Consider the following 113,346-nt stretch of genomic DNA (forward strand, 5'->3'; position numbering starts at 1 on the left):
TTCTTTGCCTACTTTCTTTTCGGGGAAAAGAAAGTAGGTCGCTCCGGGGGAGCGAAAGCCTTTGACTTTGACTTTGATGTTGACTTTGAATTTGACTTTGACGTTCAGCCGTTGACGTTAAGCAGTTGACTTTAAAGTTAAAGCCTTTGCCTTTAAAACCAACCCCCAAAATCAAACCCCACCCGGATCCCTCTCAATCTCCTCCAGAGTAGCATCCAACCACTCCACCAACCGCGCCTCCAGCGCCTGCGTCAACTCCGCCGCCAACTGCGCAGTCAACGGCGCCAGACGCGATTGCAGCGTGGCCTCGGTATGAGCCTCCACCACCTGCGGCCACTCGGTGCGAAACCGCATCATCACGCGCGTGAGCAGTTCGCTGCGAACCGCCCGCAGTTCTTCGTCGCTGGGCGGCGGCACGGGATGGACGGCGGCGTGCGAGACGGAATAGGCGCCGTCCTGTGTGGACGGGTTCGGCTGCGCCAGCGCCGGCACCTCGGGCACGGGCGTGGCCGCTTCGCGCGGCACGACCACGTGGGTCGGGGAGCCGGGCCAGGCCGGCTCGAGGGGAACGTGGGCGACGTGAGGCTGGGCCGGGCCGCCGGCCGCGGGCGCCGCGGCGCTGGCGGCCTGCTCCGCGCCCTGCCTGGCGGCATCGGCGGGCAGGTCGATGACTTCGGTCAGCAGCGGAATGCTGTCGTTGGGCCCGATGCGCGGGATCACGCGCGAGGTGGTGCGTTCGGTCATGCGTCGCCTCCCTTGCCCTGGGCTGCCTGCGCGATGTCGTGGTGCGCCAGCGGATAACCGCGCTCGCGGTAGAGGCGGAAGCGCTCGCGCCCGGCGTCGCGGTCGGCGGCGTCGCTGCCGACCACTTCGATCATGCGCTCGAAGCTGGCGAACTGCGCGGGCGGCTGCGTGTCCAGGTTGATCAGCAACTGGTGATGCGGGGCCTGTTCCAGCGTGGCGGCCAGCACGATCGGCGTGACCGCGGCGTGCGGGCTGTCGATGCCGCAGTGGGGCAGGAAATCGAGCGGGGAAAACGTCCACAGCCGCGCATCGAGCTGCGCCAGCTGCTCCGGCGCGCCGTGCACCACCAGCTTCTGGCCGGCGCCGTAGGCCTTGCGGATCAGGCGGCAGGCGTAGCCGAGCTTGTCGGGCACGTTGCTGTGGAAATCGATGCGCGTCATGGTCAAGGACGATCCTCTGCACAAGCCGGCGCCCTCGGGCGCCGGCCCGCGCCTGGCTTCAGCCGGCGCGGTCCATCAGGAACTGCGCCAGCAGCGGCACCGGGCGGCCGGTGGCGCCCTTGGCCGCGCCGCTCTTCCAGGCCGTGCCGGCGATGTCCAGGTGGGCCCAGTCGTACTTCTCGGTGTAGCGCGCCAGGAAGCAGGCCGCGGTCACGCTGCCGGCCGGGCGGCCGCCGATGTTGGCCATGTCGGCGAAGTTGGACTTGAGCTGGTCCTGGTAGTCGTCGTCCAGCGGCATGCGCCAGGCGCTGTCCATCGCCTTGCGCCCGGCCTGCAGCAACTGGTCGGCGAGGCCGTCGTTGCGCGCGTACAGGCCGCTGTTCACGTGGCCCAGCGCGATGATGCAGGCGCCGGTCAGCGTGGCCACGTCGATCACCGCGGCGGGCTTGAAGCGCTCCACGTAGGTCAGCGCGTCGCACAGCACCAGGCGGCCTTCGGCGTCGGTGTTGAGGATCTCGATGGTCTGGCCGGACATGCTGGTGACGACGTCGCCGGGCTTGGTGGCGGTGCCGCTGGGCATGTTCTCGCAGGTGGGCACCACCGCGATCACGTTGAGCTTGAGGCCCATCTCGGCCACCGCCTGCAGCGTGCCCAGCACCGAGGCCGCGCCGCACATGTCGTACTTCATCTCGTCCATGCCCTCGCCCGGCTTGAGCGAGATGCCGCCGGTGTCGAAGGTGATGCCCTTGCCCACCAGCACCACCGGGGCCTGCTTGGCGGATGCGCCGTCATAGCGCAGCACGATGAACTGCGGCGGCTCGACCGCGCCCTTGGTCACGGCCAGGAACGCGCCCATCTTGAGCGCCTCGATCTGCTTGCGGCCCAGCACTTCCACCTTGAGCTTGTGGCGCTTGGCGATGGCGCGCGCGGTGTCGGCCAGGTAGGTCGGCGTGCAGATGTTGGAAGGCAGGTTGCCGAGGTCCTTGGTCAGCTCCATGCCGCCGGCGATGGCCACGCCGCGCAGCACGGCCTGGGCCGCGGCCTTGGCGTCGGCCGCGTCCACGGTCAGCACCACCTTGCGCAGGCCGCTCTTGTCCTTGGCGTTGGCGCCGTTGCCGGCGCGCTTGAGGCCGGGATGGCGCTCGAGCAGGCGGTAGCCCGCTTCGCGGATCAGCGTGACGGTGGTGATCAGGCGCCACGACAGGTCGGCGGCGTTGCCGGCCTGCTGGGAAGCCTGCTGCTGCGCCAGGCACCACAGCACGCTGGCCGCGCGCGTGCCGGACAAGGCACGCAAGGCGGTGCGCACGGCTTCGGCGAACGCCTTCTCGTTGAACTCGCCCTCCTTGCCCAGGCCCACCAGCAGCACGCGCGCCGCGCCCACGCCGGCGACCTCGTGCAGCATCAGCTGGGTGCCGCGCTTGCCCTCGAAATCGCCGAGCTTGACGAGCCGCGCCACCAGGCCCTTGGTCGCGACGTCCAGCGCCTTGGCCACGCCGGCCAGGCTCTGGCCTTCAAACAGGCCGACCACCAGGCAGTCGGTCTTGGTCGCCAGGAAACCATTTTGGCCAGCTTTGCTCCAATCCAGGGCTTTTGTGCTAAATTCCATCGCGCTTCCTTCCAGGGGCTCGTCCAAAGAAAGCCCCTATTATCCGCGATTTGCTGCCGCCGGTCCGCTATCCTGACTAGCAAGCCAACCGGCGCACCATCGCCCGCGCCGGCCGGCAGTCCGGAACCGACAACGCATGATCTTTCAACAAGCCCTGCGTCGCGAGCTCGCCTACACCGCCGGCGCGGTGTTCCTGGTCATGCTGACCTTCATGCTGACCTCGCTCGTGATCCGCATCCTTGGCATGGCCGCCAACGGGCAGGCCAGCCCGAACGACGTCCTGATGCTGATCGGCCTGGCCACCATCGGCTACCTGTCCATCCTGCTGTCGGCCACGCTGTTCATCTCCACCCTGATCGTGCTCACGCGCTGGTACAAGGATTCGGAGATGGTGGTGTGGTTCTCGGCCGGCATCTCGCTGCGCGACCTGGTCAAGCCGGTGCTGCAGTTCGCCGCGCCGTTCATCGTCATGTCGCTGCTGCTGGGCATGTTCGCGTGGCCGTGGGCCAACCAGCAGAGCGCGCTGTTCCGCGACCGCTTCGAGCAGCGCGGCGTGCTGTCGATGATCGCCGCGGGGCGCTTCATCGAGCCGGCCAAGGCCAACTACGTGCTGTTCATCGAAAGCATCGACGCCGACATGACCCACGCGCGCAACGTCTTCGTGGCCAGCGCGGAAGCGGGCAAGATCGGCGTGTCGCTGGCCCACCAGGGCCAGTTCCGCACCATGCCCAACGGCGACCGCCTGGTGGTGATGGAGAACGGCCGCCGCTACACCGGCCTGCCCGGCAAGCTGGACTACCGCATCGTCGAGTTCGACCAGTACGCCGTGAAGGTGGACAACAAACCCCCCGCGAGCGAGGCCGACCTGCCCACCAAGAGCCGTGACACCATCGACCTGCTGCGCAACCGCAGCAACGAGAACCTGGGCGAGCTGCTGTGGCGCCTGTCGCTGCCGCTGCTGGCCTTCAACTTCGTGCTGATCGCCATTCCGCTGGCCTACGTCAACCCGCGCCTGGGCCGCTATACGCCGCTGGTGTTCGCGGTGCTGATCTACCTGACCTACAGCAACCTGATCAATCTCTCGCAGGCCTGGGTGCGCTCGGGCTCGATCCCGTTCGCGCTGGCCTGGTGGCCGTTCCACCTGATCGCGCTGCTGGGCGCGGTGGTGCTGTTCCGCTACCGCCAGAACATCAGCCTGGGCGGCTGGCGCGCCGTGCTCGGCCTGCCGCGCAAGGCGCCGAAGGGAGGCCGGGCATGAGGTTCCTGCGCGTCTACGAGCGCTACTTCGGCCGCCTGATCTACGGCGTCTTCGCCTTCATCCTGTTCGCCGTGCTGGCGCTGTTCGTGTTCTTCGACATGCTCAGCGAGCTGGAGAGCGTGGCCGGCAGCTACACCTCGCTGGTGGCGTTCTTCCACGTCATCCTGCAGGCGCCCACGCGCATCTACGAGGTGCTGCCGATCGCGGTGCTGATCAGCGCGATCTACGTGTTCTCGCAACTGGCCAGCCAGTCCGAGTACACCATCTTCCGCGTGGCCGGCCTCAACACCCGGCAGGCGCTGTTCTCGCTGTTCAAGCTGGCGATCCCGCTGGCCATCGCCACCTTCATCTTCGGCGAGTTCATCGGCCCGCAGGCCGAGCAGTACGCGCAGAAGGTCAAGCTGGAGGCGCTCGGCGCCACGGTGTCGGCCGGCTTCCGCTCGGGCGTGTGGGTCAAGGACCGCGACCGCGACGCCGCCCGCGGCCACGAGGTCACGCGCTTCGTCAACGTGGTCGGCCTGCGCCCCGACCAGAGCATCACCGGCGTCACCATCTACGAATTCGACGAGCAGTACCGCCTGAGCGTGATCCGCGTGGCGAGGGAAGGCCGCTACCAGGGCGGCCAGTCGTGGCAGCTCAGCGGCGTCACCGAGACCCACTTCCTGGAACTGCCGCGCGGCGAGCCCGGCAAGGCCGACACGCTGGCCCCGGTGTTCCGCGGCGAGCAGAAGACCGTGCCCAGCATGACCATGCGCTCGGAGCTCACGCCGCAGATCCTGTCGGTGCTGCTGGTGGAGCCGGAACGCATGTCCACGCTCGACCTGTTCCGCTACATCCGCCACCTGCGCGACAACAAGCAGGACACGCAGCGCTACGAGATCGCCTTCTGGAAGAAGGTGGTGTACCCGCTCACGCTGTTCGTGATGGTGGCGCTGGCCCTGCCCTTCGCCTACCTGCACGCGCGCGCCGGCGCGGTGGGCGTGAAGGTGTTCGGCGGCATCATGCTGGGGCTGTCGTTCCACCTGTCCAACACGCTGTTCTCGCACGTGGGCCTGCTGCACACCTGGCCGCCGATCGTCTCGGCGCTGATCCCCGGCACGCTGTACCTGCTGGTGGCGCTCGGCGCATTGCGCTGGGTCGACCGACACTAGACGCGCCATGAACACCCCCGCCGCCCCCGCCAAGGCCCTGGTCCTGTTCGGCCACGGCGCGCGCGACGCGCGCTGGCGCGAACCGTTCGACCGCCTCCACGCCAAGCTGGCGGCGGCGCTGCCCGGCAGCACGGTACGCCTGGCCTTCCTCGAACTGATGACCCCTTCCCTGCCCGACGCGCTGGCCGAACTGGCCGGCAGCGGCGTGGCGGACATCACCGTGGTACCGGTGTTCTTCGGCCAGGGCGGCCATCTGCGGCGCGACTTGCCGGTGCTGCTGGATGATTGCCGGCGGCGCCATCCCGGTGTGGAGATTCGCTGCGCGACGGCTGTGGGGGAGGTTGAGGGGGTGTTGGATGCGGTTGTTGCTTATTGTGTGGGGATAGGCGGGTAAGGAGCCGGTTGAGTCCTTGTTCGGGCTATTGTGGGCCTGGCGGCTCGGGCGGTTGTTGGTGCTTGAACCCAAAGGCCGTATGACATCCCCGCTGCGCGGGGCTGCCAGTCACTTTCTTTTGTCTGAAAAGAAAGTAACCAAAGAAAGCAGACCCCTTGCAGGGGGGCTGGGCGCTCAGACTTTACTTGCGTGGTGGTTTCGTGGTGCGGGCGTTGGCTTCGATGAGGCTGCTGACGCTACCGGTTTGCTCGCCTGCGGCGTCGCAGGTGGTGTTCGATTCGTGGTGGCGCTGCATGATGGCGATGGCCCAGGCCCTTCAGGCTGCTGCCGCGACCGGGGCGGATGCCCACGGTATAGGGACGGTGCTGATTTCGTGGTGGGCGCAGTGGCCCCGGCTTGAAACGTACACGAGAACGCTCAACGCTGATCGAAACCCAACACACTCGCGTGGGGTCCACCACGCCCACCACGAAAACATGAGGGTGCTATGTCGTGGCCGCCCGAGCCGGTAACGGCAGATGCCCGAACCAGCAGTCCGCCCGCCATCATAGGTCTGACCACGAAACCCATACCGCCAGCCAGATCGTGGCCAGCCGAACCGGTAACGGCAGCAGGCCAGCAGAACCGCAGGCCCCACGACGAAACCACCAACAACAAGAAACCCCAACGTTTCTGCCCCTGCCGGCCAGGCAGCCCGCTTTCTTTGCCTACTTTCTTTTCGGGGAAAAGAAAGTAGGTCGCTCCGGGGGAGCGAAAGCCTTTGACTTTGACTTTGAAGTGGATTTTGACGTTAAGCAGTTGAAGTTGAAGCAAAAACCCCAACTCCCCCCTATGCCGCCCGCGTAACCCCCTCCACCCGCACCCCCTCAGTCCCCCTCCTCCCCAACGCCTCCCCGATCATCAACAAACTGGGCTGCGCCGGATCAATCCACGCTGCCGCCTCGCCCGCCGCCATCTGCCGCAGCGTGAACTCCCGGCTGCGCTGGCGCGGCGAGGTGGCCGCCTCGACCACCCACGCGGGGGTGGAGGCCGGCTTGCCGTGGGCAATGAGCTGCGCGGCGATGGCCGCCGCCTGGTCGCGCCCCATGTAGTACACCAGCGTATCGGCCTTCACGTCGGCTTCCACGTCGATGGTGTCGGCGGCCTTGCTCTGCGTGGCGAAGGCGACGCTGCGCGCCACGCCGCGCTTGGTCAGCGGCTTGCGGATGGCGGACGCGGCCGCCAGCGCGGCGGTGATGCCGGGCACGATCTCGTACTCGATGCCGGCTGCCTCCAGCGCCTGCAGCTCCTCGTCGGCGCGGCCGAACAGCATCGGGTCGCCGCCCTTGAGGCGGACCACGCGCTCATGCTTGCCGGCCATGTCGACGATCTGGCGGTTGATGAACAACTGCGCGGTGGAGCGCTGGCCGCAGCGTTTGCCGACTTCCACCAGTTGCGCCTGCGGGCACCACGCCAGCATCTCGGGCGACACCAGCGCGTCGTGCAGCACCACCTGGGCTTCGCCCAAAAGCCGTGCACCGCGCACCGTAATGAGGTCCGCGGCGCCGGGACCCGCGCCGATCAGATAGACCTTGCCCATGACTTGCTCCTTGACCTTCGCCTGCTTGTCCGATACCCGCTCAGGCGAATGCACGGATCATGCCCGCCGCCACCGTGTGGTTGGTGGCTTCGTCGATCAGCACGAACGCGCCGGTGGCCGGGTTGTCGCCGTAGGCATCGCACACGATGGGCTTCTGCAGCGAGAGCTGCACCGAGCCGATGTCGTTGAGGCGGATGTCGCGGCGGCCGGTCTCGTGCGACAGCGTGTGCACGTCCAGCACGCGGTCCACCGACGCCACGCGCGCGAACACGGTGGCCGTGGTGTGCTTGAGCACGTACTTGCGCGCCGGGTTGAGCGATTCGTCGTCGAACCAGCACAGGTCGGCGGTCAGCTTCTTGGCCGAGACGCTGTCCGCGCCGGCGGCGACGAACATGTCACCGCGTGATACATCCACGTCCTCGGACAGGCGCACCGTGACGGTCTCGCCCACGCTGGCCGCTTCCGCCACGCCGTTGGGCGTGAGCACCTCGGCCACCACCGCGTCGCGGTTGGCGGGCAGCACGCGCAGCTTCTGGCCCACGCGCACGGTGCCGGCCTCGACGCGGCCGGCGTAGCCGCGGAAATCGTCGGCCCGGGCGCCGTCCTGGCGGATCACCAGCTGCACCGGGAAGCGCAGCGCGGCGTCGCCCTCGGGCGCGGGCTCTTCCACCGGCAGCGCTTCGAGCAATGGCAGCAGCGGCTCGCCGGCGTACCACGGCATGGCCTGGCTGGCGTGCACGATGTTGTCGCCGCGCAGCGCCGAGACCGGCACGTAGCGCACGTCCTTGAGGCCAAGCTGGCCGGCCAGCTCGGTGTAGGCGTTGCGGATCTGGTCGAAGCGCTCCTCGCTGTACTCGATCAGGTCCATCTTGTTGATGGCCACGATCACGTGCTGGATCTCCAGCAGCTTGAGGATGGCCGAATGGCGCTTGGTCTGGGCCAGCAGCTCGGCGCGGCCGTCGTTGACGCTCACGCGGGTGGCGTCGACCAGCACGATGGCGGCATGCGCGGTGGACGCGCCCGTCACCATGTTGCGGGTGTACTGCTCGTGCCCCGGCGTGTCCGCGATGATGAACTTGCGGCGCGCGGTGGAGAAGTAGCGGTAGGCCACGTCGATGGTGATGCCCTGCTCGCGCTCGGCCTCGAGACCGTCGGTCAGCAGCGAGAAATCGATCTGCTCGCCGGCGGTGCGCTTGTTCTTGGCATTGGTCAGCGCGGTCAGCTGGTCCGACAATACGGCCTTGCTGTCGTACAGCAGGCGGCCGATCAGCGTGCTTTTGCCGTCGTCGACCGAGCCGGCGGTGATGAAGCGCAGCAGGCCTTGGTGTGATGCTTGGTTGCTCATGTTCAGATCCTTTGTTTCCCCCGGGGCGCTCGCTCCGGCGCAGATGCGGGAGGCGGCGTCAGGCGCGCGGGGGCGACGTGTGCATCGGTGCACGAGCACCCGTGCAACGGCGCGATGTGCCCGCGTATGCGTCCGGTGTCAGAAGTAGCCTTCTTTCTTGCGGCGTTCCATCGACGCTTCGCTGGTCTGGTCGTCCATGCGCGTGGCGCCGCGCTCGGTGATCTCGGTCACGGCCGTCTCGGCGATGATCTCGATCGGCGAGGCCGCCACGCTGGCCACCGGGCAGGTGCAGCTGATGTCGCCCACGGTGCGGAAGCGCACCGACAGCACTTCGCTCACGTCGCCGTCCTGCTTGGGCGTGATCGGCGTGACCGGCACCAGCAGGCCGTTCTTGCGCACCACTTCGCGCTCGTGCGCGTAGTAGATCGGCGGCAGCGCCAGCTCTTCGCGGGCGATGTACTGCCACACGTCCAGCTCGGTCCAGTTGGAGATCGGGAACACGCGCATCTGCTCGCCGGGCGCCATGCGGGCGTTGTACAGGCTCCACAGCTCGGGGCGCTGGGCCTTGGGGTCCCACTGGCCGAACTCGTCGCGGAACGAGAAGATGCGTTCCTTGGCGCGCGCCTTTTCCTCGTCGCGGCGGGCGCCGCCCATCAGCGCGTCGTACTTGTGCGCCTCGATGGTTTCCAGCAGCGTCACGGCCTGGGCCGCGTTGCGCGAGTCGGTTTCCTTGCGCAGGCGCACGGTGCCGCGCTTGATCGAGTCTTCCACGTGGCCCACCACCAGGCGCGCGCCGAGCTCGGCCACGCGCTGGTCGCGGAAGGCGATCACTTCCGGATAGTTGTGGCCGGTGTCGATGTGCACCAGCGGGAACGGCAGCTCGGTCTTGCGGTCGCCAAGGCGGAAGGCCTTGAGCGCCAGGTGCAGCATGACGATGGAATCCTTGCCGCCCGAGAACAGCAGGGCCGGGTTGCGGCACTCCGCCACCACCTCGCGGATGATGTAGATGGATTCCGCCTCGAGCTTGTCGAGATGGTCGTTCTGTACCTGCAGCAGGTGCGCCACGTCCGGCGCGCCCTTCAGTTCGTTCATGATGCCCATGTCGTTCTCGGCCTCAATGCTTGATGTTCTGTTCGTGTAGCCCGCACTCTTTCGAGTCGCGGCTTTCCCACCACCACCGCCCGGCGCGCACATCCTCGCCGGCGCGCACCGCGCGCGTACACGGCTCGCAGCCGATGCTGGGATAGCCCTTGGCATGCAGCGCGTTGACCGGCACGCCGTGGCGCTTCAGGTAGGCCCACACCTCGGCCTCGGTCCAGTCGGCCAGCGGGTTGAACTTGGGGATGCCGCGCGCCTCGTCGATTTCCTCGAGCGGCAGCTCGGCGCGCGTGACCGCCTGCTCGCGGCGCTGGCCGGTCAGCCAGGCGTCGGCGTGCGACAGCGCGCGGTTCAGCGGCTCCACCTTGCGGATGCCGCAGCAGCTCTTGCGCAGGTCCACGCTGTCGTAGATGGCGTTCAGGCCGTTCTTCTTCAGGTAGTTCTCGATGGCCTCGGCGTCCGGCGTGAACTGCTCGATGTCGTAGCCGTAGTGCGCCTTGACCGCGTCCAGCACGGCCAGCGTCTCGGCGTGCAGGCGGCCGGTCTGCAGCGTGAACACGCGGATGCCGGCGCGCACGGCTTCGCCGCCGCGCAGGATGGCGTCGGTCACGACCATGTCCTCGGCGGCCAGGCTGGAGGCGAAGCGCGCGCGGAAGAAGCGCCCGGCGATGCCGGCCAGGCGCTGGCCCAGCTCGCGCTCCTTGGCTTCGAGGTCGGCGATGCTGCCGGTGTATTCGGGCGCCGTCCACAGCACGGGCGGGCGCAGCGACGACAGCGAAGCCTCGGCCTCGGGCGCATCGGCGCGCGGCGACGGCACGCTCACCGGCACCTCCACGATGGAGATCCCGTTCATGCCGTTTCCCTGCCCAGCGCTTCGGCGCGGTTGCGGCGGAACAGCGGCAGCGGCTCGTCCACCGACGCCTGGTAGGCCACGGTGAATTCCGTGAAGCCCTTGATGGCGTCCTCGATGTTCTTGTCGGCGCGCACGGCGAAGGTGTCGAAGCCGCAGCGCTTCATGAAGTTGAGCTGGTCGCGCAGCACGTCGCCGATGGCGCGCAGCTGCCCGGCCCAGTGGTAGCGCGTGCGCAGCAGGTAGGCGGTGGAGAAGCCGCGGCCGTCGCGGAACACCGGGAAGTCCACCGCCACCACGGACACGCTGGCGAACGCGGCCTGCGCGTCGGCGGGCTCGTCCTCAGGCGCCAGCCACACGCCGGTGATGTCGGCCGCGCGGCCGGCCAGCACGCCGTCCTTGTGCGCGAGCCACGCGGCGAGCGGGAACAGCACCTGGTCCTTGCCCCGCGCCGCGGCGGCGATCTGCTCGTCGGTCAGCGGCTGGCCTTCGGCGCCGCGCAGCACGGTCCAGGCATCGTCGAGGATGACCGGCACGGGGTTGGTGCCTTGCGCGCCGCGTTGCAGTTGAATGATCTTTGCCATGTCGTGTTTCTCCGGTGCTCAGGCTTCGGCGCGTTCGCGCTGCTTGTCCGCATAGACGCGTTCCTTGAACGGCGCGATGCCGACGCGGCCCAGCACGTCGATGAAGCGTTCGTCCTCGTGGCGGCTGGCCACGAAGGTGTCGATGATGCGCGACACCACGTCGGGCATTTCCTCGGCCTTGAACGACGGGCCGATCACCTTGCCGATGGCGCTGGCGTTGCCCTGCGCGCCGCCGAGCGTGACCTGGTACCACTCCTCGCCGTCCTTGTCGACGCCCAGCACGCCGATGTTGCCGACGTGGTGGTGGCCGCAGGCGTTGATGCAGCCCGAGATGTTCAGCGAGATCTCGCCGAGGTCGTGCACGTAGTCGAGGTCGTCGAAGCGCTGCTGGATGGCCAGCGCGATGGGGATCGACTTGGCGTTGGCCAGCGAGCAGAAGTCGCCGCCCGGGCAGGCGATGATGTCGGTCAGCAGGCCCACGTTGGCGGTGGCCAGGCCGGCCTTCCTGGCTTCCTGCCACAGCGCGTGCAGGTCGCGCTTCTTCACGTCCGGCAGCACCAGGTTCTGCTCGTGCGCCACGCGCAGCTCGCCGTAGCCGTAGCGGTCGGCGAGGTCGGCCACCAGCTCGATCTGCGCGTCGGTGGCGTCGCCCGGGGGCGAGACCACGCCCGGCTTGGTCGACAGCGTCACCGCCGCGTAGCCCGGCACCTTGTGCGGATGCACGCTGCGGCTCACCCAGCGGGCGAAGGCCTTGTCGTCCAGCAGGTGCTTTTCATAGGAAGCGTCGGTGTCGGCCAGCTTGTCGTAGGCGGGCGGCGCGAAGTACTGCGCCACGCGGTCGAACTCGGCCTGCGTGATGGTGGCCGGGCCGTCCTTGCTGAACTGCCATTCTTCCTCGACTTCCTGCGCGAACTTCTCCACGCCGATGGCCTTGACCAGGATCTTGATGCGCGCCTTGTACTTGTTGTCGCGGCGGCCATAGCGGTTGTACACGCGGATGGCCGATTCCACATACGACAGCAGGTGCTGCCACGGCAGGTCTTCCTTGATCACCGAACCGAGGATCGGGGTGCGGCCCAGGCCGCCGCCGGCCAGGATGCGCAGGCGCGTCTCGCCGTCGGCGTTCCGGTAGGCGTGGATGCCGATGTCGTGCATCTGCACCACCGCGCGGTCGTCGGCCGCGGCGGTGATGGCGATCTTGAACTTGCGCGGCAGGAAGGCGAATTCCGGCTGGAACGTGCTCCACTGGCGCAGCAGCTCGGCCAGCACGCGCGGGTCCAGCGACTCGTCCGGCGCGACGCCGGCGAACTGGTCGGTGGTGATGTTGCGCACGCAGTTGCCCGAGGTCTGGATGCCGTGCATTTCCACGCTGGCGAGGTCGGCCAGCACATCGGGCACGCGCTCCAGGTCCATCCAGTTGTACTGGATGTTCTGGCGGGTGGAGAAATGGCCGTAGCCGCGGTCGTAGGTGCGCGCGATGTGGGCCAGCATGCGCATCTGCCTGCTCGACAGCAGGCCGTACGGAATCGCCACGCGCAGCATGTAGGCATGGCGCTGCATGTACAGGCCGTTCTGCAGCCGCAGCGGCAGGAACTCTTCCTCGCTCAGCTCGCCGGAGACGCGGCGGCGCACCTGGTCGCGGAACTGGGCCACGCGCTCGTTGACGATGCGCTGGTCGTATTGGTCGTACTGATACATGGTGTGGGTCCGTTCAGTATTCGGTGTATGCGGTAAGGCGTTGAATTCAGGAGACGAGCTTGATGGCGACCAGCGTCAGCGTGGTCGCCAGCGCGGCGCGCACCAGCCGCTCGGGCAGCGCCCGCGACAATTGCGCGCCCAGCCAGATGCCGGGGATCGAGCCCACCAGCAGCGACAGCAACAGATTCCAGTCCACGGTGCCGAGCCACACGTGGCCCAGCCCGGCCAGCGCCGTGAGCGGCACGGCGTAGGCAATGTCGGTGCCGGCCACTTCGGCCGGCTTCATCTTCGGGTAGAGCAGCAGGATCAGGGTGGCGCCCACGGCACCGGCGCCGATCGAGGACACCGTCACCAGCACGCCGATCACGGCGCCGACCAGCACGGTGGCCACGGCCTGGGCGCGGCCCTGGAGGTGGAAGCGCGGGTTGCGGGCCAGCCAGTCCAGCATCTGCCTGCGGAACAGCAGCGACAGCACGGTCAGGATCACAGACACGCCGATGGCCATGCGGATCGCGTACAGCCACTGCGCGTTCAGCTCGCCGGCGCTCTTGAGCACCAGGATGGCCGCCGCCGCCGCGGGCAGGCTGCCGATGCACAGGCGGCGCACCACCTGCCACTGCACGTGGCCGTGCGCGCGGTGCGCGAGCGTGCCGAAACCCTTGGTGATGGAGGCGAAAGCGAGGTCGGTGCCCACCGCGGTGGCCGGCGAGAAGCCGAACATCAGCGTGAGCAGCGGCGTCATGAGCGAACCCCCTCCCACCCCGGTCAGACCGACGAGGACGCCTACTAGCAGACCGGAAACGGTATAGGCAAGGGACATGGGGCGCGCGCCGGGCCGGTGAGCGCCGCGGGCCGCCGGGAAGCCAGGCGCGCGCGGAGAATCCGACCATTCGTTAACAAAGTCCGAGAATCGTAATAAACTGGCCTCATATCTCAAACTAATAAGAAGTTGTTTGTTTATACGACGCCAGTTATATGAATCTGCACCAGTTCCGCTTTGTGCGTGAGGCAGTACGTCAGAACTACAACCTGACCGAAGCCGCAAAAGCGCTCTACACATCACAGCCAGGCGTATCCAAGGCCATCATCGAGCTCGAGGAAGAGCTCGGCGTGGACATCTTCACGCGCCACGGCAAGCGCATCCGCAGCCTGACCGAGCCGGGCCGGCGCATCCTGGTGTCGGTGGAGAAGATCCTGCAGGAAGTGGAGAGCCTCAAGCGCGTGGGCAAGGACTACGCCGCGCAGGACCAGGGCAACTTCACCATCGCCACCACCCACACGCAGGCGCGCTACGCGCTGCCGCGCGTGATCGCCGAGTTCACCAAGCGCTACCCCAAGGTGCGCCTTTCGATACAGCAGGGCAACCCGAGCCAGATCGCCGACATGGTGCTGCACGACCAGGCCGACCTCGCCATCGCCACCGAGGGCATCTCGGCGGACAAGAACCTGGTCTCGCTGCCCGGCTACCAGTGGCAGCATGTGGTGGTCACGCCACCCGACCACCCGCTGCTGGAAAAGAAGCACCTGGCGCTGGAAGACCTGATGGCCTACCCCATCATCACCTACGACCTCAACTTCGCCGGCCGGCCCAAGATCAACAAGGCCTTCGAGCTGCGCCACCTGGAGCCGGACATCATCCTCGAGGCCATCGACGCGGACGTCATCAAGACCTACGTGGAGATCGGCCTGGGCATCGGCATCGTGGCCGGACTGGCCTACGACGCCGAACGCGACCGCAACCTGCGCGGCATTCCCGCCGGCCACCTGTTCGGCACCAACGTGACGCACCTGGCGGTCAAGCAGGGCGCCTACCTGCGCAGCTTCGTGTATACCTTCATCGAGCTGTTCTCGCCCACGCTGAACCGCAAGCTGGTGGAGCAGGCCATGTCCGGCGACCACGAAGCCTACGAACTCTGATTTCCCCAACGGCACCGGCCCGCCCGGTGCCGGCGGCGCGCCCCGGCCTGGCGCGCCCTGCCGATCCCCGTCTCCGCTCCTGCTCCCCGCGCGGGGCCGGCTTACCGAACCTGGCCTGAACCCGATATGACGAATCAAGTACAAAGCACCATCCACTGGACCGAAGACGGCGAAGAACGCAGCGCCAACTGGCGCTCCGAATCCAATATGCCGCCGCCCAGGCGCGTGGTCGTCGCCGACGACACCACCAGCGCCGACACCGCCTACCGGCTCGCCTGCGAAGGCACCGGCCTGCTCTGGCGCGGCGACTTCCAGAACGCCCGCCAGCTGCTGCAGGCGCTGGCGCGGCGCGCCGACAAGCCCAAGAAGGCGCACCGCAACAAGGGCCAGGCCAAGCCCACCGCCACCGAGGCGTTCCACCTGCACCGCCAGGCCCAGTCCCAGCGCGCCCGCACGCTCGGCATGCTGCTGCTGCCGTTCGAGGCCGACCACAGCGTGCCGCTGCGCCGCGCGCCCGACGTGCGCGAAGCCTGCCTGGAAGCCCACGGCGAGGCCGACGCGCCCTACGTGGCCACCATGCGCGAACTGCTCGGCCTGATCGGCGCGCACGAATGGCGCAAGAAGGGCGTGGAGATCCCCGCGCTGGGCGAGCGCATCCATCCTTATTACGGCGTGTTCTCGCCGGTGCGCGGCGAATACATCGACCTCGTGGCCAAGGCCCAGCTGCCCGCCGGGGCCACCGAGCTGGCCTTCGACATCGGCACCGGCACCGGCGTGCTGGCGGCCCTGCTGGCCCAGCGCGGCGTCAAGCGCGTGATCGCCACCGACCAGGACCCGCGCGCGCTGGCCTGCGCGCGCGACAACATCAAGCGCCTGCGTGCGGACGGCCAGGTCGAGGTCATCGAGGCCGACCTGTTCCCGCAAGGCCGCGCCGCGCTGGTGGTCTGCAACCCGCCGTGGGTGCCGGCGCGCGCCAACTCCCCGATCGAGCACGCCGTGTACGACCCGGACAGCCAGATGCTCAAGGGTTTCCTGGCGGGGCTGGCCGATCACCTCGAACCCGGCGGCGAAGGCTGGCTGCTGCTGTCGGACCTGGCCGAGCACCTCGGCCTGCGCACGCGCGAGGCGCTGCTGGGCTGGATCGACGCCGCCGGCCTCAAAGTGCTGGGGCGCCTGGAAGTCAAGCCGCACCACCCGAAGGCCGCCGACCCGGCCGATCCGCTGCACGCGGCGCGCGCGGCGGAAGTGACTTCGCTGTGGCGGCTGGGAGTGAAGTAAGCGCTTGAGCGCGGCAGGCCGCCGCCGGGCGCGTCGCCGCGCGCCGGCGGCTCCAGACCGGGTGCCTAGCCCGCCAGTTTCCGGAACGCGTCCAGCACCGCGTCGCCCTTGAACGGCTTGACGATCCAGCCCTTGACGCCGGCGGCCTTGCCGCGGTCCTTCATGGCCGGGCTGCTTTCGGTGGTCAGCATGACGATGTTCACGGTCTTGTTGCCGAGTTCGCCGCGGATCTTCTCCACCATCGTCAGGCCGTCCATATTGGGCATGTTGACGTCGCTGATCACCAGCCGGATGCCGGAGCCCGCCTTCATCTTGGCCAGGCCGTCCTTGCCGTCCACGGCGGTGTCGACCTCCAGCCCGTTCTTTCTCAGGAAGCCCGCCACTTCGTCGCGCACGGTGCCGGAGTCATCCACCACGAGAATCTTTGCCACTTTTTTCCCCTGTCTTGTTTGGTCAGAACAGTTCTAGTTCCCCGCCGCCTTCCTCGACGGCGTCTTCGTCCGCCACGAAGTCGAGCGGCGCGCTCGTAAACACGCACACCGTCGCGCCAAGCTGCACGGTGCCGTTGATCGAGACGTTGTACGCGGCGCGATAGTCCGGCTTCAGGCCGTCGAGGTGCGGCACGCAGTGCGCGCTCAGCACGTACGGCGTCGACATGCCCAGGTCCGGGAAATGGCGCAGCAGGTCCTGGTTGATGGCCCCGCAGCAGAGGTTGCCGGTTTCCACGAAGGCCTCGCGCAGCGCGCCCTGCGCGCCGTCGGGCATGAAATACGCACGGGTGGCCTCGTCGTCCTCGAAATGCAGGACCAGCATCAGCCGGAACACCACCGACGAGATGGTCAGCACGACCACCTCCGCGTCGGCCCGGCCATGCGCGCGCTCGCCGGCCAAGCCCTTCGGCGCGGGCGTGACGACGCAGGCGTCGCCGGCCTGCGCGGGCAGCCGCGACTGCGCCGCGCGGTGGAAAATGCGTTCGAAACTATGCTGTGCGCTGGAACTGATCACGTCGATGCCCGCTGTCCGATGCCGATTGCCCGATGACGATTGCCCGATCCCGTCCGTCCATGCTCAGTGCAGCCGCGCATGGAACTGGCTGGCCAGCGCCTCGACGCTGCTCAGCGACGCCGTGATCATCTTGCCGCCGGCCTGGATGTCCTGGAACGTGGCGGTGGTGGTGAGGTCGTTCTGGTGCAGGCTGTCGCTGTAGCTCTTGGACAGCGCCTCCGAGCGCGCGGCCAGCTCCCGGACCTCGCCGGCCACCACGGCGAAGCCGCGTCCCACCTGCCCCGCGCGCGCCGCCTCGATCGAGGCGTTGAGCGAGACGATCACCACGTGCCTGACGATCGACGACAGTTCCTGGTTCTGCTCGTGCATGGCCTGGTTGCGCGCCATCAGCGAGATCATCTGCTCGTGCCAGCGCTCGAAGGTGGCGGCCAGCCCGCGCAGGCGCCCGGCCTCGTCGGCGATGCGGCGGGCCTGGCCGGCCCACTGGTCGCGCTCGTCCTGCGCGGCCTTGAGCGCGGCGCGCTGGCCGTCGGCGGCCTCGGCCCGGCGGGCCGCTTCCTCGCGCAGTTGCTGCAGCTGCGCCTGCAGCGCCTGGGTTTCCTGCGCGGCCCGGGCGGCGTGCTCGCGCTGCCCGGCGCCGTCCCGGGTCAGCGCGTCGAGCCGCGCCTCGGTGTCGGCGCGCAGCCGCGCCAGCGCGCGCGCCTTGCATAAGCGGTGCGCCAGCAGCGCCGGCACCGCGGTTGCCACGCCGCCCGCGAGGGCGGCCAACAGATACAGTCCGATCACAAGCAATTCCTCTCGTTGAGCAGCGTCAGATGGCGTTGGCGGCCGAGGCCTCGGCCTGCCCGGCGGCGGCGTCCGCCAGCATGGCGACGCTGTCCACGGCGAGCCGGTCCGGCAGGCAGACGATGGTCTGGAACTGGCGGAACGCGGCGCCCTCGCGGTCGTCGGTGAAGCGCAGCTCGATGCTGCCCCGCGCGCGCGCCAGGAAGTCGTGCACGGCATCCATGCCAACCCCGCGCCCCGATACCGCGGTGACGGCCGCCGCGGTGGAAAAGCCCGGGCGGAAGATGAACTGCGCGAGCGCCGTGTCGGCCAGCTCGTCGCCGGCGCCGATCCAGCCGCGCTCGGCGGCGATGCGGCGGATGCGGTCGAGCGCGAGGCCGCGGCCATCGTCGCTCAGCGTGATCTGCAGCACGTCCTGGTCCACGCCGACCTCGATGTCGATGTGGCCCGCGCCCGGCTTGCCGTGCGCGCGGCGCGCCTCGGCCGCCTCGATGCCGTGGTCGATGGCATTGCGCAGCAGGTGCGTGAAGACGTTCTCCAGCAGCGCGCCGGCCTCCTCTTGCACGCGGTAGCCGTTGTCCTGGATGCGCACCACCGGCGCCTCCTTGCCCAGCTCGGCCGCCAGCGACGGCAGCGAATCGAGCACGCCGGCCAGCGCCTCGCCGAAGCTCTGAGTCTCGAGCAGGCGCAGCGTGCGCAGCACCGCGGCGCGCATCGACACCAGGTCGTGCAGGTTGTCCGGGTTCGCGGCCTCGAGCAGGCGCAGGCTTTCGCGGATGCGCTCCTTGCTGGCCGCCAGCAGCGGCGCCGCGCCCTGGCCGGCGCCCTGGCCCGGGCCGCGCCGGCCCAGGCTCACCGCGTTGATGCTGGCGTAGCGCTCCACCGTCTCGCGCACGCGCGCCAGTTCCTGCATCAGGCTGTCCTGGTCCCAGGCGCTGTCCTCGTCGGACTGGCGCAGCGATTCGTAGCGCTGCTCGGTCTCGTGCACCACGTCGGTCAGGTGCTGCAGGTTGTAGGTGCGCGCGTTGCCCTTGATGGTGTGCATGTTGCGGAACAGCGCGGCGATGGCGGCGCTGTCCGCCTCCGAGTACTGGCGGATGATGCGCTCGTTCTCGTGGATGAAGGTGGTCGAGCTCTCGATGAACTGGTGGAACTTCTCCTGGCTCACCGCGAGGATCTCGCCGATGATCTCCAGGCTGCGGCGCTGCTCGCTGGCCTCGGCCGCGAGCTGGCGCAACTGCGTCACGTCGCGCACGCACAGCATCAGCCGCGTCACCGTGTCGGCGTCGTCGGTGATGGCCGACCAGCTCAGGTCCAGCATCTTCACGCGGCCGTCCGGCATGCGCCGCGCCACCTCGCCCGCCAGCAGGTGCTGGTTGAACACGAAGTTGATGGCGTCCTGCCCCAGGCAGGCGCCCACCGCCGCGTCGATCTGCGACAGCGCGTCCGCGCCCAGGTCGGTGCCGGCGAACACCAGCTGCATGAAGTCGCGCCCGGCGATGTCCGGCGTCTCGAAGATCTGCTCCAGGTACACCGAATACTCGGGATGCACCGTGCCGCCCTCCACCACCGTCAGGATGCCCTGCTGCATGTTCTGCAGGATGGCCTGGATGTCGGCGGTCTTCTGGCGCAGCAGGGCGGCGTTCTCCTGGATCTTCTCGATCATCTGGTTGAACGCCACGATGGAATGGCCGATCTCGTCCATGCGGCCCACCGGCACGCGCCGCGTGAAGTCCTGGCTGGTGGCGATCTCGCTCATCATCGCCTGCATGCGCGTGAGCGGGCGCGTGATCTGCCGGTACAGCAGCGCGCCGATCGCCGTCAGCAGGACGATGGCCACGCCGCTGACCACGCCGATGGCGGTGGCGGTGGTCGCCAGCTTGCCGTTCAGGCCGCTGATGGCCTCGTCCTTCTCTCGGTTCTTCTCCACGCGCAGCGTGTCGACGATCTTCTCCATCTCGTCGCGATAGCGCGCCACGTTGGCGAACAGAAAGGCCTGCGCGATCTCGTTGCGGCCCGCCGCCTTCATCTCGGCGGTCTCGTTGATCGCGCCGAAGTAGTTGTCCAGGCTCTCGCCGGCCTGCGTCAGCAGGCCCTTCTGCGCCTGCCCGTTGGCGCCCCTGGCCTGGCGCGCGAGCGCCTCGCGCAGCGCGGCTTCCTTGGCCTTGAGCTCGTCCTGCGCCTGCGCCACCAGGTTGCCGTCCGGCGCGTAGACCAGCGCCATCGTGGCCAGCTGCACATCCTTCACCAGCGATACCACGTCGGCGGACGCCAGCGCGCTGGGCACCACGCCCTCCGTCACCTGCCTCACCTCCGAAGCCCCGGCCCGGGTCTGGTAGACGGCGTAGCCGCCTATCGCCGCCAGTGCCACGAACATCAGGACAACCAATAACGTAATGCGATGACGGATGGTCATGCTCAAGCCCCTGTCTGCAAGCGTTTCAAGCCCTATATAAAGGGAAAATTGCCCGTTTTAAACGGAACGTATAGTCGTGCGCAGTGATTATTGCTAAACGAGTGTGACCGAGCGATGACGCGCCGTTGCGCGGGCCCCATCCCGGCCGCCCCCCACAAGTGGGGGGATAGGTCCACGCCCGGCCGCCGCGCCGCGCGCATCCGCCCCGCAACCCGCCGCGGCGCGCCGGACAAGGCCCGCGCGCACCCGGCAGCGCCCGGCATCACCCGCCGGCGCGGCGCCGCGCTGTCATGCCGCTGTCACCTCCGGCCACTAGCCTCGGCGCCATCCTGGGGAGGACGAGCCATGCAAGATCACGCTGGATTGCTGGAGAAAACGGCAGCCGGTCGCGAGATACTCGGGCAGCGGACCGGCGCGCTCGACCGGCGCAGCCGCGCGCTGCTGATCATGGTCGACGGCCGCACCAGCATGGCCGACATGGTCAGCCGCGCCGGTCAGCTCGGCCTCGACGCCAGCGCCGTCGCGCAGCTGATCGAAGGCGGCCTCGTCCAGCTCGCGGCGCGCGCGGCGGGCGACCGGGCCGAGGCCGTGCCGCCCCAACCGCGCGAGCACGCGCCGGCAGCAACGCCGGCGCCCGTGCCCGCCCCCGCCGAAGCTGCCAGGAAACGCTCCCTCGCCGCCGCGCGCATGTACCTGATGGACGTCATGGCGCGCACCTTCGGCACCGCGGACCACCCGCTGCGCGCGCGGCTCGTCGAAGCCACCGACCGCGCCGCGGTGGAACTGGTGTTCGACGCCTTCCAGGTCCTGCTCAACGACACCGCCAGCCCGTCGCTGGTGGCGCACATCGAAGCCTCGTTCCGGGACCTGCTGCCGCTCGGCTGAAAACCGCCCGCGGCGTCACCCCGCAGAAAAGTTGGGCCCCGCCTGTCGATTTCGCCCACACTGAATCGTCGTCCGGGCAGCGGGCCGCATCGCGTCCGCCAATCACCCGTACGTCGACAAGCAAAGGAGATCCGACATGGCATACATCGATGGATTTGTCGTTCCCGTTCCCATCGCCAACCGCGAAACCTACAAGAAGATGGCCCAAACCGCCGCCGCCGTGTTCAAGGACCACGGCGCCCTCGCCCTCGTCGAGTGCTGGGGCGACGACGTGCCCGAAGGCAAGCTCACCTCGTTCACGATGGCCGTCCAGCGCAAGGACGACGAAGCCGTGGTCTTCTCGTGGATCACATGGCCCGACCGCAAGACCCGCGACGCCGGCATGAAAGCCGCGATGGAAGACCCGCGCCTGAAGGACCACGGCGAGATGCCGTTCGACGGCAAGCGCATGATCTTTGGCGGATTCGAGGTGCTGGTGGACGCCTGAGGCAACGCGCGCTTCCGTGCGCGGGAGCGCGTTTTGGCCGCCGCCGCCACCCGCGCGGCCTGCGCGGCCTGCGCGTCCATGCCGTGCCGGGGCACGGCGAAGCACCATGCCCCGGCCGCGCACGCCGCCTTCGCGCGCCGGCCCCGCCGCCGCGCGCGCCTCGCACGATCCCGCCACATGCCCCGCTGCCCCCGCCGCCAATGGCCGAACGCGGCAAAATCGCGCACAATGCAATGCAGCATGACGCCTTCCACGCGGGGTCCCAGCATGAAGAAACTGTTCCTGATTGCCCTATTGTCGGCATTGCCTGCCTTCGCCAGCCCGGCCTTCGCGCAGATCGACGACCAGTCGAAACCCCAGGCCCTGATCCAGACCGCCACGCAGCAGGTGCTCAACGAAGTGCGCAACCGCGCCGTGGCGCCCGACGACATCCCGCGCATCACCGCCATCGTCAACCGCGACATCCTGCCCTACACCGACCTGCGCCGCACCACCCAGCTGGCGATGGGTCGCTACTGGCGCACGGCGACGCCCGAGCAGCAGGACCAGATCATCGAGCAATTCAAGATACTGCTGATCCACACCTACGCCGGCGCCATCGCCCAGCTCCGCCCCGACCAGCAGATCGCCTACCCGCCCTCGCGCTTCGAGCCCACCGAGACCGACGTGGTGGTCCGCACCGTCGCGCTCGACACCGCCAGCGGCCAGCCCGTGCAGATCGACTACCGCCTGCACAAGACCCCGCAGGGCTGGCGCGTGTACGACCTCAACGTGATGGGCGCCTGGCTGGTGCAGACCTACCGCCAGCAGTTCAACGAGATCATCCAGCAAGGCGGCGTGGAAGGCCTGCTGCGCTCGCTGACCGAGCGCAACCGGCTGCCGGTGGTGGTCAAGCAGTAACGGCGGCGTGGCCGGGCATCGCGCGCGGCGGCGCGTGCCCGGGCGGATGACGGGATAGCGGGCGCGCCCTCGGCGCGCCTCTTTCTGCCGCGTACGGGACAGAGGCCAGGCGCCGTCCGCGTCCAGCAGGCGCAACACCACGCAGCGGATGCAACACCCTGCGCGCCGGCATTTCGCCCCGGGCAGCAGCGGCCCGCCCCTGCGCGACAACCACTATTTACCGTCGAACCACCCCGGTGCTAGCCTGCCCCTGCCCCTGCCGCTCCCACCGAGGAAACCGCCATGCCCACGTTCACCACCCTGCGCATCGACCAGGACCCGCAATCCCCCCGCATCGCCCGCCTGCTGCTGAACCGCCCCGAGCGCCTGAACGCGATCAACGACGACACCCCGCGCGAGATCCGCGCGGCGGTGGAATGGGCGCAGGCCAACGACGAGGTGCACGTCATCGTGGTGGAAGGCGCGGGCAAGGGTTTCTGCGGCGGCTATGACCTGGCCGACACGGCGCAGCAGTCGATCGAGCATCCGTGCCAGCAGGAGCAGTATCCGTGGGACCCGATGGTGGACTATGCCTGCATGAAGCGGAACACCGAGGACTTCATGAGCCTGTGGCGTTGCAGCAAGCCGACCATCGCCAAGGTGCATGGCTATGCGGCGGCGGGCGGCAGCGACATCGCGCTGAGCTGCGACTTGCTGGTGATGGCCGAGGATGCGCGCATCGGCTACATGCCCACGCGCGTGTGGGGCTGCCCGACCACGGCGATGTGGACGTTCCGGCTGGGCCCGACGCGCGCCAAGCAGATGATGTTCACCGGCGACACCATCGACGGGCGGCAGGCGCTGGCGTGGGGGCTGGCCAACGAGACCGCGCCGGCGGCCGAACTCGATGCGGCGGCGATGCGGCTGGCGCGGCGCATCGCGGGCGTGCCGCGCGCGCACCTGGCGATGCACAAGATGGTGGTGAACCAGGTGATGCTGACGATGGGCCTGGAGCAGACGCAGATGATGGCGACGGTGTTCGACGGCATCACGCGCCACAACCCGGAGGGACTGTGGTTCCGCCGCTATGCGCAGGCGGAGGGCTTCAAGGCGGCGGTGCGCTGGCGCGACGGCGGCCAGCCGATTCCGGAAGGCGACGAGGCGCGGGCGCTGATTCGCGAGATGGAGGCGAAGGCGCGCCGGCAGGAATGAGCGCCGCGCCGGCGGTACGCCGGCAACGCCGCGCGCGCCTCACATGCCCCTGAACAGCTCCGCGTAAAGCCGGCTGACCCCGACCTTGTCCGCGCACCCGCGCAGCGTCAGCGTGAGCCTGCCGGCATCGTCGCGCGTGGCGGTGGCGATGGCGTCGGCGCGCACGATGGTGCCGCGGTGGACCTGCCAGAAGACCTGCGGGTCCAGCCGCGCCTGCAGTTCGCGCAGCGACATCCGGATCCAGTGCTGGCCGGCGGCGGTGACTACGCGCACGTATTTGTCGTCGGCTTCGAAGTAGATCACCTCGGCCACCGGGATCATCGTGATGGTGCTGCCGGCGCTGGCCTGGATCAGCTTGAGCGGCTCGGCGGCGGGCGCGGGCCGCAGCGGCGCGCCGGCGCCGAGCAGCGCGCGCAGCCGGGCCAGCGTGGCGTCGAGCGCGGGCGCCTGCGCGCGCTGCGCGAGCGCGGCTTGCAGGCGGACGCAGGCCTTGGCCAGGCGCTCGGGCTGCACGGGCTTGAGGATGTAGTCGGCGGCGGCCTGCTCGAAGGCGTGCAGCGCGTAGTTGTCGAAGGCGGTGACGAACACCAGCAGCGGGAACGGCTTGCCGTCGGCGGGCCAGTCCTCGGCCAGCGCCTGCGCGGCTTCCAGCCCGGACATGCCGGGCATGCGGATGTCGAGGAACAGCAGGTCCGGCTGCAGCTCGAGCGCCTGCGCGAGCGCGGCCGCGCCGTCGCCCACGGTCGCCACGATGCGCAGGCCCGGCCACAGGCGGGCGAGTTCGGCCCGCAGGTCGGCGGCGAGCAGGGCTTCGTCTTCGGCGATGAGGGCGGTGGCTTGCATGGGGCGCGCGGTGGAGAGTTCAGGGCAGCGGCAGGCGCACGGTGGCGAGCGTGCCGCCGGCGCCGTCGGCGGCATTGTCGAGCGTGAAGCCGGCGCGGCTGCCGTACAGCTGGACCAGGCGCTCGCGCACCTGCGCGGTGCCGAAGCACGATGCGCCCGGCGCCGGCGCGAGCGGCGTCACGCGCAGCCCGATGCCGGTGTCGCGCACGGTGAGCACCAGCGCGCTGCCGTCCCGGCGCGCGGCGAGGCGGATCTCGCCGCCGTCGAGCTTGGGCTCGAGGCCGTGCCTGATGGCGTTCTCCACCAGCGGCTGGAGCAGCAGCGGCGGCACCGGCAGGCCGGCGAGCTCGGGCGGCAGGTCCAGCGCGATGCGCAGGCGCGCGCCCATGCGCACCTGCATCAGGCCGAGGTAGTCCGCGATGCGCGCGAACTCCGACGACAGCGGATGCGGGCCGGAGCGCGACGCCTCCAGCGTGGCGCGCAGGAAGGCGATCAACTGGTTGAGCATGAGCTGGGCGCGCTGCGGGTCCTGGCCGATCAGCACGCGCAGGTTGCCCAGCGTGTTGAACAGCATGTGCGGCTCGAGCTGGGATTCCAGCAGGCGCAACTGGTTCTCGGCCGCGCTGCGCATGGCGGCCTGCTCGCGCGCGGCCATCGCGGCCAGGCGCCCCCGCGTGTAGAACACATAGCTGATGCCGAGCGACAGCGCCGCCACCACGATCGTGCTGACCATCAGCGCGCGCGGATTGCGCGCCAGCTCGGCGGGACTACCGCCGGTGCCGGTGAGCCACGCGGCCAGCGCGCTGCCGCCGAAATAGCCCAGGATGCCCGACACCAGCACCCACGGGAACATCAGCCGCCAGCCCGGCCAGGGCCGGCCGCCCGGCGCCGGCGCGTCCTGCCGGAAGCCGAGACGCAGCAGGCCGTGCCGGCCGGCCTGGATCAGCGCCTGGACCGTGGCGGTGATGCAGGCCGAATAGACCAGGTTGATGCCGAACGGCTCGCGGTACAGCGCGCTGAAGAACAGCGCGACGCCCAACGCCACCGGCACGCCGATGCGCAGTTCGCGCAGGAGCCAGTGCTTGGGGCGGGTGGTGGCAGCTTGCATCGGGGCGGCAGAGTGAATGCGGAATGCGGGGCTGGCTCAGCCGGCGGCGCCGGCCGGCGCCGCGCGCCACATCGCCAGCCCGCGTGCGAGGAAGATACCGCTAACCGCGCCGGAAGCAAAGCCGGCCGCGAGCACGATGCGCGCGACCAGCCAGCGCTACGCGCGCCGCCCCTTGGTCCCCGCGACCACCGGCGCGGGCCGCCGCGCCACGCGGCGCTTGGCCGGGGCCGGGACCGGCCCGGCGAGCGCGCGCGGCGCGCCGGCGTCCGCCGCCGCGCGGAACATGCCGAGCAGCCGCGCGAGGTCGCGCTGCTCGTCCGCTTCGAGCGGCACGGCGGTGGAGATGGTCTCGATGGTGTGCGTCATCTCGCGGATGCTGGCGGCGGGCGCGCCCGCGAGCATCGCCGGCACGGCGTCGATGGCCGCTTCCGGCGCGAGCCGGAGCAGGCTGGCCTGGCGCCGTACCATCTGCTTGAAGGCGGCCAGGCCTTCGGCGTTGTGCAGGCCGGGCCGGGCCTTGCCGTGCTGGGCGTCGTGCGCGGCGTGCAGCGAGCGCGCGAGGTTGAAGCGGCGCTCGTCCGCCTCGCCCTGCGAGTGGAGGATGTACAGCATGGCGCGCACGCCGGCTTCGAGCAGGCCGCCCTTGCCGATCTCGCCGCGCAGCTTTTCCATCTCCGCGGCGACGAAGGCGCGGTGTTCCGGCGTGGTGCCGGGATGCTGCCGCGCGGCCGCGCCGTCGGCGTGGTTCAGGCCGGCCAGCGCCTGCACCCACGGGTTGCCGTAGATGGCTTCGAAGGTCTTCTCGCAGGCGTCGTCGCGCACGTCGCGCCACTGGTCGAGCGCGGCCACGATGGCGTCGGACCAGACGTTCTGCATCAGCAGCAGCGGGTTGTCTTCCGGCACCGGCTCGCGCTGCTCGCGCACCTGTTCGGCCATCTGCGCGATGCCGCTGGCCAGCGGGCTGCGGTCCGACCACAGCTGGTAGGACACGCGCAGCGGCTGCAGCGCCTGCGTCCACCATGCCGACTGCGGCGTCACGCAGGCGCGCACCAGCGGCTGCAGTACGCTGCGGTACAGGCCGAGGTTGACCTCGGACACGCGCGCGGCGGTGGCGAAGCGCCAGTCGCTCTCGGTGTCGGGCTGCACGATCTTGCGCACGTCCTCGATGCCGCGCACCGCGATGGAGAGCATGTACGGGCCGTCGACCAGGCCGCCGCCCGGCGTGTCGGCGGTCTTGTCGTTGATCTGCGCCTGGTAGAGGCCGGCGGGCAGCACGTCGATCAGGTCGATGTTGCTGACGAACTCGCGGTGTTCCTTGCGCCCGGTGCTGCCCGAGACGAAGATGCCGAGATGGCCGATGCTGTCGTGCGTGGCGTAGACGATGGTCTGGTCGTGGCCGAGCACGTCGCCGTCGTCGCGGTACAGGTCGGTGATCCAGCCCAGCGCCTGCGGCGGCGGCGTGATGTTGTCGCCGTAGGAGCAGAACACCACGATCGGCGAGCGGATGTGGCGCAGGTCCAGCCGCGTACCGTCCGAGGTGATCAGCTCCGCGGTGGCGAGCTTGTTGCCGACGAACAGGTTGTCGACGATGTACTGCATCTCCACCGCGTTGAGGAAGACGTGGCCGCCCCAGTATTTCTCGAAGCCCAGGTAGCGCGGCGCCTCGGTGTCGACGTTGGCGTAGAGCTGGTACGACTTGCCCCACAGCGTGTTGGCCGGGTTGAGGTTCTCGAAGTTCTGCACCAGCCAGGCGCCGTCGAAGCGGCCGTTGCCGAGGTCGCCGGTCAGCGCGGTGAGCCAGCTCCCGCCGAGCAGCCCGCCGGAGTAGCGCATGGGGTTCCTGCCGCGCCAGCCGGCCCAGTACGACAGCGGCGCGCCGGCCAGGATGATGGGGCCGAACAGTTCCGGGCGCATGGCGGCGGTCATCATCACCTGCCAGCCGGCCTGGCAGTTGCCGATCACGGCCGGCTTGCCGATGCTGCCCGGATGCAGCGCGATCACCTTCTCCAGGAAGGCGGCTTCGGCCAGCATCACGTCTTCCACGGTCTGGCCCGGCACCGGGTCCGGCAGGAAGCCGATGAAGTAGCACGGGTGGCCGGTGCGCAGCGCGGCGCCGATCTCGCTGTCGCGCTTGAAGCCGCCGATGCCGGGGCCGTGCCCGGCGCGCGGGTCCACCACCACGAACGGGCGCTTGCCGGGCACGGTGGGCACGTCCTCGGGCGCGGCGATGCGCACCAGGCCGTAGTTGACCGGGCGCGGCAGCTCGCGGCCATCCATGATGATCTCGGCGGCGAAGTCCAGCACGTTGGGCACGGCCTCGGCCAGGTGGGCCTGGTACTGGTTGCCGCGCTGGCGCATCACGTCGGCGTACAGCACGCCGCGCTGCAGGGCATCGGTGACGTAGGCGGCGGCCGCGCCCCAGCCGAAGCCGGGATAGCGCGATGCGGGTTGCTGGCTGGCGTATTCCTTGGATGACATGGCGGTCTGGCTCCTGGAAGGCAACGCGCCGGGGACCTGCGCGAATGCGGTGAAAGCGGTGAAGGCGACGGATACGGCGGATGCCGGGTTCAGGCCATCTGGCTGATGGTCCTGCGGAACCGCCGCAATGAAATCACGAACAGCACGGCGCCGATGGCCAGCAGCGCGAGGAACTGCGGCCACACCACGCCGGGCCCCGCGCCGCGGAACAGGATGGCCTGGCTGAGCTCGACGAAATGCGTGGTGGGCGCGGCCAGCATCAGGTTCTGCACCAGCACCGGCATGCTCTCGCGCGGGGTGTTGCCGCCCGAGAGCATCTGCAGCGGCAGCAGCACCAGGATCAGCAGCATGCCGAACTGCGGCATGCTGCGCGCCAGCGTGGCGAGGAAGATGCCCATCGCGGTGGTGGCGAACAGGTGCAGCGCGGCGCCGGCGAGGAACAGCGCCACCGAGCCGCCGATCGGCACGTGCAGCGCGCCGTGCACGATCAGCAGCAGCGACAGCGCCGCGGCGACCAGCACCACCAGCCCCATCGACCACACCTTGGCCAGCATGATCTGCGCGGGCGTGACAGGCATCACCAGCAGGTGCTCGATGGTGCCGTGCTCGCGCTCGCGGATCAGCGCGGCGCCGGTCAGGATGATCGACAGCATGGTGATGTTGTTGACCACCTGCATCAGCGCGCCGAACCACGCCTGCGTCAGCGTGGGGTTGAAGCGCACGCGCACGGCCAGGTCCACCGGCAGCACCGCCGTGTCGCGGTAGCGCTGCAGGAACTCGCGCACCTCGCCCGAGACGATCTGCTGCACGTAGCCGTTGCCGGTGAACGCCTGGCTCATGCGGGTGGCGTCCACGTTGAGCTGCACCACGGCCGCGCGCCCGCCCAGCAGGTCGCGCTGGAAGTTGGGCGGGATGTTGAGCGCGAAGGTGTAGTCGCCGGCGTCCATGCCGGCGTCCTCGGCCGACGAGGTGATCATGCGCGGCGGCGTGAACTGCGGCGGGAAGAACGCCGAGGCGATGCGCGCCGATAGCGGCGAGTGGTCCTCGTCGACGATGGCGATCGGCGCCAGGTGCAGCGTGTCGGGCTGCGCGGTGGCGGCGGAGTAGACCGAGGCGGTGAAGGTGTAGACGATCAGCACCAGCATCGTCAGGTCGCGCGCCAGGCTCCACAGCTCCTTGCAGCCGAGCCGGTAGACGTTGACCAGCATGCGCAGCCACCGCTGCCCGCGCATGCCGGCCGGCCCGGCCGCCGGCGCTGCGGCCCGGGTGCCCGTGGCGGATGCGTTCGGCGTCGGCGCCATCACTTCTCCTGCTTGTCGAGCAGCATGATCGTGGCGCCGAGGATCACCGGCACCGACACCAGCAGCGGCCAGAAGGCGGCGTGCAGGTCGGCGAAGCCCAGCGCCTTGTTGAACACGCCGCGGCTGATGATGAGCATGTAGGTGGCGGGATAGAGCTCGCCGATCAGGCGCGCGCTGCCCTCCATCGAGGACACCGGCGTGAGCATGCCGGCGAACTGGATCGCGGGGATCATGGTGCCGATGATGGCGAAGAACATCGCCGCGATCTGGCTGCGCGTGAAGGTCGAGGCCAGCAGCCCGATGCCGGTGGCCACCACGTTGAATATCAGCACGGCCGCCAGCAGCGCGAGGAAGTTGCCCTTGACCGGCACGCCGAACACGGTCACGGCCAGCAGCGCCATAAGCAGGAAGTTGAGCATGGCCAGCAGCACGTAGGGCAGCTGCTTGCCGATCAGGAACTCGGCGCGCGTGACCGGCGTGACGTACAGGTTGAGGATGGAGCCGAGCTCCTTCTCGCGCACCACCGACAGCGCGGTGAGCATGGCCGGCAGCATCAGCAGCAGCAGCGGGACCACCGCCGGCACCATCGCGGGCAGGCTCTTGACGTCGGGGTTGTAGCGGTAGCGCGTCTCGATCGAGAAACCCGGCGCGGCGCGCTGGCCGAGCCGCTCGCGCGCCTGCGTCTCGAGCCAGTTCTGGTGCATGCCCTGCACGTAGCCCTGCACGGTCTCCGCGCGCGAGGGCATGGCGCCGTCGATCCACGCGCCCACCTGCACCGCCTTGCCGCGCGCCGCGTCGCGCGCGAAGCCGGGCGGGATCTCGATGGCCAGCGACAGCTCGCCGCTGCGCATGCGGCGGTCCAGGTCGTCGTAGTCGGTGATGGGCGCGTGCTCGATGAAGTAGCGCGAGCCGGCGATGTTGAGCGCGTAGTTCTGGCTCAGCGTGGTCTGGTCGCGGTCGAGCACGGCGTAGCGCAGGTCTTCCACGTCCATGCTGATGCCGTAGCCCATCACGAACATCAGCACCACCGAGCCCACCAGCGCCAGCGTGGCGCGCACCGGGTCGCGGCGCAGCTCCAGCGTTTCGCGCCACAGGTAGCTGATCATGCGGGCCGGCGAGAACCAGAGGCGCCGGGCCGGCGCCGCGGCGGGCGAGGCCGGTGCGGTCACGGAGTCGGCCGCCGAATCGAGTACCGGCGCGGCAGCCTGCGCCTCGGCCGGCGCGCCGCCGCCGGCTTCCACCAGGTAGTCGATGAAGGCGTCTTCCAGCGTGGCCGCGCCGCGGTCGCTGACGATGCGCGCGGGCGGGTTGCTGACCAGCACCTTGCCGGCGTGCATGAGCGAGATGCGGTCGCAGCGCGCGGCCTCGTTCATGAAGTGGGTGGAGATGAAGATGGTGACGTGGTCCTGCCGCGACAGCGCGATCAGCAGGCGCCAGAAGCTGTCGCGCGCCACCGGGTCCACGCCCGAGGTCGGCTCGTCGAGGATCAGCAGCTCCGGCTTGTGCACCATCGCCACGGCCAGCGAAAGGCGCTGGCGCATGCCCAGCGGCAGGCTGTCCGGCAGGCTGCCGAGCACGTCGCCGAGCGCGAAGCGCGCCACCATCTCGTCCACGCGCGCGGGCACCTCCTCCTCGGGCACGTGGAACAGGCGCGCGTGCAGCACCAGGTTCTGCTGCACGGTGAGCTCGCTGTAGAGCGAGAACGCCTGCGACATGTAGCCCACGCGGCGGCGCGTGTCGATGTCGCGCGGGTCCACCTCGTTGCCGAACAGCCAGGCCTGCCCTTCGCTGGCCGGCAGCAGGCCGGTGAGCATCTTCATGGTGGTGGACTTGCCGCAGCCGTTGGAGCCGAGGAAGCCGAAGATCTCGCCGCGGCGGATGCGGAAGTCGACGTGGTCCACCGCGACGAAATCGCCGAAGCGCATGGTCAGGCCCCTGGCCTCGATGGCCACGGGCGTGTCGTCGCCGATGCGCAGCGGCGCGATCTCCACCGGCTGGTAGCCGCGCTTCTTGTCGTCCGGCAGCAGGCCGACGAAGGCAGATTCCAGGTCCGCCGCGCCGGTGCGCGCGAGCAGCTCCGCCGGCGTGCCGGTGGCGAGCACCTTGCCGGCGTCCATCGCCACCAGCCAGTCGAAGCGCTGCGCCTCGTCCATGTAGGCGGTGGCCACCAGCACGCTCATGCCGGGCCGCTCGCGGCGGATGCGCGCGATCAGGTCCCAGAACTGCGCGCGCGCGAGCGGGTCCACGCCGGTGGTGGGCTCGTCGAGGATCAGCAGGTCGGGGTCGTGGATCAGCGCGCAGCACAGGCCGAGCTTCTGCTTCATGCCGCCCGAGAGCTTGCCCGCGGGCCGCGCCAGGAACGCGTGCAGGCCGGTGCTGCGGGTGAGGTCGTCGATGCGGCGGCGGCGCTCGGCGGCGTCATGGCCGAACAGGCGCGCGAAGAACTGCAGGTTCTCTTCCACCGACAAGGTGGGATACAGGTTCTTGCCCAGCCCCTGCGGCATGTAGGCGATGCGCGGGCAGACCGCGTCGCGGTGCGCGCGGCTGGCCATGTCGCCGCCGAGCGCGTGCACGGTGCCGTCCTGCACGGCGCGCGCGCCGGCCACCAGCGCCAGCAGGCTCGACTTGCCCACGCCGTCCGGCCCGATCAGGCCGATCATGCGGTCGGCCGGAATGTCGAGGTCGACGCGGTCGAGCGCCACGGTCTTGCGTCCATAGCGCAACGAGACGCCGGCCAGGCGCACGACGGCGGGAACGCGCCCGTCGGCCATCGCCTACTCCGGCACCGTGACCGCGAGGCTGGCCGGCCAGGCCACCTTCGGGTCCACGCGCACCCAGGCCACGCCGGGCAGGCCGGTCTTGACCAGCTTGAGGTGCTTCTGCAGCAGCTCGCGGCTGATCTGCGCCTTGACGCGGAACATCAGCTTCTGGCGCTCGCTGGCGGTCTCCACGGTCTTGGGCGTGAACTGCGCGGTGCTGGAGACGAACGAGATGGTGGCCGGGATCACGTACTGCGGCGCGGCGTCCAGCACGATGCGCGCCTCCGAGCCCATCGCCAGCCTGCCGGCCTGCGCCTCGGGCAGGAACAGCGTCATGTAGACGTCGGACAGGTCGACCAGGTTGAGCACCTTGCCGCCGGCGGCCAGCACTTCGCCGGGCTGCGCCACGCGGTATTGCACGCGGCCGTCGCGCGGCGCCTTGAGCTCGCTGTCGGTGATGTCGGCCTCGATGCGGTTGATGGTGGCCTGGGTGGCTTCCACCGTGGAGCGCGCGCCGACCACCTGGGCGCGGGCCGCTTCCACCGCGGACTGCGCCGCCGCCACCTGCGCGCGGGCCGCCGCCACCGCGGCGCGCGCGCTGCGGGCGCGGGCGCGGTCGTCGTCGAGCTCCTGGATCGAGGAGGCGCCTTCCTTCGACAGCGTCTCCGAGCGCGACAGCCGGCGCTCGGCCGCGTCCAGCTCGGCCTCGCGCTGCGCCAGCAGCGCTTCCGAGGTGGCCTTGTCGCTCAGGCGCGCGGCGGCCTGCGCCTCGGCCGCGGCCACGCTGTTGATGGCCTGCTGGTGCTGCGCGCGCGCTTCGTCGCGCTGGGCCTGCAGCACCTGCACCTGCATGCGCGCCAGCGGCTGGCCGGCTTTGACGAAATCGCCCTCGAAGACCAGGATGTCGTCCACGCGGCCGGCCAGCTTGGTGGCCACGTCGACCTCGGTGGCCTCGATGCGGCCGTTGCCGCTGGTGAAGCCGGGGCCTGGGCCGGTGTCCCGGAGCGAGGTCCAGGCGTACCAGCCGCCGGCGGCGGCGGCCAGCGCGATCAGGACGGGAACCAGCTTCTTGGCGGGAAATTTCATCGGGAATGACCTTGGCTCATTGCGGGGGAGGCGCGGGCGCGGGCGCGGACCGGGCGGCGTCGACGGCGGTGCCGCCGCCGCCCAGCGCCGCATAGAGGCTGACGCGGCTGGCCAGCAGCGCGCGGCGCGACTGCACGGCCTGCTGCTCGACGGCGAGCAGGTCGCGCTCGGCGTCCAGCACTTCGAGGAAAGCGGCGGCGCCGTGGTCGTAGCGCAGCTTGGCCAGGCGCGCGCGCTCGGCCTGCGCGGCCTGGGTGGCCTGCAGGATGTCCACCTGCTCGGCCAGCCAGCGGCGCGCGGACAGCGCATCGGCCACGTCGCGGAAGGCGCCCTGGATGGTGCGCTCGTACTGCGCCACGGCCTCGGCGCGCTGTGCCTCGGTCAGCGCGAGGTTGGCGCGCAGGCGGCCGCCCTGGAAGATCGGCAGCGTGATGCTCGGCGCGAAATTCCACGCCAGGCTGCCGCCGCGGAACAGGCCGCTGAGGTCCGCGCTGGCGGTGGCGAGCGAGCCGGTCAGCGTGATCTGCGGAAAGAAGGCCGCGCGCGCCGCGCCGATGTTGGCATTGGCCGCGCGCAGCTGGTGCTCGGCGGCGACGATGTCGGGCCGGTTCTCCAGCAGCGCGGACGGCAGGCCCGGCGCCAGCTCGCGCATCAGCTCGGCGTCGTCGATCAGGCCGGTGGCGGGCGCCATGTCCACGGGCCGGCCCACCAGCAGCTCGAGCGCGTGCGCCTGCGCGGCGCGCTCCTGCTCGAGCTGCGCGGCCAGCGTGCGCGCCTGCTGCCACAGCGTGGTGACTTCGGTCAGCTCCAGCCGGGAGGCGGAGCCGACCTGCTCGCGCCGGCGGAAGATGCGCAGCGACTCGGCGCGGCTGTCGATGGTGCGCCGGGCCAGCATGATGCGCTCGTCCAGCTCGCGCAGCGCCAGGTAGGTCTGCGCGACCTGGGTGATCAGCCCTTGCCCGACCGCGCGCTGCGAGGCCTCGCTGGCGAGATAGCTGTCCAGCGCGGCGTCCTTGAGGTTGCGCACGCGGCCCCAGAAATCGAGTTCCCACGGGCTCAGCGCCAGGCCGACCTGGTACTGGCTGCTGATGACCGGGCGGCCGGTGAGGTTGAGGTCGCCGGGCACGCGCTGGCGCGTGTCCCCGGCCACGCCGGCAAGCGACGGGAACAGATCGGCCCGCTGGATGCCGTAGGCCGCGTAGGCCTGCGCCACGCGCGCGGCGGCAACGCGCAGGTCGCGGTTGTTGTCGAGCGCCTGCGCGATCAGCTCGCGCAAGGTGGGATCGGCGAAATAGTCGCGCCAGTCCAGCGCGGCGGCACTGGCGGCGGCCGGCTGCGCGGCGGCGTCGGGCTCCCACGACGCGCGCACCGGCAACGGTGGCCGCGTGTCGGGCGGCGCCATCGAGATGCAGCCGCCCAGCAAGGCGGCGAGCGCCAACGCCCCGGCGCAAGCCAGGATTGGCCTGGGGGCGGGCAGGCGGGCTGATGTCAGGGCGGGGGCTGGTGGCATCGGTTCCGTTGGGTCCGCGCGGGGCGCGCCGCGGTATGCGATGCGCCCCGGGGACGGGTGGCATCCCCCTGTAGGGGATTGCCTCATTCTAGGGAAAACCCTCCGATACATATCTGATATGTATCAAATGCCACAGTCTTCCTTCGCGGAATCCGGGAGCCGGCGCGGCCCGGCGCTCAGGTTGTGGGCGACCCGGATTTACGGCATAATCGCCGGCTTAGCGCAGTGCTGGCCAGCCGGGTTTCCCGGCACGAGCCGCCGGCACCCACTCCGCCCGAGTGGTGAAATTGGTAGACGCAGGGGACTCAGACCAAATTTGAGCCCTCCGGGGGAAACTCCAGAGGTGAAGCCCGTCAAACTCGGTGAAGGCCCTGGACTCAGGTCCGAGCTAATGCCGAGCCAAGCCCGCGAACCGAAAGGTTCAAGGGAAGGTGTAGAGAGCAGACGGCGGGCACCTACGGTCGCAAGACTATGGTGAAGGCGTGCTCCAGACCACGAACGCCCTGCCTCGCGCAGGTCGGCGGCGAAAGCCGAAGTGGGAAGAAAATCCCCCGCCGCAAGGCGTGCCGGTTCGATTCCGGCCTCGGGCACCAATTCGGAAGCCGCCTCTGTTCACGCAGAGGCGGCTTTTTCGCTTTTTTCATTTCCCGGCCGGCTGGCCGGCGCCCGTCAACGCGGCCTGCATCCGCTTCCACTCGCGCGGCGAGCTTCCCGTCTGCGCCTTGAACGCGCGCGACAGCGCCGCTTCGCTGCCATAACCCACCTCGTCGGCAATCAGCCGCAGCGCATGGCCGCGATGCAGGGCCAGTTGCGCGAGGCTGATGCGCCAGCCCTGCAGGTATTGGCCCGGCGTCAAGCCGACGACTTCGTGGAACGTATTGGCAAACACCGTGCGCGACATGCCCGCGGCGCCGGCCAGCCCTTCCAGCGTCCACTCCCGCGCGGGTTTTTCGTGCATCGCCACTAGGGCATGGCGCAGCCGCGGATGCGACAGGCCCGCGAGCAGCCCGGCCCTGGCATGGCCATGCTCCATCAGGTGGCGAAGGATCTGGATCAGCACCACCTCGAACAGACGATCCAGCAGCGCCTGCCGGCCGCAGCGCTCGGCGAAGGCTTCGTCGAACAGCAGCGCCAGCACGTCCTTCGCCCCTTCGATCCAGTTCAACGGCAGGCACACGAACGCCGGCAGCGCGGCGCAGATCGGATGTGAAACGCCCCCCTCGAACTTCAGGTTGGCGCAGGCGAAATCCGCGCCGCGCGTCGCCTCGGTGATGAAGCGGTGCGACAGCGGGCGCGGATACAGCAAGAGGCTCGGCTCGCGCACGCGCGCGGCGACCTTGCCGTCGTTCACGACTTCCACCTCGCCCCAGCGCACCAGATGCAGCTGGCCGGTGTCCTCGGCGGTGAGGTCGCTGATGCCGCACAGCGCGCCGGTATTGAACACCTGCGCGGTGACGCTGAAACGCGCGAACAGCGCTTCGAGGCGGTCGACCATATCCGTACTCCAAGTCAATTTATCCGTACTTTATGGCACGTATCGTACCAAGAACGCGGGCAAAGTGGTACCTGCCAACCAGCACTCCCCAATGCTTCGGAGCGTGCCGGTGTCCACCGCAACGTCGGCGCGCCCCTGACGGCCGCCGAGCAAGCCACCTCTCACCGCACCAGGAGAATGACAATGAACATCCTCAAGAAAACCCGCGTGACCCGCATCGCCGCAGCCGCCGTGCTGATGGCCGCCGCATCCGCCGCCCTGGCCGGCAACGCCGGCGGCCCGCTGGTCGAAAGCCATGTGCAGGGCTTCCTCGACGCCCTCGCCAAGGGCGGTGGCCAGCCGATCGAGACCCTCGCGCCGGCCGATGCGCGCCAGGTGCTGCTCGGCGCGCAGAAAGGCGCCAAGCTGCCGCCGGCCGACGTGAGCGAAAAGACCATCAGCTACAACGGCCAGCCGCTGAAGCTGACCATCGTGCGCCCGCACGGCGCCAAAGGCGCGCTGCCGGGCTTCATGTTCTTCCACGGCGGCGGCTGGATCCTCGGCAGCTATCAGGACCACGAGCGCTTCGTCCGCGACCTCGTCGTCGATTCCGGACAGGAGGCGATCTTCGTGAACTACACCAGTTCGCCGGAAGCGCATTACCCGACCGCGATCGACCAGGAATACGCCGCCACCCAGTACGTGGACACGCACCGCAAGGAACTGGGCCTGGACGATCACGAACTGGCCGTGGTCGGCAACAGCGTCGGCGGCAATGCCGCGGCCGTGGTCGCGCTGAAGGCCAAGCTGGAAAACGGCCCCAAGCTGCGCTCGCAGATCCTGTTCTGGCCGGTGACGAACGCCAGCTTCGAGAACGCCTCGTATGACCAGTACGCCAACGGCTTCTTTCTCAGCAAGGGCATGATGAAGTGGTTCTGGGACGCCTACACCACCGACCCGAAGCAGCGCGCGGAAATCTACGCCTCGCCGCTGCTGGCCTCGCCCGAGCAGTTGAAGGGCCTGCCGCCGGCGCTGATCCAGACCGCCGAGAACGACGTGCTGCGCGACGAAGGCGAAGCCTATGCGCGCCACCTCGACCAGGCCGGCGTGCCGGTGGTGTCGGTGCGCTACAACGGCATGATCCATGACTACGGCCTGCTCAACGCGCTGGCCGACGTGCCGGCGGTGCGCTCGGCGCTGCATCAGGCCAGCGAGACATTGCGCTCGAGCCTGGCTCGCTGACCGGCACGCCCCGGCAACAGGCGACACAGGCAACAAGCAACAAGCGCCAAAGCGCAGCCTGGCCGGCTGCGCTTTGGCGTTTCGGGAACGGCGAGCCGGCCTGCGCGCACCGGAAACGGGCACGGAGCGCGTTGCCGCGCATGCCACCCCTCTTTCGTCGGGGTGGGAAATCGCGCAACAACGATGAATAAAGGGTAAACCCTTATATAATGGACGGCTTTGCTGGCCACGGCGACTGCCGCCGCCAGCCACGCCGCGCGCGACCCGCGCCGCGGCCCGAATGCCCTTGCCGCAGCCCCGTCCCAACATGACATGGCTGCGTTTTTTCTGGCCGACGCGGCCAGGACAAGAACATCATCGCCACCATGCCAGCCGCCGCCACGCCAGACACCGAGCAGGTCCGCATCAATACGCTGCGGGCGCTGCGGATCCTCGACACGCCGCCCGACGAGCGGTTCGACCGCCTGACCCGGCTCGCGCTGCGGCTGTTCGACGTGCCGATCGCGCTGGTGAGCTTCGTCGACGCCGAGCGGCAGTGGTACAAGTCCATCTCGGGCATCGCGTTCCGGGAAACGCCGCGCAGTTCGTCGATCTGCGCCCACGCGATCCTCGGCAACGACATCCTGGTCGTACCCGACACGCTGCGCGACGACCGCTTCAAGGACAATCCGTTCGTGACCGGCAAGCCGCACGTGCGCTTCTATGCCGGCTACCCGCTGTCGGCCTCCAATGGCAGCAAGCTGGGCACCTTGAGCGTGCTCGACGACCGGCCGCGCGATTTCGGCGAGGAGGACCGCTCCCTGCTGCGCGACCTGGGACGGATGGCGGAGCAGGAACTGCTGGCGGTGGAGCTGGCCACGCACGATCCGCTCACCGATCTCGCCAACCGGCTCGGCTTCGTGGCGCTTGCCGAGAACATGCTGACGACGTGCAGGCGCCTGCGCAAGCCGGCGTCGCTGTTTTTCTTCGACCTGGACAATTTCAAGCAGATCAACGACACCTTCGGCCACGCGGTCGGCGACCAGGCGCTGTCGCAATTCGCGGACGTACTGCGCGGCAGCCTGCGCGAAGGCGACATCATCGGCCGCCTCGGCGGCGACGAGTTCGTCATGCTGCTAGCCGGCGCGAACCGCGAGCAGTCCGACAAGATCGCCCGGCGCATCGAGCACCGCATCGCGGTGGAGAACCAGGGCGCCATGTGCCGCGGATACCGGCTGCAATACAGCGTCGGGCACATCGAGTTCGACGACAGGCGGCACGTCTCCGTCACCGACCTGCTTGCCGCGGCCGACGCCGCGATGTATGCCCACAAGCGCGCATCGCGGCGGGCGGCGCCGGCGGCGGCCGCGTGGCCCGCGCAAAGCATGACGGCCTAGGTCCGCGCGCGAACGCGCCGGCCCGGGCCCGGAACCGATTTCCCGCATCCCGTCACCGCGCCTGCCACAAGCAGCCGGTAACGTGCGATCCGCTTCTATCCGAAACGGCATCGCGACGATGTATCGCACCACCAGCGGTAAACACCAAAGTACCGACAGACGATGGAACCATGCCAGCATTGCTCCCCGGCCCACAAGGCCGGGCCGCCACCGGATTGGCCCGGCGAGCACACTACCGCCCGCGCCGGCTCGGCCGCGCTTCGCAACAGCCGGGAGAGCCTGGTCCCGCCCGGCGCGCCCGAACCCACGCTTGCCGGTTTCGCGCGGCAGGACTGGGATGCCCTCGACCCGTCGGTCCGGTGGGCCGCGGACCGGCGCGGCGCGCTCAGCCTGTTGCTGGACCCGGGCGACGGGATGGGCAGCGAAGCGGGCAATGAAAGCGATGACGAAAGCGGCGACGAAGCGGCCGGCTCGCCGCGCCAACGGCTGATCGGGCGGCGCTGGCGCGACCTGGTCCCGCGCGAAGACCATCCCATCATCGGGCGCGCGATCCGGCAGGCCCTGGCGAACGGGCGCCCGTTCGAGGTGCGCTGCCGCGTGGTTCTCGGCGACGGCGAAGCGCTGTGGTACCGCACGCGCGCGATCGCGCGCCGTGACAACGCCGGCCGCATCGCGAGCTGGCACGGCCGCAGCGAATGCATCCACGAGCGGATGCTGGCGGAAGCGGCATTGCGGGCCAGCGAGGAACACCACCGCTACACCGTGCAGCTCAATCCCGGCATGCCCTGGACCGCGTCGCCCGACGGCCTCGTCGAGGAAATCAGCCCGAAGTGGGTCGAGGTGACGGGACAGAGCGCGGAGGCCACGCGCGGCAACGGATGGGCGGACTCGCTCCACGCCGACGACATCGCCGCCGTCGTCGCCGCATGGCAGGCCGCGCTGCGCACCGGCGACCCGGTGGACATCGAATACCGCATCGAGACGCGCGACGGCGCCTACCGCTGGGTGCGGGCGCGCGCGCAGCCGCGCCGCGACGGCGCCGGCGAGATCGTGCGCTGGTACGGCACGCTCGAGGACATCGACGACCGCAAGGAAACCGAGAACGCGCTGCGCGAGAACGAGCAGCGCTTCCGCCTGGCCATCCAGGCGGCCGAGCTCGGCGTGTGGGACTACGACAAGCGCACCGGCCGCCAGGTCTGGTCCGACGAGCTGAAGGCGATCTTCGGCATCGCGAAGCACGAACAGCCGCAGGCCGATACCGCATGCAGGCTCATCCATCCCGACGACCGGGAGCTGCTCAAGTCCGCGCTGGCCGCGCCCGACGACGGCAGCCGGCAGCAGGAGTTCGATGCGCAGCTGCGCATCCGCCGTGCCGACGACGGCCGCGAGCGCTGGCTGCGAACCAAGGGATGGAAGACGTTCCGCCCCTGCGGCGAGATGGCGCGCGCGCTCGTGACGTTCCGCGACGTGACCGACGAGCAGACCGCCGACGAGCGCATCCGCTGGATGGCAACCCACGACGCCCTGACCCGGCTGCCCAATCGCGCGGCGTTCCAGCACGAGATGGAGCGCCTGATCAAGCGCAGCGGCAGCGATCCCGATGCCGGCCCCGCCATCCTGATCGTGGACGTCGACGATCTCAAGGAAACCAACGACCAGATCGGCCACGACGCCGGCGACGCCCTGCTGCGCGCGCTGGCGGACCGCCTGCGCGAGGTGCTGCCCGCCCGCGCCTTCATCGCGCGGCTCGGCGGCGACGAGTTCGGCATCGCGCTGCCGTTCGCCACCCGCGCCGACATCGCCAGCCTGGGCGCCGCCATCGGCACGCGCCTGCGGCAGCCGCTCAGCTACGCGCAGCGCATCCTCGACTGCCGCGCCAGCATCGGCGTGGCCTGCCACCCGGAACACGGCACCGGCGCGGCCGACCTGCTCAAGGCGGCCGACACGGCGCTGTACGCGGCCAAGACCGGCAACCGCGGCCACCTGGCCTTCTTCCATCCCGACATGCGCCGCAAGGCGCGCTGCCGCACGGAGATGATCAAGTGCGCGCGGCGCGCCGTCGACGAGAACCGCATCCGCCCGTACTACCAGCCGAAGGTCGATCTGCGCTCCGGCCGCGTGACCGGCTTCGAGGCGCTGCTGCGCTGGCACGCGGGCGACGAGCTGATGCTGCCGCCGGCCAGCATCGCCGCCGCCTTCGAGAACATGGAGCTCGCGGACGAGCTGCACGAGCGCATGTTCCGCAGCATCCTCGCCGACATGCACCGCTGGCTCGACGCCGGCCTGCGCTTCGGCCGCATCGCCATCAATGCCGCCGCGGCGCAGTTCGTCCACGACGACTTCGCCGAGCAGTTCCTGTCCCGGCTGGCGGCCGAGCGCATCCCGGCCGACCGCTTCGAGGTCGAGGTGACGGAGACGGTCTTCCTCGGGCGCAGCGCGGAGGGCGTCGGCCGCGCGCTGCGCATGCTCAGCGCCGAGGGCGTGCGCATCGCGCTCGACGATTTCGGCACCGGCTACGCCTCGCTGACCCACCTCCAGGCGCTCCCCGTCCACGTCATCAAGATAGACCGCAGTTTCATGGCGGATCTCGACGAGCGGACCGGCAACGCCGCCATCGTCGAGGCGGTGGTCACGCTCAGCCGCAAGCTGGGCATGGAAACCGTCGCCGAGGGCATCGAGCACGCCGGCCAGTACGACTTCCTGCGGCGCTGCGGCTGCAACATGGGCCAGGGATTCCTGTTCAGCCCGGCGATCCCCGCCGAGCGGGTGCCGGCCATGCTGCTGCAGACGTGGAGCGCATGACCCGCCTCGCGCGGCGGCGGCTCAGCGCGCCGCCTCCCCTTCCCCGTTGAGCAGGCTGCGCGGAATCAGCACGATCAGCACGCAGCTCACCAGCAGGCACGCGCCGAGCGCGTAGGTGCCGTTGTTGATGTTGCCGGTCAGTTCCTTGGCCATGCCGGTGATCATCGAGCCGGTGAAGCCGGACAGGTTGCCGATGGAGTTGATCAGCGCGATGCCGGCCGCGGCGGCGGGGCCGGACAGGATCTGGCCGGGGAAGGTCCAGTAGATCGGCATCAGCGCGAGAATGCCGCACGTGGAGATGGTCAGCAGGACGATCGACAGTTCCACGTGCCGCGCGAACGCGGCGCTCAGGATCAGGCCCACGCCGCCGATCAGCGCGGGCACCGCGGCGTGGAAGCGGCGCTCGCCGGTCTTGCGCGAATGGCGGGCGTTCCAGACCATCGCGGCGATGGCGCTCAGGTAGGGGATCGCGGTGAGCAGGCCGATGTGGAAGGTGTTGGTCACGCCGGAGGCGCGGATGATCGACGGCAGCCAGAACGCGAGGCCGTAGAAGCCGGTGTTGAAGGTCAGCAGGATGAAGGTCAGCAGCCAGACGCGCGGGTTCTTGAGCGCGGCGCCGACGCGGTGCGACTTGTTGCTGTTCTCGCGCGCGAGGTTGCGCTCGAGCACGGCCTTTTCCTCGTTGCTCAGCCATTTCGCCGAGCGGATGCCGTCGCCGAGCGCGAACAGCACCAGGAATGCCACCAGCACGGACGGGATGCCTTCGAGCAGCAGCATCCACTGCCAGCCCTGCATGCCGGCCAGGCCGTGCGTGCTCTCCATCAGCCAGCCCGAGATCACGCCGCCCACGGTGAGGCTCAGCGGGATCGCCACCAGGAAGCCGGACATCGCCACGCTCTGGCGCCTGGCCGGGAACCAGTAGTTCATGTACAGGATGACGCCGGGGAAGAAGCCGGCCTCGCACAGCCCCAGCAGGAAGCGCAGCGAGTAGAACATGGTGGTGGTCTGCACGTGGAACAGCTCCGCCAGCGGCACCACGAACGCCAGCGAGGACGACACGATGCCCCACGTGACCATGATGCGCGCGATCCAGAAGCGCGCGCCGAAGCGGTGCAGCAGCAGGTTGCTGGGCATCTCGAAGAGGAAATAGCCCCAGAAGAACACGCTGGCGCCGATGGCGTAGACGGTGTCGCTCATGCCGAGGTCGTCGAGCATCTGCAGCTTGGCGAAGCCGACGTTGACGCGGTCGAGGTAGGCCACCACGTAGCACAGCAGCAGCAGCGGCAGGATCCGCAGCATGACCTTGCGGTACAGGCGGTCTTCGGACGTATCGGCGGCCGCGGGAATGGCGGCGGCCTGCGTGATGGAGGGCATGAATTTGTCTCCCGTTTCTTATGATGGCTTCCGGCCCCACGCTGATGGCAGGGGTACCTTGCTGCCGCGCGGGAATGCGTTCGCGGCGGGCCGGAAGAGGTTCAGACGGCGAATCCGTTCGCCGCGGGTCGGTCAGGACATCGATCGGGCACCAGCCGCGGCGCGAAGCGCAGGGTGAGGCAGGAAGCCCGCGGCGATGCCGGCCATTCCATTTGTTACCGGTAACATTTCGGTGCGGAATAGTCTCCCAACAAACGTCCTGATACCGGTAACGAAAAATAGCACAGAGACAATCGCGGCTTCAAGCCCGCCGCAACAAGGGTATTCCCTTAGCAGCGGTCCCCCGCAAGCGCGCGCCGGGGACCGCGCCGATGTGCCCGGTATCATATGCGCACCTTCCACTCCCTCACAGCGCCGACCGATGGCCACTCCCCCCGCCACCCGCAGCACCGCGACGCGCCAGTCCGGACCGCCCCGCATGTCGGATGTCGCCCGGCTGGCCGGCGTGTCCAAGATGACGGTCTCCCGCGTGCTGGCGGGGCACAGCGTGGCGCCGGCCACGCGCGAGCGCGTGCAGCAGGCCATCGACGAGCTCGGCTACGTGGCCGACGCGGCGGCCGGCGCGCTGTCCTCGGGGCGCTCGGAGTTCGTCGCGGTGCTGGTGCCTTCGCTGTCGAGCTCGAACTTCTCCGACACCGTGCGCGGCCTGAGCGACGCGCTGGAGCCGCACGGGCTGCAACTGCTGATCGGCGACACCGACTACCACCTCGAGCGCGAGGAACGGCTGGTGCGCTCCATGCTGCGCCACCAGCCGCGCTGCGTGGCGCTGACCGGCTCGCAGCACACCGAGACCACGCGCGCGCTGCTGCAGCGCTCGAACATCCCCGTGGTGGAAATGTGGGACCTGCCGACCACGCCGATCGACACCGCGGTGGGCTTCTCCAACGTGAAGGCCGCGCGCGCGATGGTGCGCTACCTCGCCGGGCGCGGCTACCGGCGCATCGGCTTTCTCGGCGGCGCCAGCGAGTTGGACCGGCGCGGGCTGGACCGCATGAAGGGCTACCAGGCCGAGATCAAGGCGCTCGGGCTGGGCGAGCCGCGCATCATCCGCCTGGGCGAATCCCCCATCACCATGAGCCACGGCGCGCCGGCCATCGCCGCGCTGCTGGCGCAATGGCCCGACACCGACGCCGTCATGTGCGTGAGCGACATGTCCGCGTTCGGCGCCGTCATGGAATGCCTGCGCCGCGGCCTGTCGGTGCCCGGCGACATCGCCGTGGCGGGCTTCGGCAACTTCGAGGTGGCCGCCTGCTGCCATCCCGGCATCACCACCATCTCGGTCGACGCGTATGGCATCGGCCTGCGCACCGGCGAGGCGCTGCTGGCCGCGCTGGACGCGCGCGAAGGCGCCGGCGCGGCCAAGGCGCCGCCCAAGAGCGTGAAGATCGACTACGCCGTGCTGGCCCGCGAAAGCGCCTAGACACCCCTGCGGCAACACCATCCGCCCGCTTCGCCACACGGCCCGGGCACCGCTGTGCAGGTCCGCGCATGCGTGCTAACATCCGAAATTGTTACCGGTAACTTAAACGCGCGGAGCACCGCCTGCCCGGCCTGGCCAGCGCGCGCGAAGCGATGCGCGCCGCCGCGCCGGCACCGGTACGCACCACAAACAGATCCTCACGGAGACAAGCAAGATGTCCCAATCCACGCCGCGCCGGCTGCGCAGCCAGAACTGGTTCGACGACCCTTCCCACGCGGACATGACCGCGCTGTACGTCGAGCGCTTCATGAACTACGGCTTGACCCGCGAAGAGCTGCAATCGGGCCGGCCCATCATCGGCATCGCGCAGACCGGCAGCGACCTCGCGCCGTGCAACCGCCACCACATCGAGCTGGCGCAGCGCACCAAGGCCGGCATCCGCGACGCCGGCGGCATCCCGATGGAATTCCCGGTGCATCCGCTGGCCGAGCAGAGCCGCCGCCCCACCGCCGCGCTGGACCGCAATCTCGCCTATCTCGGGCTGGTGGAGATCCTGCACGGCTTTCCGCTCGACGGCGTGGTGCTGACCACCGGCTGCGACAAGACCACGCCCGCGTGCCTGATGGCCGCGGCCACGGTCGACCTTCCGGCCATCGTGCTGTCGGGCGGGCCGATGCTCGACGGCTGGCACCAGGGCAAGCGGGTCGGCTCGGGCACTGTGATCTGGCACGCGCGCAACCTGCTGGCCGCGGGCGAGATCGACTACGAAGGCTTCATGGAACTGACCACGGCCTCGTCGCCGTCGATCGGCCACTGCAACACGATGGGCACCGCGCTGTCGATGAACAGCCTGGCCGAGGCGCTCGGCATGTCGCTGCCGGGCTGCGCCAGCATCCCCGCGGCCTACCGCGAGCGCGGGCAGATGGCCTACGCCACCGGCAAGCGCATCGTCGACCTGGTGCGCGAGGACGTGCGGCCGTCGCGCATCATGACGCGCGCGGCGTTCGAGAACGCCATCGTGGTGGCGTCGGCGCTGGGCGCGTCCAGCAACTGCCCGCCGCACTTGATCGCGATCGCGCGCCACATGGGCCTCGCGCTGAGCCTGGATGACTGGCAGCGCGTGGGCGAGCAGGTGCCGCTGCTGGTGAACTGCATGCCGGCCGGCGAATACCTCGGCGAGAGCTTCCACCGCGCCGGCGGCGTGCCGGCCGTGCTGCGCCAGATCGACGCGGCCGGGCTGCTGCGCCGCGAGTGCCTGACGGTGTCGGGCCGCCTGATCGGCGACATCGCCAACGCCGCGCCGGACGCCGACCGCGACGTGATCCGCACTGCCGGGGACCCGCTCAAGCACGGCGCCGGCTTCATCGTGCTGTCGGGCAATTTCTTCGACAGCGCCATCATGAAGATGTCGGTGGTGGGCGACGCCTTCCGCCAGACCTATCTGAGCGAGCCCGGCGCGGAGAACACCTTCGAGGCGCGCGCGATCGTGTTCGAGGGGCCGGAGGACTATCACGCGCGCATCAACGATCCGGCGCTGGAGATCGACGAGCGCTGCATCCTGGTGATCCGCGGCTGCGGCACGGTGGGCTACCCGGGCAGCTCGGAGGTCGTCAACATGGCGCCGCCCGACGAGATGGTCAAGCGCGGCATCACCTCGCTGCCGTGCCTGGGCGATGGCCGCCAGAGCGGCACCTCGGCCAGCCCGTCGATCCTCAACATGTCGCCCGAGGCGGCGGTGGGCGGCGGCCTGGCGCTGCTGCGCACCGACGACCGCATCCGCGTGGACCTCAACGCGCGCAGCGTCAACCTGCTGGTGCCCGAGGACGAGCTGGCGCGCCGCCGCGAGCACGCCAGCTTCACCGCGCCGCCGTCGCAGACGCCGTGGCAGGAGCTGTACCGCAAGCTGGTGGGCCAGTTGTCCACCGGCGGCTGCCTGGAACCGGCCACGCTGTACCTGAAGGTGATCGAGGAACGCGGCGAGCCGCGCCACTCGCACTGACCGCGCACTGAACGCACGCGCCCCGACAACCGACTTTCCCGCCAACCCATGCGAACCCTCTCTCCCTCCGCCTGCCTGCCGGCCGATCTCGAACAAGCGCTGCTGGTCGGGCGCGTGTGGCGCCGCGCCGGCGACCATGAAGGCCCCTGCGTGGTCGCCGTGCGCGACGGCCACGTCTTCGACATCACGGCCACCGTGCCGACCACCGCCGACCTGTTCGAGCGCGCCGACGCGCTGGAGCTCGCCCGCCACGCGCCCGGCGAAGCGCTCGGCAGCGTGCAGGCGCTGCTGGCCCCGGCGCTGGCGGGCGACGCCGGCGCGCCGGTGCGCCTGCTCGCGCCGTGCGACGTGCAGGCCATCAAGGCGTGCGGCGTGACCTTCGCCGTGAGCCTGATCGAGCGCGTGATCGAGGAGCAGGCCGGCGGCGATCCGGCCCGCGCCAAGGACGTGCGCGAGACCATCACCGCGCTGATCGGCACCGACCTGTCGCAGATCGAACCCGGCTCCGAGGCCGCACAGCGGCTCAAGGCGGAGCTCGAGCGGCGCGGCGCGTGGTCGCAGTACATGGAAGTCGGCATCGGCCCCGACGCCGAGGTGTTCTCGAAATCGCAGCCGATGTCGGCGGTCGGCTTCGGCGCCGACATCGGCCTGCATCCGGCCTCGGTGTGGAACAACCCCGAGCCGGAGATCGTGCTGGCGGTCAGCAGCGCCGGCAGGGTGGTCGGCGCCACGCTCGGCAACGACGTCAACCTGCGCGACATCGAAGGCCGCTCGGCGCTGCTGCTCGGCAAGTGCAAGGACAACAACGGCTCGTGCGCGATCGGCCCGTTCGTGCGGCTGTTCGACGCGCGCTTCACGCTCGACTCGGTGCGCCGGGAAAGCGTGTCGCTGCGCGTCGAGGGCGCCGGCGACGGCTTCGTGCTCGAAGGCGTCAGCCACATGAGCGAGATCAGCCGCGACCCGGCCGACCTCGTCGCCCAGACCTGCGGCGCGCACCACCAGTACCCGGACGGCTTCATGCTGTTCCTCGGCACCATGTTCTCGCCGATCAAGGACCGCGACGCGCCGGGCGCCGGCTTCACCCATCACCACGGCGACGTCGTGACCATCTCGGCGCCCGCGCTCGGCGCGCTGGTCAACACGGTGGGGCTGTGCACCGAGATCGCGCCGTGGACCTTCGGCGTGCGCGCGCTGTACCGCAACCTCGCGCAGCGCGGGCTGCTCGGCGCGGCCTGACGGCGCCGGCCCGGCAGCGGCGGAGACACCAGCGGCGGTGGCACGGCGGAAATGTCCGCATCCCGCCACCGCGCGGCTCTGGTATGGTTGGCGCTCCGCCGAACGTCGCCCGCCGGGCGCTCCGAGCCGCATGCCGCCATCCTTGCCACCGCCTTCCTCCCTGCCCGCCCTGCTCTCCCCGACCGTGCCCGCCGCCTGGCTGGCCGCGCTGCCGGACGTGGTGGCGGCCGGCCTGTCCTCGGGATGGCCGTGGCTGTTCACGCTGGCCGAATGGCTGATCCGGCTGGTCATGCTGGTCTACGTGCCGCAGCGCCGCGCGCCGGCGGCGGCGCGCACCTGGCTGCTGCTGATCTTCTTCCTGCCGTGGCTGGGCCTGCTGCTGTACGCGCTGTTCGGCCGCATCTACTATCCGAAGTCGCGCCGCCTCAAGCTCGCGCGCATCAACCAGGGCATCGAGCGCGTGCGCGGCCCGCTCGAGCGCTTCGCGCCGGTGCAGCCGCTGCCCGCCGGCGTGTCCGCCGACGCCGCCGGGCTGATCGAGCGGCTCGGCTCGTACTGGCCGATGCGCGGCAACGCCGTGGAACTGATGGACGACTACGGCGCCGTGGTCGCGCGCATGATCGCCGACATCGACGGCGCCGCGCGCCAGGTCCACCTGCTGGTCTACATCTACGCGGCCGACGCCACCGCGCGCGCGTTCACCGACGCGCTGCTGCGCGCCGCCGCGCGCGGCGTGCAATGCCGCCTGCTGGTGGATGCGCTGGGTGCCCGCGCCGGCTGGCGCGCGTTCGCGCAAACGCTGCGCCACGGCGGCGTGGAAGTGGTGCAGGCGCTGCCGATGCGCTCGCTCTCGGCCGTGCTCAAGGGCAAGAGCGCGCGCTTCGACCTGCGCAACCACCGCAAGATCCTGGTGGTGGACGGCAGCATCGGCTACATCGGCTCGCAGAACGTGATCGACGCCGAATCCACGCCCGGCCTGCCCAACGAGGAACTGGTGGCGCGCGTGACCGGCCCGGTGGTGACGCAGCTGCAGGCGGTGTTCCTGGCCGACCGCTACCTGGAAACCGGCGAGACCGGCGAGGCCGCGCAGACCGAACGTGGCGGCTTCGTCGCCGGGAACTTCCCGCCGCCGCAAGCCGCCGGCGCGCACACCGCGCAGATGCTGCCCAGCGGCCCCGGCTACGGCACGCAGAACGCGCAGATGGCGCTGGTCAGCATGATCCACCGCGCACGCGCGCGGGTGGTCATCACCACGCCCTACTTCGTTCCCGACGAAGCCTTCCTGCAGGCGCTGCAACTGGCCTGCTACCGCGGCGTGGCCGTGCACCTGGTGCTGTCGCGGCGGATCGACCAGCGCTTCACGCAGGCCGCGCAGGAAGCCTATTTCGGCGTGCTGCTCGACGCGGGCGTGCACATCCACCTGTACAAGCCGGCCTTCCTGCACGCCAAGCACGTGACCATCGACGACGAAGTGGCGATGGTGGGATCGACCAACATGGACATCCGCTCGTTCGCGCTCAACGCGGAGGCCGCGCTGGTCATCTACGACCACGCGGTGGTGGCGCGCATGCGCGAGATCCAGGCGCGCTACTTCCGCGACAGCGCGCAGGTCGACCGCGCCGCCTGGCAGCGGCGGCCGCTGCGCCGGCGCACCTGGCAGAACCTCTGCCGGCTGGCCGATTCGCTGCTGTAGGGATTGCCGCGCGCGGACCGGGCCGCCGTGCGCCCGCTCAGAAATGGTGCGCGATGCCGACGGTGAGGCTGTGCACCGAGCCGCCCGGCTTGGGCAGCGGGAAACCGTTCTCCGGCTCGTAGTTGTAGGTCAGGGCCGAGGCCGAGCTGTTCCTGATGAAACCGAAGCGGGCGTAGAGCGAGGTTCTCTTCGACAGGAAATAGTCGTCGCCGAACGTCATGCCCCAGGCATGGTTCGCCTTTTGCGTGGTGTCGCGGAACCCCGCCGTGACGCGCAGCAGGTGCGCCCCGATCTTCTTCTGCACCCCGGCGAAGTAGAGCATGGCATTGGCGCCGCCGGTATTCCTCGGGTTGATCCACGACAGCACCGCCGTGCCGGTCAGGAAGCCGAAATCGTGCGAGACGTTGAGCAGGACGTTGTCGGTGCGGATCGACGGCTCCCGGGTGGCGTCGTGGCTGCATTGCGACGTTGCCGCCGGGCTCGGGTCGCACCAGTTCTGGGAGTAGGACGCCGACATGAAGTTTTCCTGGCTCGCATAGTAGATCGACAGCGACTGGTTGTGCGTCCTCGGGCCGACGTCCTGGTTTCCCTTCAGCGCGTAGAACGCGTTGATGCCGACGTGCTCCCACAGCAGCGGCGTGGTGTAGCTGATCGAGTTGTTGATGCGGTTGATGTCGAGGCTCGAGCCGTAGCCCAGGTCGCTGAAGGCGGCCAGGTACGAGTAGATGGACTGGTGCCCGGTGGCCAGGAACGGGTCGGCGCCGATCGCCAGCGACGAGGCGCCGCTGAGCTGCTTGCCGAGCGAGACGGTGCCCCAGTCGGTGCTCGACAGCCCGACGAACGAGCCCCGGTTGAAGAAGGAGGTCTTGCTCTGCTGCGTGCCGGAATCCGGGTTGAAGCCGCTCTCCAGGCGGAAGAACGCCGTCAGCCCGCGGCCGAGGCTCTCCTGCCCGTAGATGCCGAACTTCGAGGTCCAGGCGTTGTTGCTCTCCACCCGCTTCATGTTGCCGCTGGGCCCGTGCGTGTAGTCCAGCCCGACATCGACGGTGCCGTACAACGACAGCATGCTCCTGCCCGGCATGACGCCCAGCGCGCCCGGGCCCACCCCCTGCAGGACCAGGCGCTGAATATCGACCATCGAGTCGGCCTCCGCCCATGAACTGGCGGAACCGCAGGACACTACCGTGGCAACACAAAGCAAACCGACGCGCTTTCCAAGCATATGCACCTCTCCGATCTGATGAAGTCGTGATGACGTTGCGGCAGCCAGAACCGTCTGGCGCCACTAATTGACCAATCGTCAATTACACGATGCCAGATGCAATATTGATGCCACATCTATTTCCCCAATCTGGGGATTTCCTGCTGCAAGAAAGGCGTGTCCACTGCTGGCATGAGGGACTGCTGTGCTCATGGCCGGCGCGCAAGCGGGGCCGCGCGGGAAAAACCGGGACGGAATGAATCGCAGCCGCGAACGGGCTGCGAAGGTACGGCGGCAGACGTGATCGGCCGGGCCGCGCCACGGCTTGCGTGGCACGGCATCGGCCGCTCTTTTCAGGCGGGATTGCCCGCGGCATTGGCACCGGCCCGGCCGCGGCGATGCCGGCGCCGCCAGGAGCGCGGCGCCGGCGGGTCGATTACATCGACAGGCTCAGTTCGAGCTCCGTGATCGCCTGCTTCGCGCGGACCTGGCAGGTCGTGTAGCGGCGCAGCGCCCTGGACAGCCGGCGCGCGGCGTCCCCGCCGTTGCCCTGGCCCTGGCCCTGGCCGTCTCCCTCGCCCATCGACGACTCGCACTCCATGCCTTCCTGCAGGGCGTTGTCCGCGCGCTGGATCAGTCCGGCAAGGTAGGCCGAGCCGGCCACGCCGGGCGAGACCCTGCGCGCGCCGTCGAGCCGCCGCCGGGCGTCGTCGAGCAGTTGGGAAGCGCGAAGCTTTGCGTCCTCGAGCATCTCTCCGGGGGTGCGGCGCAGCCGGATCTCCCAGAACTCGTTGGCTTCGTCGTGGTAGTAGTAGCCGTGGCCGGGAATATGCATGAGCGCGCGCCGGTTGGCCGGCCCCACGCATCCCATGTACAGGCCCTGATCGCCGTCGTCCGGGCGCATGACGGCGGTGAACGCATTGACGCGATGGCAGATCGAGCTGGGCCACGGGCTGCCGGCAAGCCAGGCCTGCTCGCGCTCCGCGTGGGACATGCGCTGGCCGTCCTCGCGGTAGCGCTCGGGCGCGCTGGTCGAATAGATGCGCGCCATCACGTCGACGTCGATGCGGCCATGCGCCGCCTTGAGCGACTCGAACAGGTAGCGGTTGCGTCCTTGCGAGCTCTTGGTCGAGAGCGCGGGCGCGAGCTGCCGGTCGCCGAGATAGGCGAGGTCCGCCGGCCGGTTCTGGACCCAGCCTTCGACCGGGTTGAAGGCATATCCCTGGTCCGGGGCCAGGAACCCGGCGGCGGAACGCGGGTGCATGGAATTGTTGTTCGCATACAGGAACTCGTAGGACCGGCCCTGCTCGTCGAACGAGAGTTCGCGCAGGATGGGGTCGCTGCCCACGGCGTTCGACGGCCTCGCCTCGCACACGTATGCATAGCGCCCGTCCGCGTAGAAGCCCCCCACCGAACCGAGGATGGTGCCCACGTCGCCGATCGGCCATCCCATCTCGTTGCCGAGCGCGTCCGCGGCCGTATCGGCGAAGCGCAGGTTGTGGAACACCGACGCGCCGCGCCGCAGGCCGTAGCCGCGGTCGCTCGTTTCCTCGATGCCGTGCAGCCCGCCGCCGTGGTGGACGTAGGCCACGCCCTTGCTGTTCATGCCCGGATGCCCGGCGAAGAAATACTGCCCCAGACCCGGGATGAAGCCGTTGATGGAAAACGGCGTGTAGATGAACGCGTGCCCGTCGTCGGGGAACGCGGCGATCGTCACCTGGAATGTGCAGTCGTGGTCGGTGGTCGAGCCCGAGACCAGCGCGCCGTCCGACGTTGCCTCGCCCCAGGCGCAGGCGCCGCTGCACAGGTCGACGGAACGGTCTGCGTGCGCCGAGCTCATGCTCTGGCCGCCCAGGTAGGAGGAGTCGGCCTGGCCTTCGCCTTCGTCCAGGCTGTCGGCGGTGAGGTCGCGCACGCCGTGGCCGCGGATGCCGCTCCAGATCGGCTCGAAGTGTCCGGTCCAGAGCTGAATGGCTGTCCAGTAATTGAGTTCGATGCCGTGCTCTTTGGCGGCATCGATCCAGCCGCGCACCATCTCGCCGATCTCCGGCGTGTTCTCCTGCATGTGGACGTGCCAGTTCTTGACGATCTCGATCTCGTGCGCGCGGAACCGGCGCGCGGCGAGCCGTTCCACGGGCCACTTGCCGAAGATGTCGATGATCTGCTGGATGTATTGCCGCCCCATCTCGTGCGACGATCCGCGCAGCACCACGATCGGGCAGATCGCGGGAACGATGGGCACGTCGCCGGCGAACTCGATCTCCGTGCCGCGCCGCGACAGCTCGATCGCCGGCAGGCCCTCTCCGGCCAGCGCGGCCGGGTTCGGTTCCGTGCCATCGAGCAGGGCTTCCACCCGACGGCACGCCTCGACAGCGCCGTCGAAATGCCGCGCGGCCTCCGCGGCGTCCTGCGCGCTCTGCGTGAACGCCGCGAAATACATATTGCTGCCGGTAAAGCGGCCCGCATACCATTTCGCCTTGGCGATCATCAGCGTCGCGGCATCGAGGGCCGCGCGCGCCTTCACCGCGTGCGCGTCGGCCGGACTGCATTGGTTGAGCGCGCGATGCGCGTCGTAGAGCGCGTACTGCGCTGCCACCGCCTGCGCGGCAAGGCTGGCCGGGGTATGGGTCGTTTGCAGGCTGGCTGCGCTGTGTTCTTGGTTGGTGCTCATTTCCATTCTTTCAGAAAACTCGGTCGATATTCCGATGACCGCTTGCGGATCGATGCATCGCTCGGGCGCGGACCGCCGGTCCGCCCTTACGAGGAAAACCTGTAGGAACCCAGGCGCAGCACCAGCAGCATCGCGGCGCACAGGGCGCCGGACGCGCACAGCAGCGCGTACTTGTAGGTGGCGAAGTGATCGAACGAGAGGCCGAACAGGACCGGCCCGGCGATGCCGCCCAGGCCATGCACGAAAAAGAGGACCCCGTAGATCCGCCCGAAGGACTTGAGGCCGAAATATTTCTTGACGAAGAACGGCAGGAAATCGCCTTCCGCCCCGAGCGCGAAGCCGAGCAGCAGGCCGGCGAAGGCGGAGAACTGGATCGCGCGCGACAGCTCCGACGCCATCAGCACCGCGCCCGCGGTGGCCAGGCAGAACGCGGCCGCCGCCACCTTCCTGGCCGCGAACCGGTCGATCAGATAACCGCTGACGACCCGCCCCAGCACCACCCCCGCCCCGCTCACCGCCACGGCCCGCGCCGCCAGCTGCGGCGTGATGCCGCCGTCGACGAGCAGCGACACGAAATGCACCGACATGCCGAGCGTGGCCATCGATACCAGCAGCGTGACGGCGAGGATCAGCCACAGGCGCCGGTCGGCAAGCGCTTCGCGCACGGTGTATCCGGGCACCGGCATGCTGCCCGCGGGCAGGCGGCGCTGCCGCGCATGCCCGCGCAGGCCGCGCGCGCCGCGCGAGATGATGGCGCAGGCCAGCCAGCCGAGCAGCAGCGCCCCGGCCGCGAGCCCGGCGTAGGCGCTGCGCCAGCCGTAGTGCGCGATCAGCGTCTGCGCGATGACCGGCATGGAGATCGTGCCGACGCCCATGCCGATTCCCGCCAGCCCCAGCGCGACGCCGAGCCTGTCGCGCAGGCATCTTGCCAATACCGTGAGATAGCCCGGCGGCGTGGTGCCGGCGCCCGCCACGCCGATGCCGAAGCTGAGCGCGGCGAACAGCCAGGGCGAATTCCCGCAGAGCGACTGAATCGCCATGAAGACCGCCATCACCGAGGCCGAGCCGCCGATGACCCTGGTCTCGCCAAAGCGGTCGATCAGCTGGCCGACCACGATCGAGCCCGCGGCCAGCCCCAGCATCGAGAGCACGCCCGCCGCCGAGGTCTGCGCGCGGCCCCAGCCGAACTCGTGGGCGATGGGCTGGAGGAAGACCGAGATCGTGCCGAAGTAGAGCGGCGCGAAGCCGGCGCAAAGGCCCAGCGCCGCGCCGAACACGATCAGGGCCCGATGCGGGGCGGAAAGCCCGCCGGCCGGCGGCGCGGCAAAGGCGGCTGCCGGCGGGGGCGCGGCGACATCCTGGTCAAGGTGGATCGACATGGTTGCCTTTCGGATGAGATGGCGAGGGTGGCTGATGTCCGGGTGCGCCGCGTGCTGCCGCGCCCCTTTTTTGACGTAACGCCAATTACTCTATCTTTTAATTGACGTATAGTCAAATAGATCAGGCGCGGACGCCGCCGGGCGCCGTGGCCGGGCCTGCCCGGCGCGGCCGGCGATCCGTCGCGGTTGCCCGGCCGCAGCGCCCGGGGGCGGGCCGCACGGCCGCCGGCCGCGGCGATGGGGCGCAGGCAGAGACGCTATACTGGCGCGGAATTGCGTGCCGCGAGAGGATGCCGGCAGTGCGCCGCGCGCGCTGACAACGAAGATGAATGACTTAGTGGCGGGGAAAATCTTGTCGGAGAAGGCCAATGCGGCGCAGGCGCGCCGGCCGGGGCGCAGGCCGAGAAACGCGACCGGCGCAAGCCCGGGCGGGCTGTCGCGCGATGCCATCGTCCAGCACGTGGTCCAGCTCGCGCAGAAGGAGCCGTTCGCCGAGATCACGATCGCCCGGCTGGCGAACGAGCTCGGGGTCGCGACTTCGCTGATCCATTACTTCCTGGGAAGCCGCGACGACATCCTGAGCCTGATGCTCAACTATGCGCTGAAGGAAGTCTGCGACCGCGCGCCGCCGCTCACCGGGCAATGGCGCGCCGATGCGGAGGCGCTGCTGCGCGAAGTGCAGCAGATGCAGTCGCGCTGGAAGGGCATCACCGCGCAGATCGCCACCTCCAGCCGGTACCGGCTGTTCCAGCACCAGCTACTGGATGGCAAGGACTACGGGCTGGTGTTCTTCGACCGCATGGGCCGCATCCTGCAGAGCGGCGGCTTCAGCGGCGCGCAGGCGGCAAGCGCCCATCACCTGCTGATGCTGTTCCTGGTCTCGGTCGCCAGCGCGCAGGTCTTCCAGCAGGAGCCGAGCGCGAAGCGGGAATACCTGCGCGGCCATGTCGGGCAGTTCCCCGCCGGGGACTATCCCGGCTGCGCCTTCATGCTCGACGATTTCGCCGCCATCGACACACCGACGACGTTCGAGAAGGGGCTGCGCCTGCTGCTGGACGGCATCGACGCATGGCCGCGGGACGGCGCGAAGCCGGCACGGGCCGCGCGCGCCAGGCCGGCAAAGACAAAGACCGCCTGAGCGGATGCCGCCGCCGGCGCGAAGCCCGCCGGCAAGCCGCCCGCTGCCGTCCCCGGTCAGGGCACGGTCCCCTGGCCAGGCAACCGTGGGCGGCGGCGAGACTCAACGCGCTTCGACAAACCCCAGCACCGTCTCCAGCATCGCCCGCAACGCGGGCTGGATGCGGGTGGCCCGCGCCTCGTCGTAGGCGAACGGATAGACCTCGCTCATGTACGCGCACTGCGTCAGTTCCAGTTGCACGGCATGCACGCCCTGCGCGGGCGCGCCGTACTGGCGCGTGATGTAGCCGCCCTTGAAGCGCCCGTTCAGGATCGCGGTGTGATCCGGCACCGCGCTGGCGATGTCCAGCAACTGGTCGGCCAGCGCCGCGTCGCAACTGGCGCCGTTGGCGGTGCCGAGGTTGAAGTCGGTCAGCTTGCCCTCGAAGAAGCGCGGCAGCACCGAGCGGATCGAGTGCGCGTCCCACAGCGCGATGGTGCCGTGCGCGGCGCGCAGGCGCGCGAGTTCCTCGGCCAGCGCGGCGTGGTACGGGCGCCAGACCGCGTCGCGGCGCGCGGCGATCTCGTCGTCGGCGGGCAGGCTGCCGTCGGCGTAGACCGGAGTCTTGTCGAAGGTGTCGACCGGGCACAGGCCGGTGGTGTCCTGGCCGGGATAGAGGTTGGCGTTGTCGGGCGGGCGGTTCAGGTCCACCACGTAGCGCGAGTGCGTGGCCACCAGGATGGAGGCGCCAAGCTCGCGCGCGAAATCATAGAGGCGCGCGAGGTGCCAGTCGGTGTCGGGCACGGTGCGCGCCTCGGCGGTGAGGCGGCCGGAGACGGAGGCCGGCAGGTAGGTGCCGACGTGCGGCATCGACACCAGCAGCGGGCGCGTGCCGCGATGGAGCGTGAAGGCGGGGGTATCGGTAGAGAAGGACATATCGTTCTGTTTGCGACGGGGTACGGCGGTAGCCACGGCATTGCGGCGATGGCGCGATGGTGGTGCGGTGATGCGGTGATGCGGTGATGCAGTGGTAACGCGACGGCAGCGCGCGGCCGCCGCGGCGCTGCCATCCTTGCGCCGCCGCGCCCGATGCTTGCCATGTCAAGCATCGCAGCGCATGGCGGCACCGGGATTCAGTCGGTCAGCAGGCTGGCGCGGGCGGCGGCGAAGCGTTCGCCCGCCTGCGGCTGCAGCGGGTGAACGCCGCGCTGCACGCGCACGCGGCCGGCGGTGCGGACTTCCGCTAGTGTCTCATGCCCGTGGTTGGCGAACACGTGGACGGCCAGCGCCTGACTGCCGGACAGGCCCGCCAGCGCCGGGTGGGCACCGTCGAGCACGGCGAAATCGGCCTGCTGCCCGACCGCCAGCGCGCCGATGGCGCGGCCGGAAGCGCGCGCGCCGCCGGCCGCGGCGTCGAGGTACAGGCGGTCGGCCACCTGGCGATGGGTATCGGAGGCCAGCACGTTGCGGCGCTGCAGGCCGAGGCGCTGGCCGTATTCGAACAGCCGCAGCTCCTCCGCCACGCTGACGCTGGCGTGGCTGTCCGAGCCGATGCCCCACACGCCGCCCTGCGCGAGATAGGGCGTGGCGTCGAACACGCCGTCGCCGAGGTTGGCCTCGGTGGTCGGGCAGATGCCGGCCACCGCGCCGCTGTGCGCGAGGCGGCGGCGCTCGTCCCAGTCCATGTGGGTGGCATGCACGAGGCACCAGCGCCCGTCCACCTCGGCATGGTCGAGCAGCCACGCCACCGGGCGCGTGCCGGTGAGCGTGATGCATTCGTCCACCTCGCGCTGCTGCTCGGCGATGTGGATGTGCACCGGCGCCAGCGCGTCCATCGCGTGCAGGCCGGCCACCGCCTCGGCCAGGCTTTCCGGCGACACCGCGCGCAGCGAGTGCGGGGCGAGGCCGAGACGCGCCTGGCCGTGGCAGTGCGGCGCCAGCCGCGCGAGCAGGTCGAGCATGGCGCCGGTCTGGTGCAGGAAGCGGCGCTGGTCGGCCAGCGCGGGCTTGCCGCCGAAGCCGGCGGTCTGGTACAGCACCGGCAGCAGCGTGATGCCGATGCCGGCGTTGCGCGCGGCGCCCAGCAGGCGCAGCGACATCTCGGCCGGCTCGGCGTAGGGCTTGCCGTCTTCGCCGTGGTGCACGTAGTGGAACTCGCACACGCTGGTGTAGCCGGCGCGCAGCATCTCCACGTAGAGCTGGGTGGCGATGGCTTCGAGCGTGTCGGGCGACAGCCGCAGCGCGAAGCGGTACATCAGCTTGCGCCAGCTCCAGAACGAGTCGGCCTCGCCGCCGCCGCCGTCGCTGCGGTATTCGGTCAGGCCGGCGAAGCCGCGCTGGAACGCGTGCGAATGCAGGTTGGGCATGCCGGGCAGCAGCGGGCCGGCGGCATGCGGCACGCCGGCGGCATCGACCGCGCCGGCATCGGGCCGCACGGTCACGAGCGTGCCCGCGCCATCCCACTGGAACAGGACGTTGCGCGCCCAGCCATCGGGCAGCAGCGCTGCGGTGGCGAACAGGGTTCCGGCGTTCATGCGCGCGCTCCCGCCGCCCCGTACACGCGGCCCTGCCGCACCACCGCCGCGGCCGGATTGCGGCCGAACCAGTAGGCCAGTTCGGCGGGGGAATCGACCTGCCACAGCACGAAGTCGGCGCCGCGCCCGGCCGCCAGCAGGCCGTGCCGGTCGGCCGCGCCGAGCGCGCGCGCGGCGTGGCGGGTGACGCCGGCCAGCACTTCCGGCACGGTCATCCGGAACAGGGTGCAAGCCATATTCATCATCAGCAGCAGCGAAGTGACCGGCGAGGTACCGGGATTGTGGTCGGTGGCGATCGCCATCGGCACGCCGTGCCGGCGCAGCAGCGCCAGCGGCGGCAGGTTGGTGTCACGCAGGAAATAATAGGCGCCGGGCAGCAGGACCGCCACCGTGCCGGACCCGGCCAGCGCGGCCACGCCCGCTTCGTCGAGGTGCTCGAGGTGGTCGGCGGACAGCGCGCGGTGGCGCGCGGCCAGCACGCTGCCGCCGAGGTTGCTGAGCTGCTCGGCGTGGAGCTTGACGCGCAGGCCGTGGCACGCGGCGGCCTCGAACACGCGCGCGGTCTGCGCGAGGCTGAAGCCGACCGATTCGCAGAACGCGTCCACCGCGTCGACCAGCCCTTCGCCGGCCAGCGCGGGCAGCATGGTGTCGCACACCAGCGCGATGTAGTCGTCGGCGCGGCCGGCGTATTCGGGCGGCAGCGCGTGCGCGCCGAGGAAGGTGGTGTGCACCGTGACGCCGAAGGCCGCGCCGAGACGGCGCGCCACGCGCAGTTGCTTGCGCTCGGTGGCGAGGTCGAGGCCGTAGCCGGACTTGATCTCGATGGCGGTCACGCCTTCGGCCAGCAGCGGCGCCAGGCGCGCGGCGGCAAGCGCGAACAGCGTGTCTTCGTCGGCCGCGCGCGTGGCGCGCACGGTGGAGACGATGCCGCCGCCGGCGCGCGCGATCTCTTCATAACCGGCGCCGGCCAGGCGCATGGCGAATTCGTCGGCGCGCTGGCCGCCGTAGACGAGGTGCGTGTGGCAGTCGACCAGCCCGGGCGTGATCCACGCATTGCCGGCGTCGTGGCGCGGCAGGCCGGCGTAGTCCGCCGGCAAACCGGCGAGCGGGCCGAGCCAGGCGATGCGGCCATCCTGCACGGCCAGCGCCGCGTCGCGGATGGCGTTGGCGGGATCGGCATCGGGCAGCAGGTGGCAGCGGTGCCAGACGCCGTCGGCCGAGGTGGCCTGCGCCGGATTCTGATTCATCGGGGATTCTCCATGACGAGGGTGACGGTCAGGCAGAGCGCGGGGCCGGCCGCGGCGCGCGCCGGCGTGGCGGGCACGCCGGCGGCGAACAGCAGGCCGTCGCCGGCGGCAAGAGTCTGGTCGCCGACGTGCCACGCGCCTTCGACGGCAAACAGCAGCACGGCATCCGTGCCGGCGGCGAGCGTGAAACCGCCGCGCTGCGCCAGTACGCTCGCGCGGCACTGGCCGCGGCGCGTCATCACGTTGAAATCGCGCGTGGCGCCATCGATCAGCGTGGCCTGCACGCCGCGCTCGCCGGCGAACGCGAACGGCGCGCCGATCTTGTCGAGCCGGTGGTCGAAGCTGCCGTCGTCGGCCAGCAGGCGCACGCCCGCGCCGCCGAGCAGCACGATCTGGCGGTCGATGCCGGGGAAGGCCGAGAACGGGCCGTCGGCGCCGATGTCCGCCACGCTCACGCGCCACTGGAAGGCATCCATGCCGGCGCCGGGCGGAAAGGCCGCGATCTCGCGCGTGACGCCGCCGCCGTTCTTCCACGGCCGCGGCGCCAGCGCGGCAAGCGAGAAGCGTTGCGCGCCGTTCATGCGTGCCGCGCCTTCGGCGTCGCGCGGGCCGCCTTGGTGAGTTGGTGTTCGTTGGCGTTCATCTCTGGTTCTCCTGTTGGTCGGGTCTCGGGCCTCGGGCCGGGCAGCGGTGATTTGGCGCGTGTCGCCTGCGGGGGCGCCGGCCCTCTCCCCCGGCCCCTCTCCCGCGCGCGGGAGAGGGGAGCAAACCGGGGGCATCGAACGGGGCCGCCGGATGCACCGACGCCAGGGGTTCTACAAGGCATGCGAAGGCAGCACCATCCGCACCGCCTCCGGCCAGCCCGCGCCCGCGTCGCCCTGCCTGACCCACTGCTTCATCGCCTCGATGTCGGGCGCGAGATAGCGGTCGCTCTCCACGAAAGCCACGCGCGCGCGGATGCGCGCGATCTCGCCTTCGAGCAGCGGCGACGACTGCAGCGGACGGTGGAACTCGATGCCCTGCGCGGCGGCCATCGCTTCGATGCCGACCACCACCGCGGTGTTCTCGGCCATCTCGCCGAGGCGGCGCGCGCCGTAGGTGGCCATCGACACGTGGTCCTCCTGGTTGGCCGAGGTGGGCAGGCTGTCGACGCTGGCCGGATGCGCCAGCGACTTGTTCTCGGAGGCCAGCGCGGCGGCGGTGACTTGCGCGATCATGAAGCCGGAGTTCAGGCCGCCGTCGCGCACCAGGAACGGCGGCAGGCCGGACAGCCCGGTGTCGAGCAGCAGCGCGAGGCGGCGCTCGGAGATGGCGCCGATCTCGGCGATCGCCAGCGCGATGATGTCGGCGGCGAAGGCCACCGGCTCGGCGTGGAAGTTGCCGCCGGAGATCACGTCGCCCTGCTCGGGGAACACCAGCGGGTTGTCGGAGGCGGCGTTGGCCTCGATGCCGAGCACGCGCGCGGCGTGCCGCAGGTTGTCCAGGCACGCGCCCATCACCTGCGGCTGGCAGCGGATCGAGTACGGGTCCTGCACGCGGCCGCACTGCCGGTGCGAATCGACGATGCGGCTGCCGTCGAGCAGCGCGCGCGCCGCGCCGGCCACGGCGATCTGACCGGGCTGGCCGCGCGCGGCGTGGATGCGCGCGTCGAACGGCTTGACCGAGCCCTTGATGGCCTCGAGCGAGAGCGCGCCCGCCACCAGGCCGGCGGCGAGCAGGTCCTCGGCGGCGAACAGCCCGGCCAGCGCCAGCGCGGTGGAGACCTGGGTGCCGTTGAGCAGCGCCAGCCCTTCCTTGGGACCCAGCGTGAACGGCGCCAGCCCGGCATGGGCCAGCCCTTCGGCGGCGGGGCGGCGCCGGCCGCCGATCATCACCTCGCCCACGCCGATCAGCGTGCACGACAGATGCGCGAGCGGCGCGAGGTCGCCCGAGGCGCCGACCGAGCCCTTGGCCGGAATGCACGGCGTGACGCCGTGGTTGGCCAGCGCCAGCAGCGCCGCGATGATCTCGGGACGGATGCCGGAATGGCCGCGCGCCAGGCTCACGGCCTTGATCGCGAGGATCAGGCGCACCGTGTCGGGCGCGAGGTCGACGCCGGTGCCGACGCTGTGCGACAGCACCAGGTTGCGCTGCAGCTCGGCCAGCTTGTCGTGCGCGATGCGCGTCTGCGCCAGCTTGCCGAAGCCGGTGTTGATGCCGTAGACCACGGCGTCGGCGTCGATGATGTCCTGCACGGTGGCCTGCGCGGCGCGCACGCCGGCCCACGCGGCATCGTCCATCACCAGGCGCACTTCGCCGCGGTGGATGCGGCGCAGGTCGGCCAGCGCCACGGCGCCGGGCCGCAGGATCAGCAGCGGGCGGGCGGTGGCGGGCTGGGTGCTGGTATCGGTCATTTGTCTTTCCCTGTCTATACAGCCATGTTCGGCAAGCGTCGTCCGGTTGGACCTGCGAAAAAGCCGGCGTCCGGCGGATCAGCCGAAGGCCGGGTTGCCGTCGGCGCGGAAGCGGCTGCCGAGGCGGTAGCGGCTGCCCGGATGCAGGCAGCGCACGAAGGTGACGGGCGTGCCGCCGGTCCAGGTGCGGCGCGTCAGCAGCAGGCAGGGCTGGCTGCCGGGCATTTCCAGTTGCGCGGCCTGCTCGGGCGTGGCGGCGATGGCGGGTTTCATGACGTCGGTGCCCGGCGCGGATCGCCGCCGCCGGCACGGCCTTGCGCCCGGAAAACGCGGGCACGGTCCCGCCGGTGCCGTGGCGCGGAGGCAGGCAATCCATGTCCCCGCATGCGAAATCCCATCTTCCCTGGCTCCCTTGGTGCGAGGCGAACGATGGCGGCGCCGGTCGCCGGTCGCCGGTCGCCGGTCGCCGGTTGTTTCCCGGCAATTTAGCAATCCTGTATATACAAGTCAACGCGCGGTTAACCCGGGGCGGCGGGGAAAACCGGCGCCGCCGGCACATGGCGCGCGGCGGGACGGCCGGTTCAGGCCGGTTCAGGCCGGTTCAGGCCGGTTCAGGCTGTCAGGGGCAAGGTCAGGATCAGGCGTCGAAGAAGGACGCCACCGTGGGATAGCGCAGGCGCAGGCGCAGCTCCCGCTTGAGACGGGTGTTTTCCAGCCGGCGCGATTCGCTCATGAAGCTGAGCAGGTTGGGCGCGACCGCCTCGCGCAGTTGCGCGCGGCTCAGGCGCGGCGGGCGCGGCAGGCCGCGGCGGTCGGCCACGAGGTCGAAATAGTCGGCCATGCGCATCTCGGTGTCGTCGCTGGCGTGCACCACGCGCTGGGCGCGCCCGCGGAACAGCGCGGCCACCATCGTGCGCGCCAGGTCCAGCGCATGGATGTGGTTGGTGTAGACGTCGTCCTGCGGCGCCAGCGCCGGCGTGCCCTTGGCCAGGCGGGCCAGCGGCAGGCGGTTCTCGGCGTAGATGCCGGGGATGCGCACGATCGAGGCGCGCCAGCCGCTGTCGCGCCCGAAGCCGCGCACGGCGCGCTCGGCGGCCACGCGGCGGCGCGCGCGCGCGGTCTGCGGGCGCACCGGGTGCGACTCCCGCAGGCGCGCGCCGGCGCGGTCGCCGTACACGCCCGAGGTGCTGGCGTAGACCAGGGCCGGGCGCGCGGGCCGGCGCCCGGGCCGTTTGTCGTCCTGCTCGGGTAGAATGGCGGGCTTGGCAGACCAGCCGGCGGCACGGGCTGGCGAGCGCCGCCGGGCGCCTCGCCGCAGCGCGCGCAGCAGCGCCAGCGTGCGCGGGTCGCCCTCGCCGGCGGCCGGCGGCGGCGCCAGGTGCAGCACGCGGCTGGCCAGCCCGGCCAGGCGCGCGAGCGTGGCCGGGCGGTCCAGGTCGGCCAGCAGCGGCACGGCGCCGCCGTCGCGCAGCTCACGGCGGCGCGATGGCTGCGAAGTGGTGGCAAAGACGCGCCAGCGCGTCGACAGAATACGAAGGCAGCGCGTGCCCACGTCCCCGCAGCCTACGATCAGCAGGCGCGGCCGACCCAGGCGGCGTCGCGACAGTTTTTTGCTCATAGAGTGATTATGGCTTACCAAGTTACCGTCATGCCCAGCGGGCGCCAGTTCGAAGCCGCCGACGACGAGACCATCCTCGCCGCGGCGCTGCGCCACAGCATCGGCCTGCCCTACGGCTGCAAGAACGGCGCGTGCGGTTCCTGCAAGGGCCGCGTCACCGCCGGCAGCATCGTACAGGGCGACCACGCCGCCTCCGCGCTGTCCGCGCAGGAGGAAACCGAGGGCCGCGCGCTGTTCTGCTGCGCCCGGGCCGCCTCGGACATCACCATCGAATGCCGCGAGGTGCAGGGCGCCGGCGACATCCCGATCAAGAAGGTGCCGTGCCGCGTGGCCAGCCTGGAGCGCGTGGCCGACGACGTCATCGTGGCCCGCCTGCAGCTGCCGGCCACCGAGCGCCTGCAGTACCTGGCCGGCCAGTACGTGGAATTCCTGCTGCGCGACGGCAAGCGCCGCAGCTACTCGATCGCCACGCCGCCGCACCAGGAAGGCCCGATCGAGCTGCACTTCCGCCATATGCCCGGCGGCACCTTCACCGACTACGTGTTCGGCGCCAGGGAAGGCCAGCCCGCCATGAAGGAGCGCGACATCCTGCGCTTCGAAGGCCCGCTCGGCAGCTTCTTCCTGCGCGAGGACTCCGACAAGCCGATCATCCTGCTGGCCTCCGGCACCGGCTTCGCGCCGATCAAGGCCATCGTCGAGCATGCCGCCTACACCGGCATCACGCGCCCGATGACGCTGTACTGGGGCGGCCGCCGCCCGGCCGACCTGTACATGCACGCGCTGTGCGAGCAGTGGGCGCGCGAGCTGCCCAACTTCCGCTACGTGCCGGTGATCTCCAACGCGCAGCCCGCCGACGACTGGGACGGCCGCACCGGCTTCGTCCACGAGGCGGTGATGGAAGACCATCCCGACCTGGCCGGCTTCGAGGTCTACGCCTGCGGCGCGCCGGTGATGGTCAACGCCGCGCGCAAGGACTTCACGCTGCGCTGCGACCTGCACGAAGACGCCTTCTTCGCCGACTCGTTCACCTCCGAGGCCGACATGCACGCGGCCCCGGCGGCCTGAGCGCCGCGCGGACCGTCCTGTTGCCGCAACAATGCCCGGCCCGTCCAAAATTCGTTTTGACAGCCGGGCGCGTGCGCCTTATATTTGCCGCCATGAACTACGCAATGGTCCGACGCAGCTACCGTACGATGCTCCCCACCGGGGTGCCGCGCGGCTGACCGTCCATCGCTTTTGTTCAGGTCGACGAGCCACGGGCAACCCCCGTGGCTTTTTGTTTTTGCAGTCCCTTTTTTGCAGTCCCTTTTTTTGCGCGCCCCCCTTGCGCGCGACCAACCGCTCTCCTCTCCCCCGTTTCACGCCGACCCCTGGAGTCCGCCATGGCATTTGCTGAGTATCCCGTCCAATCCCTGATGTACATCACCAACCGGCCCGAACTGGTCTTCACCGAAGGCAAGGGCTCGTGGCTCACGGACCATAACGGCAAGCGCTACCTGGACTTCGTGCAGGGCTGGGCGGTCAACTGCCTGGGCCACTCCAGCCAGGTCATGATCGACGCGCTGACGGCGCAGGCCGGCAAGCTGCTCAACCCGAGCCCGGCGTTCTACAACGAACCCATGCTGCGGCTGGCCAGGCAGCTCACCGACCATAGCTGCTTCGACAAGGTCTTCTTCGCCAACAGCGGCGCCGAGGCCAACGAAGGCGCGATCAAGCTGGCGCGCAAATGGGGCCGCAAGCACAAGGGCGGCGCCTACGAGATCATCACGATGGACCACAGCTTCCACGGCCGCACGCTCGCCACCATGAGCGCGTCGGGCAAGGCCGGCTGGGACACGCTGTTCGCGCCGCAGGTGCCGGGCTTCCCCAAGGCCGACCTGAACGACCTGGCCTCGGTGGAAAAGCTCATCACCGACAAGACCGTGGCCATCATGCTCGAGCCGGTGCAGGGCGAAGGCGGCGTGATCCCCGCCACGCGCGAATTCATGCAGGGCCTGCGCAAGCTGGCCGACCAGCACAAGCTGCTGTTCATCGTCGACGAAGTGCAGACCGGCTGCGGGCGCTGCGGCACGCTGTTCGCGTATGAGCTGTCGGGCGTGGAGCCGGACATCATGACGCTGGGCAAGGGCATCGGCGGCGGCGTGCCGCTGGCCGCGCTGCTGTGCAAGGCCGAGGTGGCCAGCTTCGAGGCCGGCGACCAGGGCGGCACCTACAACGGCAACCCGCTGATGACCGCGGTGGGCAGCGCCGTGATCGGCGAGCTGACCAAGCCGGGCTTCCTGCAGGGCGTGCAGGAAAAGGCCGCCTACCTGAGCGAGCAACTGCTGGCGCTGTCGGCCGAGTTCGGCCTCGGCGGCGAGCGCGGCGAAGGCCTGCTGCGCGCGCTGGTGCTCAACAAGGACATCGGCCCGCAGCTGGTCGAGGAAGCGCGCGAGATGCAGCCCGAAGGCCTGCTGCTCAACGCGCCGCGCCCGAGCCTGCTGCGCTTCATGCCGGCGCTGAACGTCACGCGGGAAGAGATCGACCAGATGATCGGCATGCTGCGCACGCTGCTCAAGAAGCTGGCCTGATTCCCGGCGCCCGCCGGCTGCGAGCCGGCACGAAAAGAAAAAGCCCCGCTCGCGCGGGGCTTTTTTCGTGATGCGCGGAGGCGGCGGTCACTCGCCCAGGTAAGCCGCCCTCACCTTCGGGTCGTCCAGCATCTGCTTGGCGTCGCCGCTCATGGTGACGAGACCGGACTCCATGACGTAGCCGCGGTGCGCGGCCTGCAAGGCCAGGCGCGCGTTCTGCTCGACCAGCAGCACGGTCACGCCCTGCGCCGAGATGTCGCGCACCACCTCGAAGATCTTCGCCACCATGATCGGCGACAGGCCCATCGAGGGTTCGTCGAGCAGCAGCAGCTTGGGCTGGCTCATCAGCGCGCGCGCCATCGCCAGCATCTGCTGCTCGCCGCCGGACATGGTGCCGGCGAGCTGGTTGGCGCGTTCCTTCAGGCGCGGGAAGATGCCGAACATGCGGTCGATGTCGTCCTTGATGCCGGCCTCGTCGCTGCGCGTGTAGGCGCCCATCTGCAGGTTCTCGGTGATGGTCATGCGCGCGAACACGCCGCGGCCTTCCGGCACCATCGCCAGGCCCTGCTTGAGCAGCACGTAGCTGGGCACGCCCTTGATGGACTTGCCCATGTACTCGACGTCGCCGCCGGCCCAGCCCTGCAGGCCGGTGATGGCCTTCATGGTGGTGGTCTTGCCGGCGCCGTTGGCGCCGATCAGCGTCACCAGCTCGCCGTCGCGGATCTCGAGGTCGATGCCCTTGACGGCCTGGATGCCGCCGTAGGCGACCTTCAGGCCGGAAATCTTCAGTAGCGTATCTTTCATCGTCTCTTTCCCCGTCAGTGCGTCGGGGTACCGAGGTAAGCCTCGATCACCGCTGGATTGTTCTGGACGTCTTGCGGCAGGCCCTGCGCGATGACCTTGCCGTAGTCGAGCACGGTCAGGCTGTTGCACAGGCCCATCACCAGCTTCACGTCGTGCTCGATCAGCAGGATGGTCTTGCCGTCGCTGCGGATCTTGTCGAGCAGGCCGCGCAACTCCACCTTCTCGGTGGCGTTCATGCCGGCGGCGGGCTCGTCCAGGGCCAGCAGCTTGGGCTCGGTGGCCAGCGCCCGGGCGATCTCGAGGCGGCGCTGATGGCCGTAGGAGAGGTTGCGCGAGGTGAAGTTGGCGTACTTGCCGATGCCCACGTACTCGAGCAGGTCATGCGCCATGTCCTCGATGCCCTCTTCCTCGTGCCGCACGTGCGGCGGGCGGAAGATGGCGCCGAAGATGCCGGCCTTGGTGCGCACGTGGCGCCCCACCATGACGTTTTCCAGCGCGGTCATCTCGCCGAACAGGCGGATGTTCTGGAACGTGCGGGCGATGCCGGCCTTGGCCACTTCGTGCACGGCGGTCGGCTGGTAGGCCTGGCCGCCCAGCACGAACTCGCCCGAGTCCGGCGTGTAGAGGCCGGTGATCACGTTGAAGAACGTGGTCTTGCCGGCGCCGTTGGGGCCGATCAGGCCGTAGATCTGGCCCGGACGGATCTGCAGGCCCACGTCGGACAGGGCCTGCAGCCCGCCGAAGCGCTTGTTGACCCCCTGTACCGACAGGAGGAAGTTCTCGTTGCTCATCTTGTCCTCCTGGTCAGAAACGGCCGACGCTGCCGGGGCGGCGCACGACCGGGCGGTCTTCCTTGCGCGGCGACGGCCACAGGCCGGCCGGGCGGTACAGCATCACGATCACGAGGGCCAGGCCGAACAGCAGCTGGCGCAGCACTTCCGCGTCGACGATGGCGTGGCCGAAGACCATGCGCTGGGCCGGCTCGGCGACCACGCGCAGCAGTTCCTGGAAGCCCACCAGCAGGATGCCGCCGAGGATCACGCCCGGGATGTGGCCCATGCCGCCCAGCACCACGATGGCGAGGATGTAGATGGACTCCCACAGCACGAACGATTCCGGCGACACGAAGCCCTGGAACGCGCCGAACACCGCGCCTGAGGCGCCGCCGAACGAGGCGCCCATCGCGAAGGCCAGCAGCTTGACGTTGCGGGTGTTGATGCCCATCGCCTTGGCGGCGATCTCGTCCTCGCGGATGGCGACGAAGGCGCGGCCGATGCGCGAGTTCTGCAGGCGCAGGCAGATGAACACGATCACGATGACCAGGAACACCAGCAGGTAGTAGTACATGAACACCGGCGTGAACTTGAGCCCGAAGATCTCGTGCGACTTCGAGAAATCGAAGCCGAAGATATGGACCGAGTCCACCGCGGTGATGCCCTTCGGCCCGTTCGTGATGTTGATCGGGCGGTCGAGGTTGTTCATGAAGATGCGGATGATCTCGCCGAAGCCCAGCGTCACGATGGCCAGGTAGTCGCCGCGCAGCTTGAGCGTCGGCGCGCCGAGCAGCACGCCGAACGTGGCCGCCACCGCCACCGCGATCGGCAGCACGAACCACATCGACAGGTGCAGGCCGTTGGGGAACAGGTTGTGGATCCACTCGAACTGGTTCGCCAGGTGGGGCGAGCCGAGCAGCGCCATCAGGTAGGCGCCGACCGCGTAGAAGGCGATGTAGCCGAGGTCGAGCAGGCCGGCGAAGCCCACCACGATGTTCAGGCCCAGGGCCAGCATGATGTAGATCAGCGCGAAGTCGAGCACGCGCACCCAGTAGTTGCCGCCCAGCGTCTGCACGAGGAACGGCGCGCACAGGGCGACCACCAGGAAGGCAAGCAGCGCGGCCAGGGTCTTGGCCGGGGTCTTGGTCAGCGGCGCGGGTTGCGCCGTGGATGGAATCGGGGCACTCATGGATTCTCTCCTCAGGCGCGTTCGGAAACCCGCTCGCCCATGATGCCGGACGGACGGAACACAAGGACGATGATCAGCACGATGAAGGCGAACACGTCCTGGTAGTTGGAGCCGAAGACACCGCCGGTGAGGTCGCCGATGTAGCCGGCGCCGAGCGCTTCGATCAGGCCCAGCAGCATGCCGCCGACCATCGCGCCGGCGAGGTTGCCGATGCCGCCCAGCACCGCGGCGGTGAACGCCTTCAGGCCGGGGATGAAGCCCATGTAGAAGTGGGCGTTGCCATAGTTGGTGGCCATCATCACGCCGGCCAGCGCGGCCAGCGCGGCGCCGATCATGAAGGTGGCGGAGATCACGAAGTTCGGGTTCACGCCCATCAGGCCGGCCACCTTCTGGTTCTCGGCGGTGGCGCGCATGGCGCGGCCGAGCTTGGTGCGGTTGACCAGCGTCAGCAGGCCCGCCATGACCATCAGCGCCATGCCGATGATGACGATTTCCTTGCCGGTGATGGTGGCGCCGGTCGAGCCGATGTCGATCGGGCTGGACGGCAGCAGTTGCGGGAAGGTCAGCGGATTGCGCGACCAGATCAGCATGCCCATCGTCTGGAGGATGATGGACACGCCGATGGCGGTGATCAGCGGCGCCAGGCGCGGCGCGTTGCGCAGCGGCCGGTAGGCGACCCGCTCGATGGTGTAGGCCAGGACAGCGCACACGGGCATGGCGATCAGCGTCGCGATGACCAGCGTGAGCCATTCGGGCAGGCCCGGGGCGAATTTCTGCAATCCGAGGATCGCCGAGAGGGCAGTCAGTGCGCCGATCATCAGCACGTCGCCGTGGGCGAAGTTGATGATCCCGAGAATGCCGTAGACCATGGTGTAGCCAAGTGCGATCAGCGCATAGATGCTGCCGAGCACCAGACCATTCACGATCTGCTGGATAAAGATATCCATGAAAACTCCTTGCTCCGTCCGAGGCTCCGCGGCGTGGAGTGGTTGCCGGGCAGACGGTAATGTGTGAGTGGTTTGGTAGTGTGTTATGTGCTGGTAAGCGGCCTGCCTGGTGCACCCCTGGTAAGGATGCCGTATGTTCGGCGAGGCTAAAAAAACGGCACCGCAAAGTGCTCGCGGTGCCGTTCGGATGGGCCGGTAAGCCCGGATTACATCTTCACGACGTCGAGGACGGTCTTCTTCTTGTCCTTGTATTCGTAAAGCGTGATCGTGCCTTCCTTCATGTCGCCCTTGTCGTCGAAGGCGATGTTGCCGATCAGGCCCTTGTAGTTCGTCTTGGGCATTTCGGCCAGGATGGCTGCCGGTTCGGTCGAGTTGGCGCGCTTCATGGCGTCGACGATGACCATCACGGCGTCATACGTGAACGGCGCGTAGATCTGCACCGGGGCGTTGAAGCGAGCCTGGTAGCGCTTGTCGAAGTCCGCGCCCTGCTCCATCTTCGACAGGGCCAGGCCGGCTTCCGAGCAGATGATGTTGGACACCGCGTCGCCGGCCAGCTCGGCCACCTTGTCGGTACACACGCCGTCGCCGCCGACGATCTTGGAGCCGATGCCAAGTTCCTTGGCCTGCTTGGCGAACGGGCCGCCGGTGGCGTCCATGCCGCCGTACATGATCACGTCGGGCTTCTTGCCCTTGATCTTGGTCAGGATGGCCTTGAAGTCGGTGGCCTTGTCGTTGGTGGCTTCACGCGCCACCACGTTCACGCCCGAAGCCTTGACGGTCTTCTCGAACTCGTCGGCCAGGCCCTTGCCGTAGGCAGTGGCATCGTCGACGATGGCCACGGACTTGGCATGCAGGCTCTTGGTGGCGTAGTTGGCCAGCGCCGGGCCCTGCTGGGCGTCGGTGGCCACCACGCGGAAGGTGGTCTTGAAGCCTTGCTTGGTGTAGTCGGGGTTGGTCGACGACGGCGAGATCTGCGCGATGCCGGCATCGCTGTAGATCTTGGAGGCCGGGATCGATACGCCCGAGTTCAGGTGGCCGACCACGGCCACGACCTTCTCGTCGACCAGCTTCTGCGCCACGGCGGTGCCGGTCTTCGGATCGCCCGCGTCGTCTTCGCCGACCAGTTCGAGCGTGATCTTCTTGCCGTTGATTTCGAGGCCGGCCTTGTTGACTTCTTCCACGGCCAGGCGGGCGCCGTTTTCGTTGTCCTTGCCAAGGTGAGCGATGCCGCCGGTGAGCGGAGCCGCGTGGCCGATCTTGACTACGGTGTCACCGCTGCCGGCTGCGGGAGCGGCTGCGGCAGCAGGTGCCGACGCTGCCGCATCGGCCGGCTTTTCTTCCTTCTTGCCGCAAGCAGTAACCAGCGCCACTGCGGCTGCGATCGGCAGAATCTTGGCAAACGTGATTTGCATGAGTGATCTCCTAGGATTCACATGATCAGGGTAAACCAACGCCCCCCGGACGTTTCCCCTGAACCGCCTTTGTTTAGTTTCAATTTGAAACGCGCGAATTGTATCCCCTTTTTTTGCGGATGCAATATGCGACGCAACAACCTGAAGGATTAACCCACAAAGTGAGCTAGGGAATTTCCCCAATGCACACATTGGGGCAATTCCCGCCTACTCGCGGGCTAGCCTTCGTTACTAACAAGAATCGTGCCTACCCCCATCCAGACCCGGCTTTTGCTGCGCTTGCATCACTCGCGAGGGGACCGTATTAAATAGGCGTTTCATTTAATAGGAGCGCGTCCCTTCTAATACAAGAGCCTAATAGCCCGGCACCATAATAGGGAAACTCCTAACTCTAGGGAATTCCCTTATTTGTCTGCCGCGACAGACACGTAAAGGCGAATAGGCACCGCCGCCGTGCATTATCGGCGAGGGGTCGCGGCATATTCATGCCGCATCCTGGTGCATGGCCGCGGCCGGTCCGGGACGGCCGCATGCGGGTGCGCGGCGCCGGCCCGCGGCGCACCGCCGAAGGGCGGGCACGGAAGGACGGGCGGGCGGGGGCGCGTGGAGCCGACGCGCAACGTCGGCACGCGGCGTCGGCGCAGGCAGTCAGGCGGGAAAGCGGAAAGGAAGGCAGCGGCCGGCGCATGCCGCCGGCGCGGCGGCACGGCCCGGGGAACGGGCCGGTGCCGGGCGCGCGTGGATCAGGCCGAGGGCACCAGTCCGCGCGGCAGCGGGAACGACATCTTCTCCTCGATGCCGTCGAGCGCGCGCACGTGGCGCACGCCGAGCAGGCGCAGGCGCTCGACGATGGACTGCGCGAGCGCCTCCGGCGCGGACGCGCCGGCGGTCAGGCCGATGCGGCGCTTGCCCGCGACCCATTCCGGGCGGAGCTGGTCCGGCGAGTCGATCATGTAGGCCGGCACGCCCAGGCGCTCGGCGAGCTCGCGCAGGCGGTTGGAGTTCGAGCTGTTGGGGCTGCCCACCACGATCACCACTTCCACCTGCGGCGCCATGAACTTCACGGCGTCCTGGCGGTTCTGCGTGGCGTAGCAGATGTCCTGCTTCTTGGGCTCGCGGATCTGCGGGAAGCGCGCCTTCAGCGCGGCGACGATCTCCAGCGTCTCGTCCACCGACAGCGTGGTCTGGGTCACGAAGGCCAGCCGGCTCGGGTCGGACACGGCGAGCCTCGCCACGTCCTCGGCCGATTCCACCAGCAGCATGCCGCCCTCGGTCTGGCCCATCGTGCCCTCGACCTCCGGGTGGCCGGCGTGGCCGATCATGATGATCTCGCAGCCCTCGGCGCGCATCTTGCCCACCTCGACGTGGACCTTCGTCACCAGCGGGCAGGTGGCGTCGAACACGTTGAGGCCGCGCACGGTCGCGTCGGCGCGCACTTCCTTGGACACCCCGTGCGCGCTGAAGATGACGGTGGAGCCGGACGGCACTTCCTCCAGCTCCTGCACGAAGATCGCGCCCTTGCGGCGCAGGTCCTCGACCACGTAGGCATTGTGGACAATCTCGTGGCGCACGTAGATCGGCGCGCCGTAGCGCGCGAGGGCACGCTCGACGATCTCGATGGCGCGATCCACGCCGGCGCAGAAGCCGCGGGGCTGCGCCATCAGGATCTCGGCTTCGGCGGCTGTGGTGAGTTCGGACATGCGGAAATTCAGTGCAATGCGGCCGGCGCGGGACCGGCCTGGTTCAGCCTAGAGAATGCCGATCAGCTGGACGTCGAACAGGATGGTCTGCCCGGCCAGCGGATGATTGAAATCGAACAGCGCGGCGGTCTCGCCGATCTCCTTGAGCACACCGGCGTACTTGCCGCCGCCGGGCGCATTGAACTCGACCAGGTCGCCCGGCGTGTAGTTCTCTTCGAACGAACTGTTTTCGCGCAGCGTGGCGAGCGACACCCGCTGCAGCAGTTCCGGATTGCGCGGGCCGAAGGCATGCTCCGGCGCCAGCCGGTAGGTCATGCGCTCGCCCTCGGGCATGCCCAGCAGGGCCTGCTCCAGGGTGGGCGCGAACTGGCCCTGGCCCAGCAGCAGCGTGGCGGGTTTCTCTTCGAACGTGCTGATGATCTCCGTGCCGTTCTCGAGGGAGATGCTGTAGTGCAGGGTCAGGAAGGAATCCGGCTGCACGGTCTTGCGACCGTCAGCGGCGCCGCCCTGCGGCCCTGACGCAAAAGTTTGCAGATTCATGGGTGCTCAACCAGTCGACAACCCGTATTGTAAGCGACTCGACCGCGCGCCGCCTTGTCCATGCCGGCGCGCGCCGCCACGCAGTGCCATTGTTCCGGGGGGATCGTGTCATGCGCATTACCGACTGGCCCAGCAGCGAGCGGCCGCGCGAAAAACTGCTGCGCGAGGGCGCTGCCGCGCTGTCGGACGCCGAGCTGCTCGCCGTATTCCTGCGCGTGGGCGTGGCCGGCAAGAGCGCGGTCGACCTCGCGCGCGAGCTGCTCAACGACTTCGGCACGCTCAGTTGCCTGTTTTCCGCCAAGGCGGAGGAATTTGCCCGCGTGCGCGGCATGGGTACCGCCAAGTACGCCCAGCTGCAGGCGGCCCAGGAACTGACCCGGCGCGGGCTGGCCGAGCGCCTGACGCTGCCCGGCGGGCTCGATTCGCCGGCCGCGGTGCGCGATTACCTGCGCCTGACGCTGTCGGCCTACGAGCACGAGGTCTTCATGTGCCTGTTCCTCGACGCGCGCAACCGCCTGCTGGCCAGCGAGGAACTGTTCCGCGGCAGCCTGACGCAGACCAGCGTCTATCCGCGCGAGGTGGCGCGCCAGGCCTTGCTGCATAATGCGGCCTCCGTGATCGTGGCGCACAACCATCCGTCGGGCAACGCCATGCCCAGCAGCGCGGACCTGTCGATGACCCGCTCGCTGACGCGCTCGCTGGCGCTGATCGACGTCAGGGTGCTCGACCATTTCATCGTGGCGGGCACCACGATCCACTCGTTCGCGGAGCATGGCGAACTGTGAGCCACATGCCGCCGCATGCGGTACATGGCGCACACGGACCGGACCGGAAGCCGTGCAATAGTGCGTGAAACGGCACGAACGGCCCGCCTGTGCACGGTAAACTGCGGAAGGCATTGATCCGCCGGAGCTTTCCGGTCTATAATGCCCGTTTTGCTGAAGTCTTAACCGCTGCAGTCCGGGCCGCGCGCCTTTTGTTGATCTGTTGCGAACATTGTCCACGAATAGAAGATTTAGGAGTGCTTCATGGCACGCGTCTGTCAAGTGACCGGGAAAGCGCCGATGGTCGGCAACAACGTTTCCCACGCAAACAACAAGACCAAGCGCCGTTTTCTGCCCAACCTGCAGAATCGTCGTTTCTTTGTTGAATCGGAAAACCGCTGGGTGAGCCTGCGCGTCTCGAACGCCGGCCTGCGCCTGATCGACAAGAAAGGCATCGACTCCGTGCTCGCCGACCTGCGCGCACGCGGCGAAGTCTAATTAGGAGTACATCATGGCCAGCAAAGGCGGACGCGACAAAATCAAGCTGGAGTCGACTGCAGGTACGGGTCACTTCTACACGACCACGAAGAACAAGCGCACCATGCCGGAAAAGATGGAGATCATGAAGTTCGATCCCGTCGTGCGCAAGCACGTGTCGTACAAGGAAACCAAGATCAAGTAATTGATCGCTGCGTTCCGCATGCCGATTCGCGCGGCATGTCCGTGAAAACCCCGCTCATGCGGGGTTTTTGCTTTTCCGGGCCGGCCGTCGCTGCGTTCCGTACCCGCATCCCGCCTGCGCCCGCGCGCACCCGCATGCCCACGTGACGGCGCGCCGGGTGTACACTTTCCAGCTTTCCTGCCACCCGGCCGCGCGCCGCGCGCGCCCCTTCGCATCATGAACTTCGATGTCGCCATTGTCGGCAGCGGACTGGCCGGTCTGACGGTCGCGCTGCAACTGGCCGACACCCATCGGGTTGTCATTATCTGCAAACGCGCCATGACGCAGGGCGCCAGCGACTGGGCCCAGGGCGGCATCGCGGCCGTGCTCGACTCCGGCGACAGTCACGACGAGCACACCCAGGACACGCTGGTCGCCGGCGCGGGACTGTGCGACGACGGCGCCACGCGCTTCATCGTGGAGCACGGGCGCGAAGCGATCCAGTGGCTGATCGACCGCGGCGTGCCGTTCACGCGCGACGAGCAGGCCGAGCTCGGCTTCCACCTCACGCGCGAAGGCGGCCACAGCCGCCGGCGCATCATCCACGCCGCCGACGCCACCGGCCACGCGGTCGTGACCACGCTGACCGAGCAGGCGCGCAACCACCCGAACATCACCGTGATCGAGGACCACTTCGCCGTGGATCTCATCACCTCGCGCAAGCTCGGCCTGCCGGGCAACCGCTGCTACGGCCTCTACGTGCTGGACGACGCCAGCGGCGAGGTGCGCACCCTCACCGCCACCCACACGGTGCTGGCCACCGGCGGCGCGGGCAAGGTGTACCTGTACACCACCAACCCCGACACGGCCACCGGCGACGGCATCGCGATGGCATGGCGCGCGGGCTGCCGGGTCTCGAACATGGAGTTCATCCAGTTCCACCCGACCTGCCTGTACCATCCCTACGCCAAGTCCTTCCTGATCTCCGAGGCGGTGCGCGGCGAAGGCGGCCTGCTCAAGCTGCCCGACGGCACGCGCTTCATGCCCGAGCACGACGCGCGCGCCGAGCTGGCGCCGCGTGACGTGGTGGCGCGCGCGATCGACTTCGAAATGAAGAAGCGCGGCCTGGACTACGTGCACCTCGACATCAGCCACCAGCCCGAGTCGTTCCTGCGCGAGCACTTCCCCACCATCCACGCGCGCTGCCTGGAGCTGGGCATCGACATCGCGCGCGAGCCGATCCCCGTGGTGCCCGCGGCGCACTACACCTGCGGCGGCGTGGTGACGGACACCGCCGGGCGCACCGACTTGGCGAACCTCTACGCCGTGGGCGAAACCGCCTGCACCGGCCTGCACGGCGCCAACCGGCTGGCATCGAACTCGCTGCTGGAATGCATGGTGATCGGCCGCGCCGCGGCGCTCGACATCGCATCGCAGGACAAGGCCGGCCAGCCCGACATCGCCCTGCCGGTGTGGGACGAGAGCCGCGTGGCGGACGCCGACGAGGAAGTCGTGGTCTCGCACAACTGGGACGAGCTGCGCCGCATGATGTGGAACTACGTTGGCATCGTGCGCACCAGCAAGCGGCTCGAGCGCGCGCAGCACCGCATCAGCCTGCTGCGCGAGGAGATCGCCGAGTACTACGCCAATTTCCGCGTCACGCGCGACCTGCTGGAGCTGCGCAACCTCGTCGAGGTGGCGTCGCTGATCGTGGACAGCGCCTACTCGCGGCACGAAAGCCGCGGCCTGCACTACAGCCGGGACTATCCCGACACGCTGCCCAAGGCACTGCCGACCGTCATGCAGCCGGTGTTCAAGCGGGAAGCCGGGAAGTAGGATCTTGGGATTTGCTCCCCTCTCCCGCTTGCGGGAGAGGGGCCGGGGGAGAGAGTGAGAACGGAGCGCGGCTGCGCCGCGCTAGGCTGAGATCCTCAGCGAGTAGTCGGTGGCGCGCACATCCTTGGTCAGCGCGCCCACCGAGATCCGGTCCACGCCGGTCTCGGCGAACACGCGGATGGTGTCCGCGTTGACCCCGCCCGACACTTCCAGCAGCGCGCGCCCCGCGTTGATGCGCACGGCGTCGTGCATCATCGGCACGGTGAAGTTGTCGATCAGGATCGACTTGGCGCCGGCGGCCAGCGCTTCTTCGAGCTCGGCCAGGGTCTCCACTTCCACCTGCACCGACACGCCGGTCTCGAGCGCCTGCGCGGCCCGCATCGCCGCGGTGATGCTGCCGGCCGCCGCGATGTGGTTCTCCTTGATCAGGATGCCGTCGTAGAGCGCGAGGCGCTGGTTCTCGCCGCCGCCGACGCGCACCGCGTACTTCTGCGCCAGGCGCAGCCCGGGCAGGGTCTTGCGCGTGTCCAGCACGCGCGCGCGGGTGCCTGCGATGAGGTCGGCGTAGCGCCGCGTGGCGGTGGCCACGCCGGACAGCAGCTGCAGGAAATTCAGCGACGGGCGCTCCGCGGTCAGCAGCGTGCGCGCCGGGCCGGCGATCTCGCACACCGCGGAATCGGGCGCCATGCGCGCGCCCTCGGCCTGCAGCCAGCGCACTTCCAGCGCCGGGTCGACGGCGCGCATGCACGCCTCGAACCACGGCTGGCCGCACAGCACGGCCTCTTCGCGCACGATCACGCGCGCCTGCGCGCACTTGTCCGCCGGCACCAGCAGGCCGGTGAGGTCGCCGCTGCCGACGTCCTCGGCGATGGCCGCGCGCACGTTGGCCTGCAGCGCCTCGGCGAGCGCGGGGCCGAAACTGTCGAAAATCGGGTTGTTGATGCTCATGCTGCCTGCCTTGCTCCTGTCACTCATGCCGGGCCGATGCCCTTGAACAGCGCCTGCTCCGCGGCGAGATCCCCGCGCGGGCGCACATTGGCCTTCTGCTGCGCGGCGAAATCGAGCATGCGGTCGATGCAGGTCACGGCCTGGCGGCCGATCTGCGCGTCGACGTGGATTTCGTTGTGGCCGCGCTCGAGCACCTCGGCCAGGTTGGTCAGCGCGTTCATGGCCATCCACGGGCAGTGCGCGCAGCTCTTGCAGGTGGCGCTGTTGCCGGCCGTGGGCGCCTCGATGAAGCGCTTGCCCGGCGCGGCCATGCGCATCTTGTGCAGGATGCCGTTGTCGGTGGCGACGATGAACTCGTCGGCGTCCAGCGCCACCGCCGCCGCGATCAGTTGCGAGGTGGAGCCGACCACGTCGGCCTGCTCGACCACGTGGGCCGGCGATTCCGGGTGCACCAGGATCTTGGCCTTGGGGAATTCGCGGCGCAGCAGGTCCAGTTCGATGCCCTTGAACTCGTCGTGCACCAGGCATGAGCCCTGCCACAGCAGCATGTCGGCGCCGGTCTGCTTCTGGATGTAGCTGCCGAGATGCTTGTCGGGCGCCCACAGGATCTTCTTGCCCTGGGCATGCAGGTGCTCGACGATCTTCAGGCCGATGCTGGACGTCACCATCCAGTCCGCGCGCGCCTTCACGGCGGCGCTGGTGTTGGCGTAGACCACCACGGTGCGGTCGGGATGCGCGTCGCAGAACGCGGTGAATTCGTCGGCCGGGCAGCCCAGGTCGAGCGAGCAGGTCGCGTCGAGGTCCGGCATCAGCACGGTCTTTTCGGGGCTCAGGATCTTGGCGGTCTCGCCCATGAAGCGCACGCCGGCGACCACCAGCGTCTTGGCCGGGTGATCGCGGCCGAAGCGCGCCATCTCGAGCGAGTCGGACACGCAGCCGCCGGTTTCCTCGGCCAGGTCCTGCAGGTCGGCATCCACGTAATAGTGGGCGACCAGCACCGCGTCGCGGGCCTTGAGCAGTGCCCTGATGCGCTCCTTGAGCGCGTCGCGCTCCGGCGCGGACAGCACCGGCGGCACTTTTGCCCAGGCGTGGGCGACGCAGCTCACACCTTCGGGGGACACCGCCGAGAGGTTCGGTTTCTCGAACTCGACGGTCTTGATCGTTTGTGGGGTCATCTCCGATACTCCTCTTGGCCGCCGCGTGCCTCGCTGCTGGCCCTGACATGGGGGAGTTTAGCGAAAACAAAAGCCCCGCCAGGGGCGGGGCTTTCGGGCGCAGTGCATTGTAACAGGCCGCGCCGGATCGGGCTGCGGCCCGCCACGGGCCTGGCCTTACGCGTAGCGGCGCAGGCGCAGCGAGAAATCGTGCAGGGCCTGGATGCCGCTGGCCTCGGCGCGGTGGCACCAGGCCTGCAGCTGCTGCAGCAACTGCTCGCGCGTCAGGTTGGAGCGGCCCCAGATCGCGGCCAGCTCGCGGCGCATTTCCACGAAGGTATGCAGCGACTTGTTCTGCTCGACGATGTTCGCGAGCTGCTTGCGTTGCGGGTCGGCCAGCTTGCCTTCCTCGCGGTGGAACCACTTGCGCGCCGGCTTGAAGCTGCTGTACTCGGCCACGCGGGCTTCCTTGAGCTTTTCCAGTTCCTGCTTGTACGCGCTCTTGACGGCCTTGGCGTAGCGCGCCATCACGTCGTAGCGGTTGGCGATGATGGCTTCCAGCGTGTTGTGGTCCACCGGGCGGGCTTCCACCAGGCGCGCCTTGGGCGGGGTCTTCTTGACCTTGGCCAGGCCGACCGCCTGCATGGCGCGGATGTAGCCCCAGCCCACGTCGAACTCGTACCACTTGATCGAGAACTTGGCCGAGGTCGGGTAGGTATGGTGGTTGTTGTGCAGCTCTTCGCCGCCGATGATCAGGCCCCACGGCGACACGTTGGTCGAGGCGTCCTCGCAATCGTAGTTGCGATAGCCCCACCAGTGGCCCAGGCCGTTGATGATGCCGGCGGCGTGGATCGGGATCCACAGCATCTGCACGGCCCACACGCTCAGGCCGATCACGCCGAACAGCGCGACGTCGATGATCAGCATCAGGCCCACGCCCTGCCAGCCGAAGCGCGAGTACACATTGCGCTCGACCCAGTCGTCCGGCGTGCCGTGACCGAACTTGGTGACGGTTTCGCGGTTCTTGGCCTCGGCGCGGTACAGCTCGGCGCCTTCCAGCAGCACCTTGCGGATGCCGCGGGTCTGCGGGCTGTGCGGATCTTCCTCGGTCTCGCACTTGGCGTGGTGCTTGCGGTGGATGGCGGTCCACTCCTTCGTGACCATGCCGGTGGTCAGCCACAGCCAGAAGCGGAAGAAATGCGCGGCGATCGGGTGCAGATCCAGCGACCGGTGCGCCATGCAGCGGTGCAGGTAGATGGTGACGCCCGCGATGGTGATGTGCGTCACCACCAGGGTGTAGATGACGATCTCCCACCAGGACCAGTTGGCAAGGCCGTTCGAGGCCCAGTCAAGAATAGTGTCGAACAAACTGTTCTCCGTCGATTAAACAGGTGCTATTGCGCTATTGCGGCACGACAGGGCGGACCGCAAACAGGTGCAGAAAAAGGACTGCAAAATCAGTGATTGCGTCGTAGGGCGCCTGCCGGAAACCCCGGCGCTCGCCGGAGCCCCCGGCATGCGCGTCTGGCGCCTTGGGCAGATTCTGCCGCCGGCGGGACTGGGCACGAGCCGCTGCAATCTGGCGGCTGTCTGGTGTGGGGGCGGGAGGTCGAAAACTCGGAACCCGCAACTATGACAATTCTACCGGAACGTCATCAACGGAACATCCGTTTTTCCCCGAATTTGATGGTAAGCAACGCGGAACGTTCCGCAAGGTGCATCAAACGTCCCGCGAATGCCTATGTTGCATCGCCCTCGCGCGCGGCGGAGGCCGCCAAAAGCGTCTTATCAACTACTTCCTCGCCTTCCCCGCCGACCGCCGGCGCCGCCTGGCCGAGCATCCGCACCTCGCGCTGCGGATAGGGGATCGAGATGCCATGTTCGCGGAACGTGCGCCATATCGCCCGGTTCAGCGCCGATTGCACGCCCAGCTTGCCGTTCTGCGGGTCGGCGATGTAGCCGGCCAGCTCGTATTCGATGCCATTGTCGGCGAACGCCACCAGAAACGCCGCCGGCGCCGGCTCGGCCAGCAGGCGCGGCACGCCCTGCGCCGCTTCTGCCAGCAGCGCCAGCACCGTTTCCGGGTCGGCGGCGTAGTCGGCTTGCACGCGTGTGGCCACGCGCACATTGGTATTCGAGAACGAATGGTTCTGCACCGCCTGCGCCACCAGTTGCTCGTTCGGCACCAGGGTTTCGCCGTCGCCGTTGCGCACCACGGTGTAGCGCGTGCGGATCTGCGAGACGGTGCCGGTGTACTTGTCCACCGTGATCTGGTCGCCGAGCTTGACCGAGTGGTCGAGCAGGATGATGAAACCCGAGATGTAGTTGCTGGCGATCTTTTGCAAGCCCAGGCCGAGGCCCACGCCGAGCGCGCCGCCGAAGACCGACAGCACGGTCAGGTCGATGCCGACCAGCGACAGGCTCAGCAGCAGCGACACCAGCAGCAGCAGCGCCTTCGAAAGTCTGGTCAGGACCACTTTCAGGTTGCTGTCCAGCCCGGCCGAGCGCATCAGGCGCTCTTCCAGCCACGAGCCGAACCACATCGCCACCAGCACCGTGAGCAGGATCCACACCACCCCCGCCAGCGTGTCGGCGAGGTTGATCTTCTGCTTGCCGCCGATGGAAAAGCGCACCGACTCCATCCAGCCGACCACGTCCCACAGCAGGCCCAGCACGTACAGCGCCATGCCGGCCCACACCAGCGTGGTCAGCACCTTCTCCACCAGCAGCAGCATGCCCTGCAGCTGGCCATTGCCGGACAGCACGCGCCGCAGGATGTAGAAGGCGAAATACAGGAACGTGATGCCGGACAGCGGCACCAGCGCCAGCCGCAGCACGCTGACCGACATCAGCTGCTCCAGCCCGAAGCGCCCGACCGTCACCAGCAGCCAGCCGAACAGCGGGAACATGGCGCGCTCGAGGCTGGTCGCGGCGAAGCGCAGCGCGAAGCTGGAGCCGTCGTAGCGGGCCTCGAGCCGCTTGACCACCAGCCGCGCCAGCGGCCACGCCACCGCCAGGCAGCCGGCCAGCACCGCCAGTTGCCAGATGAAGCCGGGGCCGCCGGCATCGAGGATCAGGTCGTTGAGCATGCGGCCAAAGGCGGGATGCGATACATGGAGTTCGGTCAGGGAATTCGGGTTCATGCTTGGATGTGGCTGGCCAGGCACGCGCGGCAAGCGGCGCGGCCGGCGGGCGGCACGGGCGCCCGGCGCCCGACCCGCGAAAGGTCAGCCATTCTAGCCGCCCGCGGCGCGGCGGCCCACTTCCTGGACCCACTTCCTGGACCCACCTCCGTGGCGCGGCCGGCCTCAGCCGCACCGTCCGCGGCAGCCGGGCATGCCGCGCCACGGCTGCGCGGCGCGGCGCAGCCGGGCCGGCAGGTCCGCGCCGGGATGCAGCGCGCCGCTCAGCAGATCGACGCAATAGCCGATCACGCGCGCGCGCCCCGGCGGGTTCAGCATGCCGTGGTCGAGCCCTTCGATGGTCTCGATCTGCAGCATGCCGAACCCGGCCAGGCCTTCGAGCCGCGGCCCGAAGAAACGCGCCAGCTCGTACGGCCCGGGATCTTCCGGCCCGAACAGCAGGCGCAGCACGGTGCCGCGCGCCTCGAGCTTGCGCAGCAGGGTCTCGATCTCCTGCTGCTCGGCCGGGGCCGGCCTGGGCAGCACCGAGGCCGCGTCCGTGCCGGGCACGCCCTCTTCCGCCGTGGGCGCGCTGCGGCCGTGGATCAGCCAGCGCGGGCGGGTGAAGGTCTCCCGGCGCAGCAGCCGCTGCAGGTTGACCAGCACCGCGCCCACCACGCCGGGATGCGCGCCGGCCGCATGCAGGCCGACGTTGGCGCCGTAGCTCACGCCGAACACCACCACCTCGCCGTAGCCGCGGGCCTGCAGCCAGTCGCAGGCGGCAATCGCGTCGAGATAGCCTTCCGGGTCGGCCGGCACCGCGTCCTTGATGGCCCGCGCGCCGATGCTGGCGTCGCCGATGCCGCGCACGTCGATGCGCAACGACGCCACGCCGCGTTCGGCCAGCCGCCGCGCCAGCATGACGCCGCCGCGGCCGGCGCCGACGTGGTGCGTGCCGCCCGCGTTGTTGATCAGCACGGCCGGCCGCCCGGGCCATTCGCCGCGCGGCTCGCACAGCATGCCGAACAGCCCCTGGCCGAAGCGCACCGGCGTTTCCACCCAGGCCGCCGCGCGCAGGCACGGCGCCACGCCCGCCGCGCCAATGCCCTCCCCCGCCCGCGCTTCGGCCCTGCCGGCGGCCGACGCCATGCCGGCGAGCCAGCCGGCGACGGCGGCGAAGGTGGCATCGGGCGGCGTGCCGTGCAGCGGGTCCTGCAGCCAGCCGACCACCTCGGGAAACGGCACGGTGCTGACCTGCGCGCCCAGCGCGGCGTAGTGCCGGGGCAGCGCCTCATCGGGCCCGGCCCCGGCGATGAACACGCGCGGCGCCGGCGCGCTCGCGGCGGCGCACAGGTCGATGCGGGAGAACGCCTCGAGGTCGGCCGCGGTGAAGTGAATGCCCAGGATGTCGGCGCCCACCGGCGCGGAAGCCGGCGCAGCATCGGCCGCCGCCGTCACCGCGCGCCCCGCCAGCGAGCGCCAGGTCTGGGCGATCATGCGCATCTCGCGCATCAGCATGCGCCCGCTCGCCACCGGCGCGAGCAGCGCCAGCCCGGCGACGTCGAGCCCGCCGGCGCGGCGCGCGGCCGCCAGCGCGGCCAGCGCGGCGCCGCCGCGCACGCCCAGCAGCACGATCTCGCGCGCGCCGGACAAGCGCCGCAGCAGGTTGCCGGCCTGGCCGATCGATGCCACGCAGGCATCGACGCAGTTGGCCGGCGCCCCGGCGCCGTCCTCCACGCGGTCCGCCGCGGCCACCGCATCCGCCGAATCCCCCGTGCCGGGATAGTCGAACCGCAGCACCGGCACGCCTTGCGCCGCGAGCCGCTCCGCCAGCCGCGCCAGGCCGGCGTGGGTCCACAGGGCTTCATGGCCGACCGCGTTGCACAGCACGACCGCGCACGCGCCCGTGGCCGCGTGGTACCAGCCGAAACATCCGTCGAAGTGCAAAGGCCTCATGGGCGAACTCCGTGCATGCCCGCGGCCCCATGCCGCGCGGCCCGGGCGCATCGCGCGCCGCGCTCAAGCCGCGCTCAAGCCGCGGCCGTGCCGCTGCGGCAACGCGCCGCGCCGTCGGCATCGGCCTCGAGATGCGCGCAGCGCGCCAGCAGCTGATTGCGGTCGATCTTGCCGTTCACGTTGATGGGAAAGCCGTCGAGGCAGACGATGCGGTCGGGCCGCGCGTAGACCGGCAGGCTCTGCTTGCAGGCATGGCGGATGCGCGCCGCGCGCGCGCCCATCTCGCCCAGCGACTCGTCGGCCGGCGCCAGCACGAACGCCACCAGGCCGATCGGCTTGCCGGCCTCGTCCAGCGGCCACGCCAGCACCGCGCACTGGGCGCTGCCGCTGGCGGCCTGCACCACCTGCTCGATCTCCTGCAGCTCGATGCGGTTGCCGCGGATCTTGACCTGCGTGTCGATGCGCCCGTGGTACAACAGGCCGTCGGGCGATTCGCTCACCGCGTCGCCGGTGCGGTACCAGCGGCGGCAGGCGCGCCCCGGATAGGCACGCGCGAAGAAGCGCTCGCCGTCGAGCGGGTTCGCCGACAGATAACCGCGCGCGAGCTGCGCGCCGCCGATCAGCAGCTCGCCCTGCGCGCCGGCCGCCACCGGCGCGAGATGCTCGTCCACCACCACCACCTCGGTGCCCGGGTAGGGCCGGCCCAGCGGCACCGCCGGGCGCGACGCATCGGCAAGAAAGGCGGGCGTGAGCTCGAAGGTCAGCACGATCACCGTGGTTTCCGTGGGGCCGTAGCCGTTGACGATGCGCGTGTTCGGCGCGGCCCGCGACCAGGCCTCGGCCAGGCCCTTGGGCAGCGCCTCGCCGCCCATCAGGGTCATCTTCACGCTGGGAAAGGCGCCGGGCGCCAGCTTGCGGAACTGCTGCAGCAGCGCCAGCACGGACGGCACGCTGGCCCAGTGGGTGATGTGGTGCTCGCGGATGAAGCCGGCCAGGTAGAGCGGGTCCTGCAGCGTCGGCACGTAGAGGCACGCGCCGTTGGCCCAGCAGACGTGCACGTCGTGCACCGAGAAATCGAAGGTGAGGTCGGCGAACTGGCTGAAGCGCGCGCCAGGCTCGCAGGGATAGCGCCGCATCTGCGCATTGACGTAGGCCACCGCGCTGCCGTGCGGGATCATCACGCCCTTGGGCGGCCCGCTGGTGCCCGAGGTAAAGATCAGGTAGGCGAGGTCGTCCGGCCCGACGGCGGCGGGCCACGCCGCCGGCGCATCGTGCACGAAGGGCGCGGACGGCGGCGGCGGCGCGTTGCCGCCGGCGGCGTCCCACGCCCGCGCGTCGAGCATGACGATGCGCAGGTCCGGCGGCAGCAGCGGCAGCAGCGCCGCGAGCTGCGGCGCGCAAACATGGTCGACCAGCATCACGCGCGCGCCCGAGCGCGCGATGATGGCGGCGTTGCGCGCCGGCGGGAAGCGCGCATGGATCGGCACGTAGGCCATGCCGGCGGCCAGCACGCCGAGCAGGCCGGCGTAGGCGCACGCGCTGCGGTGCGCGAACAGGATGCAGTTGCGATTGGGACCGCCGGCGAACGGCGCCAGCGCCATGCTGATGCCGCGTGCGCGCGCGCGGACTTCCTCGTAGGTGTAGTAGCGGCCGTCGGCCCACAAGGCGTGGTCGCCGGGCCGCCTGTCCGCGGACGCGAAGAAAAATGAATGCAGCATCCTCCCCCTCCCATCACCGCGCGCCGCTGCGGCGCGAGCCGGAACGGCGGCTTCCCATCGAAATCGCGCCGGCCAGAATGAATGGGCCGCGCCCGCCGCGCGCCGATGCCTTCGCCGGCGCTGCGTTGTCCTGTCAAGGTAGGTTGCTTCGCATGTCAAGACAAGTTGGGGCGGCCTCAATGTATTGAACTCCGGCCGTCCGCCAGCCCGTGCGAATGGCGGACGGCGATGTGTTCCGGCGCACGCTGGCGGCGGCGAGCCCGCGCCGGCACAAGGCAGGCGCGCCGCGCATCCCCGCCCGTCGGCCAGAAGGCCTAGTCCACCGGGATGGGGCGCGCGCGCAGACAATTGCCGTGTCGGCTGCGCAGCGCATCGAAGCGCGCAACCGGATCGGGCCGGAGGACCCGGCCGCCTTCCGCGATCTGCGCCGGCGGCGCAGAAGTCCGGGCAGGATTTCGCGGCGGCAGCGCCGACCGCGAGAAAGCGGGCGCAAAAAAAAGGCGCTGACCGGCAGCGCCCCTTGCTTTACCGCGGCGGTCTTAGCTGACGCGCTCCAGCACCGCGGCGAAGAAGCCGTCGGTCTGATGCAGGTGCGGATAGAGCGCCAGCATCTCGGCGTCTTCCGGCAAGCCCGGCACCACGATCTTCTGCTCGGCCAGCACCTGCGCGGCCGGCACCAGGCGGAAGCCCGCATGCGTGGACAGGAACCCGCGCACGATGCCTTCGTTCTCGGCTTCCAGCACGCTGCAGGTGGCATAGACCACGCGCCCGCCGACCTTGACCAGGCGCGCGGCGGACTCGAGGATCGAGGCCTGCTTGGCGGTCAGCTCCAGCACCGACTGCGGCGTCTGGCGCCACTTCAGGTCCGGGTTGCGCCGCAGCGTGCCGAGGCCGCTGCACGGCGCGTCCACCAGCACGCGGTCGATCTTGCCGGCGAGGCGCTTGATCTTGGCGTCGTGCTCGGAATCGATCTGCACCGGATGCACGTTGGACAGCCCGCTGCGCGCCAGGCGCGGCTTGAGGTTGGCCAGGCGCTTCTCGGACACGTCGAACGCATAGAGGCGGCCGGTGGAGCGCATCAGCGCGCCCAGCGCCAGCGTCTTGCCGCCGGCGCCCGCGCAGAAGTCGACCACCATCTCGCCGCGCTTGGGCGCGACCAGGTTGCACAGCAGCTGGCTGCCTTCGTCCTGCACCTCGACCAGGCCGTTGACGAACAGCGGCAGCTGGTTGAGCGCGGGCTTGCCGGCCAGGCGGATGCCGGCGGGCGCCATCGGCGTGGGCTCGGCCTTGAGCCCGGCGGCTTCCAGCTCGGCCAGCGCGGCCTCGCGCGAGGTCTTGGCCAGGTTGGCGCGCAGGTCCAGCGGGGCCGGGCGCAGCCAGGCGTCGCCGAGCGCTTCGACGAAGGCCTGGTCGTGGCGGGCGGCGAGCTCGTCGAACAGCCATTCGGGCAGGTTGGCGCGCACGCGCGGCGCCAGGCTCGAGCGCTCGATGGTGGTCAGGCGGTCCAGCCATTCGCCTTCCTCGGGCAGCAGGAACGGCGTGAGGACATCGCGGCCGAGCGTGGCGGCCAGGCCCAGCAGGGCCAGGCGGCGCTGCGAGGTGCCCGTGCCGCTGGCGGCGAACTGCGAGAATTCGACGCGCCGGCGCAACACCGCGAACACCGCCTCGGCGATGATGCCGCGCTCGCGGTGGCCCAGCTTGGGGTTCTCGCGGAAGTAGTAGCTCACCACCACGTCGGACGGGCGCGTGAACATCAGCACCTTGCCCAGCAGGCGGTCGATGTGCTGGATATGCACGGCATGCAGCCCGCCGTGCGCGGCGCGGCCCTGCTGCGGCGCCTGGCCGTCGCGGCTGTCGCGGTGATCGCCGCTGCGCGCGGACTGGCGGATCGGCGTGGCCTTGCGCTTGTTGCGGACGGGCTGGCGCGCCCCTGCGGTATTCCGGCTCATGACTGCACCTCCGTAGCGGCAGCAAAGGCCGTAAACAACTGGGATTCGTGGGGTTCGACGCGGACCACGCCGGCATGCACGCGCAGGCGGTCCTCGACGAACCAGCGCACAGCGCGCGGGTAGATCGCGTGTTCGGCCGGCAACAGGCGCTCGGCCAGGCTTTCGGGCGTGTCGCCCGGCAGCACGTCGAGCGCAGCCTGGACGATGACCGGGCCGTGATCGAGTTCGGGTGTGACGAAATGGACGCTCGCGCCATGCACCTTGACGCCGGCCTCGATGGCCTGGCGATGGGTGTACATGCCAGGGAAACACGGCAGCAGCGACGGATGGATATTGAGCATGCGCCCGGCGTATTTGTCGACGAAGGCCGGCGTCAGGATGCGCATGAAGCCGGCCAGCACGACCACGTCGGGGGCGTGGGCGTCGATGGCGGCGGCCAGGGCCGCGTCAAAGGTGGCGCGGTCGGCATACCGGGTGTGGTCCACCACGCCCGTGGGCACGCCGTGGTCGGCGGCGAACTGCAGGCCCTCGGCATCGGGCCGGTTGGACAGGACGGCCGCCACGCGCGCCGGCCAGCCCTCGGCGGCACACGCGCGGACGATGGCTTCCATGTTGGAGCCACGCCCTGAAATCAGGATAACGATATTTTTCATCGCGCAATTCTACCAAGGCAGGGCCAGTACACGGCCAAAGCGAGCGCATTAGGCACTTAAAACACGCGAAACCCCCGCCGGCAGGCCGAATGGCATGGCCTGCGCGCAACGTGCTTAGCTTGTTCACGGATTGTGACGCCTCGCCCGCTCTGCTAGAGTGGCTGCTATCGTCCACGCGCAGACCGTTTACGCGGCTTCAAGTGACAACAAGGACGAAGTGGAAAATTAGACGGGAAATCGCATGTCGAACGCTGCACCGACCTTGCTGGTGGTCGATGATCATCCCATGGCCCTGTCCGGCACCACCGCCTTCCTGGCGGAAGTGATGCCCGACGTTGCGGTCCATGCCGCCGGCAGCGCCAAAGAGGCGCTCAACACCTTGCAGCAGGGGCTGAGGCCCGATATCGTGCTGCTGGACATCTGGCTCACCGACGGCACCGGCTTCGACGCCATGCAGGCGCTCAAGACGCTGGTGCCCGCGGCGCGCTTCATCTTCATGTCCGCCGAGGCCACGCCGGAGATCGTGGGCCGCGCGCGCGCGCTCGCCGCCTACGGCTTCGTCGGCAAGCACCTCGACGCCAACGCGTTCACCGCGGCCGTGCGCAAGGTGCTGGCGGGCGACACCTCGTTTCCTTCCGACGAAGCCCTCAACGGCCGCGCGCAGTCGTTCGGGCCGGCCCACGGCATCCCGGTCACGCCGGCGGAGCTGGGGCTGACGCCGCGCCAGGGCTCGGTGCTGGCGCTGGTGCTCGAAGGGCTGCCGAACAAGGTCATCGCGCGGCGCCTGGGGCTGACCGAGAACACCGTCAAGGAACACGTCTCGGCGATCCTGCAGCGGCTCGGCGTGCGCACGCGCATGCAGGTGATGTCGCGCATGGAGCGTTTCCGCCTGCGCCAGTAAGGCGCGGCCGGGCCCCGCCCGCCGCCTGCCGCCCACCCGCCTGCCTTCAGGCGGGACGCAGCCAGCGCCGCAGCAGCAGCCGCAGCGCCGCCGGATCGACCGGCTTGGGCAGCACGAAATAGCCCGCTTCCTCGGCCGCCGCCAGCGCGTCGGACTTGAGATCGCCCGACAGCAGCGCGCTGCGCGCCTGCGGCTGGGTATTCTGCCAGCGCTCGAGCAGGTCCAGCCCGTTCTCGCTGCCGGGCAGGCGCAGGTCGCAGAAGATGATGTCCGGCCTGAGGCCCTGCATGAACAGGCGGTCGGCATCGGCGCCGTGCGCGGCGCACGCGACCTGGATGCCCCAGGCTTCCATCAGCGCGATCCAGGCCTTGCGGATCTGCGTGTCGTCGTCCACCACCAGCACCGTGCCGCGCAGATGGTCCGGCTTGGTGTCCTCGGCCGCCGCAGAGGCGCGCACCGCGCGGATGGTGGCCACGGTCTCGGCCTCCACCGGCGCCAGCGAGAACCAGAACACCGAGCCGCGCCCCGGCACCGAGCGCACGCCGTAGGTGCCGCGCATCAGGCGCACGCATTCCTTGAAGATGGCCAGCCCCAGCCCCAGGCCCTGGGACGGGTCGCGCTGGGGGTTGTGCACCTGGTAGTACGGCGAAAAGATGTCGGGCAGGTGCTCCGGCGTGATGCCGGCGCCGGTGTCCCACACCTCCACGCGGATATGCTTGCGGCGCTCGCGCGCCGTCACCAGCACGCCGCCGCGGCGGGTGTAGCGCAGCGCGTTCTGCACGAGGTTGAACAGCGCGCGGCGCAGCAGCACCGGCTCGGCCATCGCGAACAGTTCCTCGGGCACGCGCGGGGTCAGGGTCAGGCCGCTTTCGCGCGCGTCGGCGGCGAACTGGCTCATCACCTCGTTGATCAGGTGGCCGAGCTCGCACGGCTCCAGCGTCGGCAGCACCTTGCGGCCCTCGAGCTTGGACAGGTCCAGCAGCGAGCGGAACAGCAGGTCGATGGTCTGGGTGCCGGCGGCCACCTGCTCGACCAGCGGATGGAGCGAGGACGACTTGTTGCGCGCGCGCAGCGCCTCGACCAGCATCACCAGCGCATGCACGGGCTGGCGCAGGTCGTGGCTGGCGGCGGCGAGAAAGCGCGACTTCTCCTCGCTGGCATGCAGCGCGCGCTCCTTTTCCTCCTGGAACTGCTTGGCCAGGCGGCGGCTGTCGCTCTCGAGCTGGATGGCCCGCACCAGCGTGCGCTGCAGGTTCAGCGCGTGGCGCGTGAGCATGATGGCGTAGACCACCAGCAGCAACTGCACGTAGGTGCCGTGGCCCGGAAAGGCGTAATCGGCCAACAAAATGTTGGGCACCAGGATCGGAATGCCGGCGTAGACCAGGTTCGACGGCACCGGCGACTGCGCGGTGACGCCGCCGGCCAGCACGCCCACCGCGAGCAGGTACAGCACGCTGGAGAACACGGCGGAGCCGGTGAACAGGTGCAGCAGCGCGGAGCTGCCCCAGGTCAGCCCGGTCAGGAAGGCGAGCGCGCGCATGTTGGCCCACCACTTGCGCGTATGGGCCGAGCGGCTCATGGTGGCGCCGTCGCGCAGGTAGCCGTAGTAGAACCACGTCGACGCGGTGGCCAGCACCAGCATCACGCCGCACCAGCCCAGCAGCGCGGCATGGTCGGCGGCGGACCAGAAGGCGACCGCGGTCAGCGCCGGCAGCACCAGCGAGGCCACGGTGGCGGTGGGAGAGACGCGATGGATGGTCGCCAGCAGCTTGGCCCGCGTTTCGGTATCGAGCGGAGGCCCTGGCGGCGGCAGGATTCGGTTGAGCAGCGCGTTCAAGGGAAGGGCTGGGACGTCGGATGCGATCCGCCGTATCATGCCGCCTTTTGGGGAGTGGCGCCACGCCGATGGGCCGATCCGTGCACAAAAACGCCAGCCCGCGCGCCGGGCCCGGTACCGCCGGGCGAAACTCGTCCCCCATTCGCCTTATAATGCCCGCTTTACCCAAACGCTCGACGCCGTCCTCGTGAAAGTCTTCCGTGGCCTGCCCAATGCCGAGAGCCGGGCGCCCTGCGCCCTGACCATCGGCAATTTCGACGGTGTCCACCGCGGCCACCAGTCGCTGCTCGCGCGCGCGCGCGCGGCGGCCGACGCGCGCGGCCTGCCGCTGTGCGTGATGACCTTCGAGCCGCACCCGCGCGAGTTCTTCACCCCGGACAAGGCGCCCGCGCGCATCGCGCTGCTGCGCGACAAGCTCGAGAGCCTGCGCCGCAACGGGGTCGACCGCGTGGTGGTCGAGCATTTCAACGCCCATTTCGCCGCCCAGTCGCCGCAGGCCTTCGTCGAGAACGTGCTATGGCACGGCCTGCACACGCGCTGGCTGCTGGTCGGCGACGATTTCCGCTTCGGCGCACGCCGCGCCGGCGACTTCGCCTACCTGCAGCAGGCCGGCGCCCAGTTCGGCTTCGACGTCGAGCAGATGGGCTCGGTCTCCGAGGGCGGCGTGCGCATCTCCAGCTCCGCGGTGCGCCAGGCGCTGGTCAGCGGCGACCTCGAGCATGCGCGCCGCCTGCTCGGCCACGGCTACGCCATCAGCGGGCACGTGGTGCACGGGCGCAAGCTGGGGCGCGACCTCGGTTTCCCCACCATCAACCTGCGCATCTCGCACAAGCGGCCGGCGGTCAGCGGCATCTTCGTGGTGCAGGTGCACGGCCTGGGCGAGCATCCGGTGCCCGGCGTGGCCAGCATCGGCGTGCGCCCGACCATCGAGGACGCCGGCCGGGTATTGCTGGAGGTGCATCTGTTCGACTTCAGCCAGAGCATCTACGGCAAGCTGGTGCGCGTCGAGTTCATGAAGAAGCTGCGCGACGAGGCCCGCTTCGACGGCCTGGAAGCGCTGACCGCGGCCATCGCCAAGGACTGCGCGGATGCGCGCGCGTTCTTCGGCCTGACCGTGCCGGGCTCGCCCGCGGGCACGCCCCCGGCCGCGGGCAGCCGCGACTTCGCCACCTCCGCCACCGACCGAATTAGCTAGCGCCCCGTTCCCGCGCAGCGGGACCCGGGTCGCTACCCCTTCAAACCCGAGGCTTCCCCGCAGCCAGCCCACGCCGTACCGCGCGCCCGCAGCCAGCCGAGCTGGCGCCTCGCGCGCCAACCGAATTGTCCCGAGAATCGACATGTCCAACGACAAACGCGCCAAGCCCGAAAAAAGCAAGTACCCGGTCAACCTGCTCGACACCCCGTTCCCGATGCGCGGCGACCTGCCCAAGCGCGAGCCGCTGTGGGTCAAGCAGTGGCAGGACAAGCAGATCTACAAGAAGATCCGGGCCGCCCGCAAGGGCGCGAAGAAGTTCATCCTGCATGACGGCCCGCCGTACGCCAACGGCGACATCCACATCGGCCACGCGGTGAACAAGATCCTCAAGGACATGATCATCAAGGCGCGCGGCCTGTCGGGCCTGGACGCCGTCTACGTGCCGGGCTGGGACTGCCACGGCATGCCGATCGAGATCCAGATCGAGAAGCAGTTCGGCAAGGGCCTGCCGGTGCAGGAAGTCCAGTCGAAGGCGCGCGCCTACGCCACCGAGCAGATCGCCCGCCAGAAGCTGGACTTCGAGCGCCTGGGCGTGCTCGGCGACTGGGACCATCCCTACCTGACCATGAACCACAGCAACGAAGCCGACGAGCTGCGCGCGCTGGGCAAGATCATGGAAAAGGGCTACGTGTTCCGCGGCCTCAAGCCGGTGAACTGGTGCTTCGACTGCGGCTCGGCGCTGGCCGAGGCCGAGGTCGAGTACAAGGACAAGACCGACCTCTCCATCGACGTGGGCTTCCCGTTCGCCGAGACCGACAAGCTGGCCCATGCGTTCAAGCTGCCGGCCGCGCAACTGGCGGCCAGGCCGGGCTGGGTCGTGATCTGGACCACCACGCCGTGGACCATCCCGTCCAACCAGGCGCTCAACGTGCACCCGGAAGTGGAATACGCGCTGGTCGACACGCCGCGCGGCCACCTGATCCTGGCCACCGAGCGCGTCGAGGAGCAGCTCAAGGTCTACGGCCTCGAAGGCAGCGTGCTGGCCACCGCCACGGGCGCGGCGCTGTCGGAGATCCGCTTCCACCATCCGCTGGCGAAGACCGACGCGGGCTACGACCGCCTCTCGCCGGTCTACCTGGGCGAGTACGTCACCACCGATACCGGCACCGGCATCGTGCACTCGGCGCCGGCCTACGGCGTGGAGGACTTCCAGTCGTGCAAGGCGCACGGCATGAGCGACGCCGACATCATCAGCCCGGTGATGGGCGACGGCGTCTACGCCAGCACGCTGCCGCTGTTCGGCGGCGAGAAGATCTGGGACGCCAACCCGAAGATCGTCGCGGTGCTGGAAGCCTCGGGCAACCTGTTCAACTCGCACAGGTACACCCACAGCTACATGCACTGCTGGCGCCACAAGACGCCGATCATCTACCGCGCCACCTCGCAGTGGTTCGCGGGCATGGACGTGGACCCGGTCGACGACGGCCCGACCCTGCGCGAGACCGCGCTGGCCGGCATCGAGGCCACCGAGTTCTACCCCGCCTGGGGCAAGCAGCGCCTGCACAACATGATCGCCAACCGGCCCGACTGGACCCTGTCGCGCCAGCGCCAGTGGGGCGTGCCGATGGCGTTCTTCGTGCACAAGGAAACCGGCGCGCTGCATCCGCGCACGCCGGCGCTGCTCGAGGAAGTGGCCAGGCGCGTGGAGCAGCACGGCATCGAGGCCTGGCAGACGCTGGACCCGCAGGAACTGCTCGGCGACGAGGCCGCGCTCTACGAGAAGAACCGCGACACGCTCGACGTCTGGTTCGACTCCGGCACCACGCACTGGACCGTGATCCGCGGCTCGCACCGCGCGGACCTGTACGACCCGTCGGCCGACCTGCCCGAGGGCCGCCTGGCGGACCTGTACCTGGAAGGCTCGGACCAGCACCGCGGCTGGTTCCATTCCTCGCTGCTGACCGCCTCGATGCTGTACGGCAAGCCGCCCTACAAGGCGCTGCTCACGCACGGCTTCACCGTCGACGGCGAAGGCCGCAAGATGTCCAAGTCGGTCGGCAACACGGTGTCGCCGCAGGACGTGTCGAACAAGATGGGCGCCGAGATCATCCGCCTGTGGGTGGCCTCGACCGACTACTCGGGCGAGCTGTCGATCTCCGACGAGATCCTCAAGCGCGTGGTGGAAGGCTACCGCCGCATCCGCAACACGCTGCGCTTCCTGCTGGCCAACCTGGCCGACTACGACCACGCGCAGCACGCGCTGCCGGTGTCGGAATGGCTGGAGATCGACCGCTACGCGGTGGCGCTGACCGGCCGCCTGCAGCGCGAGATCCTGTCGCACTACGAGGCCTACGAATTCCACCCGGTGGTCGCCAAGCTGCAGACCTTCTGCTCGGAAGACCTCGGCGGCTTCTACCTCGACGTGCTCAAGGACCGCCTCTACACCACGGCGCCCGGCTCGCAGGCGCGCCGCGCCGCGCAGAACGCGGTCTACCACGTCACCCAGGCCATGCTGCACTGGATGGCGCCGTTCCTCTCGTTTACCGCCGAGGAAGCGTGGCAGATCTTCGGCCACGGCACCGAGCACCGCGACACCATCTTCACCAGCACCTACTACGAGGTGCCGGCGGTCGACGACGCCGACGACCTGCTGCAGAAGTGGCAGACCATCCGCGACGTGCGCGCGGAAGTCACCAGGCAGCTCGAAGCGGTGCGCGTGGACGGCGAGATCGGCTCGTCGCTGCAGGCCGAAGTCACCATCCAGGCCGGCGGCCCGGTGCTGGCCGCGCTGCAAAGCCTGGCCGACGACCTGCGCTTCGTGCTGCTGACCTCGGCAGCCAAGGTGGCGCCGGCGCCGGAAGGCGGCGACCTGATGGTCACGGTGACGCCGTCGGCCCACGCCAAGTGCGAGCGCTGCTGGCACTACCGCGCCGACGTCGGCCGCGACCCGGCCCATCCCACCCTCTGCGGGCGCTGCGACAGCAACCTGTTCGGCGCCGGCGAACACAGGAGCCACGCCTGATGGCCGCCACCACCACACGCGGCGCGCGCGCCGGCAAGCGCGCCAGCAAGGCCAGCCACACCACGCCGCTGCTGTGGCTGGCGTTCGCCCTGCTGGTGATCGTGCTCGACCAGTTCTTCAAGATCGTCATCGTCAGGACCTTCGCCTACGGCGAATCGCGCCCCGTGACCGGCTTCTTCAACCTGGTGCTGGTCTACAACAAGGGCGCCGCCTTCAGCTTCCTGGCCGACGCCGGCGGCTGGCAGCGCTGGTTCTTCACCGCGCTGGGCGTGGTGGTGGGCCTGTTCATCGTGTGGATGCTGTACCGCCACACCGGCCAGCGCCTGTTCTGCTTCGCCATCTCGCTGATCCTGGGCGGCGCCATCGGCAACGTGGTGGACCGCGTGATCTACGGCCACGTGATCGACTTCCTCGACTTCCACGCGCGCAACTACCACTGGCCCGCGTTCAACGTGGCGGACTGCGCCATCACGGTCGGCGCGGTGCTGCTGATCGTGGACGAGCTGCGGCGCGTGCGCCGGCACTGAACGGCGCCGGGCGCGCCGCGCGCTCAGTGGCGCACGGCGTACCAGGCGTGCTTGAGATATTCGGCAAGCACCGCGCCCGCTTCGTAGACCACCAGCGACCTGTCCAGGCTCACGCCGGGATGGACGCCGTGGGCGCCCCACTCGACCTCGCCCCAGGCCTGGCGGAACGATTGCAGGGCCCGGCCGGTGTGGTACCAGCTGGTCACCAGCACCGCCCGGCGCGGCGCGAACCGCTCCAGCTGCGCCCGCGTCATGCGGGCGTTTTCCCAGGTGCTGCGCGAAGTGCATTCGTAGCCGATGCGCCCGCGCGGCACGCCGGCCATGACCAGGCGCCGCACGTTGAGCAGGCAGTCGCCGGCGCCGGTGACGAACACGAACGGCGCCACGCCGGCGTGATACAGCTCCGCCGCGCCGATCACGCGCTCGCCCGATTCCCCGCCCAGCACCACGATCCAGTCCGCCCGCGCCGGCACGTCCTCGCGCGGCAGCCAGACCTTGGCGAAGGCCAGCAGCAGCAGGGCCAGCGCGAACACGCCCGCCAGCAACAGCAGGATCAGGTTCTGCGGGCGCAGCGGGCGCGGCGTGCGGTGCTGGCGAAACAAGGGACGTGGCGACATGAGGTTGGCGGGCAAAGGTGAGAGGATGAGCGGGATGGGGAGGCCGGCGCGGCCGCGAGCGGCGGCGCGGCAAACGCGCGCGCGGGCAAGCCGGTATTATTGACGTTTCTCCGGCGCAGCGGCATGCCATTGCGGGACAATCGCAAGGCAACCGAGCCCCGGCACCCGGACCACACCTTCGAGCAAAGAGCATCATGGATCTGCGAGGCAAGCATCTCGTCCTTGGCCTGACCGGCGGCATCGCCTGCTACAAGTCGGCCGAGCTGGTCCGCCTGCTGACCAAGGCCGGCGCGACCGTGCAGGTGGTCATGACCGAGGCCGCGACCCACTTCATCACCCCGGTCACGATGCAGGCGCTGTCGGGCCGGCCGGTATTCACGTCCCAGTGGGATGCGCGCGTGGGCAACAACATGGCCCACATCGACCTGTCGCGCGAGGCCGACGCCATCGTCATCGCACCCGCCTCCACCGATTTCCTCGCGCGGCTGGCCAACGGCCTGTGCGACGACCTGCTCTCCACGCTGTGCATCGCGCGCGACTGCCCGCTGCTGGTGGTGCCCGCCATGAACCGCCAGATGTGGGGCGCGCCGGCCACGCAGCGCAATGCCGCGCAACTGCGCGCCGACGGCGTGGCGATCCTCGGCCCCGGCAGCGGCGACCAGGCCTGCGGCGAGATCGGCGACGGCCGCATGCTGGAGCCGGAGGAGATCGTCGAGGACCTCGTCGCCTTCTTCCAGCCCAAGCCGCTGGCGGGCCGCCGCGTGGTGATCACGGCCGGGCCGACCTTCGAGGCGATCGACCCGGTGCGCGGCATCACCAACCGCTCCTCGGGCAAGATGGGCTTCGCCATCGCGCGCGCGGCGCGCGAGGCCGGCGCCGACGTGATCCTGGTGGCGGGACCGACCGCGCAGCCGACGCCGCGCGGCGTGGCGCGCGCCGACGTGGAAAGCGCGCAGCAGATGTTCGACGCGGTGCTGGCGAACCTGACCGGCGCCGACGTGTTCATCGCCGTGGCGGCGGTGGCCGACTGGCGCCCGGCCGAGGTGGCCACGCAGAAACTCAAGAAGGCCAACGACACCGACACGCCGACGCTGCGGTTCGTGCAGAACCCGGACATCCTCGCCGCCGTGGCGGCGCGCGCGAACGCGCCCTACTGCGTGGGCTTCGCCGCCGAGAGCGAGAAGCTCGAGCAATACGGCGAGCAGAAGCGCCAGCGCAAGAACGTGCCGCTGCTGGTCGGCAATATCGGCCACCAGACCTTCGGCCTCGACGACAACGAGATCGTGCTGTTCGACGCCAGGGGCGTGACGCGCCTGCCGCGCGCGGACAAGCTCACGCTGGCGCGCCACCTGGTGGCCGCCATCGGCCAGCGCCTGCCGGCGCGCTGAAGCCCGCGCCCGCGTCCCTTTCACACGACCCCCTCCCCTTGGCACGAACCCCACATGCCTGAAAGCAAACCCAAGCTGCGCCTCTCGGTGCTGGACCAGAGCCCGGTCATCGCCGGCCACAGCGCGCGCGACGCGCTGGCCGCCACGGTGGAGCTGGCGCAGGCCGCCGACGCGCTCGGCTACACGCGCTACTGGTGCGCCGAGCACCACGGCCTGCGCGGCGTGTGCAACCCGGCGCCGGAAGTCATGCTGGCGCGCCTGGGCAGCGTCACGCGGCGCATCCGGCTGGGCTCGGGCGGCGTGATGCTGCCCTACTACAGCCCGTTCAAGGTGGCCGAGCAGTTCCGCATGCTCGAAGGCCTGTTCCCGGGCCGCATCGACCTCGGCGTGGGCCGCGCGCCGGGCGGCGACCTGCGCACCGCGCAGGCCGTGGCGATGGGCGACTACAACCGCGGCGACCGTTTCGCCGAGCAGGTGCAGGACCTGTCCTGGCTGCTGCGCGGCGAGGTGCCGCCCGGGCACATCGCCGAGGGCGTGGTGCCGCAGCCGGAGATCGATACCCGGCCCGAGCTGTGGGTGCTGGGCTCGAGCGACTACGGCGGCGCGCTGGCGGCCCGGCTCGGCCTGCGCTTCGCCTTCGCCCACTTCATCAATCCGCACATGGGCCACGCCGTGGCGCGCCACTACCGCGAGGACTTCGCGCCCGCGTATGACGCGCGCCCGTACAGCGCCGCGGCGATCTTCGTGATCTGCGCCGATACCGAGGCCGAGGCGGCGGCGCTGGAGCGCGCCGTGGACCTGCGCCGGCTGCAGATGGCCTATGGCGTCAATGCGCCGATCCCGTCGCTGGAGCAGGCCGCGCGGCACGAGCCCACCGAGCGCGACCGCCTGATCGTCGAGCGCGAGCGCCCGCGCACCATCTGCGGCACGCCGGAGCAGGTGGCGCAGCGCATGCTGGACCTGCGCGAGCGCTTCCAGGCCGACGAACTGGTGGTGCTGAGCGTGGCCGCCAGCTACGCGGCGCGGCTGCGCACCTACGAACTGCTGGCGCAGGCCTTCGATCTCTCGGCGGACTGAGGCGGGCCGGCGCGGCGGCCCGTTCGGCTATCATCCCGGGTTGCCAACGTTTTTCGTTTTCCGGGACCGACAGCCATGACCATCGAAGCCAATCCGACCGTCGAAATCAAGGTGCTCGACGCACGCCTGCACGAATGGGGCCTGCCCGCCTACCAGAGCGACATGGCGGCGGCGATCGACCTGCACGCCTGCCTGGACGCGCCGCTCACGATCGCGCCCGGCACGCCGGCGCAGCTGGTGCCGGCCGGCATCGCCGTGCACATGGCCAATCCGTACATGGCGGCCACCATCGCGCCGCGCTCGGGCCTGGGCCACAAGAAGGGGCTGGTGCTGGGCAATTCGATCGGCGTGATCGATGCCGACTACCAGGGCCCGATCATGGTCAGCGTGTGGAACCGCAACGCGCCCGGCACCGCGCCGATCGTGATCGAGCCGGGCGAGCGCATCGCGCAGATGATGTTCGTGCCGGTGCTGCGGCCCGTGTTCAGGACGGTGGAGGATTTTTCCGCGGACAGCGCGCGCGGCGCGGGCGGGTTCGGCTCGACCGGCGTGCACCACGCCGGCAAGGGCGCCTGAGCGCCGCGGGACGGGAAAGCAGGCGCGCGCGGCGCGCCCGCTGGCGAGCCTGTTAGTGCGCCTGCTCGAACAGCAGCGCCACGCCGCCGGCCAGCGCGGCCGGGATCAGGCTCTGCGCCGGGCCCAGGTCGAACGCGTCCACGCCGGCGGCGCGCCAGTGCGCGCGGGCCGCGGCGAGGTCTGCGGTGCGCAGCCGGATGGCGGCATAACCGGGCACCGCGCGCCGCACCTGCTCGGTACCGGTGGCCGCGGCCAGCGCCTGCGGCGTGGTCACGACCAGCGCCGCGCCGTCCAGCGCCAGGCTGCAGATGTGCTCGTTGATTTGCGTCATCTCGCCGCCGGTGAGCTCGGCATAGGCCCGGCCGGCGGCGTCGACCAGCGCCGGCGCCACCACCAGGAACATGGTGGCGATGCCGGTGGCGCCGTTGGCGTGCGCGGTCCACTCGGGGCGCCACAGCAGCTCCGGCGTGACGTGCTCGCAGAGGAAGAAGCGCGCGCCGGGCGCATCGTCGATGGCGGTGACGCAGAACGTGGCGGGATGCTCGCTGCCGTCGTCCAGCCGCACCGGGCGCGAGAACCTGACCGCCTCCGAGGCATGCCATCCGTCCGCGCGCAGCTGCGTCGCGGCCGCGGCGCTGTCGGCGCTCTTGCAGGACAGCGCCGCGCAGCCGCCGCCGGCTTGCTGGGCGTCCCAGTAATACTGGCGCGCGGGGCTCGGCGCGGTGACGTGCAGCAGCTCCAGGTAGTCGCGCTCCAGCATCACGCAATGGTTCTGCGAGCCGAGCGTGTGGTAGCCGCGCGGCGTCAGGGTGAAGCCGAACCCGCGCCACGCCTGCGCGGCGGCGTCGAGATCGGGGCACACCATCACGGCATGGTCTAGCGGTTCCGTCGTCATCGCTACCTCTGCAAGTCCTGCAATCAATCGAATCGGTCGACCGGCCGCAATCGGCCGGTCAGTCGAACTGGATGTTGGCCTTGCGCGCCACCGCCTGCCACTTGTCGTGCTCATGGCGGACCAGGCTGGCGAGTTCGGCCGGGCTGCCGCCGACGACCTCGAAACCCTGCATGGCCAGCGCGTCCATCACGCGCGGCTGCCGCAGCGCGCGCACCAGCGCGTCGTGCAGGCGGCCCACCAGCGGCTCGGGCAGGCCGGCCGGGCCGAACACGCCGATCCAGGAATACGCCTCGAAGCCGCGATAGCCCTGCTCGCTCACGGTCGGCAGTTGCGGGAACTGGGGCAGCCGCGCGCTGCCGGTCACGCCCAGCAGCTTGACCGTCTTGGCCGCCACGTGCGCCTGCACGGCCGCGTAGCTCGAGAAAAAGACGTCGACTTCGTTGGACAGCACGGCCTGCACCGCCGGGCCGCCGCCTTTGTATGGAACATGGAGAAAGCGCACCCCGGCCTCGGTCGCCAGCGCCTCGGCCGCCAGCTGGTTGAGGCTGCCCACGCCCGACGAGGCGTAGTGGATGCTCTCCGGCTTCTCGCGCGCCATCGCCACCAGTTCCTTCACGTTGGAAGCCGGCAGCGAGGGATTGGCGGCGATCACCAGCGGGAAGCGTACCAGCTGCGAGATCGGCGTGAAATCGCGGAAGGTGTCGTAAGGCAGGTGCTTGTAGGCAAACGGGTTGATGGCGTGGGTGTCGAACGCCATCAGCAGGGTGGTGCCGTCGGGCCTGGCGCGCGCCACCATGCTGGAGGCGATCAGCCCGCCGGCGCCCGGCTTGTTGTCGATCACCACGGTCTGGCCGAGGCCGCTCTTGAGGCCGGGCTGCAGCTGGCGCGCGACGATGTCGACGCTGCCGCCGGGCGGGAACGGCAGCACCATCGAAATGGGCCGGCCGGCGCCGCCGACGGGGGCATCGCCGCCCTGGGCGGCATGGCCGGGCGCGGGAATCAGGGGCATCGCGCCCAGCGGCAGCGATTTGAGCAGCAGGCGGCGCAGCCGCGAGCGTTCGGTCAGGGACATCGGGTACTCAGGCAAATGGCGGGCTCGACGCAGCTACCGTGGCAGCCGCACCCGGCCACAACAAAAAAGGGCGGCATTGCTGCCGCCCTGTATTTTGCCCGAGGATAGCACGAATTGCTGGCGGCAGGACTGCCGCCAGCCTTCCCGCCCGGCGGGCGCCTTACACCTCCGCCTTCTCGTTCTCGGGCGCCTCCGGGGGTTCCGGCGGCTCCGCGGCGGCTTCGGTGAAGTCCAGCTTGATCTGGTCCTGCTCGTCGAGGTCGACCACGACCTTGCCGCCCGAGACCAGCTTGCCGAACAGCAGTTCGTCGGCCAGCGCCTTGCGGATCAGGTCCTGGATCAGGCGCTGCATCGGCCGCGCGCCCATCAGCGGATCGAAGCCCTTCTTGGCGAGGAACTTGCGCAGTTTCTCGCTGAAGCTGGCTTCCACCTTCTTCTCGTGGAGCTGCTCCTCGAGCTGCATGAGGAACTTGTCCACCACGCGCAGGATGATTTCCTCGTCCAGCGAGCGGAAGCTGATGATGGCGTCCAGCCGGTTGCGGAACTCCGGCGTGAACATGCGCTTGATGTCGGCCATCTCGTCGCCCTGCTCGCGCGCCGAGGTGAAGCCGATGGTGGCGCGGTTCATGGTCTCCGCTCCCGCATTGGTGGTCATGATGATGATCACGTTGCGGAAGTCGGCGCGGCGGCCGTTGTTGTCGGTCAGCGCGCCGTGGTCCATCACCTGCAGCAGGATGTTGAAGATGTCCGGGTGCGCCTTCTCGATTTCGTCGAGCAGCAGCACGCAGTGCGGCTTCTTGGTGACGGCCTCGGTCAGCAGGCCGCCCTGGTCGAAGCCCACGTAGCCCGGAGGCGCGCCGATCAGCCGGCTCACCGCGTGGCGCTCCATGTATTCGGACATGTCGAAGCGCAGCAGCTCGATGCCCATGATGAAAGCGAGCTGCTTGGCGACCTCGGTCTTGCCCACGCCGGTCGGGCCGGAGAACAGGAACGAGCCGATCGGCTTGTCGGTCTTGCCCAGGCCCGCGCGCGACATCTTGATGGCCGAGGCCAGCGCCTCGATGGCCGGGTCCTGGCCGAACACCACCGACTTCAGGTCGCGGTCCAGCGTCTGCAGCTTGCTGCGGTCGTCCTGGTTGACGCTCTGCGGCGGGATGCGGGCGATGCGCGAGACGATGTCCTCGATCTCGCCCTTGCCGATGGTCTTCTTCTGCTTGGACTTCGGCAGGATGCGCTGCGCGGCGCCTGCCTCGTCGATCACATCGATGGCCTTGTCCGGCAGGTGGCGGTCGGTGATGAAGCGCGCCGACAGCTCGGCCGCGGCAGTCAGCGCCGCCGCCGCGTACTTGACGCCGTGGTGCTCCTCGAAGCGCGACTTCAGGCCGCGCAGGATCTGCACGGTCTGGTCGACCGACGGCTCCACCACGTCGATCTTCTGGAACCGGCGCGACAGCGCCGCGTCCTTCTCGAAGATGCCGCGATACTCGGTGAAGGTGGTCGCGCCGATGCACTTGAGCTGGCCCGACGACAGCGCCGGCTTGAGCAGGTTGCTGGCGTCCAGCGTGCCGCCCGAGGCGGCGCCCGCGCCGATCAGCGTGTGGATCTCGTCGATGAACAGGATCGCGTTCGGATTGTCCTTGAGCGACTTGAGCACGCCCTTGAGGCGCTGCTCGAAATCGCCGCGGTACTTGGTGCCGGCCAGCAGCGCGCCCATGTCGAGCGAGTACACGACCGCCTTTTCGAGGATGTCGGGCACTTCGTTCTTGGTGATGCGCCAGGCCAGGCCCTCCGCGATGGCGGTCTTGCCGACGCCGGCCTCGCCCACCAGCAGCGGGTTGTTCTTGCGCCGGCGGCACAGCACCTGGACCACGCGCTCGACTTCGCTCTCGCGGCCGATCAGCGGATCGATCTTGCCGGCCTTGGCCAGCACGTTCAGGTTCTGGGTGAACTGCTCGAGCGGGCTTTCCTTGCCATCGCCGCCTTCGCCCTCGGCCGCGCCCTCGCCATGCTTGGCGGGCTCGGCCTGGTCCTTGCGGATGCCGTGGCTGATGAAATTGACCACGTCCAGCCGGGTCACGCCCTGCTGCTGGAGGTAGTACACCGCGTGCGAGTCCTTTTCGCCGAAGATCGCCACCAGCACGTTGGCGCCCGTCACTTCCTTCTTGCCGTTGGAAGTGGACTGCACGTGCATGATGGCGCGCTGGATCACGCGCTGGAAGCCCAGCGTGGGCTGGGTATCCACCTCGTCGGTGCCGGGCACCACCGGGGTATTGTCCGCGATGAAATTTTTCAGGCTGGTGCGCAGGTCCTCGATATTGGCTGCGCAGGCGCGCAAGACTTCCGCTGCCGTGGGGTTGTCAAGCAACGCCAGTAGCAGGTGCTCCACGGTGATGAACTCGTGGCGTGCCTGCCGCGCTTCAACAAACGCCATGTGCAGGCTGACTTCCAATTCTTGCGCAATCATGCTTCCTCCATCACGCACTGCAACGGATGACCCGCCTGCCGTGCGTGCGTTGACACCAGCTCGACCTTCGTCGCCGCGATATCCCTGGTATAGATACCGCAGACCCCCTTGCCTTCCCGGTGGACGGTGAGCATGATCTGCGTCGCCGTCTCCCGGTCCCTGCTGAAATACTGCTGCAGGATCATCACGACGAACTCCATCGGGGTGAAGTCGTCATTCAGCAGCAGGACCTTGTACATGGCGGGCGGTTTGAGCGCCTGCTCTTTCCGCTCCAGTACGGTGCCTGCTTCGCGTTGTGGGACATTTGCCAGCCGTGTAGCCATGGCTTTATTCTAACCCTTACGCACAACTCTGCAATTTGGGGAAAAGACACGGGATTCAAGAGGCCGATGCAGCGGCCATCGAAATTCCGGAGATGCCGAATGCATCCGGGGACACCCGGAAGCGCGGGCGCGCCGCCAGGACCCAAACCCCTCCAAAATACCACCGACCGCCGTTCCTTTCCCGCCACACCCTACGGCGAGTGGGGAATCTGCCAGCTTGACAGTGACCATGTTTGCCAGAAGAATCGTTCACACATTCAGTCTGGTTACGCGAGCCAAGCAATATGCCGGACCTGGGTGATCCGTGAGCAGGGAGGCCCACGAATCCGGCGGCGGCGAGTCAGCATCGAGAAACTGGCCGCCACGCGGTGCCCCGCAAGTCGTGCCACAGCGCCCGGCCCGGTCTGACCGGCCCGGCGCGAAGCCACATGCCGGGCGCCGGCTGGCCGCGGCGCTTTCCCCCGCTCGTATCCTGCTTTTTTTGTTGGGGGAGTTTATGGCAAGCGGTATCGTCAAATGGTTCAATGACGCCAAGGGCTTTGGGTTCATCAAGCCGGACGACGGCGAAGAAGAACTGTTTGCGCACTTTTCGGCCATCCAGATGAGTGGCTTCAAGACCCTGAAAGAGGGTCAGCGCGTATCCTTCGAAATCATCCAGGGTCCCAAGGGCAAGCAAGCCACCAATATCCAGGACGCTGCTGCCTGAAGACGCTGTGCATGGCCGCACCCGCCGGCAGAGCGCGCGGCGGCCACGAAAGGATGCGGGGGAGTCCTCCCCGGAACGGGATCGGCCTGTAGCCCCCCGGATACCGCCCGGCCCTGGCTGCCGGCGTGCCGTGTCCGGAAAGACAGGCTGAACAGCAGTACGCGACGCATCCGTCAAAAAGCCCGGTCAGGTCAATGCCGGGCTTTTTGTTTGGCTGCCACATCGCGGCAGCGCCGCCGACAACCCCGCCTGCCACGATCCCTTCCGGTTTCATCCTGACTGCGCGCACCAATGAAAAACCCCCGGCACCTCCTCGCGGAAGCCCGGGGGCCGGCCGGCTCGCGCCTCCAAGCCAGAAGGGGCAGCTGGCAGCTAGCGCTTACATATTGTCGATCATCACCTGGCCAAAGCCCGAGCACGACACCTGTGTGGCGCCTTCAAGCAGGCGGGCGAAGTCGTAGGTGACCTTCTTCGACAGGATCGATTTCTCCATCGACGAGATGATCAGGTCGGCGGCCTCGGTCCAGCCCATGTGGCGCAGCATCATTTCGGCGGACAGGATCTCGGAGCCCGGGTTCACGTAGTCCTTGCCGGCGTACTTCGGCGCGGTGCCGTGGGTGGCTTCGAACATGGCCACCGAGTCGGACAGGTTGGCGCCGGGGGCGATGCCGATGCCGCCGACCTGGGCCGCCAGCGCGTCGGAGATGTAGTCGCCGTTCAGGTTCAGCGTGGCGATCACCGAGTATTCGGCCGGGCGCAGCAGGATCTGCTGCAGGAAGGCGTCGGCGATGGCGTCCTTGATGACGATCTCGCGGCCGGTCTTGGGGTTCTTGAACTTGCACCACGGGCCACCGTCGATCGGCTCGGCGCCGAATTCCTTCTGCGCCAGCTCGTAGGCCCAGTCGCGGAAGCCGCCTTCGGTGAACTTCATGATGTTGCCCTTGTGCACGATGGTCACGGAGGGTTTGTCGTTGTCGATCGCGTACTGGATGGCCTTGCGCACCAGGCGCTGGGTGCCCTGGCGGGAAACCGGCTTGACGCCGATGCCCGAGGTTTCCGGGAAGCGGATCTTCTTGACGCCCATCTCGTTCTGCAGGAAGGCGATCAGCTTCTTGGCCTGCTCGCTTTCCGCTTCCCACTCGATGCCGGCGTAGATGTCTTCCGAGTTCTCGCGGAAGATCACCATGTCGATCTTCTGCGGCTCGCGCACCGGCGAAGGCACGCCCTTGAAGTAGGCCACCGGGCGCAGGCAGACGTAGAGGTCGAGTTGCTGGCGCAGCGCCACGTTCAGCGAGCGGATGCCGCCGCCGACCGGCGTGGTCAGCGGGCCCTTGATCGACACCACGTATTCCTTCAGGGCCTGCAGCGTCTCCTCGGGCAGCCACACGTCGGGGCCGTAGACCTTGGTCGACTTCTCGCCGGCGTAGATCTCCATCCACGAGATCTTGCGCTTGCCGGCGTAGGCCTTGGCCACCGCGGCGTCGACCACCTTGATCATCACCGGGGTGATGTCCAGGCCCGTTCCGTCGCCCTCGATGAAGGGAATGATCGGATTGTCCGGAACATTCAGCGAGAAATCCTGGTTGACCGTGATCTTGTCACCGGCCGGAACCTTGATGTGTTGGTACATGACGTCTCCAGTACGGAACGGGGGGATGGGACAGGCCGCCAGGCGCGCGGGCCGGGCGGCGGGATATGGGGAAGCGCGGGGGCATTTTAGCGGGATCGCCGAAGCTGCGATGGTGCGTTGCACACAGCCGCCGGCCGGTGGCACGCCAAATGCGTTCCAGTCTTATATAAGACATAAGACTGTCTTTCATTATGCAACAAAATCCCGCGATCCGCCATCGCCACGGCGCCCTGCCGCAGCGCCGGGCCGCCGGCCGGGCGCGCGGCTGCGGCATACTGGCGCCCGTCGGCGCGTTGCCGGCATCGTCTTCCAGCCTCCGCATGACCCTGATCGCCCTGAACAAACCCTTCGGCACCATGAGCCAGTTTTCCGCGCACCCGTCGCGCCCGACGCTGGCCGACTGCGTGGCGCTGCCCGGCGTGTACCCGGCCGGCCGGCTCGATGCCGACAGCGAGGGCCTGCTACTGCTGACCGACGACGGCGCCCTGCAGGCGCGCATCGCCGATCCGCACCACAAGCTGGCGAAGACGTACCTGGTGCAGGTGGAAAACGTGCCCGGCGCGGACGCGCTCGCGCGCCTGCGCGCGGGCGTGGACCTCGGCGACTTCCGCACCCGGCCCGCGCAGGCGCGCCTGATCGAGGAGCCCGGCTTCCTGTGGCCGCGCCAGCCGCCGGTGCGGTTCCGCGCCGCCATCCCGACGCAATGGCTGGAAATGGAGATCCGCGAGGGCAAGAACCGGCAGGTGCGGCGCATGACGGCGGCGGTCGGCTTTCCCACCCTGCGTCTGGTGCGCGTGAAGATCGGCGCGCTCGACCTGCGCGCGCTCGGGCTGGCGCCCGGGCAGTGGTGCGAGGTCTCGGCCGCGGATCTGGGCCTGCCCGCCGCCGCCGCCGCGCCGCGCCCGCATCCCTCCCCGCGCGCGGACACGACACGCGCGCCTGCCGGGCGGCAAACCCGGAGTCCGGGGCGCCCGCGGCGATAAAGTTACAAAAATTAACAGATCGCGGGTCAACGGCCCGCCGCCGCGCTTCGTTTTTGACAGTGACACGTCGCACACGAGTCACTCTTTCGAATCGATTCAACCTTCCGAGGTAGATAGCATGAACAAACTGATCGCTGCTCTGGTCGCCGGCCTGTTCGCCACCGGCGCTTTCGCTCAAGCCGCCGCTCCCGCACCGGCTGCTCCGGCCGCCGCGGCGCCCGCAGCGGAAGCTCCGGCTGCCAAGCCGGCCAAGAGCGCCAAGAAGAGCCACGCCAAGCACGCTCGCAAGGCCAAGGCTGCTGCGGCTGCCAAGGCTGACGCGCCGGCCGCCCAGTAAGTTCACTGCTGGCGCGCCGGACCTTGCGTCCGGCATGCGAAAGGCAGGCTGCCCGCGGGGCCGCCTGCCTTTTTTGTTGGCCGCCGCGCGGCCGGCCCGGCCGGGCAACGCGGCGAAACCATCGCGCGCGCCGCGCGCGCGATAGCTGCGTTATGCTGGCGGCTGTCCTAAACCCGTCATCCGCCGCTTCCCTTCCATGCGTCCTGTCCTCCCGTTCCTTCTCGCCGGCGGCTGCGCCGTTGCCTTCCTGACTTCCGCGCTGGCCCAGGCGCCGGCCAGCGGCCTGCCGGTCAGGCAGCTTACCGCGGGCATGTACGCGATCAAGGCGGCAATCGCCGCCACGCCGGAATCCCGCGAGCTGGGCCTGATGTACCGCAAGAACATGCCCGCCAACGAAGGCATGCTGTTCGTCTTCGAGGACAAGGCCGGGCACTGCTTCTGGATGAAGAACACCGACCTGCCGCTGTCGATCGCCTTCCTCGCCGACGACGGCGCCATCGTCAACATCGAGGACATGGCGCCGCAGACGGAAGACAATCATTGCCCGCGCGCGGCCGTGCGCTACGCGCTGGAGATGAACAAGGGATGGTTCGCGCAGAAGGGCCTGAAGGCCGGCGCGAAGATCGGCGGCCTGCCGCAGCCGCGCTAGCGGGACGGCGCGGCGGCATGCCCGCCGCGCGCGGCGACCGGATCAGTCGCGGAAGTTGTTGAAGTCCAGCGGCGCCTCGGGGACGTCCTTGCGCAACAGCGCGATCACGTTCTGCAGGTCGTCGCGCTTGGTGCCGGACACGCGCACCGCGTCGCCCTGGATGCTGGCCTGCACCTTGATCTTGCTGTCCTTGATCAGGCGCACGATCTTCTTGGCCAGGTCGCCGGTGACGCCCTTCTTGATGGTGATGACCTGCTTGACCTTGTCGCCGCTGATCTTCTCGGTCTTGCCGTAGTCGAGGAAGCGCACGTCCACATTGCGCTTGGCCATCTTGTTGATCAGCACGTCCTTGACCTGGCCGAGCTTGAAATCGTCGTCGGCGAACGCGGTCAGCTCGTTTTCCTTGTGCTCGACCCGCGCGTCCGATCCCTTGAAGTCGAAACGGGTGGTGATTTCCTTGTTGGCCTGCTCGACCGAGTTCTTCACCTCGACCATGTTCGCTTCGCACACTACGTCAAACGACGGCATTTGCACTCTCCTTGTCTTGCCTGTTGCTGATGTTGCTGATGTTGCTGATGTTGCGGTGTAGCGCCGCCCGCCCGCGGCGGGCCGGCGGCGGCGCTTACGTATAATCCAGCCTACCCTGCAGTCCGGCGCCGCCGCGCGGCCGCCGCTTCACCTTTCCCTTGCATGGCAGATTTCCACGAATTTTATCCCCTGCGCCGCCACAATACATTGGGATTCGACGTGCGCGCGCGCTTCGCCGCGCATGTGCGCAGCGAGGCCGACTTGCGGCAGGCGCTGGCCGACCCGCGCGCGCAGGGGCTGCCGCTGGTGGTGCTGGGCGGCGGCAGCAACGTGGTGCTCACGCGCGACCTCGACGCGCTGGTGCTGCTGATGGAAATTCCCGGCTACGCGGCCCGCGCGGCCGACGACGCCTTCCTGGTGACGGCCGGCGCCGGCGAGAACTGGCACGCGCTGGTCTGCCGCACCATCGCCGACGGCATGCCGGGCCTGGAAAACCTGGCGCTGATCCCCGGCACCGCCGGCGCCGCGCCGATCCAGAACATCGGCGCCTACGGCGTGGAGCTGCGCGAGCGCTTCGACAGCCTGCGCGCCTGGGACCGCCAGGCCGGCGCATTCGTCACGCTCACGCGCGAGCAGTGCCGCTTCGCCTACCGCGACAGCCTGTTCAAGGCCGAGGGCCGCGACCGCTACATCATCACCGCGGTCACGCTGCGGCTGCCGCGGCCGTGGCAGCCGGTGCTCGGCTACGCGGAACTGGCGCGGGAAATCGCCCAGGGGCCGGATGCGCCAGATACGTCAAACGCGCCGGTCAGCGCCGCGCGCATCCGCGACGCGATCATCGCGATCCGCTCGCGCAAGCTGCCCGACCCGGCCGAGATCGGCAACGCGGGCAGCTTCTTCAAGAATCCGGTGGTAAGCGCGGCGCAGCGCGACGCGCTGCTGGCCCGGCATCCCGGGCTGGTCAGCCATGCCCAGCCCGACGGCAGCTACAAGCTGGCGGCCGGCTGGCTGATCGACCAGTGCGGCCTCAAGGGCCTGCGCGACGGCGCGGTCGGCGTGTACGGCAAGCAGGCCCTGGTGCTGGTGCACCACGGCGGCGGCAACGGGCAGGAACTGCTGGCGCTGGCGCAGCGCATCGCCGAGACGGTGGCGGCGCGCTTCGGCGTGCGCATCGAGCCCGAGCCGGTCATCCTCTAGGCCGCGCCCGGGCGGGCGCGGCGCCGTGCTTCGGGTGCGTTCTTCCGGTGCATCCTTCGAGCGCGCTTTTCAGGCGCGTGCTTCAGGCAAAGTGGCAGACGTAGTCCAGGGTTTCCAGCACTTCGATGTCGAAGCTGCTGTTGCCCGGCACGTCGAACCGTTGGCCCGCGCCGTAGGTGTTCCACTGCGCCTCGCCGGCCAAGCGCACGCGGCAGCTGCCCGCGTTGATTTCCATGATTTCCGGCGCGCCCGTGTTGAAGGTCAGCGCGGCGGGGAAGATCACGCCCAGCGTCTTGCGGGTGCCGTCCGGGAACAGCACGGTGTGGCTGACGCACTTGCCGTCGAAGTAGAGGTTGGCTTTCTTGACGACGGAAACGTTGTCGAACTGGCTCATGCTTTTTCTCCTTTGATGCGGTTCTGGGTGTCTCTGGGGGCGGTGCCGGCGATAGCGGCGGCAGCGGCGCGGCGCAAAAAAAGGGGCCGTGGCGGCCCCTCTTCCCTGCTGCCATCTGCTGCCGGCCCGTGCCAGGCCGGTAGCCGTCTGCGGGCGTCACTCGCCGCGCTGGCGGCGCGCGTTCTCGGCGATACGCATCCGCAGCGCGTTGAGCTTGATGAAGCCGCCGGCGTCGGCCTGGTTGTAGGCGCCGCCGTCGTCGTCGAAGGTCGCGATGGTCTTGTCGAACAGCGTGTCCTTCGAGTCGCGCGCGACCACGATGACGTTGCCCTTGTACAGCTTGACGCGGACCCAGCCGTTGACCTTTGCCTGGGTATGGTCGATCAGGACCTGCAGCGCGCGGCGTTCCGGGCTCCACCAGTAGCCGTTGTAGATCAGGCTGGCGTAGCGCGGCATCAGGTCGTCCTTCAGGTGCGCGACTTCGCGGTCGAGCGTGATCGACTCGATGGCGCGGTGGGCCTTGAGGATGATGGTGCCGCCGGGGGTTTCGTAGCAGCCGCGGCTCTTCATGCCGACGTAGCGGTTTTCCACCAGGTCCAGGCGGCCGATGCCGTGCTTGCCGCCGAGGCGGTTCAGCTCGGTCAGCACTTCGGCCGGCGACAGGCGCTTGCCGTTCAGGCCGACGATGTCGCCGCCGTCGAATTCGATGTCGAGGTACTCGGCCGCGTCAGGCGCATTCTCGGGCGACACGGTCCAGCGCCACATGTCTTCCTCGGCCTCGGCCTTGGGGTCTTCGAGGTGGCGGCCTTCGAACGAGATGTGCAGCAGGTTGGCGTCCATCGAGTACGGCGCGCCGCCCTTCTTGTGCTTCATGTCGATGTCGATGCCGGCCTTCTCGGCGTAGGCCAGCAGCTTCTCGCGCGACAGCAGGTCCCACTCGCGCCACGGCGCGATGACCTTCACGCCCGGCTCGAGGCCGTAGTAGCCCAGCTCGAAGCGGACCTGGTCGTTGCCCTTGCCGGTGGCGCCGTGCGACACGGCATCCGCGCCGGTGCTGCGCAGGATCTCGATCTGGCGCTTGGCGATCAGCGGACGCGCGATCGAGGTGCCGAGCAGGTATTCGCCTTCGTAGACCGCGTTGGCGCGGAACATCGGGAAGACGAAGTCGCGCACGAATTCCTCGCGCAGGTCGTCGATGAAGATGTTCTCGGGCTTGATGCCGAACTTGAGCGCCTTCTGGCGGGCCGGCTCGAGTTCCTCGCCCTGGCCGATGTCGGCGGTAAAGGTGACCACCTCGCATTGATAGGTGTCCTGCAGCCACTTCAGGATCACCGAAGTGTCCAGCCCGCCGGAGTAGGCAAGCACGACTTTCTTGATATCGCTCATGTTCGACTCGATGCGCAAAGTAAGCGCGGCCGGCATGGTTGCCGGACACGCGAGAAATTGATGCGGAAAACCGCTATTTTGACACGTCCGCTCGGGCTTGGGCGGCACTTCCGGCCCTCAGGCCGCGCGGGCCCGCGGCGCCGGCGCGCCGGATGTGCGCCATGCGCTGCGCGCGGCGTTCCCGGCCGGCGCCCCGCTCAGTAGCGGCCGCAGAGCAGGTATTCCATCAGGGCCTTCTGCACGTGCAGGCGGTTCTCGGCCTCTTCCCACACCACGCTCTTGGGACCGTCGATCACCGCCGCCTCGACTTCCTCGCCGCGGTGGGCGGGCAGGCAGTGCATGAACAGCGCGTCGGGATTGGCGCGGTCCATCATGACCGTGGTCACCATCCAGTCCTGGAACGCGCGCTTGCGCGCGTCGTTCTCGGCCTCGAAGCCCATGCTGGTCCACACGTCGGTGGTGACGAGGTCCGCGCCCTGGCACGCGGCCAGCGGATCGGCGAACACGTTGACCAGGTGCGCGGCCGAGGCCGGCACCATCGCCGGGTCGAGCTGGTAGCCCGGCGGCGCCGAGAAATGGAAGTTGAAGCCGAGCCGCTCGGCCGCCTGGATCCAGGTGTAGGCCATGTTGTTGGCGTCGCCGATCCACGCCACGGTCTTGCCGCGGATGCTGCCGCGCTGCTCGATGTAGGTGAACACGTCCGCCAGCACCTGGCAGGGATGGTATTCGTTGGTCAGCCCGTTGATCACCGGCACGCGCGAATGCGCGGCGAAGCGCTCGATGATCTCCTGGCCGAAGGTGCGGATCATGATGATGTCGACCATGCGCGAGATCACCTGCGCCGCATCCTCGATCGGCTCGCCGCGCCCGAGCTGGGAATCGCGCGTGTTGAGGAACACCGCGTGGCCGCCGAGCTGGTGGATGCCGGCCTCGAACGACAGGCGCGTGCGGGTCGAATTCTTCTCGAAGATCATGGACAGCGTGCGGTCGTGCAGCGGGTGCCATGTCTCGTAATTCTTGAACTTGGCCTTCAGAATCCGCGCGCGGTCCAGCAGGTACTCGTACTCGTCGGGAGTCAGGTCGCTGAACTGGAGGTAATGCTTGATCGAAGTTGGGCTCATAAAACAAAGAAGGCGGCTCGGTGGGGGCACGCCGCCATGAAGGGTTTCATGGCCTGAGCATGCCGCGGAGCCGCCTTTCGCGTCGCTTGCGCAATTTAACTGCAAGAATCATAAGGGATTATTCCTGCTTTGGCGAGCCTGCGGGGCGCGCGAAGGTGGCCCCGGAGCTTATGCTCAGGTCTTATATAAGATATAATACTGGCTGATTCACGCGGGGCCAGGCATACCGATGCCGCTGCCCGCCGCCGGCATCAAAAGTGCCCCCGCCGACACCGACGCCCCGCTGTCCAGG

The 113,346-nt window shown here is 69.3% G+C and carries 93 protein-coding genes and 1 pseudogene; 35 read left to right on the top strand and 59 right to left on the bottom strand.

Features of this window, described 5'->3' with window-relative positions; all coding sequences use genetic code 11:
• Positions 1-171 precede the first annotated feature (171 nt).
• The 3 genes from AC3WXD_RS24895 to AC3WXD_RS24905 are packed head-to-tail and all read right to left on the bottom strand — an operon-like array spanning position 172 to position 2,790.
• Positions 172-744, bottom strand: coding sequence for a hypothetical protein (locus AC3WXD_RS24895; RefSeq protein ID WP_492324871.1), 573 nt, complete (start codon positions 742-744; stop codon positions 172-174).
• Complete coding sequence (locus AC3WXD_RS24900; RefSeq protein ID WP_020206990.1) at positions 741-1,184, bottom strand: DNA polymerase III subunit chi; 444 nt, start codon at positions 1,182-1,184, stop codon at positions 741-743. The genes AC3WXD_RS24895 and AC3WXD_RS24900 overlap by 4 nt, the downstream gene beginning before the upstream one ends.
• Before the next feature lie 58 nt (positions 1,185-1,242).
• Positions 1,243-2,790: a leucyl aminopeptidase gene (locus AC3WXD_RS24905; protein ID WP_059416263.1), complete on the bottom strand. Its 1,548-nt coding sequence runs from the start codon at positions 2,788-2,790 to the stop codon at positions 1,243-1,245.
• 136 nt (positions 2,791-2,926) lie between these two features.
• Here AC3WXD_RS24905 and lptF point away from each other — a divergent pair, with 136 nt between their 5' ends.
• Genes lptF through AC3WXD_RS24920 form a run of 3 tightly spaced genes read left to right on the top strand, consistent with a single transcriptional unit; the run spans position 2,927 to position 5,593 of the window.
• A complete protein-coding gene (gene lptF / locus AC3WXD_RS24910) occupies positions 2,927-4,048 on the top strand; it encodes an LPS export ABC transporter permease LptF (protein WP_492324872.1) in 1,122 nt (373 codons plus the stop codon).
• Complete coding sequence (gene lptG, locus AC3WXD_RS24915; RefSeq protein ID WP_020206993.1) at positions 4,045-5,199, top strand: LPS export ABC transporter permease LptG; 1,155 nt, start codon at positions 4,045-4,047, stop codon at positions 5,197-5,199. The genes lptF and lptG overlap by 4 nt, the downstream gene beginning before the upstream one ends.
• A 7-nt stretch (positions 5,200-5,206) precedes the next feature.
• Positions 5,207-5,593, top strand: coding sequence for a sirohydrochlorin chelatase (locus AC3WXD_RS24920; RefSeq protein ID WP_492324873.1), 387 nt, complete (start codon positions 5,207-5,209; stop codon positions 5,591-5,593).
• Positions 5,594-6,422: 829 nt separating this feature from the next.
• On the opposite strand, the gene cobA is transcribed toward AC3WXD_RS24920, so the two are convergent.
• From cobA to AC3WXD_RS24955, 7 genes are all read right to left on the bottom strand, one after another.
• Positions 6,423-7,172: a uroporphyrinogen-III C-methyltransferase gene (cobA, locus tag AC3WXD_RS24925; protein WP_454732144.1), complete on the bottom strand. Its 750-nt coding sequence runs from the start codon at positions 7,170-7,172 to the stop codon at positions 6,423-6,425.
• A 40-nt stretch (positions 7,173-7,212) separates the two neighbouring features.
• The gene (locus tag AC3WXD_RS24930; RefSeq protein ID WP_492324874.1) at positions 7,213-8,517 is read right to left on the bottom strand and encodes a sulfate adenylyltransferase subunit 1; all 1,305 of its coding nucleotides are present in this window, start codon (positions 8,515-8,517) and stop codon (positions 7,213-7,215) included.
• A 138-nt stretch (positions 8,518-8,655) separates the two neighbouring features.
• Positions 8,656-9,618 (bottom strand): sulfate adenylyltransferase subunit CysD, encoded by a 963-nt coding sequence (cysD, locus tag AC3WXD_RS24935; protein ID WP_492324875.1) that lies wholly within the window; start codon positions 9,616-9,618, stop codon positions 8,656-8,658.
• A gap of 13 nt (positions 9,619-9,631) precedes the next feature.
• Positions 9,632-10,468: a phosphoadenylyl-sulfate reductase gene (locus tag AC3WXD_RS24940; protein ID WP_492324876.1), complete on the bottom strand. Its 837-nt coding sequence runs from the start codon at positions 10,466-10,468 to the stop codon at positions 9,632-9,634.
• A complete protein-coding gene (locus AC3WXD_RS24945) occupies positions 10,465-11,049 on the bottom strand; it encodes a DUF934 domain-containing protein (RefSeq protein WP_492324877.1) in 585 nt (194 codons plus the stop codon). Before AC3WXD_RS24945 ends, AC3WXD_RS24940 begins: the two co-directional genes overlap by 4 nt.
• 18 nt (positions 11,050-11,067) lie before the next feature.
• A complete protein-coding gene (locus AC3WXD_RS24950; protein WP_492324878.1) occupies positions 11,068-12,747 on the bottom strand; it encodes a nitrite/sulfite reductase in 1,680 nt (559 codons plus the stop codon).
• Between the two features lie 46 nt (positions 12,748-12,793).
• Positions 12,794-13,567, bottom strand: coding sequence for a sulfite exporter TauE/SafE family protein (locus tag AC3WXD_RS24955; RefSeq protein WP_059413589.1), 774 nt, complete (start codon positions 13,565-13,567; stop codon positions 12,794-12,796).
• Between the two features lie 155 nt (positions 13,568-13,722).
• On the opposite strand from AC3WXD_RS24955, the gene AC3WXD_RS24960 reads away from it, so the two are divergent.
• A complete protein-coding gene (locus AC3WXD_RS24960) occupies positions 13,723-14,664 on the top strand; it encodes a CysB family HTH-type transcriptional regulator (protein WP_020206370.1) in 942 nt (313 codons plus the stop codon).
• 126 nt (positions 14,665-14,790) lie between these two features.
• Complete coding sequence (locus tag AC3WXD_RS24965; protein ID WP_492324879.1) at positions 14,791-15,942, top strand: methyltransferase; 1,152 nt, start codon at positions 14,791-14,793, stop codon at positions 15,940-15,942.
• 65 nt (positions 15,943-16,007) lie between these two features.
• Here the strand turns inward: AC3WXD_RS24965 and AC3WXD_RS24970 are convergent, their stop codons facing one another.
• The 4 genes from AC3WXD_RS24970 to AC3WXD_RS24985 all read right to left on the bottom strand — a co-directional run bounded on the left by AC3WXD_RS24970 (position 16,008) and on the right by AC3WXD_RS24985 (position 20,149).
• Entirely contained in the window at positions 16,008-16,373 is a 366-nt protein-coding gene (locus AC3WXD_RS24970; RefSeq protein ID WP_029044314.1) for a response regulator, read from the bottom strand.
• A 22-nt stretch (positions 16,374-16,395) separates the two neighbouring features.
• A complete protein-coding gene (locus tag AC3WXD_RS24975) occupies positions 16,396-16,947 on the bottom strand; it encodes a hypothetical protein (RefSeq protein WP_492324880.1) in 552 nt (183 codons plus the stop codon).
• Positions 16,948-17,010: 63 nt separating this feature from the next.
• Positions 17,011-17,733, bottom strand: a complete 723-nt coding sequence (locus tag AC3WXD_RS24980; protein ID WP_020206366.1) for a methyl-accepting chemotaxis protein — start codon at positions 17,731-17,733, stop codon at positions 17,011-17,013.
• Between the two features lie 25 nt (positions 17,734-17,758).
• Positions 17,759-20,149: an ATP-binding protein gene (locus tag AC3WXD_RS24985; RefSeq protein WP_492324881.1), complete on the bottom strand. Its 2,391-nt coding sequence runs from the start codon at positions 20,147-20,149 to the stop codon at positions 17,759-17,761.
• A gap of 345 nt (positions 20,150-20,494) precedes the next feature.
• Here AC3WXD_RS24985 and AC3WXD_RS24990 point away from each other — a divergent pair, with 345 nt between their 5' ends.
• From AC3WXD_RS24990 to AC3WXD_RS25005, 4 genes are all read left to right on the top strand, one after another.
• Positions 20,495-21,034, top strand: coding sequence for a hypothetical protein (locus AC3WXD_RS24990; protein WP_492324882.1), 540 nt, complete (start codon positions 20,495-20,497; stop codon positions 21,032-21,034).
• A 136-nt stretch (positions 21,035-21,170) separates the two neighbouring features.
• Positions 21,171-21,521 (top strand): DUF1428 domain-containing protein, encoded by a 351-nt coding sequence (locus AC3WXD_RS24995; protein ID WP_020206363.1) that lies wholly within the window; start codon positions 21,171-21,173, stop codon positions 21,519-21,521.
• A gap of 267 nt (positions 21,522-21,788) precedes the next feature.
• Positions 21,789-22,421, top strand: coding sequence for an MlaC/ttg2D family ABC transporter substrate-binding protein (locus AC3WXD_RS25000; RefSeq protein WP_492324883.1), 633 nt, complete (start codon positions 21,789-21,791; stop codon positions 22,419-22,421).
• A 282-nt stretch (positions 22,422-22,703) separates the two neighbouring features.
• Positions 22,704-23,612, top strand: coding sequence for a crotonase/enoyl-CoA hydratase family protein (locus tag AC3WXD_RS25005; RefSeq protein ID WP_059413583.1), 909 nt, complete (start codon positions 22,704-22,706; stop codon positions 23,610-23,612).
• Positions 23,613-23,651: 39 nt separating this feature from the next.
• On the opposite strand, the gene AC3WXD_RS25010 is transcribed toward AC3WXD_RS25005, so the two are convergent.
• The 8 genes from AC3WXD_RS25010 to AC3WXD_RS25045 all read right to left on the bottom strand — a co-directional run bounded on the left by AC3WXD_RS25010 (position 23,652) and on the right by AC3WXD_RS25045 (position 36,192).
• Positions 23,652-24,455 carry a LytR/AlgR family response regulator transcription factor gene (locus AC3WXD_RS25010; protein WP_492324884.1) on the bottom strand — a complete coding sequence of 268 codons (804 nt, stop codon included), beginning with the start codon at positions 24,453-24,455 and terminating at the stop codon, positions 23,652-23,654.
• 19 nt (positions 24,456-24,474) lie between these two features.
• Complete coding sequence (locus AC3WXD_RS25015) at positions 24,475-25,563, bottom strand: sensor histidine kinase (protein ID WP_454732152.1); 1,089 nt, start codon at positions 25,561-25,563, stop codon at positions 24,475-24,477.
• Between the two features lie 156 nt (positions 25,564-25,719).
• On the bottom strand, positions 25,720-28,041 hold the full coding sequence (locus tag AC3WXD_RS25020) for a DUF3141 domain-containing protein (protein WP_492324885.1): 2,322 nt from the start codon (positions 28,039-28,041) through the stop codon (positions 25,720-25,722).
• Positions 28,042-28,130: 89 nt separating this feature from the next.
• Positions 28,131-29,273, bottom strand: a complete 1,143-nt coding sequence (locus AC3WXD_RS25025; protein WP_043365725.1) for an ABC transporter permease — start codon at positions 29,271-29,273, stop codon at positions 28,131-28,133.
• 68 nt (positions 29,274-29,341) lie between these two features.
• On the bottom strand, positions 29,342-32,113 hold the full coding sequence (gene rbbA, locus AC3WXD_RS25030) for a ribosome-associated ATPase/putative transporter RbbA (protein ID WP_020201672.1): 2,772 nt from the start codon (positions 32,111-32,113) through the stop codon (positions 29,342-29,344).
• 3 nt (positions 32,114-32,116) lie between these two features.
• Positions 32,117-33,187, bottom strand: coding sequence for an HlyD family secretion protein (locus AC3WXD_RS25035; RefSeq protein ID WP_020201673.1), 1,071 nt, complete (start codon positions 33,185-33,187; stop codon positions 32,117-32,119).
• 16 nt (positions 33,188-33,203) lie between these two features.
• Positions 33,204-34,697, bottom strand: a complete 1,494-nt coding sequence (locus AC3WXD_RS25040; RefSeq protein WP_052165800.1) for an efflux transporter outer membrane subunit — start codon at positions 34,695-34,697, stop codon at positions 33,204-33,206.
• A 640-nt stretch (positions 34,698-35,337) separates the two neighbouring features.
• On the bottom strand, positions 35,338-36,192 hold the full coding sequence (locus AC3WXD_RS25045; RefSeq protein WP_020201675.1) for an AraC family transcriptional regulator: 855 nt from the start codon (positions 36,190-36,192) through the stop codon (positions 35,338-35,340).
• Positions 36,193-36,375: 183 nt separating this feature from the next.
• Here AC3WXD_RS25045 and AC3WXD_RS25050 point away from each other — a divergent pair, with 183 nt between their 5' ends.
• From AC3WXD_RS25050 to AC3WXD_RS25060, 3 genes are all read left to right on the top strand, one after another.
• Positions 36,376-37,413 carry an alpha/beta hydrolase gene (locus AC3WXD_RS25050; RefSeq protein WP_492324886.1) on the top strand — a complete coding sequence of 346 codons (1,038 nt, stop codon included), beginning with the start codon at positions 36,376-36,378 and terminating at the stop codon, positions 37,411-37,413.
• A gap of 365 nt (positions 37,414-37,778) precedes the next feature.
• A complete protein-coding gene (locus AC3WXD_RS25055; protein WP_454732155.1) occupies positions 37,779-38,789 on the top strand; it encodes a sensor domain-containing diguanylate cyclase in 1,011 nt (336 codons plus the stop codon).
• Positions 38,790-38,951: 162 nt separating this feature from the next.
• A complete protein-coding gene (locus tag AC3WXD_RS25060) occupies positions 38,952-41,591 on the top strand; it encodes a sensor domain-containing protein (protein WP_454732156.1) in 2,640 nt (879 codons plus the stop codon).
• A gap of 21 nt (positions 41,592-41,612) precedes the next feature.
• Here AC3WXD_RS25060 and AC3WXD_RS25065 read toward each other — a convergent pair whose 3' ends face one another.
• Entirely contained in the window at positions 41,613-42,965 is a 1,353-nt protein-coding gene (locus AC3WXD_RS25065; RefSeq protein WP_492324887.1) for an MFS transporter, read from the bottom strand.
• A 478-nt stretch (positions 42,966-43,443) separates the two neighbouring features.
• Here AC3WXD_RS25065 and AC3WXD_RS25070 point away from each other — a divergent pair, with 478 nt between their 5' ends.
• The 4 genes from AC3WXD_RS25070 to cls all read left to right on the top strand — a co-directional run bounded on the left by AC3WXD_RS25070 (position 43,444) and on the right by cls (position 49,373).
• The gene (locus tag AC3WXD_RS25070) at positions 43,444-44,445 is read left to right on the top strand and encodes a LacI family DNA-binding transcriptional regulator (protein ID WP_020201680.1); all 1,002 of its coding nucleotides are present in this window, start codon (positions 43,444-43,446) and stop codon (positions 44,443-44,445) included.
• A gap of 214 nt (positions 44,446-44,659) precedes the next feature.
• Positions 44,660-46,444 carry an IlvD/Edd family dehydratase gene (locus AC3WXD_RS25075; protein ID WP_454732158.1) on the top strand — a complete coding sequence of 595 codons (1,785 nt, stop codon included), beginning with the start codon at positions 44,660-44,662 and terminating at the stop codon, positions 46,442-46,444.
• Between the two features lie 48 nt (positions 46,445-46,492).
• Positions 46,493-47,680 carry a fumarylacetoacetate hydrolase family protein gene (locus AC3WXD_RS25080; RefSeq protein ID WP_492324888.1) on the top strand — a complete coding sequence of 396 codons (1,188 nt, stop codon included), beginning with the start codon at positions 46,493-46,495 and terminating at the stop codon, positions 47,678-47,680.
• A 130-nt stretch (positions 47,681-47,810) separates the two neighbouring features.
• Complete coding sequence (cls, locus tag AC3WXD_RS25085) at positions 47,811-49,373, top strand: cardiolipin synthase (protein WP_081651338.1); 1,563 nt, start codon at positions 47,811-47,813, stop codon at positions 49,371-49,373.
• A 37-nt stretch (positions 49,374-49,410) separates the two neighbouring features.
• Here the strand turns inward: cls and AC3WXD_RS25090 are convergent, their stop codons facing one another.
• The 3 genes from AC3WXD_RS25090 to AC3WXD_RS25100 form a co-directional block, all read right to left on the bottom strand.
• Complete coding sequence (locus tag AC3WXD_RS25090) at positions 49,411-50,595, bottom strand: porin (RefSeq protein WP_081651339.1); 1,185 nt, start codon at positions 50,593-50,595, stop codon at positions 49,411-49,413.
• Positions 50,596-51,010: 415 nt separating this feature from the next.
• Complete coding sequence (locus tag AC3WXD_RS25095; protein ID WP_492324889.1) at positions 51,011-53,245, bottom strand: hypothetical protein; 2,235 nt, start codon at positions 53,243-53,245, stop codon at positions 51,011-51,013.
• Positions 53,246-53,331: 86 nt separating this feature from the next.
• Positions 53,332-54,624: an MFS transporter gene (locus AC3WXD_RS25100; RefSeq protein WP_454732161.1), complete on the bottom strand. Its 1,293-nt coding sequence runs from the start codon at positions 54,622-54,624 to the stop codon at positions 53,332-53,334.
• Positions 54,625-54,949: 325 nt separating this feature from the next.
• Between AC3WXD_RS25100 and AC3WXD_RS25105 the strand changes: the two genes are divergently transcribed.
• The gene (locus AC3WXD_RS25105; RefSeq protein WP_082079798.1) at positions 54,950-55,762 is read left to right on the top strand and encodes a TetR/AcrR family transcriptional regulator C-terminal domain-containing protein; all 813 of its coding nucleotides are present in this window, start codon (positions 54,950-54,952) and stop codon (positions 55,760-55,762) included.
• 102 nt (positions 55,763-55,864) lie between these two features.
• On the opposite strand, the gene hutG is transcribed toward AC3WXD_RS25105, so the two are convergent.
• The 7 genes and pseudogenes from hutG to AC3WXD_RS25140 all read right to left on the bottom strand — a co-directional run bounded on the left by hutG (position 55,865) and on the right by AC3WXD_RS25140 (position 63,533).
• Positions 55,865-56,677, bottom strand: coding sequence for an N-formylglutamate deformylase (gene hutG, locus AC3WXD_RS25110; RefSeq protein WP_454732163.1), 813 nt, complete (start codon positions 56,675-56,677; stop codon positions 55,865-55,867).
• A gap of 197 nt (positions 56,678-56,874) precedes the next feature.
• Positions 56,875-58,275, bottom strand: coding sequence for a formimidoylglutamate deiminase (locus AC3WXD_RS25115; RefSeq protein WP_492324890.1), 1,401 nt, complete (start codon positions 58,273-58,275; stop codon positions 56,875-56,877).
• Positions 58,272-59,522 (bottom strand): imidazolonepropionase, encoded by a 1,251-nt coding sequence (gene hutI, locus AC3WXD_RS25120; RefSeq protein ID WP_492324891.1) that lies wholly within the window; start codon positions 59,520-59,522, stop codon positions 58,272-58,274. The genes AC3WXD_RS25115 and hutI overlap by 4 nt, the downstream gene beginning before the upstream one ends.
• Positions 59,519-60,103 carry a HutD/Ves family protein gene (locus tag AC3WXD_RS25125; RefSeq protein ID WP_059413565.1) on the bottom strand — a complete coding sequence of 195 codons (585 nt, stop codon included), beginning with the start codon at positions 60,101-60,103 and terminating at the stop codon, positions 59,519-59,521. The genes hutI and AC3WXD_RS25125 overlap by 4 nt, the downstream gene beginning before the upstream one ends.
• 234 nt (positions 60,104-60,337) lie before the next feature.
• Positions 60,338-61,915: a histidine ammonia-lyase gene (gene hutH, locus AC3WXD_RS25130; RefSeq protein WP_492324892.1), complete on the bottom strand. Its 1,578-nt coding sequence runs from the start codon at positions 61,913-61,915 to the stop codon at positions 60,338-60,340.
• A 78-nt stretch (positions 61,916-61,993) separates the two neighbouring features.
• Positions 61,994-62,179, bottom strand: a pseudogene (locus tag AC3WXD_RS25135) (UTRA domain-containing protein); the annotation flags it as partial.
• A gap of 373 nt (positions 62,180-62,552) precedes the next feature.
• Complete coding sequence (locus AC3WXD_RS25140; RefSeq protein ID WP_492324893.1) at positions 62,553-63,533, bottom strand: NAD-dependent epimerase/dehydratase family protein; 981 nt, start codon at positions 63,531-63,533, stop codon at positions 62,553-62,555.
• A gap of 9 nt (positions 63,534-63,542) precedes the next feature.
• Between AC3WXD_RS25140 and AC3WXD_RS25145 the strand changes: the two genes are divergently transcribed.
• Together AC3WXD_RS25145 and AC3WXD_RS25150 are read left to right on the top strand one after the other, a co-directional pair.
• Positions 63,543-64,598 carry a CDP-6-deoxy-delta-3,4-glucoseen reductase gene (locus tag AC3WXD_RS25145; protein WP_029043320.1) on the top strand — a complete coding sequence of 352 codons (1,056 nt, stop codon included), beginning with the start codon at positions 63,543-63,545 and terminating at the stop codon, positions 64,596-64,598.
• A gap of 317 nt (positions 64,599-64,915) precedes the next feature.
• Complete coding sequence (locus tag AC3WXD_RS25150; RefSeq protein WP_029043321.1) at positions 64,916-66,103, top strand: acetylornithine transaminase; 1,188 nt, start codon at positions 64,916-64,918, stop codon at positions 66,101-66,103.
• A gap of 87 nt (positions 66,104-66,190) precedes the next feature.
• On the opposite strand, the gene AC3WXD_RS25155 is transcribed toward AC3WXD_RS25150, so the two are convergent.
• From AC3WXD_RS25155 to AC3WXD_RS25185, 7 genes are all read right to left on the bottom strand, one after another.
• A complete protein-coding gene (locus AC3WXD_RS25155; RefSeq protein WP_020201697.1) occupies positions 66,191-66,907 on the bottom strand; it encodes an ABC transporter ATP-binding protein in 717 nt (238 codons plus the stop codon).
• Between the two features lie 14 nt (positions 66,908-66,921).
• Positions 66,922-67,698, bottom strand: a complete 777-nt coding sequence (locus AC3WXD_RS25160; protein WP_020201698.1) for an ABC transporter ATP-binding protein — start codon at positions 67,696-67,698, stop codon at positions 66,922-66,924.
• A 13-nt stretch (positions 67,699-67,711) separates the two neighbouring features.
• The gene (locus tag AC3WXD_RS25165) at positions 67,712-68,869 is read right to left on the bottom strand and encodes an ABC transporter permease subunit (protein ID WP_492324894.1); all 1,158 of its coding nucleotides are present in this window, start codon (positions 68,867-68,869) and stop codon (positions 67,712-67,714) included.
• Positions 68,870-68,880: 11 nt separating this feature from the next.
• Positions 68,881-69,816: a branched-chain amino acid ABC transporter permease gene (locus AC3WXD_RS25170; RefSeq protein WP_020201700.1), complete on the bottom strand. Its 936-nt coding sequence runs from the start codon at positions 69,814-69,816 to the stop codon at positions 68,881-68,883.
• A 206-nt stretch (positions 69,817-70,022) separates the two neighbouring features.
• Entirely contained in the window at positions 70,023-71,228 is a 1,206-nt protein-coding gene (locus tag AC3WXD_RS25175; protein WP_020201701.1) for a branched-chain amino acid ABC transporter substrate-binding protein, read from the bottom strand.
• Positions 71,229-71,971: 743 nt separating this feature from the next.
• Positions 71,972-72,928: a 4-hydroxy-3-methylbut-2-enyl diphosphate reductase gene (ispH, locus tag AC3WXD_RS25180; RefSeq protein WP_059413562.1), complete on the bottom strand. Its 957-nt coding sequence runs from the start codon at positions 72,926-72,928 to the stop codon at positions 71,972-71,974.
• 48 nt (positions 72,929-72,976) lie between these two features.
• Positions 72,977-73,468: an FKBP-type peptidyl-prolyl cis-trans isomerase gene (locus AC3WXD_RS25185; protein ID WP_020201703.1), complete on the bottom strand. Its 492-nt coding sequence runs from the start codon at positions 73,466-73,468 to the stop codon at positions 72,977-72,979.
• A 110-nt stretch (positions 73,469-73,578) separates the two neighbouring features.
• Here AC3WXD_RS25185 and radC point away from each other — a divergent pair, with 110 nt between their 5' ends.
• The 4 genes from radC to nadB all read left to right on the top strand — a co-directional run bounded on the left by radC (position 73,579) and on the right by nadB (position 76,729).
• Positions 73,579-74,253, top strand: coding sequence for a RadC family protein (gene radC / locus AC3WXD_RS25190; protein WP_020201704.1), 675 nt, complete (start codon positions 73,579-73,581; stop codon positions 74,251-74,253).
• Between the two features lie 243 nt (positions 74,254-74,496).
• Positions 74,497-74,730, top strand: coding sequence for a 50S ribosomal protein L28 (gene rpmB, locus AC3WXD_RS25195; protein ID WP_006575661.1), 234 nt, complete (start codon positions 74,497-74,499; stop codon positions 74,728-74,730).
• Positions 74,731-74,743: 13 nt separating this feature from the next.
• Positions 74,744-74,914: a 50S ribosomal protein L33 gene (gene rpmG, locus AC3WXD_RS25200; protein WP_017227115.1), complete on the top strand. Its 171-nt coding sequence runs from the start codon at positions 74,744-74,746 to the stop codon at positions 74,912-74,914.
• A 216-nt stretch (positions 74,915-75,130) separates the two neighbouring features.
• Complete coding sequence (nadB, locus tag AC3WXD_RS25205; RefSeq protein WP_059413561.1) at positions 75,131-76,729, top strand: L-aspartate oxidase; 1,599 nt, start codon at positions 75,131-75,133, stop codon at positions 76,727-76,729.
• An 81-nt stretch (positions 76,730-76,810) separates the two neighbouring features.
• Here nadB and nadC read toward each other — a convergent pair whose 3' ends face one another.
• From nadC to purN, 8 genes are all read right to left on the bottom strand, one after another.
• A complete protein-coding gene (gene nadC, locus AC3WXD_RS25210; RefSeq protein WP_492324895.1) occupies positions 76,811-77,677 on the bottom strand; it encodes a carboxylating nicotinate-nucleotide diphosphorylase in 867 nt (288 codons plus the stop codon).
• 23 nt (positions 77,678-77,700) lie between these two features.
• On the bottom strand, positions 77,701-78,852 hold the full coding sequence (nadA, locus tag AC3WXD_RS25215) for a quinolinate synthase NadA (protein WP_020201707.1): 1,152 nt from the start codon (positions 78,850-78,852) through the stop codon (positions 77,701-77,703).
• A gap of 156 nt (positions 78,853-79,008) precedes the next feature.
• Positions 79,009-80,199, bottom strand: coding sequence for a DesA family fatty acid desaturase (locus AC3WXD_RS25220; protein WP_020201708.1), 1,191 nt, complete (start codon positions 80,197-80,199; stop codon positions 79,009-79,011).
• 371 nt (positions 80,200-80,570) lie between these two features.
• On the bottom strand, positions 80,571-81,974 hold the full coding sequence (locus AC3WXD_RS25225; protein WP_492324896.1) for a mechanosensitive ion channel family protein: 1,404 nt from the start codon (positions 81,972-81,974) through the stop codon (positions 80,571-80,573).
• A gap of 165 nt (positions 81,975-82,139) precedes the next feature.
• Positions 82,140-83,909, bottom strand: a complete 1,770-nt coding sequence (locus tag AC3WXD_RS25230) for a serine aminopeptidase domain-containing protein (RefSeq protein ID WP_492324897.1) — start codon at positions 83,907-83,909, stop codon at positions 82,140-82,142.
• 74 nt (positions 83,910-83,983) lie between these two features.
• Positions 83,984-85,627: an amino acid adenylation domain-containing protein gene (locus AC3WXD_RS25235; protein WP_492324898.1), complete on the bottom strand. Its 1,644-nt coding sequence runs from the start codon at positions 85,625-85,627 to the stop codon at positions 83,984-83,986.
• A gap of 539 nt (positions 85,628-86,166) precedes the next feature.
• A complete protein-coding gene (locus AC3WXD_RS25240; protein ID WP_020201712.1) occupies positions 86,167-87,576 on the bottom strand; it encodes an RsmB/NOP family class I SAM-dependent RNA methyltransferase in 1,410 nt (469 codons plus the stop codon).
• Entirely contained in the window at positions 87,573-88,229 is a 657-nt protein-coding gene (gene purN / locus AC3WXD_RS25245) for a phosphoribosylglycinamide formyltransferase (RefSeq protein ID WP_029043323.1), read from the bottom strand. The genes AC3WXD_RS25240 and purN overlap by 4 nt, the downstream gene beginning before the upstream one ends.
• Positions 88,230-88,470: 241 nt before the next feature.
• On the opposite strand from purN, the gene AC3WXD_RS25250 reads away from it, so the two are divergent.
• Entirely contained in the window at positions 88,471-89,130 is a 660-nt protein-coding gene (locus tag AC3WXD_RS25250) for a response regulator (protein WP_020423701.1), read from the top strand.
• Between the two features lie 46 nt (positions 89,131-89,176).
• Here the strand turns inward: AC3WXD_RS25250 and AC3WXD_RS25255 are convergent, their stop codons facing one another.
• On the bottom strand, positions 89,177-91,006 hold the full coding sequence (locus AC3WXD_RS25255; RefSeq protein WP_059413555.1) for a hybrid sensor histidine kinase/response regulator: 1,830 nt from the start codon (positions 91,004-91,006) through the stop codon (positions 89,177-89,179).
• Between the two features lie 148 nt (positions 91,007-91,154).
• On the opposite strand from AC3WXD_RS25255, the gene AC3WXD_RS25260 reads away from it, so the two are divergent.
• The 3 genes from AC3WXD_RS25260 (at position 91,155) to lspA (ending at position 95,711) form a co-directional block, all read left to right on the top strand.
• A complete protein-coding gene (locus tag AC3WXD_RS25260; RefSeq protein ID WP_492324899.1) occupies positions 91,155-92,162 on the top strand; it encodes a bifunctional riboflavin kinase/FAD synthetase in 1,008 nt (335 codons plus the stop codon).
• Between the two features lie 142 nt (positions 92,163-92,304).
• On the top strand, positions 92,305-95,184 hold the full coding sequence (gene ileS, locus AC3WXD_RS25265; protein ID WP_454732176.1) for an isoleucine--tRNA ligase: 2,880 nt from the start codon (positions 92,305-92,307) through the stop codon (positions 95,182-95,184).
• Positions 95,184-95,711 (top strand): signal peptidase II, encoded by a 528-nt coding sequence (gene lspA, locus AC3WXD_RS25270; RefSeq protein WP_020201718.1) that lies wholly within the window; start codon positions 95,184-95,186, stop codon positions 95,709-95,711. Before ileS ends, lspA begins: the two co-directional genes overlap by 1 nt.
• 23 nt (positions 95,712-95,734) lie before the next feature.
• On the opposite strand, the gene AC3WXD_RS25275 is transcribed toward lspA, so the two are convergent.
• Entirely contained in the window at positions 95,735-96,328 is a 594-nt protein-coding gene (locus AC3WXD_RS25275) for a YdcF family protein (RefSeq protein WP_081651342.1), read from the bottom strand.
• 194 nt (positions 96,329-96,522) lie between these two features.
• Here AC3WXD_RS25275 and coaBC point away from each other — a divergent pair, with 194 nt between their 5' ends.
• From coaBC to dut, 3 genes are all read left to right on the top strand, one after another.
• Positions 96,523-97,716: a bifunctional phosphopantothenoylcysteine decarboxylase/phosphopantothenate--cysteine ligase CoaBC gene (coaBC, locus tag AC3WXD_RS25280; protein ID WP_492324900.1), complete on the top strand. Its 1,194-nt coding sequence runs from the start codon at positions 96,523-96,525 to the stop codon at positions 97,714-97,716.
• A gap of 54 nt (positions 97,717-97,770) precedes the next feature.
• Complete coding sequence (locus AC3WXD_RS25285; protein ID WP_492324901.1) at positions 97,771-98,793, top strand: LLM class flavin-dependent oxidoreductase; 1,023 nt, start codon at positions 97,771-97,773, stop codon at positions 98,791-98,793.
• A gap of 75 nt (positions 98,794-98,868) precedes the next feature.
• The gene (gene dut / locus AC3WXD_RS25290; protein ID WP_020201722.1) at positions 98,869-99,369 is read left to right on the top strand and encodes a dUTP diphosphatase; all 501 of its coding nucleotides are present in this window, start codon (positions 98,869-98,871) and stop codon (positions 99,367-99,369) included.
• A 52-nt stretch (positions 99,370-99,421) separates the two neighbouring features.
• On the opposite strand, the gene AC3WXD_RS25295 is transcribed toward dut, so the two are convergent.
• From AC3WXD_RS25295 to clpS, 4 genes are all read right to left on the bottom strand, one after another.
• Positions 99,422-100,264, bottom strand: coding sequence for a VOC family protein (locus AC3WXD_RS25295; RefSeq protein WP_059413551.1), 843 nt, complete (start codon positions 100,262-100,264; stop codon positions 99,422-99,424).
• Between the two features lie 58 nt (positions 100,265-100,322).
• On the bottom strand, positions 100,323-101,336 hold the full coding sequence (locus AC3WXD_RS25300) for a tripartite tricarboxylate transporter substrate binding protein (protein ID WP_454732180.1): 1,014 nt from the start codon (positions 101,334-101,336) through the stop codon (positions 100,323-100,325).
• 160 nt (positions 101,337-101,496) lie between these two features.
• Positions 101,497-103,800, bottom strand: coding sequence for an ATP-dependent Clp protease ATP-binding subunit ClpA (gene clpA / locus AC3WXD_RS25305; RefSeq protein WP_059413550.1), 2,304 nt, complete (start codon positions 103,798-103,800; stop codon positions 101,497-101,499).
• Positions 103,797-104,123, bottom strand: a complete 327-nt coding sequence (clpS, locus tag AC3WXD_RS25310; protein WP_006157525.1) for an ATP-dependent Clp protease adapter ClpS — start codon at positions 104,121-104,123, stop codon at positions 103,797-103,799. The genes clpA and clpS overlap by 4 nt, the downstream gene beginning before the upstream one ends.
• A gap of 496 nt (positions 104,124-104,619) precedes the next feature.
• On the opposite strand from clpS, the gene AC3WXD_RS25315 reads away from it, so the two are divergent.
• The gene (locus tag AC3WXD_RS25315; RefSeq protein WP_020201726.1) at positions 104,620-104,829 is read left to right on the top strand and encodes a cold-shock protein; all 210 of its coding nucleotides are present in this window, start codon (positions 104,620-104,622) and stop codon (positions 104,827-104,829) included.
• A 379-nt stretch (positions 104,830-105,208) separates the two neighbouring features.
• Here AC3WXD_RS25315 and icd read toward each other — a convergent pair whose 3' ends face one another.
• Complete coding sequence (gene icd / locus AC3WXD_RS25320) at positions 105,209-106,459, bottom strand: NADP-dependent isocitrate dehydrogenase (RefSeq protein ID WP_020201730.1); 1,251 nt, start codon at positions 106,457-106,459, stop codon at positions 105,209-105,211.
• A gap of 320 nt (positions 106,460-106,779) precedes the next feature.
• Between icd and AC3WXD_RS25325 the strand changes: the two genes are divergently transcribed.
• From AC3WXD_RS25325 to AC3WXD_RS25335, 3 genes are all read left to right on the top strand, one after another.
• Positions 106,780-107,442 (top strand): pseudouridine synthase, encoded by a 663-nt coding sequence (locus AC3WXD_RS25325; protein WP_492324902.1) that lies wholly within the window; start codon positions 106,780-106,782, stop codon positions 107,440-107,442.
• A 118-nt stretch (positions 107,443-107,560) separates the two neighbouring features.
• Positions 107,561-107,779, top strand: coding sequence for a hypothetical protein (locus AC3WXD_RS25330; protein ID WP_020201732.1), 219 nt, complete (start codon positions 107,561-107,563; stop codon positions 107,777-107,779).
• A gap of 196 nt (positions 107,780-107,975) precedes the next feature.
• Positions 107,976-108,428: a DUF192 domain-containing protein gene (locus AC3WXD_RS25335; protein ID WP_020201733.1), complete on the top strand. Its 453-nt coding sequence runs from the start codon at positions 107,976-107,978 to the stop codon at positions 108,426-108,428.
• A 42-nt stretch (positions 108,429-108,470) separates the two neighbouring features.
• Here AC3WXD_RS25335 and AC3WXD_RS25340 read toward each other — a convergent pair whose 3' ends face one another.
• Entirely contained in the window at positions 108,471-108,956 is a 486-nt protein-coding gene (locus AC3WXD_RS25340; RefSeq protein WP_020201734.1) for a YajQ family cyclic di-GMP-binding protein, read from the bottom strand.
• 162 nt (positions 108,957-109,118) lie between these two features.
• Here AC3WXD_RS25340 and murB point away from each other — a divergent pair, with 162 nt between their 5' ends.
• Positions 109,119-110,153 carry a UDP-N-acetylmuramate dehydrogenase gene (gene murB / locus AC3WXD_RS25345; protein WP_492324903.1) on the top strand — a complete coding sequence of 345 codons (1,035 nt, stop codon included), beginning with the start codon at positions 109,119-109,121 and terminating at the stop codon, positions 110,151-110,153.
• Positions 110,154-110,235: 82 nt separating this feature from the next.
• Here murB and ppnP read toward each other — a convergent pair whose 3' ends face one another.
• The 3 genes from ppnP to argF form a co-directional block, all read right to left on the bottom strand.
• The gene (ppnP, locus tag AC3WXD_RS25350; protein WP_020201736.1) at positions 110,236-110,547 is read right to left on the bottom strand and encodes a pyrimidine/purine nucleoside phosphorylase; all 312 of its coding nucleotides are present in this window, start codon (positions 110,545-110,547) and stop codon (positions 110,236-110,238) included.
• A 156-nt stretch (positions 110,548-110,703) separates the two neighbouring features.
• Positions 110,704-111,933, bottom strand: coding sequence for an argininosuccinate synthase (locus AC3WXD_RS25355; RefSeq protein ID WP_029043329.1), 1,230 nt, complete (start codon positions 111,931-111,933; stop codon positions 110,704-110,706).
• Between the two features lie 197 nt (positions 111,934-112,130).
• A complete protein-coding gene (gene argF, locus AC3WXD_RS25360) occupies positions 112,131-113,054 on the bottom strand; it encodes an ornithine carbamoyltransferase (RefSeq protein WP_020201738.1) in 924 nt (307 codons plus the stop codon).
• Positions 113,055-113,346: the final 292 nt, after the last annotated feature.

The sequence above is a fragment of the Cupriavidus sp. FW216-B1 genome (assembly GCF_058789195.1).

Coding starts and splice junctions, on each gene's coding strand:
- AC3WXD_RS24895 (WP_492324871.1), bottom strand. CDS start 744: ATGACCGAACGCACCACCTCGCGCGTGATCCCGCGCATCGGGCCCAAC.
- AC3WXD_RS24900 (WP_020206990.1), bottom strand. CDS start 1,184: ATGACGCGCATCGATTTCCACAGCAACGTGCCCGACAAGCTCGGCTAC.
- AC3WXD_RS24905 (WP_059416263.1), bottom strand. CDS start 2,790: ATGGAATTTAGCACAAAAGCCCTGGATTGGAGCAAAGCTGGCCAAAAT.
- lptF (WP_492324872.1), top strand. CDS start 2,927: ATGATCTTTCAACAAGCCCTGCGTCGCGAGCTCGCCTACACCGCCGGC.
- lptG (WP_020206993.1), top strand. CDS start 4,045: ATGAGGTTCCTGCGCGTCTACGAGCGCTACTTCGGCCGCCTGATCTAC.
- AC3WXD_RS24920 (WP_492324873.1), top strand. CDS start 5,207: ATGAACACCCCCGCCGCCCCCGCCAAGGCCCTGGTCCTGTTCGGCCAC.
- cobA (WP_454732144.1), bottom strand. CDS start 7,172: ATGGGCAAGGTCTATCTGATCGGCGCGGGTCCCGGCGCCGCGGACCTC.
- AC3WXD_RS24930 (WP_492324874.1), bottom strand. CDS start 8,517: ATGAGCAACCAAGCATCACACCAAGGCCTGCTGCGCTTCATCACCGCC.
- cysD (WP_492324875.1), bottom strand. CDS start 9,618: ATGGGCATCATGAACGAACTGAAGGGCGCGCCGGACGTGGCGCACCTG.
- AC3WXD_RS24940 (WP_492324876.1), bottom strand. CDS start 10,468: ATGAACGGGATCTCCATCGTGGAGGTGCCGGTGAGCGTGCCGTCGCCG.
- AC3WXD_RS24945 (WP_492324877.1), bottom strand. CDS start 11,049: ATGGCAAAGATCATTCAACTGCAACGCGGCGCGCAAGGCACCAACCCC.
- AC3WXD_RS24950 (WP_492324878.1), bottom strand. CDS start 12,747: ATGTATCAGTACGACCAATACGACCAGCGCATCGTCAACGAGCGCGTG.
- AC3WXD_RS24955 (WP_059413589.1), bottom strand. CDS start 13,567: ATGTCCCTTGCCTATACCGTTTCCGGTCTGCTAGTAGGCGTCCTCGTC.
- AC3WXD_RS24960 (WP_020206370.1), top strand. CDS start 13,723: ATGAATCTGCACCAGTTCCGCTTTGTGCGTGAGGCAGTACGTCAGAAC.
- AC3WXD_RS24965 (WP_492324879.1), top strand. CDS start 14,791: ATGACGAATCAAGTACAAAGCACCATCCACTGGACCGAAGACGGCGAA.
- AC3WXD_RS24985 (WP_492324881.1), bottom strand. CDS start 20,149: ATGACCATCCGTCATCGCATTACGTTATTGGTTGTCCTGATGTTCGTG.
- AC3WXD_RS24990 (WP_492324882.1), top strand. CDS start 20,495: ATGCAAGATCACGCTGGATTGCTGGAGAAAACGGCAGCCGGTCGCGAG.
- AC3WXD_RS24995 (WP_020206363.1), top strand. CDS start 21,171: ATGGCATACATCGATGGATTTGTCGTTCCCGTTCCCATCGCCAACCGC.
- AC3WXD_RS25000 (WP_492324883.1), top strand. CDS start 21,789: ATGAAGAAACTGTTCCTGATTGCCCTATTGTCGGCATTGCCTGCCTTC.
- AC3WXD_RS25005 (WP_059413583.1), top strand. CDS start 22,704: ATGCCCACGTTCACCACCCTGCGCATCGACCAGGACCCGCAATCCCCC.
- AC3WXD_RS25010 (WP_492324884.1), bottom strand. CDS start 24,455: ATGCAAGCCACCGCCCTCATCGCCGAAGACGAAGCCCTGCTCGCCGCC.
- AC3WXD_RS25015 (WP_454732152.1), bottom strand. CDS start 25,563: ATGCAAGCTGCCACCACCCGCCCCAAGCACTGGCTCCTGCGCGAACTG.
- AC3WXD_RS25020 (WP_492324885.1), bottom strand. CDS start 28,041: ATGTCATCCAAGGAATACGCCAGCCAGCAACCCGCATCGCGCTATCCC.
- AC3WXD_RS25025 (WP_043365725.1), bottom strand. CDS start 29,273: ATGCGCGGGCAGCGGTGGCTGCGCATGCTGGTCAACGTCTACCGGCTC.
- rbbA (WP_020201672.1), bottom strand. CDS start 32,113: ATGGCCGACGGGCGCGTTCCCGCCGTCGTGCGCCTGGCCGGCGTCTCG.
- AC3WXD_RS25035 (WP_020201673.1), bottom strand. CDS start 33,187: ATGAAATTTCCCGCCAAGAAGCTGGTTCCCGTCCTGATCGCGCTGGCC.
- AC3WXD_RS25040 (WP_052165800.1), bottom strand. CDS start 34,697: ATGCCACCAGCCCCCGCCCTGACATCAGCCCGCCTGCCCGCCCCCAGG.
- AC3WXD_RS25045 (WP_020201675.1), bottom strand. CDS start 36,192: ATGGTCGACCGCCTCGAAGCGCTGTTCGCGCGTTTCAGCGTCACCGCG.
- AC3WXD_RS25050 (WP_492324886.1), top strand. CDS start 36,376: ATGAACATCCTCAAGAAAACCCGCGTGACCCGCATCGCCGCAGCCGCC.
- AC3WXD_RS25055 (WP_454732155.1), top strand. CDS start 37,779: ATGCCAGCCGCCGCCACGCCAGACACCGAGCAGGTCCGCATCAATACG.
- AC3WXD_RS25060 (WP_454732156.1), top strand. CDS start 38,952: ATGGAACCATGCCAGCATTGCTCCCCGGCCCACAAGGCCGGGCCGCCA.
- AC3WXD_RS25065 (WP_492324887.1), bottom strand. CDS start 42,965: ATGCCCTCCATCACGCAGGCCGCCGCCATTCCCGCGGCCGCCGATACG.
- AC3WXD_RS25070 (WP_020201680.1), top strand. CDS start 43,444: ATGTCGGATGTCGCCCGGCTGGCCGGCGTGTCCAAGATGACGGTCTCC.
- AC3WXD_RS25075 (WP_454732158.1), top strand. CDS start 44,660: ATGTCCCAATCCACGCCGCGCCGGCTGCGCAGCCAGAACTGGTTCGAC.
- AC3WXD_RS25080 (WP_492324888.1), top strand. CDS start 46,493: ATGCGAACCCTCTCTCCCTCCGCCTGCCTGCCGGCCGATCTCGAACAA.
- cls (WP_081651338.1), top strand. CDS start 47,811: ATGCCGCCATCCTTGCCACCGCCTTCCTCCCTGCCCGCCCTGCTCTCC.
- AC3WXD_RS25090 (WP_081651339.1), bottom strand. CDS start 50,595: ATGCTTGGAAAGCGCGTCGGTTTGCTTTGTGTTGCCACGGTAGTGTCC.
- AC3WXD_RS25095 (WP_492324889.1), bottom strand. CDS start 53,245: ATGAGCACCAACCAAGAACACAGCGCAGCCAGCCTGCAAACGACCCAT.
- AC3WXD_RS25100 (WP_454732161.1), bottom strand. CDS start 54,624: ATGTCGATCCACCTTGACCAGGATGTCGCCGCGCCCCCGCCGGCAGCC.
- AC3WXD_RS25105 (WP_082079798.1), top strand. CDS start 54,950: ATGAATGACTTAGTGGCGGGGAAAATCTTGTCGGAGAAGGCCAATGCG.
- hutG (WP_454732163.1), bottom strand. CDS start 56,677: ATGTCCTTCTCTACCGATACCCCCGCCTTCACGCTCCATCGCGGCACG.
- AC3WXD_RS25115 (WP_492324890.1), bottom strand. CDS start 58,275: ATGAACGCCGGAACCCTGTTCGCCACCGCAGCGCTGCTGCCCGATGGC.
- hutI (WP_492324891.1), bottom strand. CDS start 59,522: ATGAATCAGAATCCGGCGCAGGCCACCTCGGCCGACGGCGTCTGGCAC.
- AC3WXD_RS25125 (WP_059413565.1), bottom strand. CDS start 60,103: ATGAACGGCGCGCAACGCTTCTCGCTTGCCGCGCTGGCGCCGCGGCCG.
- hutH (WP_492324892.1), bottom strand. CDS start 61,915: ATGACCGATACCAGCACCCAGCCCGCCACCGCCCGCCCGCTGCTGATC.
- AC3WXD_RS25140 (WP_492324893.1), bottom strand. CDS start 63,533: ATGAGCAAAAAACTGTCGCGACGCCGCCTGGGTCGGCCGCGCCTGCTG.
- AC3WXD_RS25145 (WP_029043320.1), top strand. CDS start 63,543: ATGGCTTACCAAGTTACCGTCATGCCCAGCGGGCGCCAGTTCGAAGCC.
- AC3WXD_RS25150 (WP_029043321.1), top strand. CDS start 64,916: ATGGCATTTGCTGAGTATCCCGTCCAATCCCTGATGTACATCACCAAC.
- AC3WXD_RS25155 (WP_020201697.1), bottom strand. CDS start 66,907: ATGAAAGATACGCTACTGAAGATTTCCGGCCTGAAGGTCGCCTACGGC.
- AC3WXD_RS25160 (WP_020201698.1), bottom strand. CDS start 67,698: ATGAGCAACGAGAACTTCCTCCTGTCGGTACAGGGGGTCAACAAGCGC.
- AC3WXD_RS25165 (WP_492324894.1), bottom strand. CDS start 68,869: ATGAGTGCCCCGATTCCATCCACGGCGCAACCCGCGCCGCTGACCAAG.
- AC3WXD_RS25170 (WP_020201700.1), bottom strand. CDS start 69,816: ATGGATATCTTTATCCAGCAGATCGTGAATGGTCTGGTGCTCGGCAGC.
- AC3WXD_RS25175 (WP_020201701.1), bottom strand. CDS start 71,228: ATGCAAATCACGTTTGCCAAGATTCTGCCGATCGCAGCCGCAGTGGCG.
- ispH (WP_059413562.1), bottom strand. CDS start 72,928: ATGTCCGAACTCACCACAGCCGCCGAAGCCGAGATCCTGATGGCGCAG.
- AC3WXD_RS25185 (WP_020201703.1), bottom strand. CDS start 73,468: ATGAATCTGCAAACTTTTGCGTCAGGGCCGCAGGGCGGCGCCGCTGAC.
- radC (WP_020201704.1), top strand. CDS start 73,579: ATGCGCATTACCGACTGGCCCAGCAGCGAGCGGCCGCGCGAAAAACTG.
- rpmB (WP_006575661.1), top strand. CDS start 74,497: ATGGCACGCGTCTGTCAAGTGACCGGGAAAGCGCCGATGGTCGGCAAC.
- rpmG (WP_017227115.1), top strand. CDS start 74,744: ATGGCCAGCAAAGGCGGACGCGACAAAATCAAGCTGGAGTCGACTGCA.
- nadB (WP_059413561.1), top strand. CDS start 75,131: ATGAACTTCGATGTCGCCATTGTCGGCAGCGGACTGGCCGGTCTGACG.
- nadC (WP_492324895.1), bottom strand. CDS start 77,677: ATGAGCATCAACAACCCGATTTTCGACAGTTTCGGCCCCGCGCTCGCC.
- nadA (WP_020201707.1), bottom strand. CDS start 78,852: ATGACCCCACAAACGATCAAGACCGTCGAGTTCGAGAAACCGAACCTC.
- AC3WXD_RS25225 (WP_492324896.1), bottom strand. CDS start 81,974: ATGAACCCGAATTCCCTGACCGAACTCCATGTATCGCATCCCGCCTTT.
- AC3WXD_RS25230 (WP_492324897.1), bottom strand. CDS start 83,909: ATGAGGCCTTTGCACTTCGACGGATGTTTCGGCTGGTACCACGCGGCC.
- AC3WXD_RS25235 (WP_492324898.1), bottom strand. CDS start 85,627: ATGCTGCATTCATTTTTCTTCGCGTCCGCGGACAGGCGGCCCGGCGAC.
- AC3WXD_RS25240 (WP_020201712.1), bottom strand. CDS start 87,576: ATGAGCCGGAATACCGCAGGGGCGCGCCAGCCCGTCCGCAACAAGCGC.
- purN (WP_029043323.1), bottom strand. CDS start 88,229: ATGAAAAATATCGTTATCCTGATTTCAGGGCGTGGCTCCAACATGGAA.
- AC3WXD_RS25250 (WP_020423701.1), top strand. CDS start 88,471: ATGTCGAACGCTGCACCGACCTTGCTGGTGGTCGATGATCATCCCATG.
- AC3WXD_RS25255 (WP_059413555.1), bottom strand. CDS start 91,006: ATGATACGGCGGATCGCATCCGACGTCCCAGCCCTTCCCTTGAACGCG.
- ileS (WP_454732176.1), top strand. CDS start 92,305: ATGTCCAACGACAAACGCGCCAAGCCCGAAAAAAGCAAGTACCCGGTC.
- lspA (WP_020201718.1), top strand. CDS start 95,184: ATGGCCGCCACCACCACACGCGGCGCGCGCGCCGGCAAGCGCGCCAGC.
- AC3WXD_RS25275 (WP_081651342.1), bottom strand. CDS start 96,328: ATGTCGCCACGTCCCTTGTTTCGCCAGCACCGCACGCCGCGCCCGCTG.
- coaBC (WP_492324900.1), top strand. CDS start 96,523: ATGGATCTGCGAGGCAAGCATCTCGTCCTTGGCCTGACCGGCGGCATC.
- AC3WXD_RS25285 (WP_492324901.1), top strand. CDS start 97,771: ATGCCTGAAAGCAAACCCAAGCTGCGCCTCTCGGTGCTGGACCAGAGC.
- dut (WP_020201722.1), top strand. CDS start 98,869: ATGACCATCGAAGCCAATCCGACCGTCGAAATCAAGGTGCTCGACGCA.
- AC3WXD_RS25295 (WP_059413551.1), bottom strand. CDS start 100,264: ATGACGACGGAACCGCTAGACCATGCCGTGATGGTGTGCCCCGATCTC.
- AC3WXD_RS25300 (WP_454732180.1), bottom strand. CDS start 101,336: ATGTCCCTGACCGAACGCTCGCGGCTGCGCCGCCTGCTGCTCAAATCG.
- clpA (WP_059413550.1), bottom strand. CDS start 103,800: ATGATTGCGCAAGAATTGGAAGTCAGCCTGCACATGGCGTTTGTTGAA.
- clpS (WP_006157525.1), bottom strand. CDS start 104,123: ATGGCTACACGGCTGGCAAATGTCCCACAACGCGAAGCAGGCACCGTA.
- AC3WXD_RS25315 (WP_020201726.1), top strand. CDS start 104,620: ATGGCAAGCGGTATCGTCAAATGGTTCAATGACGCCAAGGGCTTTGGG.
- icd (WP_020201730.1), bottom strand. CDS start 106,459: ATGTACCAACACATCAAGGTTCCGGCCGGTGACAAGATCACGGTCAAC.
- AC3WXD_RS25325 (WP_492324902.1), top strand. CDS start 106,780: ATGACCCTGATCGCCCTGAACAAACCCTTCGGCACCATGAGCCAGTTT.
- AC3WXD_RS25330 (WP_020201732.1), top strand. CDS start 107,561: ATGAACAAACTGATCGCTGCTCTGGTCGCCGGCCTGTTCGCCACCGGC.
- AC3WXD_RS25335 (WP_020201733.1), top strand. CDS start 107,976: ATGCGTCCTGTCCTCCCGTTCCTTCTCGCCGGCGGCTGCGCCGTTGCC.
- AC3WXD_RS25340 (WP_020201734.1), bottom strand. CDS start 108,956: ATGCCGTCGTTTGACGTAGTGTGCGAAGCGAACATGGTCGAGGTGAAG.
- murB (WP_492324903.1), top strand. CDS start 109,119: ATGGCAGATTTCCACGAATTTTATCCCCTGCGCCGCCACAATACATTG.
- ppnP (WP_020201736.1), bottom strand. CDS start 110,547: ATGAGCCAGTTCGACAACGTTTCCGTCGTCAAGAAAGCCAACCTCTAC.
- AC3WXD_RS25355 (WP_029043329.1), bottom strand. CDS start 111,933: ATGAGCGATATCAAGAAAGTCGTGCTTGCCTACTCCGGCGGGCTGGAC.
- argF (WP_020201738.1), bottom strand. CDS start 113,054: ATGAGCCCAACTTCGATCAAGCATTACCTCCAGTTCAGCGACCTGACT.